This window comes from Enterobacter sp. TMH.L2 (genome assembly GCF_050847315.1).
Taxonomy (GTDB): Bacteria; Pseudomonadota; Gammaproteobacteria; order Enterobacterales; family Enterobacteriaceae; genus Cedecea.
Genome location: NZ_CP193791.1, coordinates 4,515,902 through 4,631,244 on the forward strand (window position 1 = coordinate 4,515,902; position 115,343 = coordinate 4,631,244).

Below are 115,343 nucleotides of genomic sequence, written 5' to 3' on the forward strand. Positions count from 1 at the left end.
GTCGTGGGCGGCGGGGCTATCCCGCAGCCAGGAGAAATTTCGTTAGCGCACAACGGCGTGTTATTTCTGGATGAATTACCTGAGTTTGAGCGCCGCGTACTGGACTCGCTTAGGGAACCTATTGAATCAGGTGAGATTCATATCTCTCGCACCCGGGCAAAAATCACCTACCCCGCGGATTTTCAGCTTATCGCGGCGATGAATCCCAGTCCTACAGGGCATTATGAAGGCAAACATAACCGTGCCACGCCCCAGCAGACTTTACGCTATATGAATCGACTCTCGGGCCCTTTTCTCGACCGCTTCGACCTCTCAGTGGATATCCCGCTTCTCCCGGCAGGAATGCTGAGTAAAACGAACCATCAGGAAGAAAAAAGCGAGAGAATAAGGGAAAGGGTAATAGAGACACGCGACAGGCAACTCTCCCGGCAGAACAAGCTGAATGCCCGACTCAGCAATCATGAGATCCGCGAACACTGTGAACTTGTGCCGAATGATGCAGTTTGGCTGGAGGAAACATTACTCAAACTGGGCCTGTCGGTCAGGGCATGGCAACGTCTTCTGAAAGTCTCTCGTACCATCGCGGATATCGAGCATTGCGAGAGTATTACTCGGGCACATCTCCAGGAAGCACTGAGCTATCGAACTATTGATCGGTTGCTCCTGCATTTGCACAGACTGGCAGAATAAAAAACGGGGCTTTCGCCCCATTTTTTAATCATCACTATCGCTGTAGTCTTCAACCGTATCCATCTGCGGTTTACCGCCAGACAGGGTATGAAAACGTTTTGGACGCTTAATACGCGACATGTACTTGCTCCAGACACGTTCCGCTTCAGTAGCAGGCTCGCGCACACCACGGCATACGGCAACAAACTGCACTTCTTCTTCAGTGCCTGGTTCGCGCTTACCGAGATCCAGCTCATTGAACGCAAAACCATGACGTTCTAACAGCTGTGCCTCTTTGATGGTGAAATCACCATGACGAGCAAACCCACGTGGATAATGTTTATTGTCGAAAAACCGATTAGTCGTCGTAAAGCTTTCCGCCATCCTACACGCTCCTGATTTTCTTGGTCGAGCTATTTATGGCGCGGAGTATTAGTTACGCTTGACAGAGTGTAAAACAAAACATTTAAATCATAACGACAAATTATTTTTTGGAGTAAGCCGTGGACACCGAATTACTTAAAACCTTCCTGGAAGTTAGCAGAACACGGCACTTTGGTCGCGCTGCAGAAGCACTTTATTTGACGCAGTCTGCGGTAAGCTTTCGCATCCGACAGCTCGAAAATCAGCTTGGTGTAAACCTTTTTACCCGCCACCGCAATAACATACGGCTGACAACTGCCGGGGAGCGCCTGTTGCCCTACGCAGAAAACCTGATGAATACGTGGTTAGCAGCGAAAAAAGAGGTATCACATACTTCTCAGCATAATCAGCTCACGCTTGGTGCCAGCGCATCGCTTTGGGAATGTATGCTTTCTGAATGGCTCATTGCGCTTTATCAACAGCATAATGGCCTGCAGTTCGAAGCACGAATTGCACAACGTCAGTCACTCGTTAAACAGCTTCATGAGCGCCAGCTGGATTTATTGCTCACAACTGAAGCGCCAAAAATGGACGAATTTGCCAGCCAGTTGCTAGGTTACTTCAGCATGGGGCTTTATGGTCCTGCCGCGGAAAGCCGTAAAGCTTCACTCAACTATTTACGCATCGAGTGGGGTGCGGATTTTCACCAGCATGAGGCCGAGCTCATTGGAAGTGATGATATTCCGGTATTAACTACCAGTTCAGCAAAAATAGCCTGCAAGCTGATCTCTGAACTTAACGGTTGCACCTTCCTGCCGATTGAGTGGGCAAAAGAACAGCCCGGGATCTGGCCTGTCCCCGAAAGCACAACGCTTTCCAGACCATTGTATGCTGTCTGGTTACAAAACACGGACAAACAGAGTGTTATCAAAGAATTATTGAAGACACCATTAAAGGCGCAGTAATGCGCTTTTAATAGCTAAGAATATAAAGGAGAGGAATTTTGGACAAAAAAAATCCTTTGCCTAAGCAAAGGATTATATATGGCAGGGGCGGAGAGACTCGAACTCGCGACACCCGGTTTTGGAGACCGGTGCTCTACCAACTGAGCTACGCCCCTAAATTTTCCTACTATTAAGCCTGCTTAAAGAGCAGGCTTAATTTTAATAAGTGGCGGAACGGACGGGACTCGAACCCGCGACCCCCTGCGTGACAGGCAGGTATTCTAACCGACTGAACTACCGCTCCACCGAATTTTTCTACAACCACCGGTTTATTGCCCCGGTTTACTGCTTAATTTGATGCCTGGCAGTTCCCTACTCTCGCATGGGGAGACCCCACACTACCATCGGCGCTACGGCGTTTCACTTCTGAGTTCGGCATGGGGTCAGGTGGGACCACCGCGCTACGGCCGCCAGGCAAATTCTGTTACTCACCGTCATTCTTATGACCATGAGCTTTAATCCTGAACTAAGCTGAAAATCTTTCGTCTCTAAAACACCTTCGGTGTTGTAAGGTTAAGCCTCACGGATCATTAGTACTGGTTAGCTCAACGTATCGCTACGCTTACACACCCAGCCTATCAACGTCGTAGTCTTCAACGTTCCTTCAGGACCCTTAAAGGGTCAGGGAGAACTCATCTCGGGGCAAGTTTCGCGCTTAGATGCTTTCAGCGCTTATCTTTTCCGCATTTAGCTACCGGGCAATGCCATTGGCATGACAACCCGAACACCAGTGATGCGTCCACTCCGGTCCTCTCGTACTAGGAGCAGCCCCCCTCAATTCTCCAGCGCCCACGGCAGATAGGGACCGAACTGTCTCACGACGTTCTAAACCCAGCTCGCGTACCACTTTAAATGGCGAACAGCCATACCCTTGGGACCTACTTCAGCCCCAGGATGTGATGAGCCGACATCGAGGTGCCAAACACCGCCGTCGATATGAACTCTTGGGCGGTATCAGCCTGTTATCCCCGGAGTACCTTTTATCCGTTGAGCGATGGCCCTTCCATTCAGAACCACCGGATCACTAAGACCTGCTTTCGCACCTGCTCGAGCCGTCACTCTCGCAGTCAAGCTAGCTTATGCCTTTGCACTAACCTCACGATGTCCGACCGTGATTAGCTAACCTTCGTGCTCCTCCGTTACGCTTTAGGAGGAGACCGCCCCAGTCAAACTACCCACCAGACACTGTCCGCAACCCGGATCACGGGTCTACGTTAGAACATCAAACATTAAAGGGTGGTATTTCAAGGTTGGCTCCACGCAGACTGGCGTCCACGCTTCAAAGCCTCCCACCTATCCTACACATCAAGGCTCAATGTTCAGTGTCAAGCTATAGTAAAGGTTCACGGGGTCTTTCCGTCTTGCCGCGGGTACACTGCATCTTCACAGCGATTTCAATTTCACTGAGTCTCGGGTGGAGACAGCCTGGCCATCATTACGCCATTCGTGCAGGTCGGAACTTACCCGACAAGGAATTTCGCTACCTTAGGACCGTTATAGTTACGGCCGCCGTTTACCGGGGCTTCGATCAAGAGCTTCTCCTTGCGGATAACCCCATCAATTAACCTTCCGGCACCGGGCAGGCGTCACACCGTATACGTCCACTTTCGTGTTTGCACAGTGCTGTGTTTTTAATAAACAGTTGCAGCCAGCTGGTATCTTCGACTGCCTTCAGCTCCACCCGCGAGGGGCTTCACCTGATGACAGCGTGCCTTCTCCCGAAGTTACGGCACCATTTTGCCTAGTTCCTTCACCCGAGTTCTCTCAAGCGCCTTGGTATTCTCTACCTGACCACCTGTGTCGGTTTGGGGTACGATTCAATGTTACCTGATGCTTAGAGGCTTTTCCTGGAAGCAGGGCATTTGTTACTTCAGCACCGTAGTGCCTCGTCATCACACCTCAGCGTTTGATAAGCGTCCGGATTTACCTAAACGCTCCGCCTACATGCTTAAACCGGGACAACCGTCGCCCGGCTAACATAGCCTTCTCCGTCCCCCCTTCGCAGTAACACCGAGTACAGGAATATTAACCTGTTTCCCATCGACTACGCCTTTCGGCCTCGCCTTAGGGGTCGACTCACCCTGCCCCGATTAACGTTGGACAGGAACCCTTGGTCTTCCGGCGAGCGGGCTTTTCACCCGCTTTATCGTTACTTATGTCAGCATTCGCACTTCTGATACCTCCAGCAAACCTCACAGTTCACCTTCGACGGCTTACAGAACGCTCCCCTACCCAACAACACATAGTGTCGCTGCCGCAGCTTCGGTGCATGGTTTAGCCCCGTTACATCTTCCGCGCAGGCCGACTCGACCAGTGAGCTATTACGCTTTCTTTAAATGATGGCTGCTTCTAAGCCAACATCCTGGCTGTCTGTGCCTTCCCACATCGTTTCCCACTTAACCATGACTTTGGGACCTTAGCTGGCGGTCTGGGTTGTTTCCCTCTTCACGACGGACGTTAGCACCCGCCGTGTGTCTCCCGTGATAACATTCTTCGGTATTCGTAGTTTGCATCGGGTTGGTAAGCCGGGATGGCCCCCTAGCCGAAACAGTGCTCTACCCCCGAAGATGAGTTCACGAGGCGCTACCTAAATAGCTTTCGGGGAGAACCAGCTATCTCCCGGTTTGATTGGCCTTTCACCCCCAGCCACAAGTCATCCGCTAATTTTTCAACATTAGTCGGTTCGGTCCTCCAGTTAGTGTTACCCAACCTTCAACCTGCCCATGGCTAGATCACCGGGTTTCGGGTCTATACCCTGCAACTTAACGCCCAGTTAAGACTCGGTTTCCCTGCGGCTCCCCTATACGGTTAACCTTGCTACAGAATATAAGTCGCTGACCCATTATACAAAAGGTACGCAGTCACCCCATAAAGAGGCTCCCACTGCTTGTACGTACACGGTTTCAGGTTCTTTTTCACTCCCCTCGCCGGGGTTCTTTTCGCCTTTCCCTCACGGTACTGGTTCACTATCGGTCAGTCAGGAGTATTTAGCCTTGGAGGATGGTCCCCCCATATTCAGACAGGATACCACGTGTCCCGCCCTACTCTTCGAACTCACAGTATGTGCATTTTAGTGTACGGGAGTATCACCCTGTACCCTGCGACTTTCCAGACGCTTCCACTAACACACAAACTGATTCAGGTTCTGGGCTGCTCCCCGTTCGCTCGCCGCTACTGGGGGAATCTCGGTTGATTTCTTTTCCTCGGGGTACTTAGATGTTTCAGTTCCCCCGGTTCGCTTCATTACGCTATGTATTCACGTAATGATAGTGTGACGGATCACACTGGGTTTCCCCATTCGGAAATCGCCGGCTATAACGGTTCATATCACCTTACCGACGCTTATCGCAGATTAGCACGTCCTTCATCGCCTCTGACTGCCAGGGCATCCACCGTGTACGCTTAGTCGCTTAACCTCACAACCCGAAGGTGTCTCGTAAGACACAATCGCTGTTGTGAAAATTTGAGAGACTCGAACATGTCTTAACCTCATTCTTTATTACGGAAGAATAAGACGACATGTCGTTTCAATTTTCAGCTTGTTCCGGATTGTTAAAGAGCAAATATCTCAAACATGACTCTTTCAAGTCAGCTTTGAGATAGTTCGGCACGCAACTTTCACTTACATACCAGCAAGTGGCGTCCCCTAGGGGATTCGAACCCCTGTTACCGCCGTGAAAGGGCGGTGTCCTGGGCCTCTAGACGAAGGGGACACTGAAGTCTCAATCGCAAGACGCCTTGCTTCTCTACATCTATCAGACAATCTGTGTGAGCACTACGCGGGTTGTATCTATTAGGTAAGGAGGTGATCCAACCGCAGGTTCCCCTACGGTTACCTTGTTACGACTTCACCCCAGTCATGAATCACAAAGTGGTAAGCGCCCTCCCGAAGGTTAAGCTACCTACTTCTTTTGCAACCCACTCCCATGGTGTGACGGGCGGTGTGTACAAGGCCCGGGAACGTATTCACCGTAGCATTCTGATCTACGATTACTAGCGATTCCGACTTCATGGAGTCGAGTTGCAGACTCCAATCCGGACTACGACGCACTTTATGAGGTCCGCTTGCTCTCGCGAGGTCGCTTCTCTTTGTATGCGCCATTGTAGCACGTGTGTAGCCCTACTCGTAAGGGCCATGATGACTTGACGTCATCCCCACCTTCCTCCAGTTTATCACTGGCAGTCTCCTTTGAGTTCCCGGCCGAACCGCTGGCAACAAAGGATAAGGGTTGCGCTCGTTGCGGGACTTAACCCAACATTTCACAACACGAGCTGACGACAGCCATGCAGCACCTGTCTCAGAGTTCCCGAAGGCACCAATCCATCTCTGGAAAGTTCTCTGGATGTCAAGAGTAGGTAAGGTTCTTCGCGTTGCATCGAATTAAACCACATGCTCCACCGCTTGTGCGGGCCCCCGTCAATTCATTTGAGTTTTAACCTTGCGGCCGTACTCCCCAGGCGGTCGACTTAACGCGTTAGCTCCGGAAGCCACGCCTCAAGGGCACAACCTCCAAGTCGACATCGTTTACGGCGTGGACTACCAGGGTATCTAATCCTGTTTGCTCCCCACGCTTTCGCACCTGAGCGTCAGTCTTTGTCCAGGGGGCCGCCTTCGCCACCGGTATTCCTCCAGATCTCTACGCATTTCACCGCTACACCTGGAATTCTACCCCCCTCTACAAGACTCAAGCTTGCCAGTTTCGAATGCAGTTCCCAGGTTGAGCCCGGGGATTTCACATCCGACTTAACAAACCGCCTGCGTGCGCTTTACGCCCAGTAATTCCGATTAACGCTTGCACCCTCCGTATTACCGCGGCTGCTGGCACGGAGTTAGCCGGTGCTTCTTCTGCGAGTAACGTCAATCACTAAGGTTATTAACCTTAATGCCTTCCTCCTCGCTGAAAGTACTTTACAACCCGAAGGCCTTCTTCATACACGCGGCATGGCTGCATCAGGCTTGCGCCCATTGTGCAATATTCCCCACTGCTGCCTCCCGTAGGAGTCTGGACCGTGTCTCAGTTCCAGTGTGGCTGGTCATCCTCTCAGACCAGCTAGGGATCGTCGCCTAGGTGAGCCATTACCCCACCTACTAGCTAATCCCATCTGGGTTCATCTGATGGCAAGAGGCCCGAAGGTCCCCCTCTTTGGTCTTGCGACGTTATGCGGTATTAGCTACCGTTTCCAGTAGTTATCCCCCTCCATCAGGCAGATCCCCAGACATTACTCACCCGTCCGCCGCTCGTCACCCAGGAGCAAGCTCCCCGTGTTACCGCTCGACTTGCATGTGTTAGGCCTGCCGCCAGCGTTCAATCTGAGCCATGATCAAACTCTTCAATTTAAAAGTGTTTGATGCTCAAAGAATTAAAACTGTTTATAAAATCAGTAGTCACTCTTCAAGACTTGATATTTGTTTGCATCCGAAGATGCTGAGATATCAATCCTGCGAGTGCCCACACAGATTGTCTGATAAATTGTTAAAGAGCAGTGAGTCAGTCGCTTTCGCTTGCTAACTCGAGGTGGCGTATAATACGCTTTCCTCTTTCAGAGTCAAGCGTTTATTTTCGCTTTCGTCTGACTGACTACCGGGTTGTGAAGCCGCTTTCGAAGCCGCTTCGCCGTGTCAGTGGAGGCGCATTATAGGGAGTTCTCAGAGCCTGACAACCCCTAATTTGAAAAAAACTTTCAAGCGTCGTTTTTTTACTCAAAATGGCACTAAAGTGCCAGTTTTTCGAGCCTTTCAAAGCCGTAACGTTGTAAAACGGGCATTAATTGCGCAGTTTCAGGCGTGAATGCCATACAATAGGCAATATTCGGATCTGCAGACGCCGCTTCAGGCGCTTCATGTTCCAGTAACCAAACGGTACGCCTTGCAATCGCGGCACCGGAATCGATCAGCCTCGTCCCCTCAGGTAACACTTCCAACAGTTCTTCCTGTAATAAAGGGAAATGCGTGCAGCCTAATACAACGGTATCCGGCGGCTCCGACATCCGTAACCACGGCCGCAGGATTTTACGCAGCTCGTCCAGCGGTACAGGCTCACCATGAAGCTTCGCCTCCGCCAGCTCCACCAGTTCGGCAGACCCCAGCATCTCAATTTTGCATTCGGTAGCAAATCGGGAGATAAGCTCGTGGGTATAAGGACGCTTGACCGTGCCGCGTGTTGCCAACAGACCCACAACCCCATTTGTCGTCAAACGCGCAGCCGGTTTAATCGCAGGCACAACGCCAACAACAGGGAAGTCGAACTTTTCGCGTAAAGCAGGGAGGGAAACAGTGCTTGCGGTATTACAGGCAATAACAGCGAGGGCTAAAGGATAATGCTGCTGGACAGCAGTCACTATTGAGACCACCCGGTCGACGATAAACTCTTCGCTCTTTTCGCCGTATGGAAACGCCATGTTATCGAAGGCGTAGATGTAATGAAGATCCGGCAGAAGCTGCCGAATCTCATTGTAGACGGACAGCCCACCAACGCCGGAGTCAAAAACCAGCACGGTGGGATGTGCATCAGAAGGTGTAGCTGCCAGACAAGGTGTATTCCCGTCCTGCAGTATGGTAGCCATAAACCGTCTCGTAATCTTTATCGAACAGGTTAGCTATTTTACCACGAACTGTAAGATGTGAGGTGACCGGATAAGACAAACCAACATCCCACAGGCTAACCCCACCCATTTTTACATCACGTCCATTATCAAAGTCGTTATCGTAGCGCTGCCCAATGTACTGGTAAGCGACATTCCATCCTAAATCGTAGACTTGTCCAGTGACTTCATATTTCACCTGCTGCTTCGCCCGGCGGTAGAGGACTTTATTCGTTTCATCATCTCGTGGATCTACATATTGCAATGTAAGGTGGTGATCGATCGGACCTGTCGTCACATTACCCGTCCACTCCACTCCTTTAATCGTCGCCGCCTTAACATTGTAATAAGCATTATTGTTGAAGCTGATGAGGTTTTGAATCTCATAGCGATACGCAGAAAGACGCCAGTCAACTGGGCCGCTCAGTCCTTCTAGTCCTGCTTCCCACTGCTTTGACTCTTCCGGCTTCAGGTTAGGGTTAGAGGCAATACCAAAACGTTCAGCGCCAAATTGCTCTCCAAGCGACGGAGCCAGGAAACCCGTGCCGTAGGACAACGTCGCGCGGTAGCCATCAACAAATTCCCATCCAGCGGCCGTTTGCCAGGTACCGTGCCAACCAAACTGCTGGTCATGGTCTTCACGCCCGGAAGCTTCCAGCGTCACACTGTCTATTTGCTGCTGCCCGGTGAGATACAGCCCAGTGGTATCACGCTTGTAGACATCGGTGCTGGTTGTACCGCTTGATTGAAGCTTCTCTTGCTTCCAGTCAACACCGCCGCTAACGGCCCCGTGGCCAACGGCAATATTGTTGCCCCACTGAATATAGCGCTGTTCCGTATTATCCAGCGTTGAGCCTGGCGCATAGCGTCCATTCAGACTGCTGTAGTTGTAATCTTTGATGCGCTGATAGTTAGCCACCAGTTGAGAAGAATAGTCGCCAGAGTTGAAATGCAGACCGGTATCCCATGATTGGGTATCATTCTGGTGTTCATCATTACCACCAGCATAGCCCCAGGATCCTTGATCGTAATCGGCATTCGCCGAGTAACCATAGCTGCGGAAAAAACCGGAGAAATTATCGTTAAACTTGTGCTGAATACCGCCCCAGAACAATGAATTTCTATATCCATCGCGATCTCTGTCACCGCTATATGGAGAGTTAGGCTGAATATTAAAGCCCTTTGTTGTTTGGTATGCCCCCGCGGCAGTCACCACCGTATCACCGAAGCGATGATTAAAGGTGCCATCGTACTGTTGATAACCATGCGTTCCCACGTCCGCATTGACCTGAGAACGTTCGTTATCCGTCATCGTAATAATGTTAACTACGCCGCCAATTGCACCGGAACCATACACTGCAGAGCGTGGCCCGCGAATATATTCGATGCGCTGCACCAATGAGACGGGGATCTGACCGATATCTATTGTATTGACGATACCAGAGCGTGGCACCGGGATACCATCAATCAGAACCATCACATGACGAGCCTCTGTACCACGGATAAACAACGAGGAACTTTGACCAAGGCCGCCGTTCTGAGCAATATCCACGCCCGGCAATCTTCGCATCACGTCGTTTAAATCTTTTGACTGCCAGCGATCGATATCTTCACGCGTAACCACCGACGTCGGCGCCAGAACGCTATTCACCGGCTGCTGAAAACGATTCGCAGTCACTACCAGGGTATTGCCAGTGTTGCTGTCCTGCGCCCAAACTGAAAAAGCCGTTGCGGACAGAGCCGTCAACAGCGAAACCTTCTTTATCATCATTTATATAAGCACCCGCTTTCGACCAGGATGCCGCAGATATGGCAAATAGCACGCGATAGCCATATCACTTGCGACGTCGTTCCGGCAGGTCTTCGGGCTTGGGGGCTTAATTAAGATGAGGACTTCCCGCTTATATAAGAAAGCAGTGTCTGCATAATGCGTTCATCTTGCCGTTCCTTACCGCTGCGCGTCAGCCCCAGAATCACACTGGGTTCCCTTTTAACTCTCAGGAGGCCGGAAAAGCCATGCTACCGTTAGGCTTATACGGATGTCCAGACTTCCGGCTGAACTTCTTAACGCGATCGGGCTGGACATCCCGGGTCGAATCCCTACAATCGCCGCGTAGTTTGTATTCATTGACCGACTGGATGGCTAGCCATGACCCCTGAACACCTCCCGACAGATCAGTACGACGCGCAACTGGCGGAAAAAGTCACTCGCCTCGAAGGCATGATGGCGCCTTTTGCCGCACCGGCCCCGGAGGTATTCCGCTCACCGGTAAGTCACTACCGCATGCGAGCTGAGTTCCGCATCTGGCATGAAGGTGATGACCTGTATCACATCATGTTCGATCAGCAGACTAAAAGCCGTATCCGGGTCAACAGCTTCCCGGCGGCCAGCGAGCTGATTAACGCCCTGATGCCAGCTATGCTGGATGGCGTCCGCGATATTCCAGCCCTGCGCCACAAGCTGTTCCAGATTGACTACCTGACTACCCTGAGCAATCAGGCCGTGGTGTCTTTGCTCTACCACCGCAAGCTGGATGATGAATGGCAGCAGCATGCCGAGGCGCTGCGCGACAGCCTGCGCGCCCGCGGCTTTAACGTGCATTTGATTGGCCGTGCAACAAAAACCAAGATTGAGCTGGACCAGGATTTTATCGACGAACGCCTGCCGGTTGCCGGTAAAGAGATGATTTACCGCCAGGTTGAGAACAGCTTCACTCAGCCAAACGCGGCCATGAATATTCAGATGCTAGAATGGGCGCTGAGCGCGACAGAAAATTCAAGCGGCGACCTGCTGGAACTCTACTGCGGGAACGGCAACTTCTCGCTGGCTCTGGCCCGCAACTTCGACCGTGTGCTGGCGACCGAAATCGCTAAACCGTCCGTGGCTGCGGCGCAGTACAACATCGCAGCCAACAATATTGATAACGTGCAGATTATCCGCATGGCGGCGGAAGAGTTTACCCAGGCGATGAACGGCGTAAGGGAGTTTAACCGCCTGCAGGGAATCGATCTCAAAAGCTATCAGTGCGAAACCATTTTTGTCGATCCGCCGCGCAGCGGCCTGGATGCTGACACGGTAAAAATGGTGCAGGCCTACCCGCACATCCTTTATATCTCCTGCAATCCACAGACGCTGTGCGAGAACCTGGAAACATTATCCCAGACTCACAGCATCACCCGTCTGGCGCTGTTTGATCAGTTCCCGTACACGCATCACATGGAATGCGGCGTACTGCTCACGCGCAAATAGAAAAAGGACGCCTCGGCGTCCTTTTTGCTATTTATCGGGCTTACTCAGCCGCTTCTGATTTGCGGGAGCGAACTTTAAACAAAATCCAGAACAGCACAACCACCGACAGAATCGAAGGGATAAAGTTAGAGCCAATCGCCGGGTATTCAACGCGAACCACTGAACTATAAAGCAACACACCTAACACAAAACAGGCTGCAGCAAGGCTCGGTAACCCAACCGGCATCGTACGGTTCTGATAGCGCTGATGCAGGCAACAAACCGCCAGCACCAGAGCAATAATAGGAAATATCGAGAACGGAACAACCGAGCTGAACAGCGCGGCAAAAGATCCGTTAATCGACAGACCAGCGATTAACGCCAGCGCCAGCGTACCTCTATCTTGTAACTGTTTCATTGCTCGTTCCTTCACTCTTCGGATAAATGAGCCAGTGCCATTTTTTCTTGTTCCCGGCGATACCAGTAGTAAGCCCCTTTCGAGATCATACGTAGCTGCAACACCAGTCGCTCTTCGAGCTGGCGACGCTGTTCAATATCAACGTCCAGCGCTTCGGCACCTGCACTAAAAACAATCGTGACCATCGCTTCCGCCTGCGCTTCAGTGAAGCTGCGAGGCATGCGATTTTCGAGTTCTAAATAGTCGGCAAGTTCCGCAATAAAGTGCTGAATTTCACGGGCAACCGCGGCACGAAACGCCGCAGACGTGCCTGAACGTTCACGTAACAACAGGCGGAAAGCGTTAGGGTTATTGCCGATAAACTCCATGAACGTTGACACTGAGGTACGGATCACGCTGCCGCCTTTGGCGATGCGCTGCCGCGCCTGCCGCATTAACTGCCGCAGCATCAGGCCACTTTCGTCTACCATTGTAAGACCGAGTTCATCAACATCGCGGAAATGGCGATAAAATGACGTTGGCGCAATACCGGCTTCGCGGGCAACTTCACGCAGGCTCAGGCTGGCAAAGCTTCTTTCGGCGCTTAGCTGGCTAAATGCCGCCTCGACTAAAGAACGCCTGGTTCTCTCTTTTTGTTGCGCTCTTACACCCATCATATTGCCTGAATCCTTCAAACAGAGCTGGAACTATATCAGAGAATCAAGCTACCGCTTTTATAGTGTATTGTGAATGATTGTTTACGGAACATTGACCTGCCCAGGCGGGAAAAAGCACAACGAGAATTGGGGAAATTCCTGGTTGATGTTACCATCGTGTTGCCTTTATGTATAAAAACAGGTAAGCCTTACCATGCCACAAACCTACGATTATGACGCAATAGTGATTGGTTCCGGTCCCGGAGGCGAAGGTGCCGCCATGGGGCTGGTGAAACAAGGAGCCAGGGTAGCGGTGATTGAGCGCTACCACAATGTCGGCGGCGGTTGCACCCATTGGGGCACCATCCCTTCGAAAGCCCTCCGCCACGCCGTCAGCCGCATTATTGAATTCAATCAAAACCCGCTCTACAGCGACCACACTCACCTTCTCCGCTCCTCTTTTGCCGACATCCTGAACCACGCCGACAGCGTGATTAACCAGCAAACCCGCATGCGCCAGGGCTTTTACGAGCGTAACCGCTGCGAGATGCTGCAGGGCGATGCGCACTTTGTGGATGAGCACACTGTCGAGCTTCTGTGCCACGATGGGTCGGTCGAAACCTACACCGCCGAGAAGTTTGTCATTGCCTGCGGTTCTCGCCCTTACCGCCCGCCAGAAGTTGATTTTACCCACCCACGTATCTACGACAGCGACTCAATTCTCAGCCTGCATCACGAACCGCGCCATGTGATCATCTATGGTGCCGGGGTGATCGGCTGTGAGTACGCATCGATCTTCCGCGGGATGAACGTCAAAGTTGATCTGATCAACACTCGCGATCGCCTGCTGGCTTTCCTCGATCAGGAAATGTCGGATTCACTTTCCTATCACTTCTGGAACAGCGGCGTGGTTATTCGCCACAACGAAGAGTTTGAGAAGATTGAAGGCGTGGACGACGGCGTGATTGTTTCTCTGAAGTCCGGCAAAAAAGTGAAGGCGGATTGCCTGCTTTACGCCAACGGACGTACCGGGAATACAGATTCACTGGCGCTGGAAAATATCGGGCTCGAAGCCGACAGCCGTGGACTCATCAAGGTCAACAGCATGTACCAGACCGCGCTGCCGCATATTTACGCGGTGGGCGACGTGATCGGTTATCCAAGCCTGGCTTCAGCAGCCTACGATCAAGGCCGTATCGCCGCTCAGGCGCTGGTGAAAGGGGAAGCCACGGGGCATCTGATCGAAGACATTCCGACCGGCATCTACACCATTCCAGAAATCAGCTCCGTGGGCAAAACGGAACAACAGCTAACCTCGATGAAAGTACCTTACGAAGTGGGCCGGGCGCAGTTTAAACATCTCGCGCGGGCGCAAATCGTGGGTATGAACGTTGGGACGCTGAAAATTCTGTTCCACCGTGAGACGAAAGAAATTCTGGGGATCCACTGCTTTGGCGAGCGCGCGGCCGAAATCATTCACATCGGCCAGGCGATTATGGAGCAGAAAGGTGGCGGTAACACCATTGAGTACTTCGTTAACACCACCTTTAACTACCCAACAATGGCGGAAGCCTATCGGGTAGCGGCGCTTAACGGCTTAAATCGCCTGTTTTAGCGCTGAGTCGAAATGGCCATCCATCTGCGTACGGATGGCCTCTGCCAGCTGCTCATAGCGGCTGCGCAGCGGTGATCCCGGACGATAAACCAGGCCGACGGTACGACGCGGTTCTGGTTTATAACACGGCAGATAAACTACGCCGTCTCGCTGGCGTTCATGCGGCACAGCCAGGGCTGGCAAAAGCGTGATGCCACTTCCTGCAGCCACCATGTTACGCAGCGTCTCTAAGCTTGTTGCCCGGAAATGGGTATCTTCATCCGCACCCGCTTCAAAGCAAAAGCCCATAGCCTGATCGCGCAGGCAGTGCCCGTCTTCCAGCATCAGCAGCTTTTCACCGGCCAGATCGGACATCGGCACGCGGTCACGGTTCGCCCACGGGTGATCCTGATAAACCGCCAGCACCATCGGCTCATCAAACAGCGGCACCTCGATAAACGCTTCGCTCTCTTTTACCAGCGCCAGAATGGCACAGTCCAGCTTGCCGCTGTCGAGCTGCGCCAGCAGTTGATGGGTCTGGGCTTCATGCAGATACATTTCCAGCTTAGGGAAAGTCTGATGCAGCATAGGAATAATTTGCGGCAGCAGGTAAGGCCCCACGGTTGGGATCAGGCCAATATGCAGCGGGCCGGACATGGCTTCGCCCTGCTGGCTTGCCATCTCTTTCAGTACTTTGACTTCACGCAGCACCGTCCGCGCCTGATCCACCAGCAGCAACCCCGCCTGGGTGAACAGCACTTTACGGCTGGTACGCTCCAGCAGCATAACGCCCAGTTCATCTTCCAGCTTGCGAATCTGGCCGCTCAGGGTCGGCTGGCTAACGTGACAGGCATCCGCTGCCCGACGAAAATGGCGGTGCTCGGCCAGCGCCACCAGGTATTCAAGATCTCGAATATTCATTCTCTATCCTCCTGCGCCACGATAGTTCATGGCGATAGATAGCATAGCAACGAACGATTATCCCTATCAAGCAATGTTGGTGAATAATAGCCAGCAACAGCAAGGCGCATCGCTCTGACTTACCCCAGAACGACGCGCGGCTGCAGAGACTCTCTGTTCTCTGAACCTGACGAATTATTAAAGCCAACGTGAACTTTTAGCGGACAGTATGTCCGCTTTTTTTTGTTCAAATTTCGAGGGGATTAGACCAGGCGCTGTTTCGCGTCGGCGATAGCCTGAGCAACCTGCTTAGGTGAAACACCGCCTTTCGCGGCGCGCTTGTCGAGGCAGGATTGCAACGACAGAATCGGATAAACATCGTCGCCAATAACCGCGCTGAATTTCTGCAGGTCGGCCAGGGTTAAGGCTTCCAGCGCTTTACCTTGTTTAATTGCTTCCACGACAGCCTCGCCGACAATGTGGTGAGCTTCACGGAACGGCACGCCTTTAGCAACAAGGTAATCCGCCAGCTCGGTGGCGTTGGCATAGCCTTGCTCAGCGGCTTCCTGGCAGCGAGGACGTTTAACCTGAATGCCGTCCAGCACCAGCACGGACATATGCAGACAATCAAGCCAGGTATCGAGGGCGTCGAACAGGCCTTCTTTGTCTTCCTGCATATCTTTGTTATACGCCAGCGGCAGGCCTTTGAGGGTCATCATCATGCCGGTCAGGGCGCCCTGCACGCGGCCGCACTTGCCGCGGATCAGCTCCAGCGCATCCGGGTTTTTCTTCTGCGGCATCAGGGAGGAACCAGAAGTCACGCGATCGGACAGCTCAACAAAACCGGCCTCCCCGGTGTTGAAGAAGATCAGATCTTCTGCAAAACGGGACAGGTGAACCATGCCGATAGAAGCGTTGGACAGCAGTTCCAGCACATGATCGCGGTCAGAAACGCTGTCGAGGCTATTGCGGGTCGCGGAAGCAAAACCTAACCAGCCGGCAAGCTGTTCGCGGTCAATTTCATAGGCGGTGCCTGCCAGCGCGCCGCTGCCCAGCGGGCTGACGTCCAGGCGCTGCAGAGTGCTTTGTAAACGGCTTTCATCGCGCGCCAGCATCTCGAAGTACGCCAGGCACCAGTGAGCAAAAGTGACCGGCTGCGCGCGCTGCAGGTGTGTATAACCCGGCATCACCGCATCCTGATTGGCTTCGGCTGTTTCAATTAATGCTTGCTGTACCTGGCGGGTGGCAGCCAGCAGCTCGCTGATTTGCATTTTGCACCACAGCTTCAGGTCGGTGGCGACCTGATCGTTGCGGCTACGGCCAGTGTGGAGTTTTTTACCCAGCGCACCGACTTTATCGATCAGCTTGCCTTCCACCCAGCTGTGAATATCTTCCGCGTCGCTTTCCAGAATAGCCTGCGGGTTAACCTGCACTTCTTCCAGCAAGACTTTCAGGGCCTGCTCAAGCTGCTGTTGCTCAGCTTCAGTCAGCACGCCCACGGTGACCAACGCTTTGGACCAGGCGACAGAACCTACGATGTCTTGCTCAGCCAGGCGATAGTCAAAGCGTAAAGAGTCATTGAATTGCTTAAACCGTTGATCGGCTGCCTGAGTAAAACGCCCACCCCAAAGTGCCATAGTCATGCTCCATTCATCATATTGATATTCGTTTGCCCCTCACGCATTCCCGGCCTGGGAACACGTGAGGGTAAAAAATTACTTCTTAAGTTCGTTCAGCGCACGGATACGGGAAGAGAGCGAGAACAGACGGATAAAGCCGCCCGCGTGGCTGTGATCGTAAACTTCATCTTCGCCAAAGGTCGCAAACTCTTCGCTGTAGAGGCTGTTCGGGGATTTTTTCTGAATCGCCGTCACCTGGCCTTTATACAGCTGCAGCACAACTTCGCCGTTCACTTCTTCCGCCAGCGACTCGGCAGATGCCTGCAGAGATTTACGCAGAGGTGCAAACCAGCGGCCATCGTACACAACGTAGGACATTTCGAGACCCAACTGCTCACGCCATTTGAAAGAGTCACGATCCAGCACCAGCTGCTCAACGCCACGCAGAGCAGCCATCATAATGGTGCCCCCTGGGGTTTCATAGCAACCACGAGACTTAATACCCACCAGACGGTTTTCAACGATATCGATACGGCCAATACCGTGCCTGGCCCCGATAGCGTTCAGGGTTTCCAGACACTTGAATGGGCTCATCGCTTCGCCGTTCACGGCCACAACCTTGCCCTGCTTAACGGTCACAGTGACCTGTTCAGCCTGATCCGGCGCTTCCTGCGGGTCAACGGTCCACACCCAACAGTCTTTGTTCGGGGCATTCCACGGGCTTTCCAGCACGCCGCCTTCGGTAGAAATGTGCCAGGCGTTTTCGTCACGGCTGTAGATTTTTTCCAGTGAGGCAGTCGTCGGGATATCACGCTCTTTCAGGTAATCGAGCAGCGCTTCACGGGAACGCAGGTTCCACTCACGCCACGGGGCAACAACCTTCAGATGCGGAGCCAGCGCGGCCCAGGTAGATTCAAAACGCACCTGGTCGTTACCTTTACCGGTCGCACCGTGGCACAGCGCATCTGCGCCCACTTTATTCGCCACATCCACCAGCGCTTTAGCGATCAGCGGACGCGCCATAGAAGTGCCGAGCAGATAGCTTCCTTCGTACAGCGCCCCGGTCTGCAGCACAGGGTAAACATAGTCGCTGATAAACTCTTCACGCGCATCGACCACGTAGCACTCAGAAGCCCCGGAGCGCAGCGCTTTCTGCTCAACGCCTTTCAGATCTTCACGATCCTGACCGATATCCACCACGCAGGCGACCACTTCGCAGCCGCCGTAGTTCTCTTTCAGCCATGGAATGATGGCTGAAGTGTCGAGGCCGCCAGAGTATGCGAGAACGATTTTTTTGATGCCGTGATTTTGCATTGTCTTGTCCTTGTTAAAACTATTCTTTGTCTATGCCAGAATCCGGGTGCCGATAGCCACACCGTTGAATAAAGAGGGTAGCTGATCCGCGTGGCGCCATGAGGCAATATCCACCGGGCGTCCCAGGGTACGGGCCGCATCCAGCGCCGCGTTCACTTTCACAATCATGCCGTCGGTGATAATGCCTTGCTCAATCAGCTGTTCGGCTTTGGCCGCCGTCATCTCAGCGATGCGCTGACCTTTACCGTCCAGGATACCGCTCACGTCGGACAACAGAATCAAATCCGCGCCGAGCGTTGCGGCCAGCGCCGTTGCCGCCTGATCCGCATTGACGTTCATCAGCTCGCCTTCAGCGGTCACACCGATGGAGCTAACAATCGGCAGGAAGCCGTTTTCCAGCAGCGTATTAATCAGTTTTGGCGAACCCGGTTTAGCCAGGCCGACGTGACCAAGCGCTTCGTCAAGCTGAGTCACCGTAACGCTATCCCCGTCACCGAGGCTCAAGCCAACGCCGTTAATGCCATGCTTCTTCGCCCAGGCCAGCAGCGTCTTGTTGGCCGTGCCCGCCAGCGCACCGGTAATAATGTCAATCTGGTCGGCAGGCGTCACACGCAGGCCGTTTTTCTTTTGTACCGGCAGCGCCAGCTTCTTCATCAGCTCATCCACCAGGCAACCGCCGCCGTGAACAATCACCAGAGGACGCTGATGGGACTGGCGATAGTTCACCAGCGCGGTAAACAGGCGCTCCAACGCCTCTTCGCTATCCAGCAGCACGCCGCCCAATTTGATAATTAAAGGATTCATCATTTCACCCGACCGACGGTTAAATAAGGGACTGCGTTTCGGCGAAGCCGAAACGAATATTAAGACACTGTACTGCCTGCGCCGCGGCACCTTTCAGCAGGTTATCCTCGGTGGCAACAACAATCAGGTGCTCATCCTGCACGGCAAAGCCGATGTCGCAGAACGGCAGGCCAACCACATTTTTCAGCGCCGGAACGCCTTTTTCGTACAGGCGAACCAGCGGCTTGTCGCCGTAGGCCTGGGTAAACGTCTCCGCGATCTGCTGCTGCGTAACGCCAGCTTTCAGGCGACAGGTAATCGTCGCCAAAATGCCACGCGGGAAATTGCCGAGGTGCGGGGTGAAAATCACCGACGCGCCAAGATGGGTAGCGATTTCTGGTTGATGGCGATGATTAAACACGCCGTAAGGCTGCAGGCTAACTTCGCAGAAGCTGTTGGAAATCGCGGCCTTGCGCCCGGCACCGCTGACGCCGCTGGTAGCGTTGATCACCGGCCACTGGTTCAAATCCAGCAGATCGGCATCAATCAGCGGCTTCAGCGCCAGCTGAGACGCCGTCGGATAGCAGCCCGGCACGGCAATTAAATTGCTCTCTTTGAGCGCAGCACCCTGCCATTCGGCCAGGCCATAAACCGCTTTTTCCAGCAGCTCAGGATGCTGATGGGTAAAACCGTAATAACGTTCATAGAACGCCGGGTCGTTAACGCGGAACGCGCCTGAGAGATCGATCACCACGCAGCCTGCCGCCAGGAACTGCGGAGCCAGATCGTGGCTGACTTCGTGGGCGGTGGCGAGGAACACCACATCCACACCCTCGCTGAACTCGCTGATGTCGGACATCGCCTGCAGCGGCAGATCAACAATGCCCTTTAACTGCGGATGCAAATCAGATATCAATTTTCCTGCATCTGAACTTTGCGCTGAAACCGTCAAAGCGGTTATGTTCATATCAGGATGGCGATTCAAATAGCTTACAAGCTCTGCGCCTGCATAACCGCTTGCACCCACAATCAGCGTATTCAACATCTGGGTCGTTCACCTTGTCTTTTCGGTCTGCTCAGAGTGCCAGCCTGACGCTTTCACCCACGTCCGTTAGCGTGGTTTTTTATTCACCGGAACGCTTAACTGTTCCTTTACGCTCAACGTTATTGTATTTTTATTCACAATTAATGCATGAATATTGATACTATCCTAACCTAAGGCCTGTCAACAGTGAAGATGAAATTACCGCCTTTTATCGAGATCTACCGCGCTCTGATCGCGACACCTTCCATCAGCGCCACCGACAGCGCGCTGGATCAAAGCAATGAGTCTTTAATCAATTTACTGGCGGGCTGGTTCCGCGACCTCGGTTTTAACGTCGAAATTCAGCCTGTGCCAGGCACTCGCAATAAATTCAATATGCTGGCGAGCAGCGGCCAGGGCGCTGGCGGCCTGTTACTGGCAGGGCACACCGATACTGTGCCGTTCGACGATGGCCGCTGGACGCGGGACCCGTTTACCCTGACCGAGCACGACAACAAGCTTTACGGCCTGGGTACCGCCGACATGAAAGGGTTCTTCGCGTTCATTCTGGATGCCCTGCGCGACGTGGATGTGACAACCCTGAAAAAGCCGCTCTACATATTGGCCACCGCCGATGAAGAGACCACCATGGCAGGTGCACGCTATTTCGCTGAAACAACCTCGCTTCGCCCGGACTGTGCGATCATCGGTGAACCGACATCGCTACAGCCGGTACGTGCGCACAAAGGACACTTGTCTAACGCCATTCGTATTCTGGGGCAGTCCGGCCACTCGAGCGATCCGGCGCGCGGCGTTAACGCCATTGAACTGATGCATGATGCCATCGGCCACATTCTCACGCTGCGCAATACGCTGAAAGATCGCTATCACCATGACGCCTTCACCGTGCCGTATCCAACCCTCAACTTAGGGCACATTAACGGCGGCGACGCGGCAAACCGCATTTGTGCATGTTGCGAACTTCACATGGATATTCGCCCGCTGCCGGGTATGACATTAAACGATCTGAACGGTTTACTGACCGAAGCATTAGAACCGGTAAGCCAGCGCTGGCCTGGTCGCCTGACGGTCTCTGAACTTCATCCGCCGATCCCAGGCTACGAATGCCCGCCGGACCACCAGCTCGTGCAGGTCGTTGAGAAACTGCTCGGCGCGCAAACGGAAGTGGTGAACTACTGCACCGAAGCACCGTTTATCCAGACCGTATGCCCAACGCTGGTGCTTGGTCCTGGCTCCATCAACCAGGCTCACCAGCCGGATGAATACATCGATACCCGCTTCATCAAGCCAACCCGGGAGTTAATTACTCAGGTAGTGCATCATTTTTGTTGGCATTAATTAATCGCGGTAAAAGGGGGTTTTCCCCCCTTTTTAATCTGGAATAATCAGTATTCCTATAAGAAATGCTTATATGCGAAGTTGGTAATTAAATTTCATAAATTCGCGTCATTTCCTCGTTTGCTGAAACGATTTCGTAGCAATTGACGAATGGTTTATGACGTGGCTTTATAAAAGGCGGTGTTGAACCTTCACGGGTGAAATTAAGTTACATAATAGATTGGGCTGGAGTCATATGAACGAACGCTATTCTGCTTTGCGAAGTAATGTCAGCATGCTCGGAAAACTGCTCGGAGATACCATCAAAGATGCGCTGGGAGAAAATATCCTCGACCGCGTAGAAACGATCCGTAAGTTATCCAAGTCCTCCCGCGCCGGTAATGAAGCCAATCGTCAGGAGCTGCTGAGCACGCTGCAGAACCTCTCAAATGATGAACTGCTCCCCGTCGCCCGCGCCTTTAGCCAGTTTCTTAATCTTGCCAACACCGCAGAGCAGTACCACAGCATCTCCGCGACGGGCGAAGCGGCCAGCAACCCAGAAGTCATCGCTAAAACGCTGCAAAAACTGAAAAGTCAGCCGGGCATCAGCGAAGCAGACATTCGGGCAGCCGTTGAGTCTCTCTCTCTGGAGCTGGTGCTCACCGCTCACCCTACCGAGATCACTCGCCGTACCCTGATTCATAAACTGGTCGAAGTGAACAGCTGTCTGAAGCAGCTCGACCACAGCGATCTCGCCGACTACGAGCGCAACCAAATCATGCGCCGCCTGCGTCAGCTGGTTGCTCAGGCATGGCATACCGACGAAATTCGTAAGCATCGCCCTTCCCCGGTCGACGAAGCCAAATGGGGCTTCGCGGTGGTAGAAAACAGTCTGTGGGAAGGGGTGCCAAACTACCTGCGTGAGCTTAACGAACAGCTCGAAGAGAATCTGAATTACAAACTGCCGGTGGACTTCGTCCCGGTACGCTTTACCTCCTGGATGGGCGGCGACCGCGACGGCAACCCGAACGTAACGTCCGAAATCACCCGTCACGTCCTGCTTCTCAGCCGCTGGAAAGCCACCGACCTGTTCCTGCGCGATATCGCGGTCCTGGTTTCCGAGCTGTCGATGGTGGAGTGCACGGCGGAGCTTAGCGAACTGGCAGGGCCGGATGCGGGCCAGGAACCTTACCGCCACATCATGAAAGGCCTGCGCCAGCAGTTGCTCTCCACCCAGGCCTGGCTTGAAGCCCGCCTGAAAGGCCAGCGTCTGCCGAAGCCGGAAGGTCTGCTCATTCAAAACGAGCAGCTTTGGGATCCGCTCTACGCCTGTTATCAATCCCTGCAGGCCTGCGGCATGGGCATCATCGCTAACGGGCAGTTGCTGGACACCCTGCGCCGCGTGAAATGCTTCGGCGTGCCGCTGGTACGCATTGATATTCGCCAGGAAAGCACGCGCCACAGCGAAGCGCTGGGCGAAATGACCCGCTATCTTGGCATCGGCGACTACGAAAGCTGGTCAGAGGCTGATAAACAAGCCTTCCTGATCCGCGAACTGAACTCCAAGCGCCCTCTGCTGCCTCGCCAGTGGGAGCCAAGCGCTGACACTCAGGAAGTGCTGGAAACCTGCAAAGTGGTAGCCGAAGCGCCACGCGGTTCCATTGCTGCCTACGTTATTTCGATGGCCAAGACGCCGTCAGACGTGCTGGCCGTTCACCTGCTGCTGAAAGAAGCGGGCTGTACCTTCGCCCTGCCGGTTGCGCCACTGTTTGAAACCCTCGACGACCTGAATAACGCCGACGACGTCATGACCCAGTTGCTGAATATCGACTGGTACCGTGGCTTTATCCAGGGCAAACAGATGGTGATGATTGGCTATTCCGACTCGGCGAAAGATGCTGGCGTGATGGCCGCATCCTGGGCGCAATATGAAGCGCAAGATGCGCTGATCAAAACCTGTGAGAAAGCCGGTATCGCCCTGACGTTATTCCACGGGCGCGGCGGCTCCATTGGCCGTGGCGGTGCGCCAGCGCACGCAGCTCTGCTTTCTCAGCCACCAGGCAGCCTGAAAGGTGGCCTGCGCGTCACCGAGCAAGGTGAGATGATTCGCTTTAAATACGGCCTGCCAGAAATCACCATCAGCAGCCTGTCGCTCTACACCAGCGCGATCCTTGAAGCTAACCTGCTGCCGCCGCCAGAGCCGAAGAAAGAGTGGATTCAGATCATGAACTCACTTTCTGCGACGTCCTGCGAGATGTATCGCGGCTATATTCGCGAGAACACAGACTTCGTGCCGTATTTCCGTTCCGCCACGCCGGAGCTGGAATTGGGCAAACTGCCGTTGGGCTCTCGCCCAGCTAAACGTCGTCCAAACGGCGGGGTAGAATCTTTACGTGCGATCCCGTGGATCTTCGCCTGGACCCAAAACCGCCTGATGCTGCCGGCCTGGCTGGGCGCAGGCGCGGCGCTGCAAAAGGTCGTGGAAGAAGGCAAGCAAAGCGAGCTGGAAACAATGTGCCGCGACTGGCCGTTCTTCTCCACTCGCCTTGGCATGCTGGAGATGGTGTTTGCCAAAGCCGACCTTTGGCTGGCGGAATACTACGATCAGCGCCTGGTGAAGCCAGAGCTGTGGAAACTGGGCAAACAACTACGTGACCAGCTGGAAGCCGACATCAAAGTCGTGCTGGATATCGCCAACGACTCACACCTGATGGAAGATTTACCGTGGATTGCCGAGTCGATTACCCTGCGTAATATCTATACCGATCCGCTGAACGTCCTGCAGGCCGAACTGCTGCACCGCTCGCGCCAATCGGAAGAGAAAGGCGAAGCGCCTGATGCCCGCGTAGAGCAAGCCCTGATGGTCACCATCGCCGGGGTTGCCGCCGGGATGCGTAATACCGGCTAAGATTTTTTAGCTTTGTCATTTCCCCCGCAAACGCGGGGGTTTTTATTTCTAACTAGTGAAAACGCTCATCGCCACTCAACGTACTTAACACGTTTATTGCCCCCGCCATCTTCAACAAATAAACAACAAAAAACCAAAAGCATTGGCCGTATAAATATCCCCGGAACAAGCCTGAAATTACGCTGTCATTATTCCGACACATTTTCTATATTGTGCGCAAAAGTCATCCAGCAATGGGTGACTTTTTTCGTGAGTACAAGCCACCGTAGCGTTCATAACTAAGGCTTACTTAAGGTTTTCTCATTACGGTTAATGATAATTTAATAGCACAGGCAAGAGTATGCACTTCACATTGAAACAGTCTGAACGTAAGTTCAGCATTAAAGCCCTTGGATGGGTTTTACTCTACTTTTGGTATTTTTCCTCGGTTTTGCAGATTGCCATCTTAACAACAGGCTACAGCGGTACAACAGGGCTGCGTGACTCCTTACTGTTTAGCTCTCTGTGGTTTATTCCTGTATTTCTGTTTCCACAGCGTACGCGCATTATTGCCGCCTTTATTGGCGTTATCCTTTGGGCAGCCTCAATCGCCGCCCTGGGTTACTACGTTGTCTACGGGCAGGAGTTCTCGCAAAGCGTTCTGTTTGTGATGTTCGAAACAAACGCCAGCGAGGCCAGCGAATACCTGAGTCAGTATTTCAGCCTGAAGCTGCTGCTCATTGCGGTTGCCTATACGCTGGGTGCCATCTTTCTTTGGACCCGTCTGCGCCCGGTTTATATTCCAAACCCGTGGCGCTGGTTGGTTTCCTTCGCCATCCTGTTCGGCCTGGTGCTCAATCCGGTGGGTAAAGAGTGGCTTATCAACAAACGCAGCCTTGGCGAATCCTTCTCCAGTATTTCTTATCGCCTTGAGCCTGCGGCCCCCTGGCAGTTTATCGTCGCCTATACCGAATATCGCCAGCAGTTGGACAGCCTGAATAACCTGCTAACGTCCAACAATGCGCTGCCGCCGTTGGCTAACCTGAAAGACGCCTCCGGTAATGCGCCGCGCACTTTGGTACTGGTTATTGGTGAGTCAACGCAGCGTGGCCGCATGAGCCTGTACGGCTACCACCGCCAGACAACGCCAGAGCTGGATGAGTTGCATAAAACTGACCCGCAAATGACGGTGTTTAACGACGTCGTCACTTCACGTCCTTACACCATTGAAATTCTGCAGCAGGCGCTGACGTTTGCAGACGAGAAAGATCCGGATCTCTACCTGACTAAGCCTTCGCTGATGAACCTGATGAAGCAGGCCGGGTACAAAACCTTCTGGATCACTAACCAGCAGACCATGACCGAACGCAACACCATGCTGGCCGTATTCTCAAAGCAGACTGACAAACAATATTATATGAACCAGCAGCGTACCCAGAGCGCGCGCGAATACGACACGAACGTCCTCGCGCCGTTTAAAGAGGTTCTGGCCGACCCTGCACCGAAAAAATTCATTATTGTGCACCTGCTCGGCACGCATATTCGGTATGACTTCCGCTACCCGGAAAACTGGAACAAGTTTGATGGTAAAACGGACGATTTACCGGCTGGATTAACCAAAGATCAGCAAGAATCCTACAACAGTTACGATAACGCCAACCTGTTTAACGACCACGTGGTTTCCACGCTGATCAAAGACTACAAGGCCAGCGATCCTAACGGCTTCCTGCTCTATTTCTCTGACCACGGGGAAGAGGTTTACGACACACCGCCGCATCAGACCCAGGGGCGTAACGAAAACAAACCTACGCGTCATATGTACACCATCCCGTTCATCGTCTGGACGTCACCGACCTGGCAGCAGGCCCACCCGCGTGACTTCTCGGGAGATATAAACCGCAAATACAGCAGCTCAGAACTGATTCATACCTGGTCTGATTTAGCCGGTTTAAGCTATGACGGCTACGACGCAACACGGGCCATCACCAGCCCGCAGTTTGTCGAAGCGACCCGCTGGATTGGTAACCCGTATGATAAAAATGCGCTGCGGGATTACGATGCGCTGCCTTACGGCGATAGCGGCAGTAATCAGTAACGCTTTTAGCCCGTAAAGTAAAAAGCCCCGCTCACAGTTGAACGGGGCTTTTTTAATGTGAAATCAATGTCTACAGCTTGGGTCGAACGCCTAAAGTGTGGCAGATCGCATAGCTCATTTCCGCCCGGTTAAGCGTGTAGAAGTGGAAATCCTTCACGCCTTCCCGGCTCAGGATTTTCACCATATCCATGGCAATGTTCGCGCCCACCAACTGGCGGGTTTCGGCATCGTTATCCAGGCCTTCAAACATTTGTGCCATCCACGACGGAATACGCACGTTAGTCATATCGGCAAATTTCTTCGCCTGCCGGAAGTTTGAGACAGGCAGAATACCCGGGATTATCTCGACATCAATGCCTGTGGCCGCGCAGCGATCGCGGAAGCGAAGATAGCTTTCAACATCAAAGAAGAATTGAGTAATCGCGCGGTTAGCACCGGCTTCAATTTTACGGCGCAGGCTGAGTAAATCCGCCTGGGCGCTTTTGGCTTCGGGATGGACTTCCGGATAGGCCGCAACGGAAATATCAAAGTCGCCGACTTCCTTGAGCAGCCTCACCAGGTCAGAAGCATACATATCCGGCTTACCGCTGCCAGGCGGTAGATCACCACGCAATGCAACGATATGGCGGATGCCGTTGTTCCAGTAGTCCTGCGCAATCGCCTGCAGTTCATCTCGCGTTGCATCGACACAGGTCAGATGCGGGGCTGCTTCAAGGCCGGTACGCTCTTTGATGCCTTTGATGATGCTGTGGGTACGGTCACGCTCGCCGGAGTTCGCCCCGTAGGTCACGGAAACAAACGTTGGCTTCAGGATGCTTAGCCTGTCGATAGACTTCCACAGGGTTTGTTCCATTTCACTGCTGCGCGGCGGGAAAAACTCAAAGGAAACATGAATATGCCCGGCCACTTCGGCCAGACTCTGGTTCAGCGCTTCCCGCTGATTCGCGTGAAAAAAGCTCATACCCTTACCTCGTCAATCGCATCGTTATCGTGTGGTGGCGTTTTATTGCTATCCAGACGTTTAGACGTCCAGATAGAAAGATGACCGAAAAGGCGAAAGTCGTCAATGAAAATGTCACCACAAAATGTGGAGGAATTCTCACATAAGATGAATTTTTTTCAGGAGAAACGGAGAAAGGGACATGCAGGAAAACGCACTCTCTTCCAAAGAAAGAGAGTGCGGGAAAGAAACTACAGCAGTTGTGCCAGGCGGTTCAGATCGGACTGAATGGCCCCGGCGGTAACATCGCGCCCGGCGCCAGGCCCGCGGATCACCAGCGGGTTGTCACGGTACCAGCGGCTTTCAATCGCGAAGACGTTGTCACACGGCAGCAGAGCGGCAAGCGGATGCTCTGCCCGCACGGCTTCAACCCCCACGCGAGCCTTGCCGTTCGCATCAAACCGGGCCACATAACGCAGCACCAGCCCCATCTCCTGGGCCGCCTCGAGCCGCTGCAGCATTTGCTCGTTCAGCTCATCACCGTTTTCAAAGAAATGGTCAATGGAGCCGCCTTCACAACCTGCGGGCACCAGAGATTCCACACGGACCTGATCCGGCTCGATGTCATAACCCGCCTCACGGGCCAGGATCACCAGCTTACGCATGACGTCTTTACCGGACAGGTCCACGCGCGGATCTGGCTCGGTTAGCCCCTGCTGCCAGGCCTGATCAACCAGTTCAGTAAACGGCACTGTGCCGTCAAACTGCAGGAACAGCCATGAAAGCGTCCCCGAGAAAATACCGCTGATAGCCAGAATAGCATCGCCGCTGTCACGCAGGTCGCGAACCGTATGGTTAACCGGCAGCCCTGCGCCCACCGTGGCGTTATACAGCCAGTGCCTGCCCGTTTTCTCAAACGCATCACGAATCTGGCGATACTTCTGGCCGTTCCCTGCGCCGGCAAGCTTATTGGCGCTGATCACATGGAAGCCATGGCTGGCGAAGTCCAGGTATTGATCGGCGAGCTGCTCGCTGGCGGTCACGTCCAGTACCACTAAATCATCATACGGATGAGCCCGCATCCACAGGAACAGCGACTCTTCGTCCTGCTGAACAGCCTCATCATTGAAGAAGGCCAACGCGCGACTGGCATCCAGACCGTCGTAATTCAGCAAGCTACGGCTGCTGTCCACCACGCCAGCCAGCACAAATTCAAACCCGGTACGGGCAGAGAGAATTTCCTGTTCGCGGGCAAACAGCTCAAGCCAGCGGGAACCGATGTTGCCTTTGCCGAACAGCATCAGACCAATACGCTTCTCAGCACGAAACAGCGACTTGTGTAGCCCCTGAATCAGGCTTTCCGTTGGGCCTACGCGCAGCACGGCCACCAGGCTAATGCCGTCTTCCGACTGCCAGATAAACTCCACGGGATGATCTTTCAACTGCTGCCAGAAACGGTGGCTATGCAGCGGGTTACGGCAAACGCCGGCCCCGACCATTGCCACCAGCGCCAGGCCTTCACGCAGACGAAGCTCGCCCTGCAGGCTGGCATTCTGGAGAAGTTGCAGCACGCTGTTGGCGACTTCCGAGGTGTAGCAGAGCTGCAGTAAATTACGATCGGGATGCACGCCAATCGACAGTGGACGCACCTGACCGCGCTTGAGGATCATATCCAGCTCTTTTTGCGCCAGCTTGAAATCCTGATGCGACGGCACCTGATATTCGATCAGGCAAACATCGTCGTGACTGGTGACAATCCGGGCACCCGTGCCGGACGCCAGAACGCGCTCAATACGGGTCGAACCTTGCTCTGGCGAATAGCTGCAGCGCAGTTGCAGGTCGATATCGCTGCCGGATACGGGCTGTAATGTACGAGCGTGTAGCACCGGCGCGGCAAGACGAGCCAGCTCGCTGGCTTCATCCAGACGTAGCAGAGGCAACAGGCAGGCATCTTTAACTTTACGCGGATCCGCGCTGTAAACCCCGGCCACGTCGCTCCAGATAGTTACGCGTGAAACGCCAGCCAGCGCGCCAATCTGCGTCGCTGAATAGTCAGAACCGTTACGCCCCAGCAGCACAGTTTCACCCGCTTCATTGCTGCAGATAAAACCGGTCACAACCAGGCGTTTATTCGGGTGCTGGGCAAGCAAGTTTTGCAGCAGCGGCCAGGAACGGCCTTCGTCAACCTGTGGCTGGGCCGCGCGTTCAGCACGCATAAAATCGCGGGCGTCCAGCCAGGCGGCTTCAACGCCCTGCTGATTCAGCACCGCAGCCATCAAACGCGCCGACCAGACTTCCCCGTGACCAACAACCTCTGCATAAACGGCATCGGTCATTTTACCGTCCAGCAGAACAGCAAGGCGCTCAAGGTCGTGGATAAACCCGGCAATCAGGCCATCCGCCACTTCCGGCGGCAATAAACCGCTAATAAGGTCGCTCTGATAGCGGCGCAGCGTTTGCTGAACCTGATGCGCGGAAAGCCTGTCGCTCTGGCTCAGCTTAAGCCAGTTAATCAACTGGTTAGTGGTACTGCCGGCGGCCGAAACCACCATCATGTCACCCGGTCTGGAATATTCGGTCATGATACCCGCCACGCGCAGGTAACATTTCACATCGGCAAGACTGCTGCCCCCAAACTTGTGCAGTTGACGAACCGGCGTCCCTGCTGGTGCTGAAACACTCATGCTTACCCCTCGGCAGCGACCCGGAAGGCATTTTCCAGATCGGCAATTAAATCTTCACTATCTTCTATACCTGTTGAAACGCGCAGCAGCGTTTCAGAAATGCCGGCGGCAGCTCGTGCCTCCGGCGCCATGCCCGCATGTGTCATGGTTGCGGCGTGAGAAATCAAGCTTTCCACGCCCCCCAGCGATTCCGCCAGGGTAAACAGCGACAGCGCCCCCAGGAAACGACGCAGCGTTTGCTCGTCACCGTCGAGCTCAAAGCTCAGCATCGCGCCAAACCCTTTTTGCTGACGGGCCGCGATCTCGTGGCCCTGGTTTTCCGGCAGTGAAGGATGATACAGCTTTTTCACCAACGGTTGCTGCTTGAGAAACTCAACAATGGCCTGAGCATTACGTTGAGCCACTTCCATACGTGGCGACAGAGTGCGCAGGCCACGCAACAGCAGGTAGCTGTCAAATGCGCTGCCGGTGACGCCAATGTTATTCGCCCACCATGCCAGTTCGGTGACCGTGGCAGGATCTTTTGCAATAACAACGCCTGCAACCACATCCGAATGGCCGTTGAGGTACTTGGTGCAAGAGTGCAGAACCAGATCGGCCCCCAGCGCCAGCGGGTTTTGCAGTGCCGGGCTCAGGAAGGTGTTATCCACCACGCTAATCGCACCCGCTTCACGCGCTGCGGCACAGATTTTCGCAATATCCACGACGCGCAACAATGGATTACTTGGACTTTCTACCAGTACCAGCTTTGGTTTTTCCGCCAGCGCAGAGTTTAAAGCCTCTTCATCATTCTGATCGACGAATAAAACGCGGTAAGCCCCACGTTTTGCCAGACTATCGAACAGGCGGTAGCTGCCACCATAGCAGTCGTGAGGCGCCACCAGCAGGTCGCCAGGTTTCAGGAATACGGTGGTGACCAGATGAATGGCCGACATGCCGGTATTGGTCATTACTGCCCCAGCCCCGCCTTCCAGCTCCGCTAACGCCCGCTGTACTACGTCGCGCGTTGGGTTACCCCGGCGTGAATAATCATGGGCACGCGGTTCATTAAAGCCGGTAAAGTTATAGGTGCTGGACAGGTGAATAGGTGGAACGACGCAGCCGTATTGCTCGTCATCATTCAAACCGCTACGAACTGCGATGGTTGCCTGTTTACGCGTCATGGTGTGCCCGATCCTTGCTGGTCGAATAAAAGTCAGGCCTCAGAGTAAACAACCGCAGTATAGACGTCAATACATCTGGACATCTAAACCTCTTTGCGTATAGATTGAGCAAAAGGCAAATAGCCGTTAAAATTATGCGTTTTAGAGTGTATATGTCTGAGTTTCACGCTCAGGAAAGGGTTATCCTGTGCTGTACACTAAAAGAGATAATCGTCAACGCCGCGGATTTACCCGGCTTTGGCACGTTTTCATAGATTAAGAGGATTAAGGTATCTCATGGCTGAATGGAGCGGCGAATATATCAGCCCCTACGCTGAGCACGGTAAGAAGAGTGAACAAGTAAAGAAAATTACGGTTTCCATTCCTCTGAAAGTGTTGAAGATCCTCACCGACGAGCGCACGCGTCGCCAGGTGAATAACCTGCGTCATGCGACCAACAGTGAATTGCTGTGTGAAGCTTTTTTGCACGCCTTCACCGGCCAGCCGCTGCCGAACGATGCTGACCTGCGTAAAGAGCGCAGCGATGAAATCCCGGAAGATGCGAAGGTCATTATGCGTGAACTGGGGATCGATCCGGATACGTGGGAATATTAAGATCTGATGTTAAGGCGTCTGCGGGCGCCTTTTCTTATTGCGTTACCGGATAACAGACACAAAAAAGGCGCCTTCAGGCGCCTTTCTCTTTCCAGAGTGCGAAACTTATTTCTTCGCGCCTGGTACGCTGAAGCGCTTGTTGAAGCGATCAACACGGCCGCCGGTAGCAACATCACGCTGTTTACCAGTGTAGAACGGGTGGCACTGACCACATACGTCCAGGTTCAGATCGTGACCTACGGTGGAGCGGATCTTGATAACATTACCGCAAGAGCAGTTTGCAGTAATTTCTTCGTATTTAGGATGGATATCTTTTTTCATGGTAAACCTCGGTAAAGGCCGCGTCGCTCTTCCAGCCCTAACGCCAGACACCACGCGATGTTAATAAATTAGGTTTTTTGATACCAAAACTGCGCATCAAAGGCGGCGAATCATACAGAAATTGCTCACCCGGTGCAAACTGATCCGCAATTTTGCAAGCGCACAGTGTACACTAATACGTCATTTTTTTCAGCCTGGATGCTTTCATGCCCGTAGCCCACGTTGCACTGCCGGTTCCGCTGGCCCGTACCTTCGACTATCTGCTGCCAGAAGGCGTGCAGGTTAGCGCAGGCTGCCGCGTACAGGTGCCGTTTGGCAAGCAACGCGAAGCTGTCGGTATCGTCATGTCGGTCAGCCAGTCGAGCGATCTGCCGCTGGAAAAACTCAAGCCCGTTGGTGAAATTCTCGATGGGCGCTCGCTGTTCACGCCGTCACTCTGGCGCGTGCTGCTGTGGGCTGCGGAGTATTATCATCACCCGATTGGCGAAGTGCTCTTTCACGCTCTGCCAATTCTTCTTCGCCAGGGGAAACCTGCGCACCATGCTCCGCTCTGGTACTGGTTTGCTACGGAAGAAGGAAAAGCCGTTGATCTGAACAGTCTCAAACGTGCGCCTAAACAGCAGCAGGCACTGGCGGCGCTGCGGCACAATATCGTCTGGCGGCATCAAATCGGCGAGCTGGAAATCAGTGAGCCGGGGTTACAGGCGCTGAGAACAAAAGGCCTGTGTGATTTAAAAAGCGCGGCGCCTGCGGAAGAAGACTGGCGGGCAAGCTATGCCGTTGCCGGTGAGCGGCTGAGACTGAATACGGAACAGGCCACCGCCGTGGGGGCTATCCACAGCGAATCTGACCATTTCTCCGCCTGGCTGCTCGCCGGCATCACCGGCTCCGGCAAAACTGAGGTTTACCTCAGTGTGCTTGAAAATGTGCTGGCGCAGGGCAAGCAGGCTTTAGTGCTGGTGCCCGAAATTGGCCTGACTCCGCAAACTATCGCCCGCTTCCGGGAGCGTTTTAACGCGCCGGTTGAAGTCCTGCACTCCGGGCTGAATGACAGTGAAAGGCTCAGCGTGTGGCTAAAAGCACGCAGCGGTGAGGCGGCCATCGTCATTGGTACCCGTTCTTCTCTGTTCACGCCGTTCTGCCGTCTCGGCGTCATCGTCATCGATGAGGAACATGACAGCTCCTATAAACAGCAAGAAGGCTGGCGCTATCACGCTCGCGATTTAGCCGTTTACCGGGCGCATGCCGAAAACATTCCGATCATTCTCGGCTCGGCAACGCCAGCATTAGAAACCCTGCACAATGTTCAGGTGGGAAAATATCGCCAGCTACGCCTGACTAAACGTGCCGGAAACGCTCGCCCGGCTCACCAGCAGGTTGTCGACCTGAAAGGGCAGCAGCTCAAAGCCGGCTTAGCCCCTGCACTGCTCAAAAAGATAGGCGAGCATCTTGCCGCAGATAACCAGGTGATCCTTTTCCTTAACCGCCGCGGCTTCGCTCCTGCCCTGCTCTGCCACGAATGCGGCTGGATTGCGGAATGCGCACGGTGCGATCATTACTACACGCTGCACCAGGGCCAGCGCCATCTGCGTTGCCACCATTGCGACAGCCAGCGCGCGATCCCGCAGCAGTGCCCGCAGTGCGGCTCCACGCATCTGGTTCCGGTGGGAATGGGGACCGAACAGCTTGAACACAGCCTTGAGCCGCTGTTCCCGAACGTACCGATTTCCCGCATCGACCGCGATACCACCAGCCGCAAAGGCGCACTGGAACAGCAACTGGCCGAAGTGCACCGGGGCGGCGCGAGAATTCTTATCGGCACACAAATGCTGGCTAAAGGGCACCACTTCCCTGATGTCACGCTGGTCGCCTTACTCGACGTAGACGGCGCGCTTTTCTCCGCAGATTTCCGTGCCGCCGAACGCTTTGCCCAGCTCTACGTCCAGGTTTCTGGTCGAGCGGGGCGAGCCGGTAAGCAAGGTGAAGTCCTGCTGCAAACGCACCATCCTGAACACCCTTTGCTGCAAACCCTGCTGACCAAAGGCTACGATGCGTTTTCCAGCCAGGCATTGAGCGAGCGCCAAACGGTATTTTTGCCGCCGTACACCAGCCATGTATTGATTCGGGCCGAAGATCAGAACAACCACCAGGCCCCGCTATTTTTGCAGCAATTGCGTAATCTGCTGGAGGCCAGCCCGCTGCGCGATGAGCAGCTCTGGATCATGGGGCCAGTTCCCTCGCTGCAGCCCAAACGCGGCGGGCGTTTTCGCTGGCAAATCTTGTTGCAGCATCCATCGCGCGGGCGCCTGCAAAAACTGGTCAGCCATTCACTCACGCTGATCAACACGCTCCCCGAAGCCCGGAAAGTGAAATGGATGCTGGATGTTGACCCTATCGACGGGTAGCACAATCGGGCTGGTTATGCGAAGCCGATCGAAAAATCTAATACTCATCACATTTCTTGTGAAAAATTTGTAACCGCTTACAGCCAACTTCTGCTAAGAATGTGATGACTGTCAGACACACAGGAGTGTTGACGATAGCGGCGTGCATGTGAGGAGAAGAAGTGAAGCCGAAGAAACCGGTGGTGAATGCCACCATGAAAGATGTCGCCGTGCAGGCAAAAGTGTCTACTGCAACGGTATCCCGCGCCTTAATGAACCCGGACAAAGTTTCACAAAGTACCCGTAATCGCGTGGAACAGGCGGCGATTGAAGTGGGGTATTTGCCTCATTCTCTGGGGCGTAACATCAAACGCAGCGAATCACGCACTATTCTGGTCATCGTGCCGGATATCTGCGATCCGTTTTTCAGCGAAATCATTCGCGGTATTGAAGTTACCGCAGCTTCACACGGCTATCTCGTGCTGATTGGCGATTGCGCCCACCAAAATCAGCAGGAAAAAACTTTCATCGACCTGATCATCACCAAACAAATTGATGGCATGCTGCTGCTGGGCTCACGCCTGCCGTTTGACGCCAGCAAAGAAGAGCAACGCAATCTGCCGCCGATGGTCATGGCCAATGAGTTTGCCCCTGAGCTGGAACTGCCCACGGTGCATATCGACAATCTGACCGCCGCCTTTAACGCCGTTTACTATCTGCAAGAGCTCGGGCATCAGCGCATTGCCTGTATTGCCGGGCCTGAAGAAATGCCGCTTTGCCATTATCGCTTACAGGGATACGTTCAGGCGCTTCGCCGCAACGGCATCGTCGTCGATCCTCACTATATTGCGCGCGGTGATTTTACCTATGAAGCAGGCGCCGCAGCGCTGGCACAGCTTATTGCCCTGCCCGAACCCCCAACCGCCATTTTCTGCCATAGCGACGTGATGGCGCTAGGGGCGCTTTCTCAGGCAAAGCGCAGCGGGCTTAACGTCCCGGAAGATCTATCGATTATGGGCTTCGACGATATTGCCCTGTCGCAGTTCTGTGACCCGCCCCTCACCACCGTCGCACAACCCCGTTTCGATATTGGTAAGGAAGCTATGCTGCTATTGCTGGACAACATGAACGGCCAAAACGTTAACAGCGGCTCACGCCTGCTGGACTGCGATCTTATTGAGCGAGGCAGCACTGCCGCGCCCGGCAGCAGAAATTGAGCCGTTTTTAAGACTGCATAAACTGGTCAAAGCCCCGCCCCTTAAGTAACATGGCGGACTGATAAACGAATAAAGACAGCGAAACGATAGTGGCACAACGAGATTATGTAAGCCGCGGGCAATCGGCAGGGACGCGGCGCAAAAAAAGTACACCCCGCAAAAAGCAACGTAGTCTGCCCTCCGTCTCTCCAACGATGGTTGCCATTGCGGCCGCAGTCGTGGTGGCCTTTGTCGGCGCTCTTTACTTTATTACTCACCATAAGAAAGAAGAGATTGACACGCTCCCTGGCCACAAAGTGACCGGCAATGGCTTGCCGCCAAAACCGGAAGAGCGCTGGCGTTACATTAAAGAGCTGGAAAACCGCCAGCCGGGCGTACGTGCGCCTACCGAACCGACAGCCGGCGGCGAAGTCATGAACCAAAGCCAGCTAACCAACGAACAGCGCCAGTTGCTGGAGCAAATGCAGGCGGATATGCGCCAGCAGCCTACGCAGCTGAATGAAGTGCCCTGGAATGAGCAAACCCCTGCCCAGCGCCAGCAAACGCTGCAGCGCCAGAAACAGATTGTGCAGCAAACTCAGCCTGTGCAACAGCAGCAGTGGAACACGCAGACGCTGCAACCTCGCGTTCAGCAGCGTGTAGCGGAACAGCCATACCAGCAGCCGCGTAACACGCAACAAACCGCGCAGCCTTATCAGCAGCCAAAAACTGTGCCGCAGCAACAGCCGAAAACCTCTACGGCAAATAATCAGCAGCCGTATCAGGATCTGCTGCAAACGCCACCGCACAGCCAGCAAAAAGCGCCACAGCAAACCAAACCGGTTCAGCGTGAAGCTCAGCCTGCACCAATTACGCGTGAGCCAGAAGTGGCTAAGCAGGCTCCTGCTGCTCAGGAGAAAAAAGATGAAAAACGCTGGATGGTGCAGTGTGGTTCATTTAAAGGCAGCGAGCAGGCGGAAACCGTTCGTGCTCAGCTGGCGTTTGAAGGCTTTGACTCCCGCATTACCACCAATAACGGCTGGAACCGCGTCGTTATTGGGCCAATCAAAGGTAAAGACAATGCCGATGGCACCATCAATCGGCTGAAGATGGCTGGACATACCAGCTGTATTCGTCTTGCCGCCGGGGGTTGAAACCCCAAAATTGCCCCCCATTTATAATGGCATTAGGCCCTGCGCACCGCGCAGGGCTCCTGTTTAGCTGATGCAAAAGGGGTCCGATCGTGACAACAATAGTAAGTGTACGTCGTAACGGCCATGTGGTTATTGCCGGCGATGGCCAGGCCACGCTGGGTAATACCGTCATGAAAGGTAACGTCAAAAAAGTACGTCGCCTGTACAACGATAAAGTGATCGCGGGTTTTGCCGGCGGTACTGCGGATGCCTTCACGCTGTTCGAACTGTTTGAGCGCAAGCTGGAAATGCATCAGGGTCACCTGGTGAAAGCCGCCGTTGAGCTGGCGAAAGACTGGCGTACCGACCGCATGCTGCGCAAGCTTGAAGCGCTGCTGGCCGTGGCCGACGAAAGCGCGTCGCTGATCATCACCGGTAACGGGGACGTCATCCAGCCTGAAAACGATCTGATTGCCATTGGCTCCGGCGGCCCGTACGCCCAGGCCGCAGCCCGCGCCCTTCTGGAAAATACCGAAATGGGCGCGCGCGATATCGCTGTGAAAGCGTTGGATATTGCAGGTGATATCTGCGTTTATACCAACCACTTCCATACCATCGAAGAATTACCGTCTAAAGCGTAAGGATCTCCCATGTCTGAAATGACCCCACGCGAAATTGTTAGCGAGCTGAATAAACACATTATCGGCCAGGACAACGCTAAGCGCTCCGTCGCTATCGCCTTACGTAACCGCTGGCGCCGTATGCAGCTTGATGAAGAGCTGCGCCATGAAGTTACCCCTAAAAACATTCTGATGATCGGCCCAACCGGCGTGGGTAAAACCGAAATTGCCCGCCGCCTGGCAAAACTGGCCAACGCGCCGTTCATCAAAGTTGAAGCGACCAAATTCACCGAAGTCGGCTATGTGGGCAAAGAAGTGGACTCCATTATCCGCGATCTGACCGATGCCGCAGTCAAAATGGTGCGCATGCAGTCTATCGAGAAGAACCGCTACCGCGCTGAAGAAATGGCCGAAGAGCGTATTCTCGACGTGCTGATCCCACCGGCGAAGAACAACTGGGGTCAGGCGGAAGCCCAGCAGGAGCCATCGGCTGCTCGCCAGTCGTTCCGCAAGAAACTGCGCGAAGGCCAACTGGATGATAAAGAGATCGAAATCGATCTCGCCGCTGCACCGATGGGCGTAGAAATCATGGCACCTCCTGGCATGGAAGAGATGACCAGCCAGCTGCAGTCCATGTTCCAGAACCTGGGCGGCCAGAAGCAAAAGCCACGCAAGCTGAAAATCAAAGATGCGATGAAGCTGCTGGTGGAAGAAGAAGCGGCGAAGCTGGTGAACCCGGAAGAGCTGAAGCAGGACGCCATCGACGCAGTTGAGCAGCACGGGATCGTGTTTATCGACGAAATCGACAAAATTTGTAAGCGTGGCGGCAACAGCTCCGGCCCGGATGTGTCCCGCGAAGGCGTACAGCGTGACCTGCTGCCGCTGGTAGAAGGCTGCACCGTATCCACCAAGCACGGCATGGTAAAAACTGACCACATCCTGTTTATCGCTTCCGGCGCGTTCCAGGTTGCGAGCCCGTCAGACCTGATTCCTGAGCTGCAGGGGCGTTTGCCTATCCGCGTTGAGCTGCAGGCGCTGACCGTAGACGATTTCGAGCGCATCCTGACCGAACCTAACGCCTCCGTGACCGTACAGTACAAAGCGCTGATGGCAACCGAAGGCGTGAACATCGACTTTACCGAGGACGGTATTCGTCGTATTGCTCAGGCTGCCTGGCAGGTAAACGAATCTACCGAAAACATCGGGGCGCGTCGCCTTCACACCGTGCTTGAACGTCTGATGGAAGATATCTCCTATGACGCCAGCGAGTTAGATGGTCAGTCCATCCTGATCGATGCCGAATACGTCGGTAAACATCTGGATGAGCTGGTTGCAGATGAAGACCTGAGCCGTTTTATCCTATAATCCGGCTAACGCATTTTCTTCATTTGAAATGGAGGGCTTATGCCCTCCATTTTTTTATCTAAACTGGCAACCAAATAATGAGCGATTCGCAACCTACAAGTGTCACCCAGGCCTGGCTGGAAAGCCTTCGCCCACGCACGCTACCTCTGGCGTTTGCTTCAATCGTCTGCGGTTCGGCCCTGACTTACTGGCAAGGTGTCTTTGACCCGGCTGTGGCGCTGCTGGCGCTGCTGACCGCCGGACTTTTGCAGATCCTGTCTAACCTCGCCAATGACTATGGCGACGCGGTCAAAGGCAGCGACAAAGAAGACCGTCTCGGGCCACTACGCGGGATGCAAAAAGGAATGATTACTCAGGCGCAGATGAAACGTGCGCTAGTCATCACCGTCATCCTCATTTGTTTGTCGGGTCTGTCGCTGGTCGCTCTTGCCTGCCATACCTTCTCCGATTTCATGGGCTTCTTGCTACTTGGGCTGCTGTCTATCGTCGCCGCCATTACCTACACCGTCGGCACCCGTCCTTATGGCTACATGGGGCTGGGAGATATCTCAGTGCTGGTGTTCTTCGGCTGGATTAGCGTGGCGGGTACCTGGTATCTGCAGGCTAATTCGCTGGCGGCGCTGGTGATTCTGCCGGCCACGGCCTGTGGGTTACTCGCCACCGCAGTGCTGAATATCAATAACCTGCGTGATATCGATAGCGATCGTGAGAACGGTAAAAATACCCTTGCTGTACGTCTTGGGCCCATTGTTGCACGCCGCTATCATGCCGCTCTGCTCATCGGGGCTTTGGCCTGTCTCGCCCTGTTTAACCTTATCTGGCTCAAGAGCCTGTGGGGATGGTTATTTGTTCTGGCCGCGCCGCTGCTGCTCAAGCAGGTTACCTACGTCATGCGGGAGCAAGATCCCGTGGCGATGCGTCCGATGCTGGAACGCACCGTCAAAGCCGCGTTGCTGACGAATCTGCTGTTTGCTCTGGGCGTCGTCCTCAGTACCGTGGCGTGATGACTGACAAATATCAATTAACAATTGATGATTTTGCCAACAGTTAACAGAACGCGATATACTGACAACTCCTGCAGCAAATGAACCTTAATCCTATGAAATACGATACTTCTGAGCTTTGTGACATCTACCAGGAAGAGGTCAACGTCGTTGAGCCGTTGTTCTCCAACTTTGGTGGCCGCTCGTCATTTGGTGGGCAAATCATCACGGTGAAATGTTTCGAGGACAACGGGTTGCTGTACGATCTGCTCGAAGAGAATGGCCGTGGGCGAGTCCTGCTGGTAGACGGCGGTGGTTCAGTACGCCGCGCGCTGATTGATGCGGAACTGGCTCGTCTTGCGCTGCAAAACGAGTGGGAAGGCATTGTGGTTTACGGCGCGGTGCGCCAGGTGGATGACCTGGAAGAGCTGGACATTGGCATCCAGGCGATTGCCGCCATCCCGGCTGGCTCCGCGGGAGAAGGCATCGGCGAAAGCGATGTGCGCGTCAATTTTGGTGGCGTGACCTTCTTCTCAGGCGACCATCTGTATGCCGATAACACCGGCATCATTCTCTCCGAAGATCCGCTGGATATTGAGTAATCCGGTCGATGAATTGCAAAACGGGCGCCTCAGGCGCCCGTTTTTTTTGTCGGAAGCAGGAATTACACTTCTTCCATTTTGCCCAGCAGCGCGTGTAAACGCTCCTGCCAGACATGCTGTTGTTCTTTCAGGCTGCTGTTTTCACGCACCAGCTCTTCATGGTTGCTTTGCGCCTGCTGAACTTCCTGAGCCAGACCGTTATTTTTCTCTTTCAGCTCTTCGATTTCCATCTGTAACAACGTAATCGTGTCAACCGCCTGCTGAACTTTTGCTTCCAGTTTCTCAAACACTTCAAATGACATTTCGAACTCTCCTGAATGGCAAGGCGTTGATGGATGGCTATCCTCGTCCCGATTCTACGGCGACGCCTTTATGAACGTATGCACAACACGTAGCGTAACTCGATTGTAAGTAGCCCGGATGCCCGTGTCCAGCGGCTTACCGCGCTCTTTGCGTAACATGACGTTTTTCAGCCTATGCTGAAAGCCAGGGTTCACGGTCGATTCGAATTGTTAAAAAACACGTTAACAAAACGCGTAATTCCCCCTTCTTTCCCATGAGGCACCGCTCATTTTTTAGCGCGAAAACGCTCATTTTCTTGACGCACCACGCACATTTTAAGTTCGATATTTCTCGTTTGTGCTCGTTAACGATAAATTAACACCATGCCTACATGGCATAAAGGTGACAAGGATGCTCGACAACAATAATCATCAATTTGCCTTCAGGACCCCACTATGAGTCAGACCGCTACAACAACCTTAAAAGGCCAGTGCATCGCCGAATTCATGGGTACCGCGTTGTTGATCTTCTTCGGTGTGGGATGTGTTGCTGCATTGAAAGTGGCCGGTGCCACGTTCGGGCAGTGGGAAATCAGCATCATCTGGGGCTTAGGGGTGGCAATGGCCATCTATATGACCGCAGGTGTTTCCGGCGCACATCTTAACCCGGCAGTAACGATCGCACTCTGGCTGTTCGCTTGTTTTGACGGACGCAAAGTCGTGCCGTTTATTATTTCACAGTTCCTTGGCGCATTCTGCGCCGCCGCGTTGGTTTATGGCTTATATTACAATCTGTTCCTCGACTACGAACAAACGCACCATATGGTGCGCGGCAGCGTAGAAAGCCTGGATTTGGCGGGCATCTTCTCCACCTATCCGAACCCACACATTAACTTCGTCCAGGCATTCGCCGTAGAAATGGTGATCACTGCCATTCTGATGGGCGTCATTCTGGCGCTGACCGATGATGGCAACGGCGTGCCGCGTGGCCCACTGGCTCCGCTGCTGATTGGCCTGCTGATTGCGGTGATCGGCGCGTCCATGGGACCACTGACCGGGTTTGCGATGAACCCAGCGCGTGACCTTGGGCCGAAGACCTTTGCGTGGCTGGCTGGCTGGGGCGACGTCGCCTTCACCGGTGGGAAAGATATTCCTTACTTCCTGGTGCCGCTGTTTGCGCCTATTCTCGGCGCTTCCCTCGGCGCATTCGGCTACCGTAAATTGATTGGTCGCCACCTGCCATGCGACGTCTGCGTTGTCGAAGAAGACAAGCCGGACAGCAAGGTGACCTCTCAGCAAAAAGCACTGTAATACTGACTTCAGGACTTGATTATGACTACAGAAAAAAAGTACATCGTCGCTCTCGACCAGGGAACAACCAGCTCGCGTGCCGTCGTCCTGGATCATGACGCCAACATCATTAGCGTTGCACAGCGTGAATTTGAGCAAATCTATCCTAAGCCAGGCTGGGTAGAGCATGACCCGATGGAAATCTGGGCCACCCAAAGCTCCACGCTGGTAGAAGTGCTGGCGAAAGCCGACATCAACTCCGACGAAATCGCGGCCATCGGCATCACCAACCAGCGTGAAACCACAGTAGTTTGGGAGCGCGAAACCGGTAAGCCAATTTACAACGCTATCGTCTGGCAGTGCCGCCGTACCGCTGATATCTGTGAAGAGTTGAAGCGCAACGGCATGGAAGAATACGTGCGTCACAACACCGGCCTCGTGGTGGACCCGTACTTCTCCGGCACTAAAGTTAAATGGATCCTCGACCACGTCGAAGGCTCCCGCGAGCGTGCTCGCCGTGGTGAACTGCTGTTCGGTACCGTGGATACCTGGCTCATCTGGAAGATGACTCAGGGGCGTGTACACGTCACCGACTACACCAACGCTTCTCGTACCATGCTGTTTAACATCCACGAACTTGACTGGGATGACCGCATGCTGGAAGCGCTGGATATTCCTCGCGCTATGCTGCCGGAAGTGCGCAAGTCTTCCGAAGTCTATGGCCAGACCAACATCGGCGGTAAGGGCGGCACGCGTATTCCTATTGCCGGGATCGCAGGTGACCAACAGGCCGCGCTGTTTGGCCAGCTGTGCGTGAAAGAAGGGATGGCGAAGAACACCTACGGAACCGGCTGCTTTATGCTGATGAACACCGGTGAGAAAGCCGTGGCCTCCACCAATGGCCTGCTGACGACTATCGCCTGCGGCCCGAAAGGTGAAGTGAACTACGCGCTGGAAGGCGCCGTATTCATGGCGGGGGCATCCATTCAGTGGCTGCGTGACGAAATGAAGCTGATTGGCGATGCGTTCGACTCCGAGTACTTCGCCAACAAGGTGAAGGATACCAACGGCGTCTACGTTGTGCCTGCGTTCACTGGCCTCGGCGCACCTTACTGGGACCCGTATGCACGTGGGGCTATTTTCGGCCTGACCCGCGGCGTGAACTCTAACCACATCATTCGCGCCACTCTGGAATCAATCGCCTACCAGACCCGTGACGTGCTGGAAGCAATGCAGGCAGACTCAGGTATTCGTCTGCACGCGCTGCGCGTGGACGGCGGTGCGGTAGCCAACAACTTCCTGATGCAGTTCCAGTCCGACATTCTGGGTACCCGTGTTGAGCGTCCTGAAGTTCGCGAAGTCACTGCGTTGGGTGCGGCTTACCTGGCCGGTCTGGCCGTGGGCTTCTGGCAGAACCTCGATGAGCTGCAGGAGAAATCCGTCATCGAGAAAGAGTTCCGCCCTGGTATCGAAACCACCGAGCGTAATTACCGCTACGCCGGCTGGCAGAAGGCGGTTAAACGCGCCCTTGCCTGGGAAGATCACGAAGAGAAATAATCCCTACAAGGCCCCTGAAAAGGGGCCTTTCAGTCTCTGTCTTTCCCGCCCCTTTTCTCGCCTGTGCTAAACTCCCCGGCAATTCTGTTTGCTAAATGAGTCTGCTATGAAACGAGAACTTGCCATCGAATTTTCCCGCGTGACCGAAGCCGCCGCCCTTGCTGGCTACAAATGGCTTGGCCGCGGCGATAAAAATGTCGCCGACGGCGCAGCGGTAAACGCCATGCGTATCGTCCTTAACCAGATCAATATCGACGGTGAGATCGTCATTGGCGAAGGCGAAATTGACGAAGCGCCGATGCTCTACATTGGTGAAAAAGTCGGGACAGGGAAAGGCGACGCGGTAGATATTGCCGTTGACCCCATCGAAGGTACGCGCATGACGGCGATGGGCCAGGCCAACGCTCTGGCTGTGCTCGCGGTGGGAGATAAAGGCACGTTCCTCAATGCGCCCGATATGTATATGGAAAAACTGATTGTTGGGCCTGGAGCCAAAGGCGTCATCGACCTTAATCTCAGCCTCGAGGATAATCTTCGCCGCATCGCCGCTGCGCTGGAAAAACCGCTTAGCGAATTGACCGTAACCATTCTGGCCAAGCCACGTCACGACGAAACGATCAAAGAGATGCAAAAGCTTGGCGTGCGCGTGTTCGCTATTCCCGATGGCGACGTAGCGGCTTCTATTTTGACCTGCATGCCGGACAGCGAAGTGGATGTCCTCTACGGCATCGGCGGTGCGCCGGAAGGTGTCGTTTCAGCGGCAGTGATCCGTGCGCTGGACGGCGACATGCAGGGCCGCCTGCTGGCTCGCCACCACGTAAAAGGCGACAGTGAAGAAAACCGCCGCATCGGCGAACAGGAACTGGCGCGCTGCAAAGCAATGGGCATTGAGGCTGAACGCGTGCTGAAGCTCGATGAAATGGCGCGTAACGACAACGTTATTTTCTCCGCAACAGGCATCACCAAAGGTGATCTGCTGGAAGGGATCACCCGTAAAGGCAATATGGCCACCACGGAGACGCTGCTGATTCGCGGTAAATCCCGCACGATCCGCCGCATTCAGTCTATTCATTATCTCGATCGTAAAGATACCGAGGTACAGAAGCATATTCTGTAACGTTTCTCGTTTGTTGGTTCGAGCTTTCCGGCTCGTTTGGGCTGGAAATGCTGCCACATTCTGGTGAAGATAGGTAAAAAGCAACGACGGGAGTACAACATGGCGGAGTGGGTTACAGGTAAAGTTACCAGAGTTCAAAACTGGACGGATTCTCTCTTCAGCCTGACGGTTCATGCGCCGGTGCATGCGTTTACCGCCGGGCAATTTACCAAGCTTGGGCTGGAAATTGACGGCGAACGCGTACAGCGCGCCTACTCCTACGTGAATGCCCCCAGTAATCCCGATCTCGAGTTCTATCTGGTCACCGTTCCCGAAGGGAAACTCAGCCCACGTCTGCATGCGCTCAAGCCTGGCGATGAAGTGCAGCTGGTAAGCGAAGCCGCCGGGTTCTTTGTGCTGGAAGAAATTCCTGAGTGCAAAACACTCTGGATGCTGGCGACCGGCACCGCGCTGGGGCCTTATCTTTCAATCCTGCAGGAAGGCAAAGACCTTGAACGTTTTGAGAATATCGTGCTGCTCCATGCGGTCCGCTATGCCAATGATTTAAGCTATCTGCCGCTGATGCTTGAACTACAAGAACGCTACCAGGGCAAACTGCGTATTCAAACCGTTGTCAGCCGCGAAACGGTCGCCGGTTCGCTCACCGGGCGTGTTCCGGCGCTGATAGAAAGCGGTGAGCTGGAGGCCGCCGTTGGTTTACCGATGGATATTGAAACCAGCCATGTGATGCTATGCGGTAACCCGCAAATGGTGCGTGACACGCAACAGCTATTGAAAGATACCCGGCAGATGGCCAAACATCTGCGCCGCAGGCCTGGCCACATGACCGCCGAGCATTACTGGTAAATCAGCGGAATTTAACTTCGCTGGTCTCTTTCCCGAAACGGTTTTCACCCTGGGTGCCAACAAAAGCGCCCAGGTCCATCAGCACCATGACGAAAATCAGCGTGGGGATAAAACGCCCCAATCCCCACTGCCACAGGGTGCCAAAGGTTTCCCAGTTTCCCGCCACCAGCAGCCAGGCAGGAATAAAGAGCAACGCCCACCAGCCTTTTTTATCTCTGTCATGCAGGCGCTTCACAATCACCGCCGCCGTCGGAATCAACGAGCCGGTGAGGAAGAAACCCGCCGTGGAATACGGCATGATTTCGGCCCCGGCCAGGGTAAACAGAATAATCAGCCCGACTATCCACGCGCCGATCCAAATCCAAAAATCGCGGCGTCCAATACGCCCTTTAAAAGAGAACAACCATTGCTGTATGGTCATGGGTAAGGTCCTTATTATTTTATCGCGGCGTAGTGTACCCTGGTCACCGCCCGTTTTGACAAGCCAACGGATTGCCGATTTAATCGGGATGATGAACCCATCAGGAGAAGTGTGTCGATGAAATACCTGCTGCCTGCCCTCGTGCTGCTGGTGCTGCCTTTGGCGGTGAGCCGGGCAGATCCTGCGTCAGACGCAGTTTCTCAGCTTCCGGCGGCGCCTTATCTGCTGCCCGGCGCACCCACTTTCGATCTGACCATTACCCAGTTTCGTGGCAAATTTGATATTGATAATCCGTCGCTGCCGCTGAACGAATTTCGCGCCGTGGAGAAGAGCCGCGACAAAGCCAATCTGACCCGCGCCGCTACCAAGATCAACGAAAACCTTTATGCTTCTGTGGCACTGGAACTCGGCACCCTAAAAATTAAGTCGATGCAGATAACCTGGCTCCCCATTCAGGGGCCGGAGCAAAAAGCCGCCCGTGGCAAAGCGCTGGAATACATGGCTGCGATCATCCGCAGCTTCACGCCAACGCTTTCCAAAGCGCAAAGCCAGCAGAAGCTGACCAAACTACTCAGCGACGGCAAAAATAAACGCTATTTCGCGCAGAACGACGGTGCTATTCGCTATGTCGTGGCAGATAGCGGCGAAAAGGGGCTAACTTTCGCCGTTGAACCGATTAAGCTAACGCTATCTGAGACGCTAAACAGCGGCGAATAAATGACAAAAAGCAAAGCCTTTCGCCCGCCGACTCTCTATACTGTTTCACAGACCAAGCTGCCCGACGGGCAGTGATTCTTTTTATTGCTTACCGCGTGGAGAATTAAAATGCGACATCCTTTAGTGATGGGTAACTGGAAACTGAACGGCAGCAAACACATGGTTAACGAGCTTGTTGCTAACCTGCGTAAAGAGCTGTCTGGCGTGGAAGGCTGCGGCGTGGCTATCGCCCCACCAACCATGTACCTGGACCTGGCGAAACACGCTGCTTCCGGTAGCCACATCATTCTTGGCGCGCAGAACGTAGACGTTAACCTGTCCGGCGCGTTTACCGGTGAAGTTTCTGCAGAGATGCTGAAAGATATCGGTGCTAAATACATCATCATCGGTCACTCTGAGCGTCGTACCTATCACGCTGAGTCTGATGAGTTCATCGCTAAGAAATTCGCCGTGCTGAAAGCAGCAGGCCTGGTGCCAGTTCTGTGCATCGGTGAAAGCGAAGCTGAAAACGAAGCGGGCAAAACCGAAGAAGTTTGTGCACGCCAGATCGACGCCGTGCTGAAAACTCAGGGCGCAGCAGCATTCGAAGGTGCGGTAATCGCTTACGAACCAATCTGGGCTATCGGTACCGGTAAATCTGCAACCCCAGCTCAGGCTCAGGCGGTACACAAATTTATCCGTGACCACATTGCTAAAGCTGACGCGAAAGTGGCTGAGCAAGTGATCATCCAGTACGGCGGCTCCGTTAATGATAAAAACGCAGCAGAGCTGTTTGCTCAGCCAGACATTGACGGCGCGCTTGTTGGCGGTGCATCCCTGAAAGCTGACGCTTTCGCGGTTATCGTTAAAGCAGCAGCTGAAGCGAAAAAAGCGTAATCACGCCAATAATATTGATGAACGGCTCCGCTTGCGGAGCCGTTTTTTTAGAGTTTGTGCAGCAGTTGGAACCAGCCATAGTCCAGCGGCAGCAAAATCGAAAACGTCACCACGGCCAGCGCCAGGCAAAGCTTCATCCCTTCCCTTGCCGGGACTTTTCCCAACCCCATCGCCACCACAATCGGCGACGCCATATACGGCAGAAGCGGCGTTGAGTAACCCAGCACCTGAATCATAATCACCGACAAAAGTGGAAAATCGGTCGCCTGTGAGAAGCTTTCGGCAAAAGTGGTATAGAGCGCGGGAACGCCGTTCGCAGTGACGATGAAGTTGAGCAGGCTGGTGATACCGGTTAGCGCGGCAAAGCTGGTGAACGGCCTGCTGGCATCCAGGGGCATAATCGCCATTAGCTTCTCACCCACAAGTGCCCCAAGACCGATATGCGTCACAGTCGTGGCCAGCGCCAAAATGCCCGCCACATAGAAGCAGGTACGCACATTCACACCGCTGGCAAACTCCTCGCCGGAGATAAACCCCACTCGCGGTAACAGCGTCATACAGGCGGCAATCAGCCCTATCCATGCAGGACCAATGCCGTGCCAGCTTTCCGTCACCCACAACCCGAGCACAACGACCAGCAGCCACGCTAGCCGTTTTTCTTCAGGGCTCATCGGCCCTGGACTCTCAATTTGCTTTGGCGGCTGCGGTTTGCCAGGAAATAGCCAGGCAATCAGGCCTATCAGCACTAATCCTTTCAGAATGCCAAGCACCGGCGTGTGCAGCAGCAAATAAGGCAGATAGTTAAGATGCAGGCCATAAGACCCTTCCGCCGCTCCGCTCATCACCAGATTCGGCACATTCGCCGGTAAAATCGTCGCCGAGAGCTGGAAAGTGCCAAACCCCACGGCCAGCGCCAGACCGTACCAGGCGCGGGTGCCGTCGCCGATGGACGCTCTTTTCGCCATCGCCGCAACAATCGGCATCAACAGGGCAATGCGCCCCATATTTGAAGGCATAACAAATGCCAGCGCATAGCTTAGAAGCACGACGCTGCCGACCATATGTAGCCAGGAGTCGGTCAACCGGGCGGACAGCGCCCGCGCAACTCGATCGGCCAAACCCGTTTTGCGAATCGCAATCCCCAGCACAAAACCGCTGAACACCAGCCAGAAGGCCGACGAGGCAAAACCACTAAAAATCACCTCGGCCGGGGCTATCTTTGCCACCATCGCCGCGGCAAAAAATAACAGTGCAGTCAGGTATTCCGGGAGGGCAGAAGTGGCCCAAAGGACGATGGTGATAAGGATAATAATGCCGGGCAGGATCAGAGGGTCCGATAACCAGAGCGACATACCTGTCTCCTGTAGAGTTTTTCAGCACTCTACGGGAAGATATTCTGCGAGTAAATGTCAGACCGTGGAAACAAAAATGGCCCCGCAGGGCCATTTAACGTTAACGCTTGCTGATTTGGTCGAAACTGCCGCCGTTGGAGAAGTGATCCTGCTGTGCTTTTGCCCAGCCGCCAAACTCTTCATCTATCGTGTAGAGCTTCAGTTTCGGGAATTCTTTTTCGTATTTCTTCGCGACTTCAGGATCGCGCGGACGATAGTAATTCTTCGCCGCAATCTCCTGACCTTCAGGTGAGTAGAGATACTTCAGGTATGCTTCTGCCACGGCCTGAGTCCCTTTCTTCTCAACAACCTTGTCCACAACGGACACTGTCGGTTCCGCAAGAATAGATTCGCTCGGGGTCACAATCTCAAATTTGTCTTTGCCCAATTCATTGGTAGCCAGTAACGCCTCGTTTTCCCACGCAATCAGCACATCACCAATGCCGCGCTCAACAAAGGTGTTGGTCGAACCACGGGCACCGGAGTCCAACACCTCTACGTTTTTGAATAAGGCTTTAACGAAGTCCTGTGCTTTCGCCTGATCGTTATTGTTATGGTGCAGCGCATAACCCCACGCCGCTAAATAGTTCCAACGCGCGCCGCCGGAGCTTTTCGGGTTTGGCGTGATGACAGACACACCCGGTTTGATCAGGTCGTTCCAGTCATGAATTTGTTTAGGGTTGCCTTTGCGCACCAGGAATACGATGGTGGATGTATATGGCGCAGAGTTGTCTGGCAGGCGCTTGATCCAGTTTTTATCAATGCGCCCGCGCTCGGCGATGGCATCAACGTCATAGGCCAGCGCCAGGGTTACGACGTCGGCTTCAATGCCATTAATGACCGACGTTGCCTGCTTCCCGGATCCGCCGTGTGACTGGCGCACGGTGACCGTATCACCGGTTTGCTGCTTCCAGTGAGCACTGAACGCTTTGTTGTATTCTTCATACAGTTCACGAGTCGGATCGTAAGACACGTTGAGTAACTGAATATCCTTCGCCAGTACGCCACCAGAAGCCAAAAGTAATGTTAAACCCACGCCCCACTTGTTCATCGCACGCTCTCTTTATGAAGTTTGATGCGACCAGCCTGCCAGAAACTATTTCAAGGATTAAAGAATAAAAAAAGATTGGCTATAACTTTTGGCGATATAACAGGCAATAAAAAACCGGGACATGCCCGGTTTTTACTGACAGCAATCTGGATTAATACAGCTTTTTAGCGCAATCCAGCCAGTCACCTTTGAACGGACGCTTCATGTTTTCAATCGCGTCGATGATGTCATGGTGAACCAGTTTTTCGTTCTGAATACCGACGCAGCGGCCGCCAAAGCCCTGTAGCAGCAGCTCGATGGAGTAAGCCCCCATACGGGATGCCAGAATACGGTCATACGCTACCGGGGAACCACCGCGCTGGATGTGGCCCAGAACGGTAGCACGGGTTTCGCGTTTGGTTTCGGTTTCGATGTATTTAGCCAGTTCATCAACATCGCAAATGTGCTCGGTAATAGCCACAATGGCGTGTTTCTTACCTTTCGCAATCCCGGCTTTGATTTCTGCCACCAGATCTTCACGGCTGAATTCAACTTCCGGCAGCACCACAAACTCACAGCCGCCGGCGATAGCCGCAGCCAGGGTCAGGTCGCCGCAGTAACGCCCCATCACTTCAACGATGGAGATACGCTGGTGTGAAGAGGAGGTATCGCGCAGGCGGTCAATCGCTTCAACCACGGTTTCCAGCGCAGTGAAGTAACCGATGGTGTAATCGGTACCTTTAATATCGTTATCGATGGTGCCCGGCAGGCCGATGCAAGGGAAGCCCATTTCGGTCAGGCGCATCGCCCCCATGTAAGAACCGTCGCCGCCAATAACCACCAGCGCATCAATGCCGCGTTTTTTCAGGTTTTCGATAGCCACGGCGCGAATGTTTTCATCGCGGAACTCAGGGAAGCGAGCGGAGCCGAGGAATGTACCGCCACGGTTGATCATGTCGGACACGCTGTAGCGGTCCAGCTGCACCATGCGATCTTCGTACAGACCCAGGTAGCCATCATAGACACCCATGACTTCCAAACCTTCTGACAGCGCTGCACGCACCACACCGCGGATAGCCGCGTTCATGCCCGGCGCATCACCGCCACTCGTCAACACACCAATTTTTTTGATCATGACTACCTCTGAACTTTGAAAGCAAAATTAATCCTGTTGCCGGAAAACGCTGCGGGCAATCCGAAGCTTCGACGCTGCCCAAATAGTATAACAACGGCTTCCAGCTGAATTGATTCAGGTCAGGCCAAATGGCGGTACATTATGCAAAAACTGCCAGTCAGCGCCAACTTTCCAACGTAAAACTAAAGCTCGAAATGCCCCTGCCGTCCCGTCGGAACAACAGAGCAAGGATCCTGGTGGATAATCACATCCGATCCTGGGAAACGCTGCAGAATCGCCTGCTCCACCTGTTCAGCCACAACATGCGCCTGAACCAGCGGTAAATTATCTTCCATCTCAATATGAAGCTGTATAAAGCGGGTCGGCCCTGACTGCCGCGTTCGGAGATCGTGAGCCCCTCTGACACCGGGCCACGCGTTCACGATATCAATAATAGCCTGACGTTCCTCGTCTGGTAACGCCCGATCAAGCAGCGATTGCACGGCTTCATAACCCATTCGCAGCGCGCTATACAAAATGTACACGCCAATACCCAAAGCAAACAGCGAATCAGCACGATGCCAACCGTACCAGGAAAGGGCCAGCGCAATAAGAATTGCGCCATTCATCATAACATCAGACTGATAATGAAGCATATCGGCCCGGACGGCCTGGCTTTGTGTTTTTCGTACCACCCAGCGCTGGAAGGTCACCAAAACTAAGGTGCTTATCAGTGCCACAATCGTCACCGCCACGCCAATACCAGGATCTTTCATCGGTGAAGGGTCAGCCAGATGCTGAATACCGGTTAAAAACAGGAACAGGGCCGAGCCTGAGATGAACATGCTTTGTGCGAGAGCGGCCAGCGATTCCGCTTTACCGTGACCGAATGTATGTTCTTCGTCTGCAGGCTGGAGTGAATAACGCACCACAAGCAAGTTCGTCAATGAAGCTGCGATATCGACCAGTGAGTCCACCAGCGCCGCCAGAATACTGACCGAGCCGGTATACCACCAGGCGAAAATTTTTATTAACAGTAGCAACGACGCCATGACGGTCGCCGCGATTGCAGCCCGGCTAACCAGCTGCCCATATTGTTGATTCATGGGGGCTCCCGCAGGTGAATGCCGGTAGTATAGCGGATCAGGCCTGAGCGTCAGGCAAAAAAAACCCGCCTGGTGAGGCGGGGAAGACAGGGATGGTGTCTATGGCAAGGAAAACAGGGTTTGTTACTGGTTACTACGGGTACTGCTGCTACTCATTGCCTGCAGCGAAACACCCTGCTGCAGTTCCGACAGTTCACGGAGATGGTCCATGCGCTGCTGGTGTTTCTCATTTAAAGCGGCTTGCTGTTCCGGACTGAGTAAGTGGTACATTTGGTTGCGTACTTTTGCCATCTCGACCTGGCGGGCAACCTGTTCTTGTGCCATTTTTTCAGCCTGAGCTTTCACTGCCACTTCATCAAATTTATCGGCGGTGATCAGACGATGCATGATCTCCATTTCGCTAACATTAACGGGTGGGCTATCATGCCTTGCCCGGTGCATAAGATCTCGCATCTGTTGGCGCTGTTGCTCAGTCAAACTTATGCCGTCAAACATGTGGTTCTGAGCGTTGTTTCGTTTTGCCAGATTATCGCTTTGTGGCCAGTTAACGCCGGTCGGCAAATCATCGGCCGAGCTGGCTAAAGAGATAAATGCCAGTGTTGAGGCCATGACGACAGCGGTAACATTGCGCATCACTTGCTCCCGAAATCTGTGTGTGCTGCGATTCAACGAGAGCCAGTCTACGATTCCCGCTGCAAACTAGCGTCAGGGGGTGTAAAACAACGTAAAGTCATGGATTAGCGCGCCTTGATGACGTAATTTCTGCCTCGGAGGTAATTTCACAATGAATAAAATCCTGTTAGTTGATGATGACCGAGAGCTGACTTCCCTGCTAAAGGAATTGCTCGACATGGAAGGTTTTGACGTGATTGTTGCTCACGATGGTGAGCAAGCGTTGACGCTTCTGGACGACAGCATCGACCTGTTATTGCTTGACGTAATGATGCCCAAGAAAAACGGTATTGATACGTTGAAAGAACTTCGCCAGACACACCAGACACCCGTCATTATGCTTACCGCTCGCGGTAGCGAACTTGACCGTGTACTCGGCCTTGAGCTGGGTGCCGATGACTACTTACCAAAACCCTTTAACGATCGTGAGCTGGTCGCCCGTATTCGCGCCATCCTGCGTCGTTCACACTGGAGCGAGCAGCAACAAAACAGCGACAGCAGTTCACCGACGGTAGAAGTCGATGGGCTGAGCCTCAATCCAGGCCGCCAGGAAGCGAGTTTCGACGGACAAGCGCTGGACTTAACCGGCACAGAGTTTACGCTGCTGTATCTCCTCGCTCAGCATCTGGGCCAGGTGGTTTCTCGTGAACATCTGAGCCAGGAAGTATTGGGTAAACGCTTAACACCGTTCGACCGCGCCATAGACATGCATATTTCCAACTTGCGTCGTAAATTGCCGGATCGCAAAGACGGTCATCCGTGGTTTAAAACCTTACGTGGTCGCGGCTATCTGATGGTTTCCGCTTCATGATAAGTAGCCTTACCGCGCGCATTTTTGCCATCTTCTGGCTGACATTGGCTCTGGTACTGATGTTAGTTTTGATGCTGCCGAAGCTGGATTCACGCCAGATGACCGAGCTGATGGAAAATGAGCAACGTCAGGGCTACATGATTGAGCAACACGTCGAAGCTGAACTGGCAACCGATCCACCGAATGATTTGATGTGGTGGCGGCGTCTGTTCCGTGCCATCGACAAATGGGCACCTCCAGGCCAGCGTTTGCTGCTGGTCACCAGCGAAGGGCGCGTTATTGGCGCCCAACGCAACGAAATGCAGATCATCCGTAACTTTATCGGCCAGTCCGATAACGCCGATCACCCCCAGAAAAAGAAATATGGTCGAGTTGAGCTAGTTGGCCCATTTTCGGTGCGAGATGGTGAAGATAACTACCAACTTTACCTGATTCGCCCGGCCAGCAGCTCTCAATCTGACTTTATCAACCTGCTGTTCGACCGGCCTTTACTACTGCTAATTGTCACCATGCTGGTAAGTTCTCCGCTGTTACTTTGGCTGGCCTGGAGCCTTGCGAAACCTGCCCGCAAGCTCAAGAATGCAGCAGATGAAGTCGCCCAGGGCAACCTACGCCAGCATCCAGAACTCGAGGCTGGGCCACAGGAATTCCAGGCCGCGGGCGCGAGCTTCAACCAAATGGTGACTGCGTTGGAGCGAATGATGACGGCGCAGCAGAGGTTGTTGTCGGATATCTCCCATGAACTCCGCACGCCGCTGACCCGCCTGCAGCTTGGAACCGCGCTACTGCGTCGCCGCAGCGGTGAGAGCAAAGAGTTGGGGCGCATAGAAACAGAAGCCCAGCGTCTGGACGGCATGATTAATGACCTGCTGGTGATGTCGCGCAATCAGCAAAAAAATGCGCTGGTCAGCGAAACAATGAAAGCGAACCAAATCTGGGCAGAAATGCTGGATAACGCTGCGTTTGAAGCAGAGCAAATGGGTAAGTCGTTGGAAGTCACCTACCCGCCGGGTCCGTGGCTGATGTACGGTAACCCAAATGCCCTGGAAAGTGCGCTGGAGAATATTGTTCGCAATGCTCTGCGTTACTCGCACACCAAGATAGCTGTGAATTTCTCCGTCGATAATCAGGGCATTACCGTCACCGTTGACGATGACGGCCCGGGCGTCAGTCCGGAAGACAGAGAGCAGATTTTCCGTCCGTTTTATCGTACGGATGAAGCGCGCGATCGCGAGTCGGGGGGGACAGGTCTCGGTCTGGCTATCGTGGAAACCGCCGTGCAGCAGCATCGTGGCTGGGTAAAAGCTGACGACAGCCCGCTGGGCGGCCTGCGCCTGACGCTCTGGCTGCCGCTTTATCACCGCTGACAAACAGGATAAACATTCGCAATACCAGGCTCTACGGAGCCTGTTTTCATTTCTGCTCAGGCGCTATTTTGCTATTCTGCGCCCCTAGTTGATGGGGGTTGTATGTTAAATATCGTTTTGTTTGAGCCAGAAATTCCGCCCAATACCGGGAACATTATCCGCCTGTGCGCCAACACTGGTTTCCGCCTGCACATCATCGAGCCAATGGGCTTTCCCTGGGATGATAAACGCCTGCGTCGCGCCGGGCTGGATTATCACGAATTTACGACAGTGCTGCGCCATCGCGACTATAACGCCTTTCTGGAAGCCGAAAACCCTCAGCGCCTGTTTGCATTAACAACCAAAGGAACACCCGCCCACAGTGCTGTGAGCTATCAGGCTGGGGATTATTTGATGTTTGGCCCGGAAACTCGCGGGCTACCCGCTGAGATACTGAACGCCATGCCGCCAGAACAAAAGATTCGCATTCCCATGATGCCGGACAGCCGCAGCATGAACCTCTCTAACTCGGTGTCCGTGGTGGTCTATGAGGCCTGGCGCCAGCTAGGGTATCAGGGCGCTGTTCTCAGAAGCTAAATGCCGTCGCCGTATTCAAAGCCTGCGCCGTTGAAGTGCTGATCCATATCTATCGCTGGCTTGTCACTTCCCGGCGTACCCACGATTCGCGCCGGCACGCCAGCTGCCGTTGTATGCGGCGGAACAGGCTGCAGCACGACGGAGCCTGCGCCAATTTTTGCGCCGGTTCCGACCTCAATATTGCCGAGGATCTTGGCACCCGCACCAATCATTACGCCTTCGCGGATTTTCGGATGGCGATCGCCACTGGTTTTACCGGTACCGCCCAGCGTGACTGATTGCAGAATAGACACATCGTTTTCGACGACCGCAGTCTCACCAATGACAATCCCGGTGGCATGGTCAAGCATAATCCCGCACCCAATTTTTGCCGCAGGGTGAATATCAACCTGGAAAGAGACGGAGACCTGGTTCTGCAAGAAGATAGCCAGCGCCTGTCGCCCCTGCAGCCAAAGCCAATGGCCAATGCGATACGCCTGCAGCGCATGGAAGCCTTTAAGATAAAGCAGCGGCGTTGAATACTTGTCTACCGCGGGGTCACGCGTACGCACCGCCTGGATGTCGCAAGCGGCAGAGGCAATCATCTGCGGATCGGCAGCGTAGGCCTCTTCAACCACTTCGCGAATGGCAATGGCCGGCATAATCGGCGAAGCCAGCTTATTGGCCAACATGTAGCTGAGCGCGTTTCCAAGATTATCGTGCTTGAGGAGCGTCGCATGATAAAAACTGGCCAACATGGGTTCACAATCCGCAAGCGCTCGCGCTTCGGCTTTAATATTGCTCCACACCAAATCCAGTTCTTCAGACGACATTGCTCTCTCCAGACAGAAAAACAACGCCCGACACCAGGGTCGGGACGTTTCAGTTATTGCGGTGTATTAGGCGATCCTTCATTTGCCGCTTCGTTCATCCTTACGAGTACGACCAAGCAACGTTAATGCTGCCTCGCGCGCATTTTTTCCGCAATACAATACCTGATAAATTTCCTCGGTTATTGGCATTTCGACGCCTACCCGAGCCGCCAGCTCGCGAACTTCTTTGGTATTGCGATAGCCTTCAACCACCTGGCCAATCTTTTGCTGTGCTCCATCTACATCCATTCCTTGACCGAGCATCATGCCAAAGCGACGGTTGCGAGACTGGTTGTCGGTACAGGTCAGTACCAGATCGCCCAAGCCGGCCATGCCCATAAAGGTTTCCGGCGAAGCACCGAGCGCGCTGCCAAGGCGAGTCATCTCCGCGAGACCACGAGTGATAAGCGCAGTACGCGCATTGGCGCCAAACCCGATGCCGTCCGACATCCCTGCGCCAATAGCGATAACGTTTTTAACCGCACCGCCAAGCTGAACGCCGATGAAATCAGGATTGCTGTAGACACGGAAGCTTTTACCGCAGTGCAGAAGATGTTGGAGGTCATCCGCAAACTGGTCATCGGTTGCCGCAAGCGCAATCGCCGTCGGTAAACCTGCTGCCAGCTCTTTCGCGAATGTTGGGCCAGAAATGACGGCCAGGGGAACATCATCCCCCAGCGCCTCTCGGGCAACATCCTGCAGTAGACGACCCGTTTCAGCTTCCAGCCCTTTTGTCGCCCACACAATACGTGCATCCGGGCGCATCAGCGGCTTGATTTGGCGCAACACTTGCCCAAACACATGGCTCGGTACAACCACCAGAATATTACGGCTGGCGGCCAACGCTACGGCTAAATCACTCTCAAGATGTAAAGTGTCGGGAAAAGGGACATCGGGCAGGAAAGCCGCATTGCAGCGATCGGCCTGCAGCGTGGCAATATGTTTGGCATCATGACCCCACAACACAACGTGGTGGCCATTTCTCGCAAGGGTGATTGCGAGAGCGGTGCCGTAAGAGCCGGCACCGATAACAGTCATTGAAGCATTAAGGCTGTTCATCAGGCATCCTGATGGTTTTCAGCACCTTCGCCAGCTTGCTGCTGCAGATAGTTCATGAACAACGCATCGAAGTTAACCGGTGCAAGGTTCAGCTGCGGGAAAGTGCCGCGAGAAACCAGGCTAGTGATACATTCACGCGCATATGGGAACAGAATGTTCGGGCAGTATGCGCCCAGGCAATGCGCCAGCTGCGTGCCTTCGATACCGTCAACGGAGAAGATACCCGCCTGCTGAACTTCACACAGGAAAGCGGTGTCTTCACCCAGCGTAGCGGTCACGGTTACGCGCAGCACAACTTCATAAACATTTTCAGCCAGTTGGCTGGATGCAGTATCCAGATCCAGTTTTACTTCCGGCTGCCAGTCTTTCTGGAAAACGTGCGGTGCGTTAGGTGCTTCGAAAGAGACATCCTTGGTGTAAACACGCTGAATCTGGAAACCCATTTCTGTATTGTTTTGTTCTGACATTGTTAACCCTTAAATTTAAACGTCCTTACTCTGCGATACACGGCAGACAAACCGCACTAGCTCAGCAGGGGATCGAGTCCACCACGCGCATCCAGTGCGTACAAGTCATCGCAACCGCCAATGTGCTGTGCGTCAATAAAAATCTGCGGTACCGTGGTGCGACCACTGCGTTTGATCATCTCTTCCCGCTTAGCGGCATCACCATCAATAGGTAATTCCTGAAACGCCACGCCTTTTTCGTTCAGCAGGGCTTTTGCACGGTGGCAAAAAGGACAAGTCGCTTTGGTATAGATCTCAATATTCGCCATGGTTTACCTCAGTTTTCCAGATTATTTACCGCGAACCAGCGGCAGGTTTTCCCCGCTCCAGCCGGCAATACCTTCTTTTAGCAGCGCAACATGCTCAAAACCAGCCTTGTGCAACAAAGCCGCTGATTCTTGTGAAGAAACACCGTTAGCGCATACCACAATAATGGGCTTCGCTTTATGTTTTTCAAGTTCACCCAAGTTGCCGTTTTTGATTTCAGTTGGCAGCACGTTCAGTGAATTTGCAATGTGGCCTTTACGGAAGTCGTCACGCTGGCGCACATCAACCACCACCGCATCTTCTTTGTTAATTAAGCGAGTGGCTTCACCACGAGTGATCACTTTAACTTTAGAGGCCAGGCCTTTAAAGGTCATGAAAAGTACCGCGGCCAGCAGGCCAACCCACGCCAGACTAAGTATGGGGTGGCGACCAACGAATTGCATAATTTCTTGCATGGGGGGTAATAACTCCCGACTAAGTAATGATGAGAAAACCAGGTGGGGAGTATACCTTCGCGTTGTGGCAATTACAGCCAGTCTGAATAATGTTATGTGGATTCTGCGGGCTGTTACGGAAAAAAAGAACCAGACTGATGAAATCCGATCGCCATCCAACCTCTTTCTTTGATCTTCCGCGGCTATTCGCCCGGATCGGCTGTAGTAAAATTACGCAAATTTTGTCTTAGACTCAGAGGTTGTTGCAATGTCGGTTACTAAAAAACCTATGGTCCTGGTCATTCTCGATGGCTATGGCCACCGCGAAGAGCAGCAGGATAACGCGATTCTTAATGCTAAAACGCCGGTGATGGATAGCCTGTGGGCCCAGCGCCTGCATACCCTGATCAACGCATCAGGCCTGGAAGTCGGCCTGCCAGACGGGCAAATGGGTAACTCCGAAGTGGGCCACGTCAACCTCGGTGCCGGCCGCATCGTCTACCAGGATCTGACTCGCCTGGACGTTGAAATTAAAGAACGTGCTTTCTTTGCTAATCCGGTCCTGACCGGTGCGGTAGACAAAGCCGTTGCCGCCGGTAAAGCGGTACATATCATGGGTCTGGTTTCTCCCGGTGGCGTTCACAGCCATGAAGACCATATTCTGGCGATGATCGAGCTGGCGGCCGAGCGAGGCGCTGAAGCTATTTATCTGCATGCTTTCCTTGATGGCCGTGACACGCCGCCACGCAGCGCAGAGTCTTCCCTGAAGAAATTTGCCGACAAGTTCGCTGAGCTGGGCAAAGGCCGCGTTGCCACCCTGATTGGCCGTTACTACGCTATGGACCGCGACAACCGCTGGGATCGCGTTGAGCTGGCTTACGACCTGATGACTCAGGCCAAAGGGGAATTCCAGGCAGACAATGCGGTTGCTGGTCTGGAAGCCGCTTACGCTCGTGACGAAAACGATGAATTCGTTAAGCCAACCGTGATTCGCGCCGCAGGTGAAGCCGAATCTGCTATGAACGACGGCGATGCATTAATCTTCATGAACTTCCGTGCTGACCGTGCCCGCCAGATCACTCGCGCCTTTGTTAACGGCGATTTCGACGGCTTCAGCCGCAAAAAAGTGGTGCAGTTTGGCGACTTCGTGATGCTGACTGAATATGCCGCAGACATTAAAACGGCCTGCGCTTACCCACCAGCGTCACTGACCAATACTTTCGGTGAGTGGATGGCGAAACACAATAAAACTCAGTTACGCATCTCCGAAACCGAGAAATACGCTCACGTGACCTTCTTCTACAACGGCGGCGTTGAAGAGCCGTTCGCGGGTGAAGATCGCGTCCTGGTGAATTCTCCGAAAGTGGCGACCTACGATTTGCAGCCTGAAATGAGCTCTGCTGAACTGACCGATAAGCTGCTGAGTGCCATCAACAGCGGCAAGTACGACACCATCATCTGCAACTACCCGAACGGTGACATGGTTGGCCACACCGGCGTCTATGATGCTGCGATTTCCGCCGTTGAAGCCCTCGACAACTGTGTCGCTCAGGTGGTTAAAGCCGTTGAGGCCGTTGGCGGTCAGCTGTTGATCACTGCAGATCACGGTAACGCTGAGCAAATGCGCGACCCGGCTACCGGCCAGGCCCATACCGCGCACACCAGCCTGCCGGTTCCGCTGATCTACGTGGGTGAAAAAAACCTGAAAGCTGTCGCTGGCGGCAAGCTTTCGGACATCGCGCCAACCATGTTGAGCCTGATGGGAATGGAAATCCCGCACGAGATGACTGGCAAGCCGCTGTTCATCGTGGAATAATCCCTCCCCATGAGGGGAAAGGCGATTTTTTCAAAGACATGGGCTGTGAAGCCCGTTATCTACGCCAGCGTGTTTAGCGCTGGCGTCTTGTTATGGCCTTTTTCCAGCCACGCTGACGACAAGCAGCAGCTGCAATCCATTCAACAGGATATCGCTGCCAAAGAGCGTGCGGTGCGTCAGCAGCAGCAGCAACGCTCCGTTTTACTCGCTCAGCTCAAAGCTCAGGAAGAAGCGATTTCCGCGGCCAGCCGTAAGCTGCGCGAAACCCAGAACACCCTCGCCGATTTAAACAATCAAATCGCGACGCTGAACAACTCCCTCGCCAAACTGCAAAAACAGCAGGCAACCCAGGAACGTAACCTGGCTGCTCAGCTAGATGCGGCGTTTCGTCAGGGTCAGCATACTGGTATTCAGTTGATTCTTAGCGGCGAAGAAAGCCAGCGTGGCCAGCGCCTGCAGGCTTATTTCGGTTACCTTAATGCTGCGCGTCAGCAGACTATCGAAGCGTTAAAACAGACCAAAGCAGAAGCCGCACAGCAGAAAACCGAGCTGGAAAGTAAGCAAAGCGAGCAGCAAACCTTGCTGTATGACCAGCAGGCGCAACAGGCCAAGCTGGAGAGCGCCCGCAACGAACGCAAAAAGACGCTGGCAGGCCTGGAATCCTCCATTCAGCAGGATCAGCAGAAGCTGAGTGAGATGCGCCAGAACCAGACGCGCTTACAAAATCAGATAGCCCGTGCAGAAGCAGCGGCAAAAGCTCGAGCCGAGCGTGAGGCACGCGAAGCAGAGCAGGTTCGTAATAAACAGCAGGAAGCCTCCAACAAAGGCACAACCTACAAGCCAACCGAAAGCGAACGTTCATTAATGTCGAGAACAGGTGGCCTGGGTGCGCCACGTGGGCAGGCATACTGGCCGGTTCGCGGTTCGTTACTGCATCGCTATGGCGAACAGCTGCAAGGTGAACTACGTTGGAAAGGTATCGTTATTGCTGCGTCAGAAGGCACAGAAGTTAAAGCCATTGCCGACGGACGCGTGATCCTTGCCGACTGGCTTCAGGGCTATGGTCTTGTTGTCGTCATTGAACACGGTAAAGGCGATATGAGTCTCTACGGCTACAACCAGAGCGCGTTGGTCAGCGTCGGCACCCAGGTACGTGCCGGACAACCTATTGCACTGGTCGGTAGCAGTGGCGGCCAGGGCCGTCCGTCACTCTATTTCGAAATTCGTCGCCAGGGCCAGGCAGTGAATCCACAACCGTGGTTGGGAAGATAAGTTTTGCCTCAGTTCCGCACCGTTTTTTTCGCCGCCGCCAGCGGGCTAATGCTGGCAACCTCCGCGTGGGCCGGCAAGCTCTCAATCGTCATCGACGACTTCGGCTATCGTCCTCAACAGGAAAACCAGGTGCTGGCCCTGCCGACTAACGTCTCTGTCGCCGTGCTACCCAACGCACCACACGCTCGCGAAATGGCCACTAAAGCCCATAATGCCGGGCACGAAGTTCTGATCCATCTGCCGATGGCGCCACTTAGCAAACAACCGCTAGAGAAAGATACGCTCCGCCCGGACATGAGCAGCAGCGAAATCGAGAGAATTATCCGCGACGCGGTGAACAAAGTCCCTTATGCAGTTGGGATGAATAACCATATGGGCAGCGCGATGACCTCCAGCCTGTTCGGTATGCAAAAAGTGATGCTGTCGCTGGAGCAGTACAATCTCTATTTCCTGGACAGCATGACCATCGGTAACAGCCAGGCCACGCGCGCCGCGGTCGGCACTCGTGTCAAAGTGATTAAGCGGAAAGTGTTCCTCGACGATACTCAGAACGAAGCGGATATCCGCTTTCAGTTCAATCGCGCTATCCAGCTTGCTCGCAAAACCGGGTCAGCAATCGCCATCGGTCACCCCCATCCTTCAACGGTTCGTGTCCTCCAGCAGATGGTGTACAACCTGCCGCCGGACATCACCCTGGTGCGGCCGAGCAGCCTGCTTAATGAGCCACAGGTAGATACCTCAACGCCGAATAATACTCAGCCGGGGAAACTGCCACCGCCGCGTAACCCGTTCCGTGGCGTGAAGGTGTGTAAACCGAAACAGCCTCTTGAGCCGGTGTACGCCATCACCTACTTTAAAGTCATCAGTGAAAGTATTGCCGAGAGCGCGCTGGTGAAATATCTCCAGCATCAGTGGCAGGGTTGGGCCAAACAGGCCTGATTGAAAAACCAGAGGGCGCGATGCCCTCTGGTTCAATGATTAATCCCAGCTCAGGATAACTTTGCCTGACTGCCCGGAGCGCATCGCGTCAAAGCCTTTCTGGAACTCATCAATAGAGAAGCGGTGGGTGATAATCGGGGACAGATCCAGGCCAGACTGAATCAGGGCGGCCATCTTGTACCAGGTTTCAAACATCTCGCGGCCATAGATACCTTTAATAAACAACCCCTTAAAGATAACTTTGGTCCAGTCGATAGACATATCTGGCGGCGGGATCCCCAGCATCGCAATACGGCCACCGTGATTCATGGTGTCAAGCATGGTGCGGAACGCCGGTGGTGCGCCGGACATCTCCAGACCCACGTCAAACCCTTCGGTCATTCCCAGCTCGCTCATCACGTCCTGCAGGCTTTCTTTGCTGACGTTGACCGCACGAGTGATTCCCATTTCACGCGCCAGCTCGAGGCGGTATTCGTTCACGTCGGTAATCACTACGTTACGCGCACCAACATGCTTTGCTACTGCCGCCGCCATGATCCCGATAGGGCCCGCGCCGGAGACCAGCACATCTTCGCCCACCAGGTCGAACGAAAGTGCCGTGTGCACTGCGTTGCCGAACGGGTCGAAGATGGAAGCCAGGTCGTCTGAGATATTGTCCGGGATCTTGAACGCATTAAACGCCGGGATAACCAAATACTCAGCAAAACAGCCAGGGCGGTTCACACCCACGCCGGTAGTGTTACGGCACAGGTGGGTACGCCCGCCGCGGCAGTTACGACAGTGTCCACAGGTGATGTGCCCTTCGCCGGAAACGCGATCGCCAATCTTGAAGCCTTTCACTTCCTGGCCTATGCCGACCACTTCACCCACGTATTCGTGGCCCACAACCATAGGAACAGGAATGGTTTTTTGCGACCATTCGTCCCAGTTGTAAATATGGACGTCGGTCCCGCAAATCGCCGTTTTACGAATTTTGATCAGCAGATCGTTATGACCCATTTCCGGCTTGGGAGCATCCGTCATCCAGATGCCTTCTTCCGCCTTCAGTTTTGCTAATGCTTTCATGACCGCTCCCTTAAGCGATAACGCCTAATTGCTTACCGATGCGCGTAAACGCATCTACCGCACGTTCAATTTGCTCAGGAGTATGCGCCGCCGACATTTGGGTGCGAATACGTGCCTGACCTTTTGGCACCACCGGGTAGAAGAAACCGGTGACATAAATACCTTCTTTCTGCAGCTCGCGCGCAAAGTTTTGCGCCACAACTGCTTCACCAAGCATCACTGGAATAATGGCGTGATCTGCACCTGCAAGCGTAAATCCGGCAGCGCTCATTTTTTCACGGAACAGACGAGCGTTTGACCACAGACGCTCACGCAGCTCTTCGCCTGACTCCAGCATTTCCAGTACCTTGATAGAGGCGGAAACAATGGCTGGCGCGAGTGAATTTGAGAAAAGGTAAGGACGGGAACGCTGGCGAAGCCATTCGATAACTTCTTTGCGACCTGCGGTATAGCCACCAGAAGCACCGCCCAGCGCTTTACCCAGCGTGCCGGTAATAATATCAACCCGGTCCATGACATCGCAGTATTCGTGCGTACCGCGCCCATTGGCACCAACAAAGCCCACGGCGTGGGAGTCATCGACCATAACCAGCGCATTGTACTTATCCGCCAGATCGCAAACGCCCTGCAGGTTGGCAATCACACCGTCCATTGAGAACACGCCATCGGTGGCAATCATCACATGGCGAGCACCGGCTGCACGAGCCTCTTTCAGGCGAGCTTCCAGTTCCTGCATATCGTTGTTGGCATAGCGATAACGCTGTGCTTTACACAGGCGCACACCGTCGATAATTGAGGCATGGTTCAGTGCGTCAGAAATGATGGCATCTTCCGGCCCGAGCAGCGTCTCAAACAGGCCACCATTGGCATCGAAGCAGGAGGAGTAAAGAATCGCATCGTCCGTTCCCAGGAAATCGGCCAGCTTGCTTTCCAACTGTTTATGGCTGTCCTGAGTACCGCAAATAAAGCGGACCGAAGCCATACCAAAACCGTGTTTATCCATCCCCTGTTTAGCCGCTTCAATCAGCTGCGGATGGTTAGCAAGACCCAGATAGTTGTTGGCGCAGAAGTTAATAACGTGGCTACCGTCCGCGACGGTGATGTCCGCCTGCTGGGCGGAGGTGATAATACGTTCTTCTTTAAAAAGCCCTTCTGCTCGAGCGGTTTCGAGTTGGGAAGTCAGCTGTTGGTAAAAATCTTCGCGCATCGCGATTCTCCAGGCATGGCAAGTTTTGGCACATCTTACCCAAACCTATATCACCAGGCGAGATGACGCTTCAGGGATTCTTAATTTTGCAGGATAAATCACGCTAGAATGCGAGGCCGACAGGGGCTTTAAGCGGTATGAAGGCCGTGCAGGAATCATCATTAACATATTGAATAATAATGTAAATATTGAAATCATTAAAATCCTGACAGGTCAGATAGATTCCCGTATATCTGACCTGTTGAAATCATCTTCAGATGATTTATTCCCTCAGCAGGGGCTACTTCCTCGAGAGAAAAATTCTAAGCGCCTGCAGTCTGGCGCCTAAAGCGGAGTGCCTGAAGCAACGGAACAGGTCGAACCATTTTCCTTTCCCAAGATAATTCAGGGTGAATAATTCAGGGCGTTTGTAATAACAGAGAACAAATATACCCTGATCATCATCCACGATATTATTTTTCAGCGTAATTTTCTGGCTTTCCGTTACCAGAAAATAAAACTCTTGCCATTTACTCTGAGAACCGACAATAGCACCGCCGATAATATAAACATGGTTACCAATCATAAAGTCAAATGCCTGTTTCAACGACGTAACATTTAGCCCTTTCTTGATGGTAAAAAGATGCATGGTATTTTTATTAAATGGAAAATCCCACATTTTTAAACCACGAATTACTTTAGATTCCCGGCAATAGCCAAAATCAACCCATGCAACCAGTGGTGTTTTTATTAATCCATCATTAATGGCTTTGTTAACAAAGTAGGATTTTAAATTACAGACTAGCACGTACTCTGGCGACCAATATTCAGGGTTTTTTAACTGATGGGTCTCTAATTGATTGGTAAAACTCTCGTCCTGCTGAATGCTCTCAATAAGACGCCGAATATGTTTAAATTTGTTTTTTATATCAATGGCAATAACCGTAGTAGGCTTTCCCTGTCGAATGGCTTCAACTCTTTCCTTGAGATCGGGTGAAGTGAATACCACCATATCATTTTCTAAAGCGGCCAATCGCTCGAAGTAATTAAAATAAACATCTACAGAGCGGGCAAGATTATCACGGAACCCTTTATTAGCAGTCCACTCCCCTCTACCGAGGTCAAAATAAGCCGTTACAATTGTGGTAGATGATTTCATCGCTAATAAAAACCATTAATATAAATAAATATTATATCACAATCATTTACCTTCTGTACACAGTACGCTTTGCGTTCAGTTCGGCCTTAACGAATACAATAATTCCCCGGCAAACATTAAAATAAAAATAATATGAAATTAAATAGCAGGTAAACCCAGGAAAAGTCAATCGGGCTTAAACCACCTGGATGACAAACCTGGCGCATTGTGTAAATGGCTGAAGCGATGCAAATGTAATGGTATGATTATGCACATTCATGTCTGAGATTGTCTCTGACTCCATAATTTTAAGGCTACAGTTATGATCATCGTTACTGGCGGCGCCGGCATGATCGGCAGCAACATTGTTAAGTCACTGAACGAACAAGGCTATCGCGATATCCTGGTGGTAGATAACCTGAAGGATGGGACTAAATTTGTTAACCTGGTTGATCTGGACATCACCGACTACATGGATAAGGAAGACTTCCTGATCCAAATTATGGCCGGGGAAGAATTCGGTGATATCGACGCCATCTTCCATGAAGGGGCCTGCTCGTCCACGACCGAGTGGGACGGCAAGTACATGATGGACAACAACTATCAGTACTCTAAAGAAATCCTGCACTACTGCCTGGAGCGCGAAATTCCGTTCCTGTATGCCTCTTCTGCCGCCACCTACGGCGGGCGCAATGCAGATTTCATCGAATCCCGCGAATATGAACAGCCGCTGAACGTGTACGGTTACTCAAAATTCCTGTTTGATGAATATGTTCGCCAGATCCTGCCAGAAGCAAACTCTCAGGTGACCGGCTTCCGCTACTTTAACGTCTACGGGCCGCGCGAAGGCCACAAAGGCAGCATGGCGAGCGTGGCATTCCATCTCAATACTCAGTTGAATAACGGTGAGAACCCAAAACTGTTTGAAGGCAGCGACGGCTTCAAGCGTGACTTCATCTATGTGGGTGATGTTGCCGCCGTTAACCTCTGGTTCTGGCAAAATGGCGTTTCCGGTATTTTCAACTGCGGTACCGGTCGTGCGGAATCCTTCCAGGCCGTGGCAGACGCAGCGCTGGCGTATCACAACAAAGGCAGCATCGAGTACATTCCTTTCCCGGAAAAGCTAAAAGGTCGCTATCAGGCTTATACTGAAGCTGACTTAACCAATCTGCGCGCTGCGGGTTACGACAAGCCGTTCAAAACCGTTGCCCAAGGGGTTGCGGAATACATGAAATGGTTAAATCGCGACGCATAAGCTGCACAGGAAAAGCATGAAAATTCTGGTGATTGGCCCGTCATGGGTGGGCGACATGATGATGTCGCAAAGTCTTTATCGCACGCTCAAGGCGCGTTATCCCCAGGCGATCATTGACGTGATGGCACCCGCGTGGTGCCGTCCGCTATTATCGCGTATGCAGGAAGTGAACGAAGCCATCGCCATGCCTTTGGGTCACGGTGCGTTGCAAATCGCAGAGCGTCGTCGCCTTGGACGCAGCCTGCGGGACAAACGCTATGACCATGCGTACGTTCTGCCAAACTCGTTTAAGTCCGCGCTGGTGCCTTTTTTTGCCAACATACCTCACCGTACGGGTTGGTTGGGCGAGATGCGTTACGGCCTGCTGAATGACAGCCGTAAGCTGGACAAACAAGCCTGGCCATTGATGGTAGAGCGCTACGTCGCCCTGGGTTATGAAAAAGGCATAATGCAGTCGGCTAAAGACCTCCCGCAGCCGCTCCTGTGGCCTCAACTACATGTTAGTGAAGGTGAAAAAACACTGACTTGCGCTGCTTTTAATCTTGATCCACAGCGTCCGATGATTGGTTTCTGCCCTGGAGCAGAGTTCGGCCCGGCAAAACGTTGGCCGCACTATCATTACGCCGCGCTCGCAGCAAAACTCATCGATGCGGGCTATCAGGTTGTCCTCTTCGGCTCAGCCAAGGATAAGGACGCAGGTAAAGAGATTCTTGCTGCTCTCACCACTGAACAGCAGGCATGGTGCCGTAACCTTGCCGGGGATACCCAGCTTGAACAGGCCGTGATATTGCTTGCCGCTTGCGAGGGTGTGGTCACCAATGATTCCGGCCTGATGCATGTCGCAGCTGCGCTCAACCGTCCTCTGGTCGCACTTTATGGCCCCAGCAGCCCGGATTTCACCCCACCACTTTCCCACAAAGCGAGAGTTATTCGCTTGATCAGCGGCTACCATAAAGTGCGTAAAGGCGATGCCGCTGAGGGCTATCATCAAAGCCTGATCGACATCACACCAGAAAGCGTGCTGGTTACATTGACTGAACTGCTAACCAGCAGCAAGGAAGACTAATGCGCGTCCTTCTTGTTAAAACGTCTTCGATGGGCGATGTTCTCCACTCTCTTCCTGCGCTTACAGACGCGATGCTGGCAATGCCGGGAATTTCGTTCGATTGGGTGGTAGAAGAAGGTTTCGCACAGATACCCGGCTGGCACCCCGCCGTGGATAAAGTGATTCCCGTCGCGATCCGTCGCTGGCGTAAAAGCTGGTTCTCCGCTGAAACCCGCGCGGAACGAAAAGCTTTTTATTATCAGCTTGAAGCAAGAAAGTACGACTGCGTCATTGATGCTCAGGGCCTGGTAAAAAGCGCAGCGTTGGTGACTCGAAAAGCACATGGCATCAAGCATGGCATGGACTGGCACAGTGCCCGTGAATCTCTGGCAAGCCTGTTTTATAACAAACGCCATAATGTGGCCAGGCAGCAGCACGCCGTGGAACGTACTCGTGAACTTTTTGCCAAAAGTTTGGGTTACGCAAAATCGCAATCTCAGGGTGATTATGCGATTTCAGGGCATTTTCTTACTAATCCGAAAGAAAGTGCGGAAAAGTATGCGGTATTTTTACACGCAACAACTCGAGATGATAAACACTGGCCAGAAGAAAATTGGCGGGAGCTGATTGAGCTTTTGAAGGCAACCGGACTGCGGATAAAACTCCCTTGGGGGGCACCGCACGAAGAAGAGAGAGCCAAACGGCTGGCGGCAGGATTTAGCTTTGTGGATGTTCTGCCAAAATTAACGCTTGAGGAGGTCGCCAAAGTTCTGGCGAATGCCAAATTTGTGGTTTCTGTTGATACAGGATTAAGCCATCTTACGGCAGCATTGGACCGACCGAATGTGACGCTTTACGGACCTACAGATCCGGGCCTCATTGGCGGGTATGGAAAAAATCAGGTCGTGTGCCGCGCACCGGGTAACAGACTTGAAAATTTGACTGCCTTTACAGTCTTGAATCAACTTACGACAAGCCTGTAAGTACGCGAATTTCGATATCGGAGAAGAGATGGCCCTCACATTATTTTTTTCTAATGAGAAAAAAAACTGGACCTTATACTGGAATAGAACGCTTGTATTCTTATTTATTGCCACTTATTTTTTAGGTGGCATAACGCGTTATAAACACCTCATTGTTATATTGATGACGCTCACAACTCTTGTATATCTGTGTAAGCAGCCTAGACAATTTCTGCCAGAATTCAAAAATTTTCTATTTTTTAGCATAGCTGTTTTGACTTTCGCCGTGTTTCTTTCGCTGTTTCAGACACCTGATTTCAAAGCAACCCTGAAGGAAATCAGCAAGTCTGTCCTGGAAAACACTCTTTTATGTACAATTTCCATTCCCGTACTGCTGAGAAATGAAAGCAAAGAGTTAATTTCAAAAATAATTTTCTTTTCATTTATTACAGCGCTGAGTCTACGTTGCATATCAGAGATCGTGCTTTACTATCAAGAGTACACACAGGGTGTCATGCCATTTATCGATTTCAGACATCGTGGTATATCCGACTCATTGGTATTCCTTTTCCCTGCCTTATTGAGCATGTGGTTAATAAAATCTGTTAAGTATAAGGTTGCCTTTGTTCTGCTAAGCGCGGTCTATCTGTTTCTTATTTTAGGCACACTTTCCCGTGGCGCTTGGCTTTCTGTATTAACTGTTGGCTTACTGTGGGTTGTGTTAAACCGGCAATGGAAATTATTGATTTCCGGGATTTTAATTTCTACCTTGACACTCGGCGCAATTTTGACGCAAGAAAAAATACCAACAACTTTAATGACTAAACTTCAGCAGACAGATAGCTCCAATCGTTATTCAAATGGTGTGCAAGGTAGCGCGATGAATCTTATTATGGAAAATCCTTTGCTGGGATATGGATTTGGAAATACAGCCTATAAAGATGTCTACAACAAACGTGTGGTTGATTATCCCAACTGGACCTTTAGAGAGTCTCCCGGGCCACACAACCTGGCATTGTTTGTCTGGTTTGGCGCCGGCTTACTCGGATTCGCAGGCCTGCTACTCACCTATGCAGCGATAATTAAAGAATGTACTTCCAACGCCTTCAAGAAAAGCTCGTCCTTCCCGGTAAATGCACACATGATAATCTTGTTATCATTTATCGGCTATTTCCTCATTCGAGGAAATGTTGAACAAATACAGCTAGACCTGCTTGGCGTATTGGTTGGGTTATTGATAGCACTGAATAAAAAATAAAAAAAAAGGCTACATCACGTAGCCTTTTTTATGCTTAAACTAAAGCAAGTATGTAAGAGAAATTTTAGTTAGTGAAACCAATTATTAATCACGTCTTCAAATCTCTGAGTGACTCCGGCCCAACTAAAATTATTATAAACAAAGTGTTGCCCACATTTTGCCATGTCATTTATATCCGGACTTTGCAGTGTGCTCATAATATCTTGAGCAATAGAGTCTGCAGTCATGGGCTCTCGAAGATGAAAACCTGTCTCTTTTTCCCTGACGAATTCAACCATGCCGCCACGGGTGCTGACCAATACCGGCTTGCCTGCCCCCATTGCCTCAATAGCCACCATGCAAAATGGTTCCTGAAACTGAGAAGGAATGACAACCAGGTCAGCCAGAGGATAGTAACAGTGCATGTTTTCCGGCGCTATGCTTCCTAACATAATACATCGCCCCTGCAAACGCTCGGCAATCTCTCTGACCTCACGCTGATAAGCGCCATTATCCGCTTTGTTCACCTCCAGGTGATCGCCAACCACTACGAGTTTCATATCGTCATGTTCTCTGGCCAACTTTTCAAACGCCTGCATGAGCAATAAAATCCCCTTATCCGGAACAATACGCCCCGCATAGAAGAGGACTTTATCATTCTCAGAAATGCCCAGATCTGCTTTAGAAACAGGTGTATAAGCAGATTGATAAACATCCAAATCAATGCCATTAGCAACCACTTTAATATCGGCTTTCGGCAAAAGATTCTGATAAAAATCTCTTAAGAAATTGCTCGGCACAATCATTTTTACATCCTGGTCCAACCCTTTGGGTTCGAACGCATTATGCATATGGATGACGATTTTCTGCTGAGGAGCACGTTGTCTGATTTGCCGATAAAGCTTCATGCTGTTATGCACAACGACAATGCTGTCATCCGTAATATGAAAATCTTTCGCAATATTCAGTATTCGCTGCGAATACGGCAGTGGATCAAGGCGAGTCCACTTCTGGAAGATGCGCTTATAAATGCGGCTGAATCCAATGCGATGGATACTACAGTTATCGTTTACAGGGGTAAAATCTGTATACCCTTCATTTTTAATGCATACCAAGCGATTGGGAATAGACGTTCTCTGTGCGACCTGGTACATCCACGTTTCAACTGCAGCGGCACCGCGCGGAGGAATAGAAAATATAGGTGTGACAGTAAATATAATTTTATCAGTCATATAATTTTCAACCCTGCATTAAATTATATTTAATCGCAGCGCAGAGGCCACCAAAAACTTTCCCTTGATAAAGCAAATGTTTATATTTCTCTCTATACTCATGCTTTTTCACTGCACTTTGATAAGGCATATTCCGCCACGGGGAAACATCATAAACGTTACGGAAAAACTGTGCTGACGGATAATTAGCCCAGTCATGCCAGGGTTTTGTCACGCCCGTATAATGTATAAACACCGTGCTTTCCTTAATGAACTCACTGTAATATTTACTGTTTTTATTCTCAAACTCAGATTTTAGAGAGTAGATGGTATTGTATTCCCGGGGCAATATTCTTGCGTGATGAAGGAATATAATATTAAGAATATCCTGGTCCGGATACTTTAATTTTCCAACCACACTCTCATCTGAAAGTAAGTTGAAAAACCTTTCCGTTAAGCTTGATTTTAGCCATTGATTTAAGTTTATGTACATTACCCCAGAATTGAAGTAATTCCCTTCAAATTCTGGATTTTGTAGACGCACAGCACTTTTCTTTTGCATGGTGTCAACATCAATAACCACCGCGCCGTACTCTTCATTAAATTCTAAAGAAGCTAAAGATTGCAATGAGCCTTTACATATAACATCGGCATCAAGATATAAAAGAGTATCAAGACGCTCGGAGAAATAATCAAAAGAAAGCAAGCGATAGTATATTGATACTGGCCAAATGTTTGTTTTCGGCAAAGACCTTAGCGGCGCAGAATCAATGTGATAGATTTTTATAACCGTCTTATATTGCTCGGCTAACTGTGTTAAAAGCTCAACATACTCATTATCTAAGTAATCAGCGATAATATGAAAGGTAAAATCAATATCACTCTTTTTATTATTCTCAAGAATGGAAGCAATCGATATCGCGGCACCTATCTGATAATTTTTATCGATACCCCATGAAATATTGAATGTTTCCCGATCATCACACTTTACAAGGCGCCGATCCAGAACAATGATTTCGTTAAATTGTGTGATTTGTTTAAAGTTCAATGTCAATTACCTTTCATCACCATTAGTCGTGTAGCATGGTTATTTTCATAACATTCCATGCCAGCAATACTGTCGCGAGCACAACTATTCTTTAAATTTAGCCACATAATAGTTAAAGTAGTTCGACAGCCCCTGCAGATAAAGCTTTTGATTGAACTTATGTTTTGCAGAGTATCGATATTGGTGACTATTAATTGGCTTTAGAAGTTCGACATTACGCCAGGGTGAAGCCTCTTTCGCCGTTAAGAAGCTCTGAGAGACGGGATAAGTGCCCCAGTCATGCCACGGTTTTGTCGGACCGACATAATGAATAAAAACAGTTTCATCATTGACAGGATTCACTACGTTGTCTTTAAGCTCATAATTAATACTGAAACGAGTGTTATATTTCCCTTCAATGAATTTAACTTTCCCTGCCAACAAGACATTCAGCACATCCTGGTCAAGGTGAGTGATTTTTTCTACCCACTGAGGATCCCGCAGCATCTCGATTGCTTTATAAGAAATATTGTTGATATTCCATTCATTGATATTTATAAGCAAAAAACCCGCATTGAAGTAACCAGACACTAACTCCGGTGTTGAAAGTGTTGCAGCCCGGTTCGACCACCACTCAATATCCCTTTCCACAACCACAGCGGCAATTTCGTTCTCTGCAAAAACATAATCAACTAACGGCTGAATGCTTCCTTTGCAGGCAATATCCGCATCCAGATAAAGAAGTTTATCAACTTTGTGATAGAGATAATCTGCAATAATAAAACGGAAGTATGTCGCGTAACTCCAGTTTTTTGTACTCGGTAATGATTTTAGCTTCTCACAGTTAATGACATAGATATTAATATGTGTTTTATATTGTTTAGCTAATGCTTCGAATCGAGCCTTATCGGCTTCACTGAATGAATCAGTGAACACATGAAACTCAAAAAATGCAGATGCATTACTCAACAAGACTGAGGAGATAGCAACACCACAGCCGAAAAGGAAATTCTTATCAATACCAAATGCTATATTGAGAACATTGGCAGCTTTCTTTTCCTGGTAGTTAAAATCGAAAACAGAGAGGATGATATCTTCATCACTGAATTGAGACATGTTGATTCTTATCCGACTAAGATGAATAGACGACTGTAACCGGCAATGACGCCCCTTACAGGCTACTACAACGATTTTCTAATCGTTCGTTCTTTGATTTTTTCCGCTTTATCTTCTGCTTTAGCCAGCAATGCATGTTCCGTTTCTAGCACATCTCTAAGTGGCTGATTAGAATACGTCATCATAAAGCGCCAAATATCACGCTGTGTCAGCCCAATGTTCATCGATGAAAAATAGAGTCCAATGAGATCTTTATCCCGCCAGCGTCGAGGAACTTTTGTTCGAATTTGCGCACGATGCAGGTCAATCACCGAAACCTTCAGTTCGCTTTCCCGACCAGAAAAGGGGAGATGCAATAAGAAATGGCAAATATAACAATCCCGATGATTTACGCCACCGCCGTGCATTTTACGCACCATTGTGGCTACACGCTCAATCAGCATCCGCTTGATTTTTACGTCAGGTGGATTCGTCGCCCAATCAGCACAGTAATCTTCGAGACTGATCGTAGGCGTTAAATCTTCAGTAATGATGAACGACGTTTTGTTGATTGGATTTAACCCTTTTTCACCAAAACCAACGCCCTGCATCGTGCCGACATCCAGAGTTTTCAGCCGGTGAATCGCCTTCCACTCGCGATCGGCCCCTAAAACCGGCATTCGCAGCGAAATAAGATTTTTTATCACTTCTTTGATAGACGTTCCCTGGTGCCATTTTAAGAAATAGCTTTTTCCTGCGGCCTCGAAACGTAGCGTGCGGCGTGTTTCCAGTTCGCGGAAAATTTCCCCCTGAAGTTTTCTGACTTCAGCAAAAACGTCCTTTCCTTTCCAAAGAGAGGTAAAAGGTTCTTTTAACTCAACCATGCGGCTCTCCCACAATGATATCTGCTGCCTTTTCAGCCAGGCTATAAATATCCTGGGTTGAGGCATAATGACGAGCGTGACTCGCCCAGCTCAGGCGCTGCTCTGCATTACCCAGAACGTCAGATAAAGCCGCATTAAGCGATGCCTGGCTAAACGGTTCTTTGATAACAACCCCACACTCAGCGTCTGCAATATAATGTGCATAGCCGCATACTTCCGTCACAAGGATTGGCAATCCGGCAGCTATCGCCTCAAGTAAGACAATACCGGCAGCTTCCTGATAGGCAGGATGAATCAAAACATCCGCAGCCATCATCAGTTCAGAGACGTCATCTCTTCCGGAGAAGAAACTAACCCGGCTCTCTACGCCACGTTTCTGCGCTAATGTCTTAAACCGCCCGGGTTTATCCTGCCCGACAACAAACAAAGTGGTTCGACTACGGATGGCCTCAGGCAAAGCAGCCAACGCTTCAATAGAGCGATCAACGCCTTTACGCGTGAAATCGGAGCCTACCTGCAAAACGAGGTAGTCATTCACACCAATGCCGTTTTTTTCTCTGTAACGCTCCCGGCTACCCTGCGGATGGTTGTCGAATCGACGATCGGGGTAAATACCTGGAGGCAGGATCAGAAAACGCGAAGATTCCGTACCATAGTGTTTTTCGAAATCAGCAATTTGCTTATCAGTCAGCATCAGCAACTTGGTTGATTTTCCTTGCTCGAGTGTGGCTTTTTCAAACTGTGAATAATGCCGATATCGGGCGGTCAGGCGATAAAAGAAACCTTTCTCTTGTGCTACTTTTTCGGCGTAACAAACGTCTGCTGCATAATAAACATCGAGACCCGGCATTTTATTAAAACCCACTACGCGGTCTACCGGATGCTGACTCAGATGAGCCTTCACCCATTGATAATATTCAGCATTACGACCGTGGTTCGTTTTTGACCGCACAGGAACGATGACGATATCAAAGGCATCAGGTTTCTCGCCCTGCCAGGACTGCACATAAACCCGGACGTTATGCCCACGCGATGCAACAGCTCCGGCAATACGCATAAAATCGCGCTGCAGGCCGCCAAAGGGAAAATATTTATACAGACAAAAAGCAACTGTCATCATGCTTCGTCTCTTGGTGATAGCGCCGCAGCGGCAGGAAGCATTTTAGAAATGGCGGCAATCACATCCTCAGCAGGGATCACCGACATATATTTTTTATTGCGGTCGAGTTGAGCACGGGACGGCATAGATTGATAGTTACCTGCCCAGAATTGCGTAATTTGCTCTGTCCATGGACGCCAGTAAACATGGTCCGTTGCACCAAACAGGCTAATGACAGGCGTTTTTACCGCCGCAGCAATATGCCCAGGCGCTGAGTCCACCCCAATAAACAATGCTGCATGATCGATTAAAGCGCCCAACTCCGGGAAGGTTGTTTTGCCGGCAAGCGCCACGACGGGCATTATTTTGCATCCTTGAGCTATCTCATTAACGCAGGTGAGATCGTCCCGACCCGGTCCAGAGGTCAATACAACCGGGAATCCTTCATCCTGCAAGTAATCAATGATCTGAGAAAACTTATCGTTGTCCCAACACTTAAAGAGCTGTCGGGCCGTGGGCTGAATGACAACATACTTGTCAGCAACGCTTTCAGCATCAAGCACTTCACGGATCTTTTGCCAATCGGCCTCAGTGTAGTACAGCGTTGTTTCTGTAAAAAAATCCGTAATTCCTAAAGGAGAGAGCACTGAGAGGCTAGCTTCAACGACATGCTTACCAACGACAGGGGCAAGGTGAGTGAAGCTTTTTTTCCAGAATGAAGACTGCCGGTGAGCGTAATCCTGGGAAATTTTTACTGCCGGCCCAAGGCAGCGAACCATCCATGCCACGCTCCGCTGATCGGTCAGATTAACAATCAGGTCATAATGATTGCTCCGCAAGCGGCGAATCAAGGAAAGAAAATTACTGATTTTCTTTCCTGTTTTAACGCCTTTGTTGCTTATACCGTAGCGCGCATTTATTTCTGGATTTCCAGAAAGAATGGGAAGGGTATCCTGATACTGCAGGACATCTATTTTTGCTTCAGGATAGTTGCGCTTAAGGGTACTGATCACAGGCGTTGTCAGCAACATGTCGCCGTGAAAGCGCATTTTAATCACTAAAATTCTTTTAAATGTCGTATTCACCGTCAGCTCTTAATATCAGCAATACTGAAAAATAAAAAACACGCTACCGCCCCAGGCTCCACAGCTACCTGTTCACTGACAACGTGTTCATTTTTACGTGTAGTGTACCACTTATCGCTCCCATTCCGAAGGATACGCAAGCCAAGACAATTCATTGGTAAACATATGAATTAAAATAATTTATTTTCCTTAAACTCAAAGACCATTCACTTTTGACTTTTGCACAACTGCTCAATCCAACCATTGCCTGGCAATACATACCTTTGATGCACGCCATCAACCTGGTTTTCGCCCAATTTCCGCAAAAGTAATGGCAAAGCTCAGGTTAAATACATAGAATCCCCAGCACATTCATAATGCCAGCCGTGTCCTATGCTCCAATTGCTTTACACCGTACTGCTTTACCTCATACAGCCACTCATCTGGCTGCGATTATGGGTGCGCGGTCGTAAAGCTCCTGCATACCGCAAACGCATTGGCGAGCGCTACGGCTTCTATAAAAAGCCGCTCAAGCCAGGTGGTATTATGTTGCATTCGGTTTCCGTTGGGGAAACGCTGGCCGCCATACCTCTGGTTCGCGCGCTTCGCCACCGCTATCCAGAATTGCCGATTACCGTCACGACAATGACACCAACCGGCTCAGAAAGGGTCATGTCCGCTTTCGGAGAAGACGTCCAGCACGTCTATCTGCCTTACGATATGCCGTGTGCGCTCAACCGCTTCCTGGATAAAGTCGATCCAAAGCTGGTGCTTATTATGGAAACCGAACTTTGGCCAAACCTGATAGCCGCGCTGCACAAACGCTATATCCCATTAGTGATTGCCAATGCCAGGCTTTCCGCACGCTCGGCAAAGGGCTACGCAAAACTTGGTGACTTTGTCAGAACGCTGCTGCAGCGCATTACGCTTATCGCCGCACAGAACGAAGAAGATGGTGAACGCTTCATCTCACTAGGTGCAAAACGGAGCCAATTGACGGTTACCGGTAGCCTTAAGTTTGATATTTCGGTGACACCACAGCTGGCCGCTCGAGCCGTGACGCTGCGCCGGCAGTGGGCACCGCACCGCCCGGTCTGGATAGCTACCAGCACGCACGAAGGCGAAGAAAGCATCGTCGTGCAAGCTCATCAGTCGCTTTTAAAGCAGTTTCCTAACTTACTGCTGATCCTTGTACCACGCCACCCGGAACGCTTCCCGGATGCCATCAATCTGGTCAGAAATGCTGGATTAAGCTACATAACTCGCTCTTCTGGAGAGGTACCGTCTTCCAGTACGCAGGTCGTCATTGGCGATACTATGGGTGAGTTAATGTTACTGTACGGGATTGCCGATCTGGCTTTTGTTGGCGGCTCGTTAGTTGAGCGTGGTGGCCATAATCCCCTCGAACCAGCCGCACACGCTATTCCAGTGTTAATGGGTCCACATACCTTTAACTTCAAAGATATCTGCGCGCGCCTGTCGCAGGCAGATGGCCTAATCACCGTGACGGACGAGCAGTCATTAGTAAAAGAGATTGCGTCTTTGCTCACAGATGAGGATTATCGTAACTTCTACGGGCGCCATGCTGTGGAAGTGCTTTACCAGAACCAGGGTGCATTGCAGCGCCTGTTACAGCTACTGGAACCTTATCTCCCCCCTAAAACACACTAAGGTCAGATATGCAAAAGCGGGCAATCTATCCGGGGACTTTCGATCCCATCACCAACGGCCATATTGATATCGTTACCCGTGCAGCCAGTATGTTTGACCAGGTGATCCTTGCGATTGCAGCAAGCCCCAGCAAGAATGCCTTGTTCACCCTGGATGAACGCGTTGCGCTGGCGCAGCAGGCACTTGCGCATTTACCCAACGTTCAGGTTCTCGGTTTCAGCGATTTAATGGCAAGCTTTGCACGTAACCAACAGGCGAACGTGCTGGTGCGTGGGTTGCGTACCGCGGCTGATTTTGAATATGAAATGCAGCTGGCCCACATGAACCGCCATCTCATGCCTGAACTGGAAAGCGTGTTCCTGATGCCATCTAAAGAGTGGTCGTTTGTCTCTTCTTCCCTTGTCAAAGAAGTGGCGCGCCATCACGGAGATGTCGCCCACTTCCTGCCAGAGCATGTCTGTAAAGCGCTTATCGAAAGGCTTAAATAGCTATCGCTGACAGCGGCGACAATAGTAAGTGCTACGCTGGGCGTGCTTAGCGGCGGAAATCGGCGTACCGCATACCCTGCAAGGCTCTCCTTCCCGGCCATATACCTGCAGCTCCTGAGCAAAATAGCCGGGTTTGCCATCGGACTGAAGGAAGTCTTTTAAAGTGGTTCCACCTTGTTCTATTGAGCGTTGCAATACAGCTTTGATAGCTGCGACCAAAGTTTCAGACTCTTTTTTTGATAGCGACTGTGCGCTACGGTCGGGATGGATCCCCGCTGCGAACAAGGATTCGCTGGCATAGATATTCCCCACCCCAACAACCAGTTTGTTATCCATTAGCCAGGGCTTGATAGCTGTTTTCTTTTTGGCCGATTTTTCGCGCAGGTATTCTGCACTGAATGTGTCGCTCAAAGGCTCCGGACCAAGGTGAGACAATACATTGCTCCCTTCCAGCTCTTTGACCCACAGCCAGGCGCCAAAGCGGCGGGGATCGGTATAGCGCAGAACTTTGCCGTTACTCATGATCAGATCGACATGATCGTGCTTTTCCGCAGGAAGTTCTTCCGCGAGGATCCTCAGGCTGCCGGACATTCCCAGATGAATGATGATCCAGCCATCCGGTAGCTCCAGCAGCAAATACTTCGCCCGCCGCTGTACGCTCAACACTGGCTTATCGCTCAGAGCATGTATTTCATCAGAAACCGGCCAGCGCAGTCGAGCATTGCGCACAACGGCATACAGGATGGTTTCACCCACCAGGTGCGGCTCAATACCGCGACGACTGGTTTCTACCTCTGGTAATTCAGGCATCTCTCCTCCGGGAAGCAGGCATAAAAAAACCCGGCCTGAGCCGGGTTTCTTCAACAAAGTTACCAGAATTATTTAATTTTGGCTTCTTTGTATACAACGTGCTGACGGACAACTGGATCGAACTTTTTCAGTTCCAGTTTTTCCGGCTTAGTACGTTTGTTCTTCGTGGTGGTATAGAAGTGACCAGTACCAGCAGAAGAAACCAGCTTGATTTTCTCACGAATACCTTTAGCCATGATTTATTTCCTCTAAGTACTTAGTACTTTTCGCCACGGGCACGCAGTTCGGACAGAACTGTATCGATGCCTTTCTTATCGATTACACGCATACCTTTAGCAGATACACGCAGGGTGACAAAACGCTTCTCGCTCTCAACCCAGAAACGGTGAGAGTGCAGGTTCGGCAGGAAACGGCGTTTAGTCGCGTTCAGTGCGTGGGAACGGTTATTACCGGTCGCCGGACGCTTGCCAGTAACTTGGCAGACTCGGGACATGTCTATTCTCCAAAAATCAAATTAGCTCGAGCTTCGTATAGGGTTAGGCGCCTCGTCAGGCTGCAAGCCTGGTCCCTGGCGGTTCAATGTGAACCACAGTGCCAGGCGCATAATGCCAAACCCGAGATTCTCAAAGGTGGCGTAGTATACGCTGTGTGAGGCATGTGCTCAAGTCCCGAACAGACAAAGATCCCAATGGATCGCGCCTGATGGCTTAAATCCACCCTCGTTCAGCGAAAGAAACGTATTCTCCGTGACCAATAACCAGATGATCAAGCACTCGAATTTCCATAAACAGGCAAACTTTCACGATGCGTTCCGTAATAGCCCGGTCTGCTTTACTGGGTTCGGCCTTACCTGACGGGTGGTTGTGCGCCAGTATAATGGCACCGGCGTTGCATTTCATCGCTTCACGGACAATTTCTCTCGGGTGAACTTCAACGTGACTTAGCGTTCCGGCAAACAACCGCTCACATTTAATAACCTGATGCTGATTATTCAAAAACAGCACCATAAAGATTTCACGCTGCTCGGTCGTCAACTGACTCTGCACATACTCCCGCACCTTTCCAGGCGTAAGCAATGAGAGTTCTTTGATACCCTGAGACGAGTAATAACGCCTCGCCAGCTCGGCAATCGCGTTTAGTTGAGTGTATTTCGCTTCACCAATCCCCTTCACGCCCTTGAAATGGGAATAATCTGCCGACAACAAGCGGTGCAGGGAACCAAACTCACGCAGCAGCATATTGGCAAAAACCAAAACGTGCATTCCCTGGTGGCCCGTACGTAAAAAGAGCGCAAGCAGCTCAGTATCGGTGAGAGCACCCACACCGAATTGCAGCAGCTTTTCCCTGGGTAAATACGCGTTTTCAATCTCATTATCCCTGTCCATCGCACCTCTCCCTCTCTTAACACTCTCATGATGCGGCCTTTTTTATTATCAGGCGATGAGCGGGTTTTGGTCTTGCGTAGTGCCTCGCAAACTGCAAAAAGTCGCCTGTCAGGGATTGTGATAAAATGGCCATTCGACTGTGACTTCCAACGGATAAAAATCATGATGGGACTTTCCGGCAAGAAAATTGTTCTTGGTGTGAGCGGCGGTATTGCGGCCTATAAAACACCTGAGCTGGTTCGTCGTCTGCGCGATCGCGGAGCGGATGTACGAGTGGTAATGACCGAGGCGGCGAAGGCCTTCATCACGCCACTAAGTTTGCAAGCAGTGTCCGGTTATCCTGTGTCCGACAGTTTGCTAGACCCCGCAGCAGAAGCCGCCATGGGCCACATCGAACTCGGCAAATGGGCAGATTTAGTGATACTCGCACCTGCGACAGCAGACCTGATTGCGCGCGTGACTGCAGGCATGGCAAACGACCTGGTCAGCACTATTTGCCTGGCAACCGCCGCACCGGTTGCCGTTGTTCCGGCAATGAACCAACAAATGTTCCGCGCGGCCGCCACTCAACATAATTTGGACGTGCTAAGCGCTCGTGGTCTCCTGATTTGGGGCCCGGATAGCGGAAGCCAGGCCTGCGGCGATATTGGACCAGGCCGAATGTTAGATCCGCTGACGCTGGTTGATATGGCCGTTGAACATTTCTCCGTAGTCAAAGATCTGCAACATCTGAACGTCATGATTACCGCCGGCCCAACGCGCGAACGCCTGGATCCCGTCAGATACATTACTAACGACAGCTCAGGAAAGATGGGGTTTTCTATAGCCGCCGCAGCGGCAGCGCGCGGGGCAAACGTAACCCTGATTTCAGGCCCGGTAAATCTGCCTACTCCGGCATGGGTCAACCGCATTGACGTCACTACGGCGCTGGAAATGAATGAAGTGGTCCAAAAACGCGTCACCGGGCAGCATATATTCATTGGCTGTGCCGCCGTTGCCGACTACCGAGCAGCCGTGGTTGCTGACGAGAAAATTAAAAAGCAAGGCGATGAAATTACGCTAAAAATGGTCAAAAACCCGGATGTTGTTGCGGGTGTTGCGGCGCTTTCTGAAGGACGTCCCTATGTAGTAGGGTTTGCCGCCGAAACAAATAATGTGGAAGAATACGCCCGGAAAAAGCGTGCCGCTAAAAACCTGGATCTGATCTGCGCTAATGACGTATCTCAGAATAATCAAGGGTTTAATAGCGATAATAACGCATTGCACCTTTTCTGGCAGGAGGGAGACAAAGTCTTACCGCTTGAGCGTAAAGCACTCCTTGGCCACCTTTTACTGGACGAGATCGTTACCCGCTATGATGAAAAAAATCGACGTTAAAATTCTGGACCCGCGAGTTGGTCAGCAATTCCCGTTACCAACTTACGCCACCTCCGGCTCTGCCGGTCTTGACCTGCGCGCTTGCCTGGATGACGCCGTAGAACTTGCACCTGGTGCAACAACGCTGCTGCCAACCGGCCTGGCTATTCACATTGCTGACGCCTCTCTGGCAGCGGTCATCCTGCCTCGTTCCGGCCTGGGCCACAAACACGGTGTTGTGCTGGGTAACCTGGTGGGTCTGATTGACTCCGATTATCAAGGCCAGCTGATGGTTTCTGTCTGGAACCGCGGCCAGGACAGCTTCACCATTCAGCCCGGCGAACGCATTGCGCAGATGGTCTTTGTACCTGTTGTGCAGGCCGAATTTAACCTGGTTGAAGATTTTGACGCCAGCGACCGTGGCGAAGGCGGATTTGGTCATTCAGGCCGCCAGTAATACCGTTTTATCAACGTAACCCTACCGCGTAGATAACGTTAAAACAGACCGCAAACCAAGCGTTTGTGGGCGCGGTTCGGTGCTTACCTGACAAGGTATTTTTCAGGGGTATTTTAGAACATGGCAGAAAAACAGACCGCGAAAAGGAATCGTCGCGAGGAAATACTTCAGTCTCTGGCCCAAATGCTCGAATCCAGCGACGGCAGCCAACGCATTACGACCGCTAAACTAGCGGCAACCGTTGGCGTGTCCGAAGCCGCACTTTATCGGCATTTTCCCAGCAAAATGAAAATGTTCGATAGCCTGATTGAGTTTATCGAAGATAGCCTGATTACCCGCATTAACCTGATTCTAAAAGATGAAAAAGACACGCTGGCCCGCCTGCGGTTGATCGTACTTTTGGTGTTGGGTTTTGGTGAACGGAACCCAGGTCTGACGCGTATCCTCACCGGGCACGCGCTGATGTTTGAGCAGGATCGCTTGCAGGATCGCATCAACCAGCTTTTTGAACGCATTGAGGTTCAGCTGCGCCAGGTTATGCGTGAAAAGAAAATGCGCGAAGGCGAAGGGTTTAGCACCGATGAATCCTTGCTGGCGAGCCAGCTACTGGCTTTCTGTGAAGGAATGCTGTCACGATTTGTGAGAAGTGATTTCCGCTATCTGCCTACGGATGATTTTGATACCCGCTGGCCGCTGATTGCTGCTCAGCTTTACTAGTCAATAAGGGCCGGAAGGCCCTTATTTATTTTCCGACTTAGACGCCGAACTCTTCGCGATATTTACGCACTGCAGCCAGCTTGTCCGCCATTTCTGGCTTCTCTTCCAGGTAAGAAATCAGGTCTTTGAGCGTGATGATCGAAATGACTTTGCACTGATAGTCGCGCTCAACTTCCTGAATGGCGGAGATATCTGCACGGCCACGCTCCTGTCGGTCGAGAGAAATAAGCACCCCGGCAAGGCTCGCACCGTTCGCGGCAATGATCTCCATTGACTCACGAATAGCGGTCCCAGCAGTTATCACGTCGTCCACCAGCATAACGCGGCCCTGAAGCGCACTGCCCACCAAATTACCGCCTTCGCCATGATCTTTCGCTTCTTTGCGATTAAAGCAGTAAGGCACATCGCGCTCGTGGTGCTCAGCCAGTGCCACCGCGGTCGTTGTCGCGATAGGAATGCCTTTATAAGCCGGGCCAAAGAGCAGATCAAAATCGATGCCGGAGTCCATCAGAGCGGCAGCATAGAAACGCCCTAATAACGCCAGATCGCGCCCGGTATTAAACAGCCCGGCGTTGAAGAAATAGGGGCTAGTGCGCCCGGATTTCAGCGTGAATTCGCCAAACTTGAGTACCTGTTTGTTAAGCGCAAACTCAATAAACTGGCGCTGATACGGTTTCATGGATTTGCTCCTTAGCATTGTGACACGGACATAAAAAAAGCGACTTCTCAGTCGCTTTTAAAAAATTAATTTTCTAACGCCGCCTTCTGCGACGCGATGATGGAATCAATGCCCCCTCGAGCCAACGCCAGTAGCGCCAGTAACTCTTCGTGGGAGAACGGCTCACCTTCCGCAGTACCCTGCACCTCAATCATGCGCCCGTCTTCCATCATGACAACATTCATGTCGGTTTCAGCTGCCGAGTCTTCGACATATTCCAGATCGCAGAGAGCTTCACCGTTGACGATACCAACGGAAACCGCCGCAACCATCCCTTTCATAGGATTAGTTTTCAGTTTGCCAGAAGCGACCAGACCGTTTAACGCATCGGCCAGCGCTACACAGGCACCGGTGATGGACGCGGTGCGAGTGCCGCCGTCGGCCTGCAGAACGTCGCAGTCGAGGGTGATAGTAAATTCACCTAATGCTTTTAGATCCACCGCTGCGCGTAATGAACGGGCGATGAGACGTTGAATCTCGAGAGTACGGCCACCTTGTTTGCCTTTTGCCGCTTCACGGGCATTACGGCTATGGGTTGCACGCGGCAGCATGCCGTATTCAGCGGTGATCCAGCCCTGACCCTGGCCTTTCAGAAAGCGAGGCACGCCTTCTTCAAGGGTCGCGGTGCACAACACTTTGGTATCACCGAACTCGACAAGCACGGAACCTTCAGCGTGTTTAGTGTAATGACGGGTCAGGGTAACTGGGCGCACTTGTTCGGCGCTACGACCTGATGGACGCATGGGCTTTTCTCCGGCTAAAACGAATGTGGCTGCGCATTATACGGACTTCAGGCGCTTATTCCTATCCTGCAAGACCCCTGATGGCTATAATCCCCCCATACATTAGCTGAAAACGGGTACGTACTATGATCCGCAGTATGACCGCCTACGCCCGGCGTGAAGTAAAAGGTGAATGGGGCTCCGCCTCCTGGGAATTACGCTCGGTAAACCAGCGCTATCTCGAAACGTATATCCGCATGCCGGAACAGTTCCGCAGTCTTGAGCCTGTTGCTCGTGAGCGCATTCGCAACCGCCTCACCCGCGGAAAAATTGAGTGCAACCTGCGCTTTGAGCCCGATGCCCGTTCACAAGGATCGCTGATTCTTAATGAAAAGCTGGCTAAGCAGCTGGTTGAGGCCGCTAACTGGGTCAAAATGCAAAGCGATGAAGGCGAAATCAACCCGGTTGATATTCTACGCTGGCCAGGCGTGATGGCCGCTCAGGAGCAGGATCTTGATGCGATTACCGCTGAAATCCTTTCCGCTCTTGATGGCGCCCTGGACGACTTTATTGTTGCCCGTGAAACCGAAGGTCAGGCCCTGAAAGGGCTGATTGAACAACGCCTGGAAGGCGTCAGCGCCGAAGTGGTTAAAGTCCGTGCTCAAATGCCAGAAGTAGTGAAATGGCAGCGCGAGCGCCTGGTTAACAAGCTGGAAGAGGCCGAAGTTCAGCTTGAGAACAACCGCCTTGAACAAGAACTGGTGCTGATGGCACAGCGCATTGACGTCGCGGAAGAGCTGGACCGTCTGGAAGCCCACGTCAAAGAGACCTACAACATCCTGAAAAAGAAAGAAGCCGTTGGTCGTCGCCTCGACTTTATGATGCAGGAGTTTAACCGCGAGTCGAATACTCTGGCCTCCAAGTCTATCAATGCCGACGTGACCAATTCAGCTATCGAGCTGAAAGTCCTGATCGAGCAGATGCGCGAACAGATTCAGAATATCGAATAGCGTGACATAAGCCTGCGTTCAGCAGGCTTTTTCTTTTGATGCGTACTAGGTATACGCCAATAGCTGCTCCGCAGTGATAAGCCTCATCTTTTCAAGCTGAATAGCTACCGCTCTCGGAGAACGTTCAAACTCATCCCCCAGGGTTTCGATAGCGCCAGTTTGCTCAAATCGCTCTGCAAGAATCAGTTTCTCTTCTTCGGCCCAGGGAAAGTGAGACTTAGCCGGACGTCCTTCGGCAAGGTTACGCTGCTGTCTCTCCTCAGGGGTTAGCCTGGGCTTTTTCTGTTTTTCCGGGCTCACCGACAGCTCCTTAGCCAAGGCAAACAGCGCTCTTATCGCTTCCGGCTTATTGGCTGTTGATTTAGCGCCAAGCACCTCTCCAGTTTCTGGATTGACGCCATTTGCTAGCGCTTTTAACATCGCCGATATTTTCATTGCGCCTCCTTAAATACTTCTACTAATCCATTTAATTTTAAAAGAACCTGACAACACCCAAATATAAAGGACAAATTTTATATTTTGGATAAATAAAACTAATCCATATTCATTCAGCTTAGAAAATCTCAATCGTGACATAGTGCACAAAACGTTACCCTCTGCCGGTATTCTGAGGGGACAAATATGCTGCTACACATTCTTTATTTGATTGGTATTACGGCGGAAGCCATGACCGGGGCCCTGGCCGCCGGGCGTCGTCGCATGGATACGTTTGGCGTCATTATTATCGCCACTGCCACGGCGCTGGGCGGCGGTTCTGTTCGCGATATTCTGCTGGGCCACTATCCCCTCGGCTGGGTGAAACACCCTGAGTACGTAGTGATTGTTGCCGTTGCGGCAGTACTCACAACCATCATGGCTCCCGTAATGCCGCACCTACGCAAACTCTTTTTGGTACTGGATGCGCTGGGTCTCGTTGTCTTTTCTATTATCGGTGCGCAGGTTGCTTTGGATATGGGCGAAGGCCCAATCATTGCGACCATTGCCGCCGTTGTCACCGGCGTCTTTGGCGGTGTTCTAAGAGATATGTTCTGCAAACGAATTCCCCTCGTGTTCCAGAAAGAACTGTACGCTGGTATCGCCTTTGCTTCAGCCGTGCTGTATATCGCGCTGCAGCACTACGTCAGCAGCCATGACGTCGTGGTTATAGCAACCTTATTGTTCGGCTTTAGCTCTCGGCTACTGGCACTGCGTCTGCGGCTTGGTCTACCTGTATTCCATTACAAACACGCCGATCACTGATGACCAAAACCCGGGATGTTATGCTGGCCAAGGAAGGCGGCCAGGGCAATCACCTGTGGATGCTTCATAAAATCGACTAACTGACTTGCCCGCTTAGCCCCCACTCCGGGTAAAGTTTGCCATCGGGATTGATCCCAGTCGCCAAGCTGCTGCCAGTGCTTGTCTTTAAGAACGGCATGCGAACTTCGCGGCAGCGGCATCCCTAAGGCCAATACCCAGCGGATAAACGGCTGTTTTCGGGACAGAGAAAACTGATGCCATAACAGCTCGGCTTTTTTCACTGAAATTCCCGGTAAACCAGACAGAATTGTCTTGTTCAAATCCAGCCATGAAAAAACGTGCTGAAAGCGTGACGTCATGTGTAAATGGCGCCAGGTGCTTTGACTAACGCCAGCCAAATCCAGAACTCGCTTTTGGCTCATCTCCGTCAGACGGGCAATGAATTGTTCTGCGCATTCAGATGAAGCATAAAGGCAAGTCACCGGTGTAAAAGCCACCATTTCCGGTATGGATGTGTCTCGCTGACTGACGCGCCAGACGACTTCGTCCATCCGAGGTATTCCCTGTCCCGCCAGACTTATTTTTACTTTATCACCGGCCACAACATCCCATTCCTGCCAGCGCTTTAGTGAACCGATATTCACTCGTCGAACACGTTTATCGTCGAGCTGAACCTCTTCCAATTCAAGCACGACGGACACCTTACCCGTTCGCCCTACGGCAAAATCAACGTTACGGACCACGGCGATTTGCTCAGCAGGAGGATATTTCCACGCGATGGCCCACTCCCCCTGCCCCGGCTGCCAGAATTTAGACTCGGGTTCACGTTCCTGACGAATCACAATGCCATCCGTGACAAAGGGAAGAGACTGGCGAAACCACCCCTCACGTAAGCGGGCAATTTCATCAATATTTGTTACAGGCCGGGACCATAGAGCAGTCAGAGAAAACCCGGCATCACGCAATATACTGCCTTTTTCAGCATGGCTTTTGGGGCCATCTGGCCATGCCCAGATAAAAATGCCCAGCGCGTCTGGATCGCTAACCGCCCCGGTACGAAGCATTTCCCCGGCAACTTTAGATCTCGCATTCACACCTCCAGCCAGGCTTTGAATATGGCCTTCCCGTTTCAGGAAAAGCTCGCCTTGCAGCACACTGTTCGCAAGAGATCCGGCAAGATGAAGGGGTATGGCATCAATACCGGCAGCTTTATGCGTCCAGTCCTCTCCTTTAATGCCATTGCCACGGCTTAGCATTTTCACCAGCCGCCCTTGTTGATAGACCAGTGTGATAGCCACCCCATCTACTTTGGGCTGTACCCATAAGTTCTGTCGGCCTACAGCCCATAGCTCGACTGCACGTTTATCCGGTAGCTTTTTCAGCCCTGTATGCGCAACAGGATGAGACGAGTTTCCTGCTGCTCCCATCCTTGCAGATTCTGCCTCTTGCCCCTGTTTAATGCAGCGCCTCCAGACAGACAATGTCTCCTTTAAGTCATCGTAAACGGCATCGCTCACCAAACTTTTTCCCTGCTGGTAATAGGCGTCATCCCAGAGGGATAGCTGGTGCGTAAGGCGTTCAATCTCCTTCTGTGTTCTGACATCAGACCATGCTGGACACGATGCCATTACCGTTGATGAAACCCCCAGTAAAATGACAAAAACTGCTAACGCGACCCCTTTCATACCACCCTCCATTTCCTTTCTCCGGGGAGGTATAACCGTGTCCAGCATCAATCGCGAGCATGAAAGATCCTGCGTACGAGATACGTCCCTAAAAACTAATCTCGTTGCATCGAGAATGACAAAAAGGTGGAAAACATCGCGTAAAACACGAGAAAAAACGCACCTGGCAATGACAAAACCTACGTACTGGGGCAGCGGTGTGTATAATATGCCGGTAGACGCTCTTCCCTTTATGCATACCGATTAAGTTAGAACTCATGGCTCAAGGCACGCTTTATATTGTTTCCGCTCCAAGTGGCGCGGGTAAATCCAGCCTCATCCAGGCTTTGTTAAAGACGCAACCGCTGTATGACACCCAGGTTTCCATCTCGCACACCACTCGCGGTGAACGCCCAGGTGAAAATCACGGGGAACATTACTTCTTTGTCAGCAAAGACGAATTCCAGCAGATGATCGCTGAAGACGCTTTTCTTGAGCACGCGGAAGTATTTGGTAACTACTACGGTACATCCCGCCAGGCGATCGAAAATGTGCTGGCGACCGGCGTAGATGTGTTTTTAGATATCGACTGGCAGGGTGCAGAGCAAATTCGTAAGAAAATGCCGCAATCCCGCAGTATCTTTATTCTGCCGCCGTCAAAAGACGAGCTGGACCGGCGCCTGCGTGGTCGCGGTCAGGATAGCGAAGAGGTGATTGCAAAACGCATGGCGCAAGCCGTTGCAGAAATGAGTCACTATGCGGAGTATGATTACCTTATCGTTAATGATGACTTCGACACTGCCCTGTCTGATTTAAAGATAATCATTCGTGCCGAGCGTCTACGAATGGGTCGCCAAAAGATGCGACATGACGCTTTAATCAGCAAACTATTGGCAGACTGACACCAGTTTCAGTATCATGCCCAGTCATTTCTTCACCTGTGGAGCATTTTAATTATGGCACGCGTAACCGTTCAGGACGCTGTAGAGAAAATTGGTAACCGTTTTGACCTGGTACTTGTGGCCGCGCGTCGCGCTCGTCAGATGCAGGTTGGCGGTAAAGATCCGCTGGTACCGGAAGAAAACGATAAAACGACCGTTATCGCACTGCGTGAAATCGAAGAAGGGTTGATCACCAACCAGATTCTCGATGTTCGTGAGCGCCAGGAACAGCAAGAGCAGGAAGCCGCAGAACTGCAGGCCGTGACTGCTATTGCTGAAGGTCGTCGTTAATTAGCCTGCGGGTAGCCCTTGTATCTGTTTGAAAGCCTGAATCAGCTGATTCAAAACTATCTGCCAGAGGAGCAAATTAAGCGCCTCCGGCAGGCATACCTTGTCGCACGTGATGCTCACGAGGGACAAACACGTTCAAGCGGTGAACCCTATATCACCCATCCCGTCGCCGTTGCCTGTATCCTGGCCGAGATGAAACTCGACCATGAAACGCTAATGGCAGCGCTTCTGCATGACGTGATTGAAGACACCCCGGCCACCTACCAGGATATGGAACAGCTGTTTGGCAAAAGCGTTGCCGAACTGGTGGAAGGGGTTTCTAAGCTAGATAAACTGAAGTTCCGCGATAAGAAAGAGGCTCAGGCCGAAAACTTCCGCAAAATGATCATGGCGATGGTGCAGGATATTCGCGTCATTTTGATCAAGCTTGCCGACCGCACGCACAATATGCGCACGCTTGGGTCATTGCGCCCAGATAAACGCCGCCGTATTGCCCGTGAAACCCTCGAAATTTATAGCCCACTCGCTCACCGCCTCGGTATTCATCACCTGAAAACCGAACTGGAAGAGCTTGGCTTTGAAGCGCTTTATCCGAACCGCTACCGCGTCATTAAAGAAGTGGTTAAAGCGGCGCGAGGTAACCGCAAAGAGATGATTCAAAAAATCCTCTCTGAAATCGACGGGCGTCTTCAGGAAGCAGGCATTGCCTGCCGCGTTAGCGGTCGCGAAAAGCACCTTTACTCCATTTACTGCAAGATGACGCTCAAAGAACAGCGTTTCCATTCGATCATGGATATCTACGCGTTTCGCGTCATTGTCCATGACATGGATACCTGCTATCGCGTCCTCGGGCAGATGCACAGCCTCTATAAACCTCGTCCAGGGCGGGTGAAAGACTATATCGCCATCCCGAAAGCGAACGGCTATCAGTCCCTGCACACCTCAATGATTGGGCCGCACGGCGTCCCGGTTGAAGTGCAAATCCGTACTGAAGACATGGATCAGATGGCGGAAATGGGGGTTGCTGCGCACTGGGCTTATAAAGAGCAAGGCGAAAGCAGCACGACGGCACAAATCCGCGCTCAGCGCTGGATGCAAAGCCTGCTGGAGCTGCAGCAAAGTGCCGGTAGTTCATTTGAATTCATCGAGAGCGTAAAATCCGATCTGTTCCCGGATGAGATTTACGTTTTCACCCCGGAAGGCCGCATTGTAGAGCTGCCCGCAGGCGCAACGCCGGTGGACTTCGCCTACGCGGTACATACCGATATCGGTCACGCCTGCGTAGGCGCTCGCGTCGATCGCCAGCCTTACCCGCTTTCACAGTCGTTGACCAGCGGGCAGACTATCGAAATCATCACCGCACCCGGGGCGCGTCCAAACGCCGCATGGCTTAATTTTGTTGTCAGTTCCAAAGCTCGCGCCAAAATTCGCCAAATGCTGAAAAATCTGAAGCGTGATGACTCCGTCAGTTTAGGGCGTCGCCTGCTCAACCATGCGCTCGGTGGCAGCCGTAAACTGGCTGAAATTCCTGCCGAAAATCTCCAGCGTGAACTGGACCGCATGAAGCTTGCGTCACTTGACGACCTGCTGGCCGAAATTGGCCTCGGGAACGCAATGAGCGTCGTCGTGGCGAAAAACCTGCAAGGGGAATCACCGGTTGCTGCTCAGTCAGGCACAGCGCCTTCAGCAAATCACAGCAACTTGCCAATCAAAGGTGCAGACGGCGTTCTGATTACCTTTGCCAAGTGCTGCCGCCCAATTCCGGGAGATCCTATCGTCGCTCACGTCAGCCCAGGTAAAGGGCTGGTTATCCACCATGAGTCTTGTCGAAACATTCGTGGCTACCAGAAAGAGCCCGAGAAGTTTATGGCCGTGGAATGGGATAAAGAGATCGAGCAAGAGTTTATCACCGAGATCAAGGTGGACATGTTTAACCACCAGGGTGCGCTGGCAAACCTGACCGCGGCAATAAACACTGCGGGCTCTAACATCCAGAGCCTGAACACCGAAGAGAAAGACGGCCGCGTATACAGCGCCTTCATTCGCCTGACAGCCCGGGATCGCGTCCATCTGGCGAACATCATGCGCAAGATTCGCGTGATGCCGGATGTGATTAAAGTGACCCGCAACAGAAACTAGAGTTATGAATCCTCAACGTTATGCGCGTATTTGCGAGATGCTCGCCAGACGCCAGCCGGACCTGACCGTTTGTATGGAGCAGGTGCACAAGCCCCATAACGTCTCCGCCATCATCCGTACCGCCGACGCAGTAGGCGTGCATGAAGTGCACGCCGTTTGGCCAGGAAGCCGTATGCGCACCATGGCGTCTTCCGCCGCAGGAAGTAATTCCTGGGTTCAAGTCAAAACACACAAAACTATCGGCGAAGCTGTCCGGCAGCTCAAAAGCGGCGGCATGCAAATTCTGGCGACTCATCTTTCCGATAAAGCCGTCGACTTCCGTGAGATAGATTACACTCGCCCCACCTGCATTCTGATGGGTCAGGAAAAAACCGGCATTACCGAAGAGGCGCTCGCGCTTGCCGATCAGGACATCATTATTCCTATGATCGGTATGGTGCAATCCCTGAACGTGTCCGTCGCCTCGGCGCTGATTTTGTACGAAGCCCAGCGCCAGCGCCAAAACGCAGGCATGTATCAGCGTGAAAACAGTACGTTACCGGAAGCAGAGCAGCAGAGACTGCTGTTTGAAGGTGGCTATCCTGTGCTGGCGAACGTTTCCCGCCGGAAAGGCTTACCGTACCCACATGTGAATCAGCAGGGTGAGATAGAAGCTGATGCCGCATGGTGGGCCACGATGCAGTCGGCGAAATAAGCCATGAAAGGCCGCCTGCTGGATGCCATACCGCTAAGCACGCTTGCCGGAGTAGGCGCCAGCCAGAGCGGAAAGCTGGCCAAAATAGGCCTGCATACCATCCAGGATCTGCTGCTGCACCTGCCGCTTCGCTACGAAGACCGTACCCATCTTTACCCCATTAACGACCTTCAGCCGGGCCTGTACGCCACGGTGGAAGGCGAAGTGCTGAACAGCAATATCACCTTCGGCGGACGCCGGATGATGACCTGCCAGATTAGCGACGGCACCGGCATTCTCACGATGCGTTTTTTCAATTTCAACGCCGCGATGAAAAACAGCCTTTCTGCCGGCAAGCGCGTGCTCGCCTACGGTGAAGCCAAACGCGGCAAATACGGTGCCGAGATGTTCCACCCTGAATACCGCATTCAGGGCGACCTCAGTACGCCGGATCTGCAGGAAACGCTCACGCCGGTTTACCCGACGACCGAGGGAATCCGCCAGGCTACGCTACGTAAGTTGACCGATCAGGCACTCGAGCTGCTGGATACCTGCGCAATTACCGAACTTCTGCCCGCCGAACTGAGTCAGGGCATGATGAGCCTGCCGGAGGCATTACGCACCTTGCACAGGCCGCCGCCGGACATGAAACTGGCCGATCTGGAAACCGGTAAACACCCGGCTCAGCAGAGATTAATCCTCGAAGAGCTACTTGCCCATAATCTGAGTATGCTGGCGCTACGAGCCGGGGCACAGCGCTACCATGCGCTACCGCTGGTTAATCACGACGCACTAAAAAACCAGTTACTTGCTGCCCTGCCCTTTAAGCCTACCGGGGCTCAGGAACGAGTCGTCGCAGAAATAGAACGAGATATGGCGCTGGACGTACCTATGATGCGTCTGGTGCAGGGCGACGTAGGTTCCGGTAAAACGCTGGTTGCCGCCCTGGCAGCCCTTCGTGCTATCGCACACGGTAAGCAGGTTGGCCTGATGGCCCCCACAGAATTGCTGGCTGAGCAACACGCCAATAACTTCCGTCAGTGGTTTGAACCATTAGGTATCGAGGTAGGCTGGCTGGCAGGGAAGCAAAAAGGCAAAGCCCGGATTGCGCAACAGGAAGCCATTGCCAGCGGCCAGGTTTCGATGGTGGTTGGCACTCACGCTATTTTCCAGGAGCAGGTTCAGTTTGCCGGGCTGGCGCTGGTTATCATTGATGAGCAGCACCGTTTTGGCGTGCATCAACGCCTGGCGCTGTGGGAAAAAGGTCAGATTCAGGGCTTCCATCCTCATCAGCTGATCATGACCGCAACGCCGATTCCACGCACGCTGGCGATGACTGCCTATGCTGACCTCGATACCTCAGTCATCGATGAATTGCCGCCGGGACGAACGCCAGTCACTACCGTGGCAATAGCGGACACCCGCCGCAGCGAGATAATTGAGCGAGTACGCAACGCCTGCCGCGACGAAAAACGTCAGGCATACTGGGTTTGTACCCTGATTGAAGAGTCTGAACTGCTGGAAGCCCAGGCTGCGGAAGTGACCTGGGAAGAGCTAAAAACCGCCCTCCCGGAGCTTAACGTTGGTCTGGTACACGGGCGCATGAAGCCACAGGAAAAACAGGCGGTAATGCAGGCATTCAAGCAGGGCGAACTGCATCTTCTGGTCGCCACCACGGTGATTGAAGTCGGCGTGGATGTGCCCAACGCCAGCCTGATGATCATCGAAAATCCTGAGCGTTTAGGGCTTGCGCAACTCCACCAGCTCCGCGGCCGTGTTGGCCGTGGCGCCGTGGCCTCTCACTGCGTGCTGCTGTATAAATCCCCGCTATCCAAAACGGCACAGCTTCGCCTGCAGGTGCTGAGAGACAGTAATGATGGTTTTGTGATCGCGCAAAAAGACCTGGAGATCCGCGGGCCTGGCGAGCTGCTAGGAACTCGCCAGACGGGTAACGCAGAATTCAAAGTGGCCGATCTGCTGCGGGACCAGGGAATGATCCCGCAGGTTCAGCGCCTGGCGCGCCACATCCACGAACGCTATCCTGAACAGGCTAAGGCGCTTATAGAACGCTGGATGCCGGAAACCGAGCGTTACTCCAACGCTTAAGCAAACAGCGGTAGCATCAGGAACAGCTTGATCACCACCGCATTCACGATGTCGATAAAGAACGCCCCCACCATCGGCACCACCAAAAATGCCATATGCGACGGACCAAATCGCTCGGTAATCGCCTGCATATTAGCAATCGCCGTCGGTGTGGCGCCCATGCCAAAACCACAGTGACCGGCGGCCAGCACCGCCGCATCGTAGTTTTTGCCCATCAAACGCCAGGTAACAAAAATAGCGTACAGCGCCATAAACAACGTTTGTACGGCCAGAATAGCCAGCATCGGTAACGCCAGAGAGGCCAGTTCCCAAAGTTTAAGGCTCATTAACGCCATCGCCAGGAACAGCGAAAGGCTGACGTTGCCCAGTACGGAAACCGCCCGTTCGAAGACACGATAGAAACCCACGGCCGCGAGCAAATTACTGAGAATCACGCCAATAAACAGCACGCAGACAAACGTCGGCAGCTCAAAAGGTGTGCCCTGCAATAACCCCGCAACGACACGCCCCACCGTCAGGCAGATAGCAATCAGGGCGATGGTTTCAATCATCACCAAAGAGGTAATGACCCGCCCGACATCTGGCTTTTCAAACGCGCCGGGGATCTCGTTATCTTCAGGCGCACCATTCGGCGTAGACGAATGTTTAACCAGGTAGCGGGCAACCGGGCCACCAATTAAACCGCCCAGCACCAGGCCAAAAGTCGCACAGGCCATAGCGACTTCCGTCGCATTCTGGAAACCATAGCGTTCGGTAAAGAGTTTGCCCCAGGCTGCACCGGTACCGTGCCCGCCGGACAACGTTATCGAACCGGCCAGCAGCCCCATCAGCGGATCGAGCCCCAACATGCTGGCCATACCGATGCCAATGGCGTTCTGCATGACCAGTAGCCCAACGACGATAAACAGGAAAATCCCCACCACCTTCCCGCCTTTGCGCAAACTGGCGATATTCGCATTCAGGCCGATTGTGGCAAAGAAAGCGAGCATCAAAGGATCTTTGAGGCTCATATCAAACTCAATTTCCCAGCCCATGCTCTTTTTCAGGACAAGCAGGGCTATCGCCACCAGCAGCCCACCGGCCACGGGTTCAGGAATAGTGTATTTTTTGAGGAAAGGGACCGAGTGGACCATTTTACGCCCCAGAAGCAGCACTAACGTGGCGGCCACCAGGGTAGAAAGGGTATCAAGATGAAACATTGCAGGACTCCTTTTATTGCGCATCCATCATTCGCGCTTAATTATCCTTCGCTGTTATTTCCTTCATGGATGAAATCAGCCGGCGCATTTTAACCAAAAAATGCGCCGCCGTTATAACTAATGCTCAATTTATGACATTTCGCTCTTATCCCATCAGGCTAGCAATCGTTTGCTTTTGCCGTTCAGTCCGTTAAAATCAGCGCTTTTCCAGCCATGAGATCGTCACTGATGTCCGTGAATGCCGTAGAGTCAGATAATGCGCAACCGGTTGCGCAGACTCGCCCGAGCGAACTAATTTATCGCCTTGAAGACCGCCCGCCGCTGCCACAAACCCTTTTTGCCGCCTGCCAACACCTGCTGGCGATGTTTGTGGCTGTGATTACACCGGCATTGTTAATTTGCCAGGCGTTGGGGTTACCGGCATCGGACACACAGCACATTATCAGCATGTCTTTGTTTGCCTCTGGCGTGGCTTCGATTATTCAGATCAAAGCCTGGGGGCCAGTAGGTTCAGGTTTGCTGTCGATTCAGGGCACCAGCTTTAACTTTGTCTCTCCGCTGATTATGGGCGGCATGGCGCTGAAAAATGGCGGTGCGGACGTGCCGACGATGATGGCGGCACTCTTTGGCACGCTGATGCTTGCCAGCTGCACGGAAATGCTGATTTCACGCGTGCTGCATCTTGCTCGTCGTATCATCACTCCTCTGGTTTCCGGCGTGGTGGTCATGATTATCGGTCTGTCCCTGATTCAGGTTGGGCTGACCTCTATCGGCGGTGGCTATGGCGCCATGGCCGATCACACTTTCGGCGCACCGAAAAATCTGCTGCTGGCAGGCGCAGTTCTGCTGGTTATTATCCTGCTGAACCGCCAGCGTAATCCGTACCTGCGCGTAGCGTCCCTGGTCATCGCGATGGCCGTGGGCTATCTGCTCGCCTGGGCTCTGGACATGCTGCCAGCCACGACTCAGGCCGCGAACACCGACCTCATCATGGTTCCTACGCCGCTGTATTACGGACTTGGCATCGACTGGAGCCTGCTGATCCCGCTGATGCTGGTGTTTATGGTGACCTCGCTGGAAACCATCGGCGACATCACCGCCACCTCCGACGTCTCCGAACAGCCCGTTTCCGGCCCGCTGTACATGAAACGCCTGAAGGGCGGCGTACTGGCTAATGGTCTGAATTCCTGCGTTTCTGCCGTGTTCAATACCTTTCCGAATTCCTGCTTTGGCCAGAACAACGGGGTTATTCAATTGACCGGCGTTGCCAGCCGCTATGTGGGCTTTGTTGTCGCCCTGATGCTGATCGTGCTGGGCCTGTTCCCGGCAGTAAGCGGCTTTGTACAGCATATTCCTGAACCTGTTCTCGGCGGCGCAACGATTGTGATGTTCGGCACCATTGCCGCTTCCGGGGTGCGTATCGTCTCCCGCGAGCCGCTGAACCGCCGCGCGATTATGATCATCGCCCTGTCGCTCGCCGTTGGCCTTGGCGTATCCCAGCAGCCATTGATCCTTCAGTTCGCGCCTGACTGGCTGAAAACCCTACTCTCTTCGGGCATTGCTGCCGGTGGGATCACGGCCATCGTGCTTAATCTGATTTTCCCGCCAGAAAAAGAGTAACGCCCTTACGCGCCGGCAATGATTTTTTGCCGGCGCGAAATCTCCTTTGACAATCCCCTCCTTGAGCTACAGCGGTAAATCGGGCATAACACCCTTAGCGAAACTGAAAGGGGTGGAAGGCAATGAAATTCCTCGGAAAGCTGGTTCTTATCCTGTTGGGCCTTGTGATACTGGCGCTGGTTGCCTTTTACATCCTGCTGCAAACCCGCTGGGGCGCGGGCCAAATTAGCAGTTGGGTGAATGAAAAAACGAGCTACCACCTCTCTTTCAATGAGATGGCGCATGACTGGTCTTCGCCCACCCATCTGGTGTTCCATAACGTTACTTTTGGCCGCACCGGCCAGCCCGCTACTCTGGTCGCGAAGAGCGTGGATATTGGCCTGAGTACGCGCCAGTTTTCTCAGCCTCTCTATGTCGACACTATTTTGCTCCAGCAAGGGACGTTAAATCTCAGCGCAAATGCGGTTCCACTCCCGCTTGAGGCAGATAAGCTGCAGTTGCATGATATGGCGATTAACAGCCCGGATAGCGAGTGGAATCTCAGCGCCCAGCGCGTTGAAGGCGGCGTGGCCCCCTGGCTGCCGCAGGCCGGAAAAGTGCTGGGTAACAAGGCCACTATCGCTTTCAGCGCAGGTTCTCTGACGCTCAACGGGATTAACGCCAGCAACGTCCTGCTGCAAGGGACGCTGGATAATGAACAGGTCACGCTGACCACTATCGGGGCGGACGTTGCTCGCGGCTCGCTGACGGGTAATGCCCACCGCAACGCCGACGGCTCATGGCAGGTGGGCAGCCTGCGCCTCAATGACATTCGCCTTCAAACGGCAAAATCACTCACCGATTTTCTTGCGCCAGTAACATCTGTTCCCTCGTTAACTATCGATCGCCTTGAAATAACCGATGCACGACTGGAAGGGAAAGAGTGGGCGGTAAGCGACCTTGCCCTTAGCCTGCGGAATCTGTCGCTGGCAAACGGGGGGTGGCAAAGCGATGACGGCCAGCTGTCGATGAACGCCAGCGAATTCATTAACGGTTCGCTGCATTTGCAGGATCCGATCGTGAACGTCGATTTTGCCCCGGCAGGTGCCACGCTCCGGCAATTTAGTTCGCGCTGGGAGGGCGGCCTGGTACGAGCTTCCGGGCAATGGTTGCGCGACGGTAATCAAGCGGTGATGGATGAAGTGGTCGTAGGCGGGCTGGAATACACGCTCCCGTCCAACTGGAAGGCCCTGTGGATGGAGAAACTGCCTGACTGGTTGAACAGCGTTACGGTGAAAAAGTTTTCGGCAAACCGTAATCTGGTTATCGATATCGACCCAGACTGGCCATTCCAGTTCACCGGGCTGGATGGCACCGCCACGAATATCCAGCTGGCACGAGATCATCAGTGGGGTATTTGGTCCGGCAATGCCTCGTTTAATGCCGCGGCGGCCACCTTTAACCGCGTTGACGTGCGGCGCCCGTCGCTGTCGCTGACGGCGAACCAGAGCCAGATCGCGATCACGGAGCTAAGTGCGTTCGCGGGTGAAGGCTTACTGGAAGCCAGGGCAAACGTAAGCCAGACGCCTCTGCGTGCGGTGAGCGTTAGCCTGAAGGGCCAGAGCGTGCCGGTGAATGTGTTGCACGCCTGGGGCTGGCCTGCTCTGCCGCTCGAGGGGAACGGAAATCTGCAGCTTTCGGCGACCGGGCAGGTGGCCGCAGGCACTGCGCTGAAGCCCACCGTAAATGGCACCTTGCAGGCCACCAGCGCCAGTGGGCAACAGATTCAGCAGACTATGCGTAACGGAGATGTGCCCGGCGCGTAGCCTGCATCCTGATCTATTCCTCTTCGTTTCCGCCCTCTTCCAGAGGGCCGAACGGCTTAGCTGGCAGCACCAGATAGACGCCTTCAAACACCGCGCCGGGCGTGTCATTGCCGTAAAGCTCGACTTCAAGCGCTACGCGAGCTTTGCGGCCCCGGGCCAGCCTGTCCAGATCGCCACTCAGCGACCCCAGGTCAGCCGTAGCCCCCGGTTTTCCGGTGATCGGTTTGCTATAACGGATATGAGCATCGGCCAGAATAATCGTCCCGCCGAGATGCCGCTCACGCAGCATCAGCCAGATAAGCCCCCAGCCGGTTAACGTGGCCAGCGAGAACAAACTCCCCGCGAAGAGCGTGTGGTGCGGGTTTTGGTTGCCCGTTTCCGGCATCGTGGTAATAAATTTTTGCCCAGTGTACTGCTGAATACGCACGCCCATTTTCTCGCTCAGCGGAATATGTTCGTACCAGGCCTGTTGAAGCTGCCCGCACCAGTCGCCCCGATGCAAGATGTCATCAAGCGTAGCGACCGGCTTAATCATCAGGAAGTGGCGTACCGGCGTGGTTTGCGGGGTGGTGATTTCCCCTTGATTCACAAAGCCAAGCTTGGCAAAAAATGGAACGGCATCTTCACGTGCGCTACAGGTCACGCGCTTAACGCCTTCCTGGCGCGCCACGGACTCCAGCGCCATCGCCACCAGCGTCCCTAAGCCTTTATCCTGAACCGACGGGTGCACCGCCATAAAGCGAATCGCGGCTTCGTTATCGGCATTGATATAGAGGCGGCCCACGGCAACGGTATTGCCCTCTTCATCGACCACCATCTGATGATGCGCCATTGCATCCCAGGCATCGCGCTCGGAACCTTTTGGCTGATGCAGCGGTTTGCGCAACATTTCCCAACGGAACTGGTAATAACGATCTAGTTCTTCTTCTGTTTGTGGCACACGAAGGTGATACATACATTGTTCTCTCGTTGCGCGAGCCGGATGGCGAGGGTTACACCTGCAGCCAGAACGTCACCGGCCCGTCATTAATTAGCGAAACCTGCATATCGGCGGCGAAACGCCCGGTTGGGGCGTCGATACCTTGTTGTTTGCAGCGCTCGACAAAATATTCATAAAGGGCTTCAGCCTGCTGTGGCGCTGCGCCACCGGAGAAGCTCGGACGCATCCCGCGTTCCGTGTCCGCCGCCAGCGTAAATTGAGACACCACCAGCAGGCTGCCGCCCGCCTGCTGGACGTTCAGGTTCATCTTGCCCTGCTCGTCGCTGAAAATTCGATACCCTAATACACGCTCGCACAGGCGATTGGCTTTCTGTTCGTTATCTTCTTTTTCGACACCCAGCAACACCAAAAGTCCGGGACCAATTTCACCCGTCACTTCACCCTCCACGGTGACGCTGGCACAGGTAACACGCTGAATTAATGCAATCATTGTTCTTCCAGTTCTTCCTGCTCTGCAGCCTGTTGCAATTTACGGTAGTCGCCCAACGAAGCGGTGATTTCCGCCCCCAGCAACACGATACACCAGGTCCAGTAGACCCAGACAAATAATATGGGGATTACCGCCAGCACGCCGTAAATCAGCTGGTAAGAGGGGAACATGGTGATATAGAGGGCAAATCCCTTCTTACCCAGTTCAAACAGCAGCGCGGCAACCAGCGAGCCTATCATGGCGTCCTTTGCCCGCACGCTGGTCGTCGGCACCAGGCTGTAGAGCAGCCAGAACGCAAGCCAGGAAAGCAGCAGAGGAAAAATACGCAGGACTTCATCAAGCATGCTGTTGAGTTCTGAGGCCCACCGTAGAGAAAGGAGGTAAGAGCTTATCGCCAGGCTGGCCCCGGCCAGCAGCGGCCCGAGCGTCAGGATCATCCAGTAAATGGCAAAGGAGTACACCTTTGGCCTCGCGCGCTTACTGCGCCAGATAGTGTTCAACGCGCTATCTACCGCATACATCAGCAGCAGCGAGGTGACGATCAGACCAATGGCCCCCACCGCCGTCATTCTGTTCGAGTTCGCGACAAACTGTTCGATGTAGCGCTGAATTACATCGCCAGTGGCGGGCATAAAATTGGCAAAAATGAAGTGGCGCAGCTGAACGCTGATATCGGCAAACATCGGGAAGGCGGCAAACAGCGCAAAGACAACCGCCACCAGCGGCACCAGAGACAGCAATGACACATAGGCAAGGTTACCCGCCAGGGTCGTCATGTTGTCCTGGTCGATACGCTGCCACAGCAGTTTGCCCCAGGCCCAGAGAGGCCTGAGGCGATGCACAGTTTTACGGGGCACGCTTTTAATCATCCCTGTTTAGCAAACCAGTCGGGGATAGTCTGCTTGTCGATCACCTGAATGCTGGTGATGCCCAACGCTCGTGCACCGTGAATATTGTCGGCATTATCATCGAAGAATACGGCCTGATCGGCAGAGAAGCCTTCTTCCTCTAGCACCTTAAGGTAGATTTCCGCGTCCGGCTTGCGCATCCCCATTTCCTGGGAGAGGTAGATTTTATCGGCCGACTGCGCCACTTCCGGGTATTCATCAGGCCAGAAACCCGTATGCAGGCGGTTGGTGTTGGAAAGCACCACCACGCGATGCCCCTGCTCGCGCAGCTTCTGCATGACGCCAATGGTGTCTTTGCGCAGGCCAATGAAAATCGCCTGCCAGCCCGCGGCAAACTGCTCGTAGCTGAGCGCTACGTCCATTTCGTGGCATAAACGTTCAGCAAAGACTTCGTCCGTTATCTGCCCACGTTCATGCTGATGGAAGGTTTCTCCCATCGCGAAACTTTTCTGCAGGTTGGCTAACGGCACCCGGCTGTAATCGCTCCAGACACCGAGCACGCGATTAAAGTCGATATCAACGATGACGTTACCTAAATCAAAGATATACAGCATGCGCACCTCCTTTCCGACATGGAGAAATAACTGTAGCGGGAAAGGCTGGCTTTGACTATCAGAGGAAGGCGAGGTTGCGCATTCTAAGGCAGAAATAAAAAAGCCCCGCCTTTACAGGCAGGGCTTCAGCAGACTGCAGAAAAGAAACTTAAGCTTCTTTGCTACCACGACCCGCACGTTTACGGTCGTTTTCAGTCAGGTGGCGCTTACGGATACGCACGGACAGCGGGGTCACTTCAACCAGTTCGTCGTCATCGATGAACTCCAGAGCTTGCTCCAGGGTCATTTTCTGCGCAGGAACCAGGGTGGTCGCTTCGTCAGTACCGGAAGCACGCATGTTGGTCAGCTTCTTACCGGTCAGGCAGTTTACGGTCAAGTCGTTGGAACGACTGTGGATGCCGATAATCTGGCCTTCGTAAACTTCAGCCCCGTGGCCCAGGAACAGCTTGCCGCGATCCTGCAGACCGAACAGCGCAAACGCAACCGCTTTACCCTGACCGTTAGAGATCAGTACGCCGTTCTGGCGCTGACCCACTTCGCCCTGACGAATGTCGTCATAGTGGCTGAAGGTGGAGTACAGCAGACCGGTACCGGAGGTCATGGTCATGAATTCGTTACGGAAGCCGATCAGACCACGGCTTGGGATAACGTAGTCAAGACGCACGCGGCCTTTGCCGTCTGGATTCATGTTTTTCAGGTCGCCTTTACGCTCACCGAGCGCCTGCATCACGGAGCCCTGATGCTGCTCTTCGATATCCAGCGTCACGTTTTCGAACGGCTCTTGTTTACGGCCGTCGATTTCGCGGAAGATAACTTTCGGACGGGATACCGCCAGCTCGAAACCTTCACGACGCATGTTTTCGATCAGAACGGAGAGGTGCAGTTCACCACGACCGGAAACGCGGAATGCGTCCGCATCTTCGGTTTCTTCAACACGCAGCGCAACGTTGTGAACCAGCTCTTTGTTCAGACGATCCAGAATCTGACGAGAGGTCACGAACTTACCTTCTTTACCGCAGAACGGAGAGGTGTTGACGTTGAAGAACATGGAAACGGTTGGTTCATCTACGGACAACGCCGGCAGCGCTTCAACATTTTGCGGGTCGCAAATGGTGTCGGAGATGTTCAGCTCGCCCAGGCCGGTGATAGCGATGATGTCGCCAGCTTCAGCTTCGGTAGACTCGATACGCTCCAGACCCAGGTGGGTCAGCACTTTACCGACTTTACCGTTACGGGTTTTCCCTTCGCTATCAATGATAGTGATCTGCTGGTTTGGCTTCACTTTACCGCGTTTGATACGGCCGATGCCGATAACACCAACGTAGTTGTTGTAGTCCAGCTGGGAAATTTGCATCTGCAGTGGACCGTCGAGGTCAACGTTCGGTGCCGGTACGCGATCGACAATGGCCTGGTACAGTGGAGTCATATCCGCCGCCATATCATTGTGATCCATACCCGCGATGCCGTTCAGTGCGGATGCATAGATGATTGGGAAGTCGAGCTGTTCGTCGGTCGCATCAAGGTTAACGAACAGGTCGAAGACCTGATCCACAACCCAGTCAGGACGCGCGCCAGGGCGGTCAACTTTGTTGATAACCACGATCGGCTTCAAACCATGGGCAAACGCCTTCTTGGTTACGAAGCGCGTCTGCGGCATTGGGCCATCCATTGCGTCAACCACCAGCAGAACGGAGTCAACCATTGACATTACGCGCTCAACTTCACCACCGAAGTCGGCGTGTCCTGGGGTATCAACGATGTTGATACGATAGTCATTCCATTTGATAGCGGTGTTTTTAGCGAGGATGGTAATCCCACGCTCTTTCTCCAGGTCATTGGAGTCCATCACGCGTTCAGTGGCTTCAGCACGTTCGTTACTGAAAGTACCAGATTGCTGCAGCAGCTTATCAACCAGGGTAGTTTTACCATGGTCAACGTGCGCGATGATGGCGATATTACGCAGATTTTCGATCACAACTTTGCCTCAGGCATTAGAAATAGCGCGTTATTGTACACGTATTAATCGAAGGACAGAACAGGATCACAAAGAACCTTTACAAACAATGCAGAAAGTAAGGGTTTGTGATCGCTTTCACGGAGCTAAAAAGGGAGCTATAACGTAAATTGCACCAATATGGTGCTCAGGTTTCATACTGAAGCACTATATTGGTGCAAATTATTCATCCTGGTGCAGCCCTTTTGCACTATGGTGCGCATGATAGCGCCTTTTTAGGGTGATTTAAAAGTTGGCACAGATTTCGCTTTAAACATTTTATGGCGAAAAGCCACATTAAGAAGTGTTTGATTACCTCGTTACCACGACGACTACACCAATCCGGGAGAGTTTAAGTATGTCCGCTGAACACGTTTTGACGATGCTGAATGAGCATGAAGTTAAGTTTGTTGATCTGCGCTTTACCGACACTAAAGGTAAAGAACAGCACGTCACTATTCCTGCTCATCAGGTAAATGCTGACTTCTTCGAAGAAGGCAAAATGTTTGACGGCTCCTCGATTGGTGGCTGGAAAGGTATCAACGAATCCGACATGGTGCTGATGCCAGACCCAACGACGGCGGTAATCGACCCGTTCTTCGCGGACTCTACCTTGATTATCCGCTGTGACATTCTCGAGCCAGGCACTATGCAGGGCTACGACCGTGACCCGCGTTCTATTGCAAAACGCGCTGAAGACTACCTGCGCTCTACCGGCATCGCAGACACCGTTCTGTTCGGGCCAGAGCCAGAATTCTTCCTGTTCGACGACATTCGCTTCGGCAGCTCTATCTCCGGCTCCCACGTAGCTATCGATGATATCGAAGGCGCATGGAACACCGGCACCAAATACGAAGGCGGTAACAAAGGCCACCGTCCAGCGGTGAAAGGCGGTTACTTCCCAGTGCCACCGGTCGACTCTTCTCAGGACCTGCGTTCTGCTATGTGTCTGACCATGGAGCAGATGGGCCTGGTTGTTGAAGCTCATCACCACGAAGTGGCGACCGCTGGTCAGAACGAAGTGGCAACCCGCTTCAACACCATGACCAAAAAAGCTGATGAAATTCAGATCTACAAATACGTTGTACACAACGTGGCTCACGCTTACGGCAAAACCGCGACCTTTATGCCAAAACCAATGTTTGGCGATAACGGTTCCGGCATGCACTGCCACATGTCCCTGTCCAAGAACGGCGTAAACCTGTTCTCCGGTGACAAATATGCTGGCCTGTCTGAGCAAGCACTGTACTACATCGGGGGTGTTATCAAACACGCTAAAGCGATCAACGCCCTGGCGAACCCAACCACCAACTCCTACAAGCGTCTGGTCCCAGGCTACGAAGCTCCAGTTATGCTGGCTTACTCTGCCCGTAACCGTTCTGCTTCTATCCGTATCCCGGTGGTTGCGTCTCCGAAAGCACGTCGTATCGAAGTGCGCTTCCCGGACCCAGCGGCTAACCCATACCTGTGCTTCGCAGCGCTGCTGATGGCCGGTCTGGACGGTATTAAGAACAAGATCCACCCAGGCGAAGCCATGGATAAAAACCTGTATGACCTGCCGCCAGAAGAAGCGAAAGAGATCCCACAGGTTGCGGGCTCTCTGGAAGAAGCACTGAATGCACTGAGCGAAGACCGTGAGTTCCTGACTGCGGGTGGCGTATTCACCGACGACGCTATCGATGCTTATATCGCGCTGCGCACTGAAGAAAACGACCGCGTGCGCATGACTCCGCATCCGGTAGAGTTCGAGCTGTACTACAGCGTCTAATTGAAGTTGTTTTTTGTTGCCGTGGAAACTTTGGCCCATCTTCGGATGGGCTTTTTTCTCCATCGGATCCTCCTGTGACGCTGTTTTTTGTCACTCAAAGACTATAATGCACTAAAACGGTGCACGGAGACTGCTGTATGGCAACTGGCGCGCTGCCCGATGCTGGGCAGATTCTGAATTCTCTCATCAACAGCATCCTGCTCGTGGATGACGAGCTGGCGGTTCACTACGCCAACCCTGCGGCTCAGCAGCTGCTGGCGCAGAGTTCACGCAAGCTGTACGGCACACCTTTGCCGGATCTATTGAGTTATTTCTCGTTGAATATTGGCGTCATGCAGGAAAGCCTGATGGCAGGCCAGGGGTTTACCGACAACGAAGTGACGCTGGTCATTGATGGCCGATCGCACATTCTTTCTCTGACGGCACAAAAGCTGCCGGAAGGGTACATCCTGATGGAAATGGCGCCGATGGATAATCAGCGTCGATTGAGTCAGGAACAGCTGCAACATGCGCAACAGATTGCTGCCCGAGATTTAGTTCGTGGCCTTGCGCATGAGATTAAAAACCCGTTAGGCGGCTTACGTGGCGCGGCGCAACTGCTGAGTAAAGCGCTCCCTGACCCATCGCTGACGGAGTACACCAAAGTCATTATTGAACAGGCGGACCGCCTACGTAATCTGGTGGATCGTCTGCTAGGGCCCCAGCAGCCGGGGATGCACGTCACCGAAAGCATTCATAAAGTTGCCGAACGCGTGGTGAAACTCGTGTCGATGGAGCTGCCGGATAACGTCACTCTTGTACGGGATTACGATCCGAGTTTGCCGGAGTTTGCGCACGACCCTGACCAAATTGAGCAAGTTTTGCTGAATATCGTACGCAATGCGCTGCAGGCGCTGGGTAGCGAAGGGGGCGAGATTATCTTGCGTACCCGTACCGCTTTCCAGCTGACGCTGCACGGTTCTCGCTACCGCCTCGCGGCACGCATAGATATTGAAGATAACGGCCCGGGTATCCCGGCACATTTGCAGGACACGTTGTTCTACCCGATGGTCAGTGGGCGAGAGGGCGGCACCGGGCTGGGTCTTTCCATCGCGCGTAGCCTGATCGACCAGCATTCGGGGAAAATCGAATTCAACAGTTGGCCTGGTCATACCGAATTTTCGGTTTACCTGCCTATTCGGAAGTAGAGGTCATTATGCAACGAGGGATAGTTTGGGTCGTTGACGACGATAGCTCCATCCGCTGGGTCCTTGAGCGCGCGTTAACCGGAGCCGGATTAAGCTGCACCACCTTTGAGAGTGGCAATGAGGTGCTGGACGCGCTGGCGACCAAAACCCCGGACGTGTTGCTGTCGGACATTCGTATGCCCGGCATGGACGGTCTTGCCCTGTTAAAGCAGATTAAGCAGCGCCACCCGATGCTGCCGGTCATCATCATGACCGCGCATTCTGATTTAGACGCAGCCGTTAGCGCCTATCAACAGGGGGCTTTCGATTATCTGCCAAAACCGTTTGATATCGACGAGGCGGTAGCGCTGGTTGAACGCGCGATCAGCCACTATCAGGAACAGCAGCAGCCGCGAAATGCGCCGGATAACGGGCCAACGACCGACATCATCGGCGAAGCCCCGGCGATGCAGGACGTGTTTCGTATTATTGGTCGTCTGTCGCGCTCCTCCATCAGCGTACTGATTAACGGCGAATCCGGGACCGGTAAAGAGCTTGTGGCGCACGCGCTGCACCGCCACAGCCCACGGGTTAAATCGCCGTTTATCGCGCTCAATATGGCGGCTATTCCCAAAGATTTAATCGAGTCAGAGCTGTTCGGGCATGAAAAAGGGGCTTTCACCGGCGCCAACCAGATTCGCCAGGGGCGCTTCGAACAGGCTGACGGCGGCACGCTGTTTCTCGACGAAATAGGTGATATGCCGCTGGACGTTCAAACTCGTTTGCTGCGCGTGCTGGCAGACGGACAGTTTTACCGCGTGGGCGGCTACGCGGCGGTAAAAGTGGATGTCCGCATCATTGCGGCAACCCACCAGAACCTTGAGCAGCGGGTACAGGAAGGCAAGTTTCGTGAGGACTTGTTCCACCGTCTGAACGTCATCCGCGTGCACCTGCCTCCGCTTCGCGAGCGTCGGGAAGATATTCCGCGTCTGGCACGCCATTTCCTGCAAGTGGCCGCGCGCGAACTGGGCGTGGAAGCAAAGCTGCTGCATCCCGAAACGGAAAACGCCTTAACGCGTCTCGCCTGGCCCGGCAACGTGCGCCAATTGGAAAATACCTGTCGCTGGTTGACGGTCATGGCAGCGGGTCAGGAAGTGCTTATTCAGGATCTCCCGAGCGAGCTGTTTGAAACGACAGTGACCGAAAGCGGCGGGGTCACGCAGACCAACCCGGACAGCTGGGCCATGCTGTTAGCACAGTGGGCGGAACGAGCGTTGCGCTCCGGCCATCAGGATCTGCTTTCTGAGGCGCAGCCGGAAATGGAACGCACGCTGCTAACCACTGCGCTGAGACATACTCAGGGGCATAAACAAGAAGCAGCTCGCCTGCTGGGATGGGGCCGAAACACGCTGACTCGTAAGCTAAAAGAGCTGGGTATGGAGTAACGTTCGGCCATTTTGTAAAGAAGCAAATCAGCCCGCAAATTGCTGCTATTTTGTACTTTACTGCCGCGCCGGGTTAAGTATGATCGGGCGCGTTCAGGCAGGAGAGTCAGTTATGTTGGAATCCGTAATTCATATGGTCACGCGCGGCGCCGAAGCTGGTGCAGCCGCTGGCCATTCGCCGCAGACGGCAGTAGCCGCGGTGATGTGCGCGTTACTGGTGAGCTTCTTTAGCTAAAAGAGAAGGCGGGGAAACCCCGCCTTTTTTATATCACTCTGGAAAACTGCTGCAGGCGCGCCTTTTGCCTCAGATAGGCATCAAAACACATGCAAATGTTGCGAATAAGCAGGCGTCCCTTGCCGGTCACCTGAATCCCCTGCTCACTGACCTCCACCAGCCCATCTTTCGCCAGCGGCGCCAGCAGGCCTAAGTCCTCGGCAAAGTAATCCGCAAACGTCAGCGACCATACCTGCTCAATGTCGGCGAAGTTAAGCTGGAAGTTGCAGATCAGCGCCTTGATAACATCGCGGCGAATGCAATCGTCCCGCGTGAGCGCCAGGCCACGCCACAGCGCATTGCCCTGCTCATCCACCTGCTGATAATAGCGCTTTAGCTCTTTCTCGTTCTGCGCGTAACAGTCGCCAATCATGCTAATTGCCGACACGCCAAGCCCCAGCAGGTCGGTATCCCCTTGAGTGGTATACCCCTGGAAATTACGGTGTAGTTTGCCTTCCCGCTGGGCAATCGCCAGTTCATCGTCCGGGCGGGCAAAGTGATCCATCCCGATAAACTGGTAACCAGACCCCGTCAGCGAGTCGATGGTTTCCTGCAGGATATCCAGCTTCTGCTGCGCGCTCGGTAAATCAGCGTCTTTAATCTTGCGCTGGGCGGCGAATAGCGTCGGCAGATGCGCATAGTTGAAAACGCTAAGGCGATGCGGGCTTAGCTCGGCTACGCGCTTGAGCGTGAAGGCAAAGCTTTCCGGCGTTTGCTTTGGCAGGCCGTAAATCAGGTCAATGTTGGTGGAAGTAAACCCCAGTGCCCGCGCACGCTCGATCAGCGCGAAGATAAACGCTTCGTCCTGCTCGCGGTTGACGAGGCGCTGCACTTCTTTATTGAAGTCCTGAACGCCCATACTAAGGCGGGTAAAGCCTTCCTGCCGAAGATGGTCGAGCACATCCAGTTCAATTTCACGCGGGTCAACTTCAATAGACAGTTCCGCGTCATCATTAAAATGGAAATTGCCACGCAACAGCGCCATCAGGCGGCTTATTTGCGCTTTGCTCAGATAAGTTGGCGTCCCGCCGCCCCAGTGCAGCTGGCTAACCTGCCGGCCCGCAAACAGCGGCGAACGGTGGATGACTTCCTGCTCCAGAGCATCGAGGTACCGGTCGGCCTTGTGCTGCTGGCGGGTCACAATTTTATTGCAGCCACAGAAATAGCAAAGCTTGTGGCAGAACGGGATATGCACATAAAGCGACAGCGGCCGCTCCGGGTAACGGGCAACCGCCTGCAAAAATGCCGGTTCGCCAAAGGCTTCAGAAAATTCCAGTGCGGTTGGATAAGAGGTGTAACGCGGCCCTGAATAATTATATTTCTGGATCAGAGCCAGATCCCAGTCGATTAACTGCTCAGACATACTCACTCCTTGCGGTGTTGTCGCCGGCGCCGACGAGGCGAAGCTGGCCCGTTCATTCCACGAGCCATAACCCTTCGCCGCAGCGAATTCTGCAGCCGCGACAGCCGCCGTAGTTTAACGAATAACCACAGCAGATAACACACCAGCGGAATAACCATAATAAGAACAGGTAATCCCATAGGAGTAAACGTCAGTTACCGCCCTTCAGCAGACGCATCAAATCATCCGCTTTTTCTTCTTCTTCCTCTTCATCGTCTTCCCAGGCGATGCCGAGCTGTTCCATTAGTGCATCGATGCGGTCGAGCTTCGCATCCACCCAGGACTGCTCTTCCTTGCTAAGGGTTTCGCCTGCTTCCAGACGCTCCAGCAGCCCATCCAGGCGCTCATCGTTTTCCAGCATATCCAGCTCAGCCTGTGGTGTTAGCATAGGTTTCTCGCTCTTCGGTTTGTGCTGTTTAGCGACCGGTGCTGCATCGGTTACGCCCAGTTGAATAGGTTTTTTACTGCCAATGCGAGGGTCTTTCGCCTGACCCGATGATTTGCCGCCTTTCGCCTGATTGCCACCATTCGCGCGGCTCCCCGCTGCGTGGCCGCTGTGTTTTTTCTGGCGCTTACGCTCACGCGCTTCCTGGTCAAGCTCTTCGCGTGATTTACGGCGTGCTTTTGCCGGTTTTTTACCTTGTGGTGCCGAGTTTGGTTGCTTCATGATAAGTCGTCTTAAGCCATTTTATTCAGTATAGAATTGCGGCGGAATCTAGCAGAAAGCAAGCAAAGAAAAAAGGCGACAGGTTAACCCGTCGCCTTTTTCTTATTCTGGCCCCCGTAAAGGAGCAAATATTCCATGTTAGCTTGAGACAACCCTGTCCTTCCTTCGCCGACACACTCACTTTACCGCTACGCTTGTTATTAACAAGGTGGCCGCCCACGCTCACGGCTTCCCCCACAATGAACTAATCAGTTAATTATTTGAAAATAAACCACTCTTGAATAAATCGTTGCCAATATTCACCGGGATATCTGCCATTTACCATAGCAAATGACTTACAAAATCAATCCACTTCGCTGTAAGCCTTCTGCTTCTGGCGAGAAACACGGCGTTTTCCGCTCGTTCAGGTATAATCCCCGGCAAATGCTTACCTGACGGAGACAACCGTTTTGAAAAACTGGAACTATCAACTGACTAAGTTCGTGCTCAGCGCACCGGACATTCGCCATCTGCCTTCTGATACCGGTATTGAGGTTGCTTTCGCAGGCCGCTCTAACGCGGGGAAATCCAGCTCGCTGAACACGCTGACCAATCAGAAAAGCCTGGCGCGTACCAGTAAAACCCCTGGCCGTACGCAGCTCATCAACCTGTTTGAAGTTGCCGAAGGCAAACGCCTGGTAGATTTACCTGGCTACGGCTATGCCGAAGTCCCGGAAGAGGTGAAACACAAATGGCAGCGTGCGCTGGGGGAATACCTGCAAAAGCGTAACAGTCTGAAAGGCCTGGTCGTGCTGATGGATATCCGTCATCCACTGAAAGATCTCGATCAGCAGATGATTGAGTGGGCAGTAGCCAGCAATATCGAAGTCATGCTGCTGCTGACCAAAGCCGATAAGCTCGCATCAGGCGCGCGTAAAGCACAGCTGAATATGGTGCGTGAAGCGATTCTGGCGTTTGGTGGAAATATCGAGGTCGAGGCGTTCTCTTCCCTGAAGAAAACCGGCGTTGATAAACTGCGCCTGAAGCTGGATAGCTGGTACAACGATCTTCCTCCGGCGGTGGAAGAGGAAGCGGCTGAAGAGTAATTCGTCCCTTCAAGGATCGTCTGCTCACTCTCAGTTCACAACGCGGCCCTGGCCGCGTTTTTCTTTTCTTTCGCGCAATAAAAAACGCCCCAGTCATTTCTGACTGGGGCGGCTAAATATTCAGCCAAATCCGATTACGTGAAGTAAAAGGTCTGAAAGATAGAACATCTTACCTCTGTACCCTACGCGAATAACTTTACTCCTTTTTAATCGCTCAAAAAAGCATTTTTTGTAGTTTTTTTTCACTTTTTGCATCACATTCTTGAATCATCATCACAAAAAGCTATGGCTTATGTTGCTTAGTTACAAAAACATGACCTGAGCAATTGTCGATTAATGCGCCTCATCCCAGTTTTTGCCACTGCCGACTTCCACCAGCAACGGCACGTCGAGCTTCATGCTGCTTTCCATCAACTCATGCACCTTTTTAGACACCGCTTCCACGTCGTCTTTGTGCACTTCGAACACCAGTTCATCGTGCACCTGCATGATCATTTTCACACGTGGCTTGTCTGTCTCCAGCCAGCCGTCGACTGCAATCATCGCGCGCTTGATAATATCGGCGGCAGTACCCTGCATAGGGGCGTTAATCGCAGCACGTTCCGCGCCGGCGCGGCGAGCACCGTTGCTGGAATTGATGTCCGGCAGGTAGAGACGACGGCCATCCAGCGTCTCAACATAACCCTGATCTTTCGCCTGAGCACGCGTACGCTCCATATACTCCAGCACACCCGGATAACGCTCGAAGTAGAGATCCATATACTTCTGCGACTCTTTCCGCGGAATATTGAGCTGGCGGGAAAGGCCAAAGGCGCTCATGCCGTAGATCAGACCAAAGTTAATTGCCTTCGCACTGCGACGCTGTTCGCCGGTGACGCTTTCTAGCGGCAGACCAAACACTTCCGCAGCGGTGGCGCGGTGGATATCTTTGCCTTCGGCAAAGGCGCTTAACAGGCCTTTATCGCGGGAGAGGTGGGCCATGATACGCAGTTCAATTTGCGAGTAGTCCGCAGAAAGAATCACGTAGTCCTTAGGCGCAATAAAGGCCTGACGAATACGGCGCCCTTCTTCGTTGCGAACAGGAATGTTCTGCAGGTTAGGATCGGTAGAAGATAAACGCCCGGTGGCCGTAACTGCCTGGTGATAAGACGTATGCACGCGCCCGGTTATCGGGCTAATCATCAGCGGTAGCTTGTCGGTATAGGTGGATTTCAGCTTCGCAAGGCCACGGTATTCCAGGATCACTTTCGGCAGAGGATAGTCCAGCGCCAGCTCTTCAAGCACCTCTTCGGACGTAGAAGGCGCTCCGCCCGGCGTTTTCTTCAGCGGCTTAATTCCCTGCTTTTCAAAGAGAATGGTTTGCAGCTGCTTTGTAGAAGAGAGATTAAATTCTTCTCCGGCGATTTCATGAGCCTTGCGTTCAAGCTCGGCCAGGCGCTTAGTCAGCTCACCAGAATGCGCGTGCAAAATAGCCGGATCGATTTTCACGCCGTTGCGTTCAATGCGCGAAATTACCGGCACCAGCGGCATTTCAACGTTTTTAAAGATGCTTAATGGGCCTGCAACCTTCTCGAGTTTCGGCCACATCTTCAGGTGCAGCTGCAGGGTGACATCCGCATCTTCTGCCGCATAGCGCCCGGCAGTTTCCAAATCGATCTGGTTAAAGGTCAGCTGTTTTTTGCCTTTGCCGGCAATCTCTTCAAACGAGATGGTTTGGTGCTTCAGCCAGCGATCGGCCAGGCTGTCCATATCATGGCGGCCTGCGACGCTGTCCAGCGTGTAGGATTCCAGCATGGTGTCAAAAGCGATACCCCGCAGTTCAATGCCATAGTTCTGCATGATGCCACGGTCGTATTTCAGGTTTTGCCCGACTTTCAGCGCCTTCTCATCTTCCAGCAGCGGCTTAAGTAGTTCCAGCGCACGTTCGCGAGAAATTTGCTCCGGCGCATCGAGATAGTCATGCGCAACGGGGATATAGCAGGCCACACCCGGTTCTGTCGCAAAGGAAAGTCCGACCAGATTGGCACTGACGTTGTCCAGGCTGTCGGTCTCGGTATCAAACGCAAACAGCGGTGCTTTTTTCAGCCGCTCAATCCATTCAAGCAGTACGCGCTCATCCAGGATAGTGACGTAGTTGTCATAAGAGAGCTGGCTGGCTGGCACTTCAGGTTCGGCTTCAACCTCACCGGCTTTCTGCGGTTGTGCGGCCGGCTTAGCCCCTTTGGCCTGCATCCATTTCCCGGCCTCTACGTCGGTTATCCAGCGTTTGAATTCATACTGCTTGAAGAGTGTCAGCAGTTCGTCTGCCGCCGGCTGCTGGACTTCAAGCTGCTCGCAGCCCAGTTCCAGCTCAACGTCGGTCTTAATGGTGGCGAGCTTATAGGAGAGGTAGGCCAGCTCTTTGCTTTGCTCCAGCTTAGCGGCCATCGTTTTCGCGCCACGGAAGGTGAGTTCGGCAATTTTTTCAGGGTTGGCGTAAAGCGTATCCAGCCCACCCAGCCCCTGAAGCAGCGCCTGAGCCGTTTTTTCACCCACGCCCGGTACGCCAGGGATGTTGTCCGAAGAGTCACCCATCAGCGCCAGGAAGTCGATAATCAGCTCCGGAGGTACGCCGTAT

The 115,343-nt window shown here is 52.8% G+C and carries 103 protein-coding genes, 3 tRNA genes, 3 rRNA genes and 1 riboswitch (2 of these 110 running past the window's edge); of the genes, 50 read left to right on the forward strand and 59 right to left on the reverse strand.

Annotated elements, in window-relative coordinates; genetic code table 11:
* Positions 1 to 690, forward strand: the final stretch of a protein-coding gene (locus ACREYP_RS21635) for a YifB family Mg chelatase-like AAA ATPase (RefSeq protein ID WP_008455589.1). Its footprint begins 831 nt before the window's first position; only the last 690 of its 1,521 coding nucleotides appear in the window; its start codon lies off the left edge, out of view; the stop codon is at positions 688 to 690.
* 24 nt (positions 691 to 714) lie between these two features.
* Here the strand turns inward: ACREYP_RS21635 and ACREYP_RS21640 are convergent, their stop codons facing one another.
* A complete protein-coding gene (locus ACREYP_RS21640) occupies positions 715 to 1,053 on the reverse strand; it encodes a MaoP family protein (protein ID WP_008455591.1) in 339 nt (112 codons plus the stop codon).
* Between the two features lie 119 nt (positions 1,054 to 1,172).
* Here ACREYP_RS21640 and hdfR point away from each other — a divergent pair, with 119 nt between their 5' ends.
* Entirely contained in the window at positions 1,173 to 1,997 is an 825-nt protein-coding gene (gene hdfR / locus ACREYP_RS21645) for an HTH-type transcriptional regulator HdfR (protein ID WP_008455597.1), read from the forward strand.
* A gap of 79 nt (positions 1,998 to 2,076) precedes the next feature.
* Here the strand turns inward: hdfR and ACREYP_RS21650 are convergent.
* From ACREYP_RS21650 to btuB, 8 genes are all read right to left on the reverse strand, one after another.
* A tRNA-Trp gene (locus tag ACREYP_RS21650) sits at positions 2,077 to 2,152 on the reverse strand.
* A 51-nt stretch (positions 2,153 to 2,203) separates the two neighbouring features.
* A tRNA-Asp gene (locus tag ACREYP_RS21655) sits at positions 2,204 to 2,280 on the reverse strand.
* 55 nt (positions 2,281 to 2,335) lie between these two features.
* Positions 2,336 to 2,451 (reverse strand): 5S ribosomal RNA (gene rrf / locus ACREYP_RS21660).
* Between the two features lie 94 nt (positions 2,452 to 2,545).
* Positions 2,546 to 5,452 (reverse strand): 23S ribosomal RNA (locus ACREYP_RS21665).
* A 221-nt stretch (positions 5,453 to 5,673) separates the two neighbouring features.
* Positions 5,674 to 5,749 (reverse strand) — tRNA-Glu (locus ACREYP_RS21670).
* Positions 5,750 to 5,834: 85 nt separating this feature from the next.
* A 16S ribosomal RNA gene (locus tag ACREYP_RS21675) occupies positions 5,835 to 7,374 on the reverse strand.
* The 16S, 23S and 5S rRNA genes sit together here with 3 tRNA genes alongside, the layout of an rRNA operon.
* A 374-nt stretch (positions 7,375 to 7,748) precedes the next feature.
* Entirely contained in the window at positions 7,749 to 8,600 is an 852-nt protein-coding gene (gene murI, locus ACREYP_RS21680) for a glutamate racemase (RefSeq protein ID WP_336819360.1), read from the reverse strand.
* Positions 8,545 to 10,386, reverse strand: coding sequence for a TonB-dependent vitamin B12 receptor BtuB (gene btuB, locus ACREYP_RS21685; protein ID WP_498881409.1), 1,842 nt, complete (start codon positions 10,384 to 10,386; stop codon positions 8,545 to 8,547). Before btuB ends, murI begins: the two co-directional genes overlap by 56 nt.
* 69 nt (positions 10,387 to 10,455) lie before the next feature.
* Positions 10,456 to 10,643, reverse strand: a riboswitch (cobalamin riboswitch).
* Positions 10,644 to 10,767: 124 nt separating this feature from the next.
* Between btuB and trmA the strand changes: the two genes are divergently transcribed.
* Entirely contained in the window at positions 10,768 to 11,868 is a 1,101-nt protein-coding gene (trmA, locus tag ACREYP_RS21690) for a tRNA (uridine(54)-C5)-methyltransferase TrmA (RefSeq protein ID WP_008457579.1), read from the forward strand.
* Between the two features lie 40 nt (positions 11,869 to 11,908).
* Here trmA and ACREYP_RS21695 read toward each other — a convergent pair whose 3' ends face one another.
* On the reverse strand, positions 11,909 to 12,265 hold the full coding sequence (locus ACREYP_RS21695) for a YijD family membrane protein (protein ID WP_008457577.1): 357 nt from the start codon (positions 12,263 to 12,265) through the stop codon (positions 11,909 to 11,911).
* An 11-nt stretch (positions 12,266 to 12,276) separates the two neighbouring features.
* The gene (fabR, locus tag ACREYP_RS21700) at positions 12,277 to 12,918 is read right to left on the reverse strand and encodes an HTH-type transcriptional repressor FabR (protein ID WP_039289193.1); all 642 of its coding nucleotides are present in this window, start codon (positions 12,916 to 12,918) and stop codon (positions 12,277 to 12,279) included.
* 196 nt (positions 12,919 to 13,114) lie between these two features.
* Between fabR and sthA the strand changes: the two genes are divergently transcribed.
* Positions 13,115 to 14,515 carry a Si-specific NAD(P)(+) transhydrogenase gene (sthA, locus tag ACREYP_RS21705; protein WP_008457573.1) on the forward strand — a complete coding sequence of 467 codons (1,401 nt, stop codon included), beginning with the start codon at positions 13,115 to 13,117 and terminating at the stop codon, positions 14,513 to 14,515.
* On the opposite strand, the gene oxyR is transcribed toward sthA, so the two are convergent.
* The 5 genes from oxyR to argC form a co-directional block, all read right to left on the reverse strand.
* A complete protein-coding gene (oxyR, locus tag ACREYP_RS21710) occupies positions 14,498 to 15,415 on the reverse strand; it encodes a DNA-binding transcriptional regulator OxyR (protein ID WP_008457571.1) in 918 nt (305 codons plus the stop codon). The genes sthA and oxyR overlap by 18 nt on opposite strands.
* A 242-nt stretch (positions 15,416 to 15,657) precedes the next feature.
* Positions 15,658 to 17,031, reverse strand: a complete 1,374-nt coding sequence (gene argH / locus ACREYP_RS21715) for an argininosuccinate lyase (protein WP_498881044.1) — start codon at positions 17,029 to 17,031, stop codon at positions 15,658 to 15,660.
* 78 nt (positions 17,032 to 17,109) lie between these two features.
* The gene (locus tag ACREYP_RS21720; protein WP_008457567.1) at positions 17,110 to 18,327 is read right to left on the reverse strand and encodes an argininosuccinate synthase; all 1,218 of its coding nucleotides are present in this window, start codon (positions 18,325 to 18,327) and stop codon (positions 17,110 to 17,112) included.
* Positions 18,328 to 18,357: 30 nt separating this feature from the next.
* Positions 18,358 to 19,134, reverse strand: coding sequence for an acetylglutamate kinase (gene argB / locus ACREYP_RS21725; protein WP_166868990.1), 777 nt, complete (start codon positions 19,132 to 19,134; stop codon positions 18,358 to 18,360).
* A 16-nt stretch (positions 19,135 to 19,150) separates the two neighbouring features.
* Positions 19,151 to 20,155 carry an N-acetyl-gamma-glutamyl-phosphate reductase gene (gene argC / locus ACREYP_RS21730; RefSeq protein ID WP_008457564.1) on the reverse strand — a complete coding sequence of 335 codons (1,005 nt, stop codon included), beginning with the start codon at positions 20,153 to 20,155 and terminating at the stop codon, positions 19,151 to 19,153.
* Between the two features lie 186 nt (positions 20,156 to 20,341).
* On the opposite strand from argC, the gene argE reads away from it, so the two are divergent.
* The 3 genes from argE (at position 20,342) to ACREYP_RS21745 (ending at position 26,454) form a co-directional block, all read left to right on the forward strand.
* The gene (gene argE, locus ACREYP_RS21735; RefSeq protein ID WP_034808745.1) at positions 20,342 to 21,493 is read left to right on the forward strand and encodes an acetylornithine deacetylase; all 1,152 of its coding nucleotides are present in this window, start codon (positions 20,342 to 20,344) and stop codon (positions 21,491 to 21,493) included.
* A 235-nt stretch (positions 21,494 to 21,728) separates the two neighbouring features.
* Positions 21,729 to 24,380 carry a phosphoenolpyruvate carboxylase gene (gene ppc, locus ACREYP_RS21740; protein ID WP_166879269.1) on the forward strand — a complete coding sequence of 884 codons (2,652 nt, stop codon included), beginning with the start codon at positions 21,729 to 21,731 and terminating at the stop codon, positions 24,378 to 24,380.
* Positions 24,381 to 24,720: 340 nt separating this feature from the next.
* Positions 24,721 to 26,454, forward strand: a complete 1,734-nt coding sequence (locus tag ACREYP_RS21745) for a phosphoethanolamine transferase CptA (protein WP_008457558.1) — start codon at positions 24,721 to 24,723, stop codon at positions 26,452 to 26,454.
* A gap of 70 nt (positions 26,455 to 26,524) precedes the next feature.
* Here ACREYP_RS21745 and metF read toward each other — a convergent pair whose 3' ends face one another.
* The 3 genes from metF to metB form a co-directional block, all read right to left on the reverse strand.
* Complete coding sequence (gene metF / locus ACREYP_RS21750; RefSeq protein WP_336819362.1) at positions 26,525 to 27,415, reverse strand: methylenetetrahydrofolate reductase; 891 nt, start codon at positions 27,413 to 27,415, stop codon at positions 26,525 to 26,527.
* Positions 27,416 to 27,645: 230 nt separating this feature from the next.
* Entirely contained in the window at positions 27,646 to 30,078 is a 2,433-nt protein-coding gene (locus tag ACREYP_RS21755) for a bifunctional aspartate kinase/homoserine dehydrogenase II (protein ID WP_008457555.1), read from the reverse strand.
* A gap of 2 nt (positions 30,079 to 30,080) precedes the next feature.
* Positions 30,081 to 31,241 carry a cystathionine gamma-synthase gene (gene metB, locus ACREYP_RS21760; protein ID WP_039289182.1) on the reverse strand — a complete coding sequence of 387 codons (1,161 nt, stop codon included), beginning with the start codon at positions 31,239 to 31,241 and terminating at the stop codon, positions 30,081 to 30,083.
* 276 nt (positions 31,242 to 31,517) lie between these two features.
* Between metB and metJ the strand changes: the two genes are divergently transcribed.
* On the forward strand, positions 31,518 to 31,835 hold the full coding sequence (gene metJ / locus ACREYP_RS21765; protein WP_008457553.1) for a met regulon transcriptional regulator MetJ: 318 nt from the start codon (positions 31,518 to 31,520) through the stop codon (positions 31,833 to 31,835).
* A gap of 105 nt (positions 31,836 to 31,940) precedes the next feature.
* On the opposite strand, the gene rpmE is transcribed toward metJ, so the two are convergent.
* On the reverse strand, positions 31,941 to 32,156 hold the full coding sequence (gene rpmE, locus ACREYP_RS21770) for a 50S ribosomal protein L31 (protein WP_008457552.1): 216 nt from the start codon (positions 32,154 to 32,156) through the stop codon (positions 31,941 to 31,943).
* Between the two features lie 206 nt (positions 32,157 to 32,362).
* On the opposite strand from rpmE, the gene priA reads away from it, so the two are divergent.
* The 7 genes from priA to rraA all read left to right on the forward strand — a co-directional run bounded on the left by priA (position 32,363) and on the right by rraA (position 40,439).
* Positions 32,363 to 34,561: a primosomal protein N' gene (gene priA / locus ACREYP_RS21775; protein WP_336819363.1), complete on the forward strand. Its 2,199-nt coding sequence runs from the start codon at positions 32,363 to 32,365 to the stop codon at positions 34,559 to 34,561.
* A 161-nt stretch (positions 34,562 to 34,722) separates the two neighbouring features.
* The gene (gene cytR / locus ACREYP_RS21780; RefSeq protein ID WP_336819364.1) at positions 34,723 to 35,757 is read left to right on the forward strand and encodes a DNA-binding transcriptional regulator CytR; all 1,035 of its coding nucleotides are present in this window, start codon (positions 34,723 to 34,725) and stop codon (positions 35,755 to 35,757) included.
* An 89-nt stretch (positions 35,758 to 35,846) separates the two neighbouring features.
* Positions 35,847 to 36,890, forward strand: a complete 1,044-nt coding sequence (gene ftsN, locus ACREYP_RS21785; protein WP_336819365.1) for a cell division protein FtsN — start codon at positions 35,847 to 35,849, stop codon at positions 36,888 to 36,890.
* Between the two features lie 89 nt (positions 36,891 to 36,979).
* Positions 36,980 to 37,510 (forward strand): ATP-dependent protease subunit HslV, encoded by a 531-nt coding sequence (gene hslV / locus ACREYP_RS21790; RefSeq protein ID WP_008457544.1) that lies wholly within the window; start codon positions 36,980 to 36,982, stop codon positions 37,508 to 37,510.
* Between the two features lie 9 nt (positions 37,511 to 37,519).
* On the forward strand, positions 37,520 to 38,854 hold the full coding sequence (gene hslU / locus ACREYP_RS21795; protein WP_008457542.1) for an ATP-dependent protease ATPase subunit HslU: 1,335 nt from the start codon (positions 37,520 to 37,522) through the stop codon (positions 38,852 to 38,854).
* A 77-nt stretch (positions 38,855 to 38,931) separates the two neighbouring features.
* Complete coding sequence (menA, locus tag ACREYP_RS21800; RefSeq protein ID WP_336819366.1) at positions 38,932 to 39,858, forward strand: 1,4-dihydroxy-2-naphthoate polyprenyltransferase; 927 nt, start codon at positions 38,932 to 38,934, stop codon at positions 39,856 to 39,858.
* A 95-nt stretch (positions 39,859 to 39,953) separates the two neighbouring features.
* The gene (gene rraA / locus ACREYP_RS21805) at positions 39,954 to 40,439 is read left to right on the forward strand and encodes a ribonuclease E activity regulator RraA (protein WP_008457535.1); all 486 of its coding nucleotides are present in this window, start codon (positions 39,954 to 39,956) and stop codon (positions 40,437 to 40,439) included.
* 62 nt (positions 40,440 to 40,501) lie between these two features.
* On the opposite strand, the gene zapB is transcribed toward rraA, so the two are convergent.
* The gene (gene zapB, locus ACREYP_RS21810; protein WP_008457532.1) at positions 40,502 to 40,741 is read right to left on the reverse strand and encodes a septal ring assembly protein ZapB; all 240 of its coding nucleotides are present in this window, start codon (positions 40,739 to 40,741) and stop codon (positions 40,502 to 40,504) included.
* A 435-nt stretch (positions 40,742 to 41,176) separates the two neighbouring features.
* Here zapB and ACREYP_RS21815 point away from each other — a divergent pair, with 435 nt between their 5' ends.
* The 4 genes from ACREYP_RS21815 to fpr all read left to right on the forward strand — a co-directional run bounded on the left by ACREYP_RS21815 (position 41,177) and on the right by fpr (position 45,530).
* Complete coding sequence (locus ACREYP_RS21815) at positions 41,177 to 42,031, forward strand: MIP/aquaporin family protein (protein WP_008457530.1); 855 nt, start codon at positions 41,177 to 41,179, stop codon at positions 42,029 to 42,031.
* Positions 42,032 to 42,052: 21 nt separating this feature from the next.
* On the forward strand, positions 42,053 to 43,567 hold the full coding sequence (gene glpK / locus ACREYP_RS21820) for a glycerol kinase GlpK (RefSeq protein WP_008457520.1): 1,515 nt from the start codon (positions 42,053 to 42,055) through the stop codon (positions 43,565 to 43,567).
* Between the two features lie 106 nt (positions 43,568 to 43,673).
* The gene (gene glpX / locus ACREYP_RS21825) at positions 43,674 to 44,684 is read left to right on the forward strand and encodes a class II fructose-bisphosphatase (RefSeq protein ID WP_008457517.1); all 1,011 of its coding nucleotides are present in this window, start codon (positions 43,674 to 43,676) and stop codon (positions 44,682 to 44,684) included.
* Positions 44,685 to 44,783: 99 nt separating this feature from the next.
* Complete coding sequence (gene fpr / locus ACREYP_RS21830) at positions 44,784 to 45,530, forward strand: ferredoxin--NADP(+) reductase (protein WP_008457514.1); 747 nt, start codon at positions 44,784 to 44,786, stop codon at positions 45,528 to 45,530.
* Position 45,531: 1 nt separating this feature from the next.
* Here the strand turns inward: fpr and ACREYP_RS21835 are convergent, their stop codons facing one another.
* The gene (locus ACREYP_RS21835) at positions 45,532 to 45,951 is read right to left on the reverse strand and encodes a DUF805 domain-containing protein (RefSeq protein ID WP_008457512.1); all 420 of its coding nucleotides are present in this window, start codon (positions 45,949 to 45,951) and stop codon (positions 45,532 to 45,534) included.
* Between the two features lie 117 nt (positions 45,952 to 46,068).
* Between ACREYP_RS21835 and ACREYP_RS21840 the strand changes: the two genes are divergently transcribed.
* The gene (locus ACREYP_RS21840) at positions 46,069 to 46,668 is read left to right on the forward strand and encodes a DUF1454 family protein (protein ID WP_336819425.1); all 600 of its coding nucleotides are present in this window, start codon (positions 46,069 to 46,071) and stop codon (positions 46,666 to 46,668) included.
* A gap of 108 nt (positions 46,669 to 46,776) precedes the next feature.
* Positions 46,777 to 47,544 (forward strand): triose-phosphate isomerase, encoded by a 768-nt coding sequence (gene tpiA / locus ACREYP_RS21845; RefSeq protein ID WP_008457509.1) that lies wholly within the window; start codon positions 46,777 to 46,779, stop codon positions 47,542 to 47,544.
* Between the two features lie 47 nt (positions 47,545 to 47,591).
* On the opposite strand, the gene ACREYP_RS21850 is transcribed toward tpiA, so the two are convergent.
* The 5 genes from ACREYP_RS21850 to cpxP all read right to left on the reverse strand — a co-directional run bounded on the left by ACREYP_RS21850 (position 47,592) and on the right by cpxP (position 52,818).
* Entirely contained in the window at positions 47,592 to 48,896 is a 1,305-nt protein-coding gene (locus ACREYP_RS21850; RefSeq protein WP_008457505.1) for an SLC13 family permease, read from the reverse strand.
* A 100-nt stretch (positions 48,897 to 48,996) separates the two neighbouring features.
* Positions 48,997 to 49,986 carry a sulfate ABC transporter substrate-binding protein gene (locus tag ACREYP_RS21855; protein WP_008457502.1) on the reverse strand — a complete coding sequence of 330 codons (990 nt, stop codon included), beginning with the start codon at positions 49,984 to 49,986 and terminating at the stop codon, positions 48,997 to 48,999.
* Between the two features lie 151 nt (positions 49,987 to 50,137).
* Positions 50,138 to 51,100 carry a 6-phosphofructokinase gene (pfkA, locus tag ACREYP_RS21860; protein ID WP_008457500.1) on the reverse strand — a complete coding sequence of 321 codons (963 nt, stop codon included), beginning with the start codon at positions 51,098 to 51,100 and terminating at the stop codon, positions 50,138 to 50,140.
* A gap of 182 nt (positions 51,101 to 51,282) precedes the next feature.
* The gene (gene fieF, locus ACREYP_RS21865; RefSeq protein ID WP_008457498.1) at positions 51,283 to 52,185 is read right to left on the reverse strand and encodes a CDF family cation-efflux transporter FieF; all 903 of its coding nucleotides are present in this window, start codon (positions 52,183 to 52,185) and stop codon (positions 51,283 to 51,285) included.
* 123 nt (positions 52,186 to 52,308) lie between these two features.
* Positions 52,309 to 52,818, reverse strand: a complete 510-nt coding sequence (gene cpxP, locus ACREYP_RS21870; protein WP_008457489.1) for a cell-envelope stress modulator CpxP — start codon at positions 52,816 to 52,818, stop codon at positions 52,309 to 52,311.
* Between the two features lie 151 nt (positions 52,819 to 52,969).
* On the opposite strand from cpxP, the gene cpxR reads away from it, so the two are divergent.
* The 3 genes from cpxR to trmL all read left to right on the forward strand — a co-directional run bounded on the left by cpxR (position 52,970) and on the right by trmL (position 55,611).
* A complete protein-coding gene (cpxR, locus tag ACREYP_RS21875; protein WP_008457487.1) occupies positions 52,970 to 53,668 on the forward strand; it encodes an envelope stress response regulator transcription factor CpxR in 699 nt (232 codons plus the stop codon).
* On the forward strand, positions 53,665 to 55,035 hold the full coding sequence (cpxA, locus tag ACREYP_RS21880) for an envelope stress sensor histidine kinase CpxA (RefSeq protein ID WP_008457485.1): 1,371 nt from the start codon (positions 53,665 to 53,667) through the stop codon (positions 55,033 to 55,035). The genes cpxR and cpxA overlap by 4 nt, the downstream gene beginning before the upstream one ends.
* 102 nt (positions 55,036 to 55,137) lie before the next feature.
* Complete coding sequence (gene trmL, locus ACREYP_RS21885; protein WP_008457484.1) at positions 55,138 to 55,611, forward strand: tRNA (uridine(34)/cytosine(34)/5-carboxymethylaminomethyluridine(34)-2'-O)-methyltransferase TrmL; 474 nt, start codon at positions 55,138 to 55,140, stop codon at positions 55,609 to 55,611.
* Here the strand turns inward: trmL and cysE are convergent.
* The 5 genes from cysE to ACREYP_RS21910 form a co-directional block, all read right to left on the reverse strand.
* Entirely contained in the window at positions 55,608 to 56,423 is an 816-nt protein-coding gene (gene cysE / locus ACREYP_RS21890) for a serine O-acetyltransferase (protein ID WP_008457483.1), read from the reverse strand. The two genes, trmL and cysE, sit on opposite strands and share 4 nt — an antisense overlap.
* Before the next feature lie 78 nt (positions 56,424 to 56,501).
* On the reverse strand, positions 56,502 to 57,521 hold the full coding sequence (gene gpsA, locus ACREYP_RS21895) for an NAD(P)H-dependent glycerol-3-phosphate dehydrogenase (RefSeq protein ID WP_312745750.1): 1,020 nt from the start codon (positions 57,519 to 57,521) through the stop codon (positions 56,502 to 56,504).
* Positions 57,521 to 57,988, reverse strand: coding sequence for a protein-export chaperone SecB (secB, locus tag ACREYP_RS21900; RefSeq protein ID WP_008457481.1), 468 nt, complete (start codon positions 57,986 to 57,988; stop codon positions 57,521 to 57,523). Before secB ends, gpsA begins: the two co-directional genes overlap by 1 nt.
* A gap of 56 nt (positions 57,989 to 58,044) precedes the next feature.
* Complete coding sequence (grxC, locus tag ACREYP_RS21905; protein ID WP_008457480.1) at positions 58,045 to 58,296, reverse strand: glutaredoxin 3; 252 nt, start codon at positions 58,294 to 58,296, stop codon at positions 58,045 to 58,047.
* Positions 58,297 to 58,317: 21 nt separating this feature from the next.
* Positions 58,318 to 58,749, reverse strand: coding sequence for a rhodanese-like domain-containing protein (locus ACREYP_RS21910; RefSeq protein ID WP_336819405.1), 432 nt, complete (start codon positions 58,747 to 58,749; stop codon positions 58,318 to 58,320).
* A gap of 247 nt (positions 58,750 to 58,996) precedes the next feature.
* Here ACREYP_RS21910 and gpmM point away from each other — a divergent pair, with 247 nt between their 5' ends.
* The 3 genes from gpmM to ACREYP_RS21925 are packed head-to-tail and all read left to right on the forward strand — an operon-like array spanning position 58,997 to position 62,755.
* Positions 58,997 to 60,544, forward strand: coding sequence for a 2,3-bisphosphoglycerate-independent phosphoglycerate mutase (gpmM, locus tag ACREYP_RS21915; RefSeq protein ID WP_336819406.1), 1,548 nt, complete (start codon positions 58,997 to 58,999; stop codon positions 60,542 to 60,544).
* A 9-nt stretch (positions 60,545 to 60,553) separates the two neighbouring features.
* Positions 60,554 to 61,816 (forward strand): murein hydrolase activator EnvC, encoded by a 1,263-nt coding sequence (gene envC, locus ACREYP_RS21920; protein ID WP_166995771.1) that lies wholly within the window; start codon positions 60,554 to 60,556, stop codon positions 61,814 to 61,816.
* Between the two features lie 48 nt (positions 61,817 to 61,864).
* Complete coding sequence (locus ACREYP_RS21925; protein WP_336819426.1) at positions 61,865 to 62,755, forward strand: divergent polysaccharide deacetylase family protein; 891 nt, start codon at positions 61,865 to 61,867, stop codon at positions 62,753 to 62,755.
* Between the two features lie 39 nt (positions 62,756 to 62,794).
* On the opposite strand, the gene tdh is transcribed toward ACREYP_RS21925, so the two are convergent.
* From tdh to yibB, 3 genes are all read right to left on the reverse strand, one after another.
* Positions 62,795 to 63,820 carry an L-threonine 3-dehydrogenase gene (gene tdh, locus ACREYP_RS21930; protein ID WP_336819407.1) on the reverse strand — a complete coding sequence of 342 codons (1,026 nt, stop codon included), beginning with the start codon at positions 63,818 to 63,820 and terminating at the stop codon, positions 62,795 to 62,797.
* Positions 63,821 to 63,830: 10 nt separating this feature from the next.
* Positions 63,831 to 65,027 carry a glycine C-acetyltransferase gene (kbl, locus tag ACREYP_RS21935; protein WP_166879329.1) on the reverse strand — a complete coding sequence of 399 codons (1,197 nt, stop codon included), beginning with the start codon at positions 65,025 to 65,027 and terminating at the stop codon, positions 63,831 to 63,833.
* 280 nt (positions 65,028 to 65,307) lie between these two features.
* On the reverse strand, positions 65,308 to 66,165 hold the full coding sequence (gene yibB, locus ACREYP_RS21940) for a protein YibB (RefSeq protein ID WP_336819408.1): 858 nt from the start codon (positions 66,163 to 66,165) through the stop codon (positions 65,308 to 65,310).
* 301 nt (positions 66,166 to 66,466) lie between these two features.
* On the opposite strand from yibB, the gene rfaD reads away from it, so the two are divergent.
* From rfaD to rfaL, 4 genes are read left to right on the forward strand one after another with little or no spacing between them, the layout of a single operon-like run.
* Positions 66,467 to 67,399 (forward strand): ADP-glyceromanno-heptose 6-epimerase, encoded by a 933-nt coding sequence (gene rfaD / locus ACREYP_RS21945; RefSeq protein WP_008457465.1) that lies wholly within the window; start codon positions 66,467 to 66,469, stop codon positions 67,397 to 67,399.
* A gap of 16 nt (positions 67,400 to 67,415) precedes the next feature.
* Positions 67,416 to 68,465, forward strand: a complete 1,050-nt coding sequence (gene rfaF, locus ACREYP_RS21950; RefSeq protein ID WP_336819409.1) for an ADP-heptose--LPS heptosyltransferase RfaF — start codon at positions 67,416 to 67,418, stop codon at positions 68,463 to 68,465.
* Entirely contained in the window at positions 68,465 to 69,427 is a 963-nt protein-coding gene (rfaC, locus tag ACREYP_RS21955; RefSeq protein WP_336819410.1) for a lipopolysaccharide heptosyltransferase RfaC, read from the forward strand. The genes rfaF and rfaC overlap by 1 nt, the downstream gene beginning before the upstream one ends.
* 28 nt (positions 69,428 to 69,455) lie before the next feature.
* On the forward strand, positions 69,456 to 70,664 hold the full coding sequence (gene rfaL / locus ACREYP_RS21960; protein ID WP_336819411.1) for an O-antigen ligase RfaL: 1,209 nt from the start codon (positions 69,456 to 69,458) through the stop codon (positions 70,662 to 70,664).
* Positions 70,665 to 70,732: 68 nt separating this feature from the next.
* Here rfaL and ACREYP_RS21965 read toward each other — a convergent pair whose 3' ends face one another.
* The 6 genes from ACREYP_RS21965 to rfaQ all read right to left on the reverse strand — a co-directional run bounded on the left by ACREYP_RS21965 (position 70,733) and on the right by rfaQ (position 77,044).
* On the reverse strand, positions 70,733 to 71,875 hold the full coding sequence (locus ACREYP_RS21965; RefSeq protein WP_336819412.1) for a lipopolysaccharide N-acetylglucosaminyltransferase: 1,143 nt from the start codon (positions 71,873 to 71,875) through the stop codon (positions 70,733 to 70,735).
* Positions 71,876 to 71,882: 7 nt separating this feature from the next.
* On the reverse strand, positions 71,883 to 72,902 hold the full coding sequence (locus ACREYP_RS21970) for a glycosyltransferase family 8 protein (protein ID WP_336819414.1): 1,020 nt from the start codon (positions 72,900 to 72,902) through the stop codon (positions 71,883 to 71,885).
* Positions 72,903 to 72,986: 84 nt separating this feature from the next.
* Positions 72,987 to 73,997: a lipopolysaccharide 3-alpha-galactosyltransferase gene (gene waaO, locus ACREYP_RS21975; RefSeq protein WP_336819415.1), complete on the reverse strand. Its 1,011-nt coding sequence runs from the start codon at positions 73,995 to 73,997 to the stop codon at positions 72,987 to 72,989.
* Positions 73,998 to 74,062: 65 nt separating this feature from the next.
* Positions 74,063 to 74,860: a lipopolysaccharide core heptose(I) kinase RfaP gene (gene rfaP, locus ACREYP_RS21980; RefSeq protein ID WP_336819416.1), complete on the reverse strand. Its 798-nt coding sequence runs from the start codon at positions 74,858 to 74,860 to the stop codon at positions 74,063 to 74,065.
* Complete coding sequence (locus ACREYP_RS21985; protein WP_336819427.1) at positions 74,853 to 75,977, reverse strand: glycosyltransferase family 4 protein; 1,125 nt, start codon at positions 75,975 to 75,977, stop codon at positions 74,853 to 74,855. The genes rfaP and ACREYP_RS21985 overlap by 8 nt, the downstream gene beginning before the upstream one ends.
* A complete protein-coding gene (gene rfaQ / locus ACREYP_RS21990) occupies positions 75,977 to 77,044 on the reverse strand; it encodes a lipopolysaccharide core heptosyltransferase RfaQ (protein WP_085938898.1) in 1,068 nt (355 codons plus the stop codon). The genes ACREYP_RS21985 and rfaQ overlap by 1 nt, the downstream gene beginning before the upstream one ends.
* A 372-nt stretch (positions 77,045 to 77,416) precedes the next feature.
* Between rfaQ and waaA the strand changes: the two genes are divergently transcribed.
* Together waaA and coaD are read left to right on the forward strand one after the other, a co-directional pair.
* Entirely contained in the window at positions 77,417 to 78,694 is a 1,278-nt protein-coding gene (gene waaA / locus ACREYP_RS21995) for a lipid IV(A) 3-deoxy-D-manno-octulosonic acid transferase (RefSeq protein WP_336819418.1), read from the forward strand.
* An 8-nt stretch (positions 78,695 to 78,702) separates the two neighbouring features.
* On the forward strand, positions 78,703 to 79,182 hold the full coding sequence (coaD, locus tag ACREYP_RS22000; RefSeq protein ID WP_008457448.1) for a pantetheine-phosphate adenylyltransferase: 480 nt from the start codon (positions 78,703 to 78,705) through the stop codon (positions 79,180 to 79,182).
* On the opposite strand, the gene mutM is transcribed toward coaD, so the two are convergent.
* The 4 genes from mutM to radC form a co-directional block, all read right to left on the reverse strand.
* Positions 79,183 to 79,992: a bifunctional DNA-formamidopyrimidine glycosylase/DNA-(apurinic or apyrimidinic site) lyase gene (gene mutM, locus ACREYP_RS22005; RefSeq protein ID WP_166995796.1), complete on the reverse strand. Its 810-nt coding sequence runs from the start codon at positions 79,990 to 79,992 to the stop codon at positions 79,183 to 79,185.
* Between the two features lie 68 nt (positions 79,993 to 80,060).
* Positions 80,061 to 80,228, reverse strand: a complete 168-nt coding sequence (rpmG, locus tag ACREYP_RS22010) for a 50S ribosomal protein L33 (RefSeq protein WP_002436700.1) — start codon at positions 80,226 to 80,228, stop codon at positions 80,061 to 80,063.
* A 20-nt stretch (positions 80,229 to 80,248) separates the two neighbouring features.
* Complete coding sequence (gene rpmB / locus ACREYP_RS22015; RefSeq protein ID WP_008457442.1) at positions 80,249 to 80,485, reverse strand: 50S ribosomal protein L28; 237 nt, start codon at positions 80,483 to 80,485, stop codon at positions 80,249 to 80,251.
* A gap of 214 nt (positions 80,486 to 80,699) precedes the next feature.
* Entirely contained in the window at positions 80,700 to 81,377 is a 678-nt protein-coding gene (gene radC, locus ACREYP_RS22020) for a RadC family protein (RefSeq protein WP_336709077.1), read from the reverse strand.
* Positions 81,378 to 81,542: 165 nt separating this feature from the next.
* Here radC and coaBC point away from each other — a divergent pair, with 165 nt between their 5' ends.
* The 3 genes from coaBC (at position 81,543) to slmA (ending at position 83,907) form a co-directional block, all read left to right on the forward strand.
* A complete protein-coding gene (gene coaBC / locus ACREYP_RS22025; RefSeq protein WP_008457434.1) occupies positions 81,543 to 82,754 on the forward strand; it encodes a bifunctional phosphopantothenoylcysteine decarboxylase/phosphopantothenate--cysteine ligase CoaBC in 1,212 nt (403 codons plus the stop codon).
* Positions 82,732 to 83,190, forward strand: a complete 459-nt coding sequence (gene dut, locus ACREYP_RS22030; protein WP_034808728.1) for a dUTP diphosphatase — start codon at positions 82,732 to 82,734, stop codon at positions 83,188 to 83,190. The genes coaBC and dut overlap by 23 nt, the downstream gene beginning before the upstream one ends.
* A gap of 120 nt (positions 83,191 to 83,310) precedes the next feature.
* Complete coding sequence (gene slmA / locus ACREYP_RS22035; RefSeq protein ID WP_008457430.1) at positions 83,311 to 83,907, forward strand: nucleoid occlusion factor SlmA; 597 nt, start codon at positions 83,311 to 83,313, stop codon at positions 83,905 to 83,907.
* Between the two features lie 37 nt (positions 83,908 to 83,944).
* Here the strand turns inward: slmA and pyrE are convergent, their stop codons facing one another.
* Both pyrE and rph read right to left on the reverse strand, forming a co-directional pair.
* Positions 83,945 to 84,586 (reverse strand): orotate phosphoribosyltransferase, encoded by a 642-nt coding sequence (gene pyrE, locus ACREYP_RS22040; RefSeq protein WP_008457428.1) that lies wholly within the window; start codon positions 84,584 to 84,586, stop codon positions 83,945 to 83,947.
* 65 nt (positions 84,587 to 84,651) lie between these two features.
* The gene (gene rph, locus ACREYP_RS22045) at positions 84,652 to 85,368 is read right to left on the reverse strand and encodes a ribonuclease PH (RefSeq protein ID WP_008457427.1); all 717 of its coding nucleotides are present in this window, start codon (positions 85,366 to 85,368) and stop codon (positions 84,652 to 84,654) included.
* A 125-nt stretch (positions 85,369 to 85,493) separates the two neighbouring features.
* On the opposite strand from rph, the gene ACREYP_RS22050 reads away from it, so the two are divergent.
* On the forward strand, positions 85,494 to 86,357 hold the full coding sequence (locus ACREYP_RS22050) for a YicC/YloC family endoribonuclease (RefSeq protein WP_008457425.1): 864 nt from the start codon (positions 85,494 to 85,496) through the stop codon (positions 86,355 to 86,357).
* 45 nt (positions 86,358 to 86,402) lie between these two features.
* Here ACREYP_RS22050 and ACREYP_RS22055 read toward each other — a convergent pair whose 3' ends face one another.
* Positions 86,403 to 86,792 carry a hypothetical protein gene (locus ACREYP_RS22055; protein WP_336819419.1) on the reverse strand — a complete coding sequence of 130 codons (390 nt, stop codon included), beginning with the start codon at positions 86,790 to 86,792 and terminating at the stop codon, positions 86,403 to 86,405.
* Positions 86,793 to 86,978: 186 nt separating this feature from the next.
* On the opposite strand from ACREYP_RS22055, the gene ACREYP_RS22060 reads away from it, so the two are divergent.
* A complete protein-coding gene (locus ACREYP_RS22060) occupies positions 86,979 to 87,596 on the forward strand; it encodes a trimeric intracellular cation channel family protein (RefSeq protein ID WP_008457422.1) in 618 nt (205 codons plus the stop codon).
* On the opposite strand, the gene ligB is transcribed toward ACREYP_RS22060, so the two are convergent.
* Positions 87,590 to 89,293, reverse strand: coding sequence for an NAD-dependent DNA ligase LigB (ligB, locus tag ACREYP_RS22065; protein ID WP_498881045.1), 1,704 nt, complete (start codon positions 89,291 to 89,293; stop codon positions 87,590 to 87,592). The genes ACREYP_RS22060 and ligB overlap by 7 nt on opposite strands.
* Positions 89,294 to 89,538: 245 nt before the next feature.
* On the opposite strand from ligB, the gene gmk reads away from it, so the two are divergent.
* The 5 genes from gmk to recG are packed head-to-tail and all read left to right on the forward strand — an operon-like array spanning position 89,539 to position 95,410.
* Positions 89,539 to 90,162 carry a guanylate kinase gene (gmk, locus tag ACREYP_RS22070; protein WP_008457418.1) on the forward strand — a complete coding sequence of 208 codons (624 nt, stop codon included), beginning with the start codon at positions 89,539 to 89,541 and terminating at the stop codon, positions 90,160 to 90,162.
* 54 nt (positions 90,163 to 90,216) lie between these two features.
* Positions 90,217 to 90,492 (forward strand): DNA-directed RNA polymerase subunit omega, encoded by a 276-nt coding sequence (gene rpoZ / locus ACREYP_RS22075; RefSeq protein ID WP_008457417.1) that lies wholly within the window; start codon positions 90,217 to 90,219, stop codon positions 90,490 to 90,492.
* An 18-nt stretch (positions 90,493 to 90,510) separates the two neighbouring features.
* Positions 90,511 to 92,631 carry a bifunctional GTP diphosphokinase/guanosine-3',5'-bis pyrophosphate 3'-pyrophosphohydrolase gene (gene spoT / locus ACREYP_RS22080; protein ID WP_166995804.1) on the forward strand — a complete coding sequence of 707 codons (2,121 nt, stop codon included), beginning with the start codon at positions 90,511 to 90,513 and terminating at the stop codon, positions 92,629 to 92,631.
* A gap of 4 nt (positions 92,632 to 92,635) precedes the next feature.
* Positions 92,636 to 93,325, forward strand: a complete 690-nt coding sequence (gene trmH / locus ACREYP_RS22085) for a tRNA (guanosine(18)-2'-O)-methyltransferase TrmH (protein WP_008457409.1) — start codon at positions 92,636 to 92,638, stop codon at positions 93,323 to 93,325.
* 3 nt (positions 93,326 to 93,328) lie between these two features.
* Entirely contained in the window at positions 93,329 to 95,410 is a 2,082-nt protein-coding gene (recG, locus tag ACREYP_RS22090) for an ATP-dependent DNA helicase RecG (protein WP_336819421.1), read from the forward strand.
* Here recG and gltS read toward each other — a convergent pair.
* Entirely contained in the window at positions 95,407 to 96,609 is a 1,203-nt protein-coding gene (gene gltS, locus ACREYP_RS22095; protein ID WP_213716157.1) for a sodium/glutamate symporter, read from the reverse strand. The genes recG and gltS overlap by 4 nt on opposite strands.
* Positions 96,610 to 96,837: 228 nt before the next feature.
* On the opposite strand from gltS, the gene ACREYP_RS22100 reads away from it, so the two are divergent.
* A complete protein-coding gene (locus tag ACREYP_RS22100; RefSeq protein ID WP_008457403.1) occupies positions 96,838 to 98,229 on the forward strand; it encodes a nucleobase:cation symporter-2 family protein in 1,392 nt (463 codons plus the stop codon).
* A gap of 122 nt (positions 98,230 to 98,351) precedes the next feature.
* Entirely contained in the window at positions 98,352 to 100,034 is a 1,683-nt protein-coding gene (locus ACREYP_RS22105) for an AsmA family protein (RefSeq protein ID WP_336819422.1), read from the forward strand.
* Between the two features lie 13 nt (positions 100,035 to 100,047).
* On the opposite strand, the gene fabY is transcribed toward ACREYP_RS22105, so the two are convergent.
* The 5 genes from fabY to typA form a co-directional block, all read right to left on the reverse strand.
* On the reverse strand, positions 100,048 to 100,989 hold the full coding sequence (fabY, locus tag ACREYP_RS22110) for a fatty acid biosynthesis protein FabY (protein WP_008457400.1): 942 nt from the start codon (positions 100,987 to 100,989) through the stop codon (positions 100,048 to 100,050).
* A gap of 37 nt (positions 100,990 to 101,026) precedes the next feature.
* Positions 101,027 to 101,464: a D-aminoacyl-tRNA deacylase gene (gene dtd, locus ACREYP_RS22115; protein WP_166995815.1), complete on the reverse strand. Its 438-nt coding sequence runs from the start codon at positions 101,462 to 101,464 to the stop codon at positions 101,027 to 101,029.
* Positions 101,461 to 102,333: a virulence factor BrkB family protein gene (locus ACREYP_RS22120; RefSeq protein ID WP_166995817.1), complete on the reverse strand. Its 873-nt coding sequence runs from the start codon at positions 102,331 to 102,333 to the stop codon at positions 101,461 to 101,463. The genes dtd and ACREYP_RS22120 overlap by 4 nt, the downstream gene beginning before the upstream one ends.
* Positions 102,330 to 102,926, reverse strand: a complete 597-nt coding sequence (yihX, locus tag ACREYP_RS22125) for a glucose-1-phosphatase (RefSeq protein ID WP_008457397.1) — start codon at positions 102,924 to 102,926, stop codon at positions 102,330 to 102,332. Before yihX ends, ACREYP_RS22120 begins: the two co-directional genes overlap by 4 nt.
* 148 nt (positions 102,927 to 103,074) lie before the next feature.
* A complete protein-coding gene (gene typA / locus ACREYP_RS22130) occupies positions 103,075 to 104,901 on the reverse strand; it encodes a ribosome-dependent GTPase TypA (protein WP_008457395.1) in 1,827 nt (608 codons plus the stop codon).
* Between the two features lie 376 nt (positions 104,902 to 105,277).
* On the opposite strand from typA, the gene glnA reads away from it, so the two are divergent.
* The 4 genes from glnA (at position 105,278) to ACREYP_RS22150 (ending at position 109,533) form a co-directional block, all read left to right on the forward strand.
* Positions 105,278 to 106,687 (forward strand): glutamate--ammonia ligase, encoded by a 1,410-nt coding sequence (gene glnA / locus ACREYP_RS22135; protein ID WP_008457394.1) that lies wholly within the window; start codon positions 105,278 to 105,280, stop codon positions 106,685 to 106,687.
* 137 nt (positions 106,688 to 106,824) lie between these two features.
* The gene (gene glnL, locus ACREYP_RS22140) at positions 106,825 to 107,874 is read left to right on the forward strand and encodes a nitrogen regulation protein NR(II) (protein ID WP_008457392.1); all 1,050 of its coding nucleotides are present in this window, start codon (positions 106,825 to 106,827) and stop codon (positions 107,872 to 107,874) included.
* 8 nt (positions 107,875 to 107,882) lie between these two features.
* Positions 107,883 to 109,298 carry a nitrogen regulation protein NR(I) gene (gene glnG / locus ACREYP_RS22145; RefSeq protein WP_008457391.1) on the forward strand — a complete coding sequence of 472 codons (1,416 nt, stop codon included), beginning with the start codon at positions 107,883 to 107,885 and terminating at the stop codon, positions 109,296 to 109,298.
* A gap of 112 nt (positions 109,299 to 109,410) precedes the next feature.
* Positions 109,411 to 109,533 (forward strand): YshB family small membrane protein, encoded by a 123-nt coding sequence (locus tag ACREYP_RS22150; RefSeq protein ID WP_008457389.1) that lies wholly within the window; start codon positions 109,411 to 109,413, stop codon positions 109,531 to 109,533.
* 28 nt (positions 109,534 to 109,561) lie between these two features.
* On the opposite strand, the gene hemN is transcribed toward ACREYP_RS22150, so the two are convergent.
* Together hemN and yihI are read right to left on the reverse strand one after the other, a co-directional pair.
* The gene (gene hemN / locus ACREYP_RS22155; RefSeq protein WP_498881046.1) at positions 109,562 to 110,935 is read right to left on the reverse strand and encodes an oxygen-independent coproporphyrinogen III oxidase; all 1,374 of its coding nucleotides are present in this window, start codon (positions 110,933 to 110,935) and stop codon (positions 109,562 to 109,564) included.
* A 190-nt stretch (positions 110,936 to 111,125) separates the two neighbouring features.
* A complete protein-coding gene (gene yihI / locus ACREYP_RS22160) occupies positions 111,126 to 111,641 on the reverse strand; it encodes a Der GTPase-activating protein YihI (RefSeq protein WP_008457385.1) in 516 nt (171 codons plus the stop codon).
* A gap of 449 nt (positions 111,642 to 112,090) precedes the next feature.
* Here yihI and yihA point away from each other — a divergent pair, with 449 nt between their 5' ends.
* Positions 112,091 to 112,726 (forward strand): ribosome biogenesis GTP-binding protein YihA/YsxC, encoded by a 636-nt coding sequence (yihA, locus tag ACREYP_RS22165; RefSeq protein WP_008457383.1) that lies wholly within the window; start codon positions 112,091 to 112,093, stop codon positions 112,724 to 112,726.
* Between the two features lie 120 nt (positions 112,727 to 112,846).
* Here yihA and spfP read toward each other — a convergent pair whose 3' ends face one another.
* Both spfP and polA read right to left on the reverse strand, forming a co-directional pair.
* Positions 112,847 to 112,894, reverse strand: a complete 48-nt coding sequence (spfP, locus tag ACREYP_RS22170) for a small protein SpfP (protein ID WP_071892919.1) — start codon at positions 112,892 to 112,894, stop codon at positions 112,847 to 112,849.
* A 165-nt stretch (positions 112,895 to 113,059) separates the two neighbouring features.
* A protein-coding gene (gene polA, locus ACREYP_RS22175) for a DNA polymerase I (RefSeq protein ID WP_008457382.1) crosses the window boundary here: on the reverse strand, positions 113,060 to 115,343 show its 3' portion. 503 nt of this gene lie beyond the right edge of the window; 2,284 of the gene's 2,787 nt are visible here — the last part of the coding sequence; its start codon lies off the right edge, out of view — the gene reads right to left on this strand; its stop codon occupies positions 113,060 to 113,062.

Bases quoted from the DNA above. Each gene is read 5' to 3' on its own strand.
- rfaP (WP_336819416.1), bottom strand. From the start codon at position 74,860: ATGGTTGAGTTAAAAGAACCTTTTACCTCTCTTTGGAAAGGAAAGGAC.
- ACREYP_RS21745 (WP_008457558.1), top strand. From the start codon at position 24,721: ATGCACTTCACATTGAAACAGTCTGAACGTAAGTTCAGCATTAAAGCC.
- ACREYP_RS21855 (WP_008457502.1), bottom strand. From the start codon at position 49,986: ATGAACAAGTGGGGCGTGGGTTTAACATTACTTTTGGCTTCTGGTGGC.
- ACREYP_RS21910 (WP_336819405.1), bottom strand. From the start codon at position 58,749: ATGCAAGAAATTATGCAATTCGTTGGTCGCCACCCCATACTTAGTCTG.
- ACREYP_RS21815 (WP_008457530.1), top strand. From the start codon at position 41,177: ATGAGTCAGACCGCTACAACAACCTTAAAAGGCCAGTGCATCGCCGAA.
- ACREYP_RS22050 (WP_008457425.1), top strand. From the start codon at position 85,494: ATGATCCGCAGTATGACCGCCTACGCCCGGCGTGAAGTAAAAGGTGAA.
- cpxA (WP_008457485.1), top strand. From the start codon at position 53,665: ATGATAAGTAGCCTTACCGCGCGCATTTTTGCCATCTTCTGGCTGACA.
- metF (WP_336819362.1), bottom strand. From the start codon at position 27,415: ATGAGCTTTTTTCACGCGAATCAGCGGGAAGCGCTGAACCAGAGTCTG.
- murI (WP_336819360.1), bottom strand. From the start codon at position 8,600: ATGGCTACCATACTGCAGGACGGGAATACACCTTGTCTGGCAGCTACA.
- dtd (WP_166995815.1), bottom strand. From the start codon at position 101,464: ATGATTGCATTAATTCAGCGTGTTACCTGTGCCAGCGTCACCGTGGAG.
- rfaL (WP_336819411.1), top strand. From the start codon at position 69,456: ATGGCCCTCACATTATTTTTTTCTAATGAGAAAAAAAACTGGACCTTA.
- rpmG (WP_002436700.1), bottom strand. From the start codon at position 80,228: ATGGCTAAAGGTATTCGTGAGAAAATCAAGCTGGTTTCTTCTGCTGGT.
- ligB (WP_498881045.1), bottom strand. From the start codon at position 89,293: ATGGAGGGTGGTATGAAAGGGGTCGCGTTAGCAGTTTTTGTCATTTTA.
- glnL (WP_008457392.1), top strand. From the start codon at position 106,825: ATGGCAACTGGCGCGCTGCCCGATGCTGGGCAGATTCTGAATTCTCTC.
- fabR (WP_039289193.1), bottom strand. From the start codon at position 12,918: ATGGGTGTAAGAGCGCAACAAAAAGAGAGAACCAGGCGTTCTTTAGTC.
- ACREYP_RS21755 (WP_008457555.1), bottom strand. From the start codon at position 30,078: ATGAGTGTTTCAGCACCAGCAGGGACGCCGGTTCGTCAACTGCACAAG.
- cysE (WP_008457483.1), bottom strand. From the start codon at position 56,423: ATGTCGTCTGAAGAACTGGATTTGGTGTGGAGCAATATTAAAGCCGAA.
- oxyR (WP_008457571.1), bottom strand. From the start codon at position 15,415: ATGAATATTCGAGATCTTGAATACCTGGTGGCGCTGGCCGAGCACCGC.
- ACREYP_RS21850 (WP_008457505.1), bottom strand. From the start codon at position 48,896: ATGTCGCTCTGGTTATCGGACCCTCTGATCCTGCCCGGCATTATTATC.
- envC (WP_166995771.1), top strand. From the start codon at position 60,554: ATGAGGGGAAAGGCGATTTTTTCAAAGACATGGGCTGTGAAGCCCGTT.
- glpX (WP_008457517.1), top strand. From the start codon at position 43,674: ATGAAACGAGAACTTGCCATCGAATTTTCCCGCGTGACCGAAGCCGCC.
- radC (WP_336709077.1), bottom strand. From the start codon at position 81,377: ATGGACAGGGATAATGAGATTGAAAACGCGTATTTACCCAGGGAAAAG.
- recG (WP_336819421.1), top strand. From the start codon at position 93,329: ATGAAAGGCCGCCTGCTGGATGCCATACCGCTAAGCACGCTTGCCGGA.
- ppc (WP_166879269.1), top strand. From the start codon at position 21,729: ATGAACGAACGCTATTCTGCTTTGCGAAGTAATGTCAGCATGCTCGGA.
- rpmB (WP_008457442.1), bottom strand. From the start codon at position 80,485: ATGTCCCGAGTCTGCCAAGTTACTGGCAAGCGTCCGGCGACCGGTAAT.
- pyrE (WP_008457428.1), bottom strand. From the start codon at position 84,586: ATGAAACCGTATCAGCGCCAGTTTATTGAGTTTGCGCTTAACAAACAG.
- ACREYP_RS22120 (WP_166995817.1), bottom strand. From the start codon at position 102,333: ATGATTAAAAGCGTGCCCCGTAAAACTGTGCATCGCCTCAGGCCTCTC.
- ACREYP_RS22055 (WP_336819419.1), bottom strand. From the start codon at position 86,792: ATGAAAATATCGGCGATGTTAAAAGCGCTAGCAAATGGCGTCAATCCA.
- cpxR (WP_008457487.1), top strand. From the start codon at position 52,970: ATGAATAAAATCCTGTTAGTTGATGATGACCGAGAGCTGACTTCCCTG.
- coaD (WP_008457448.1), top strand. From the start codon at position 78,703: ATGCAAAAGCGGGCAATCTATCCGGGGACTTTCGATCCCATCACCAAC.
- ACREYP_RS22100 (WP_008457403.1), top strand. From the start codon at position 96,838: ATGTCCGTGAATGCCGTAGAGTCAGATAATGCGCAACCGGTTGCGCAG.
- rph (WP_008457427.1), bottom strand. From the start codon at position 85,368: ATGCGTCCATCAGGTCGTAGCGCCGAACAAGTGCGCCCAGTTACCCTG.
- yihI (WP_008457385.1), bottom strand. From the start codon at position 111,641: ATGAAGCAACCAAACTCGGCACCACAAGGTAAAAAACCGGCAAAAGCA.
- secB (WP_008457481.1), bottom strand. From the start codon at position 57,988: ATGTCAGAACAAAACAATACAGAAATGGGTTTCCAGATTCAGCGTGTT.
- cpxP (WP_008457489.1), bottom strand. From the start codon at position 52,818: ATGCGCAATGTTACCGCTGTCGTCATGGCCTCAACACTGGCATTTATC.
- dut (WP_034808728.1), top strand. From the start codon at position 82,732: ATGATGAAAAAAATCGACGTTAAAATTCTGGACCCGCGAGTTGGTCAG.
- rraA (WP_008457535.1), top strand. From the start codon at position 39,954: ATGAAATACGATACTTCTGAGCTTTGTGACATCTACCAGGAAGAGGTC.
- coaBC (WP_008457434.1), top strand. From the start codon at position 81,543: ATGGGACTTTCCGGCAAGAAAATTGTTCTTGGTGTGAGCGGCGGTATT.
- kbl (WP_166879329.1), bottom strand. From the start codon at position 65,027: ATGCGCGAAGATTTTTACCAACAGCTGACTTCCCAACTCGAAACCGCT.
- rfaC (WP_336819410.1), top strand. From the start codon at position 68,465: ATGCGCGTCCTTCTTGTTAAAACGTCTTCGATGGGCGATGTTCTCCAC.
- ACREYP_RS21640 (WP_008455591.1), bottom strand. From the start codon at position 1,053: ATGGCGGAAAGCTTTACGACGACTAATCGGTTTTTCGACAATAAACAT.
- hemN (WP_498881046.1), bottom strand. From the start codon at position 110,935: ATGTCTGAGCAGTTAATCGACTGGGATCTGGCTCTGATCCAGAAATAT.
- glpK (WP_008457520.1), top strand. From the start codon at position 42,053: ATGACTACAGAAAAAAAGTACATCGTCGCTCTCGACCAGGGAACAACC.
- ACREYP_RS21840 (WP_336819425.1), top strand. From the start codon at position 46,069: ATGAAATACCTGCTGCCTGCCCTCGTGCTGCTGGTGCTGCCTTTGGCG.
- rfaF (WP_336819409.1), top strand. From the start codon at position 67,416: ATGAAAATTCTGGTGATTGGCCCGTCATGGGTGGGCGACATGATGATG.
- rpmE (WP_008457552.1), bottom strand. From the start codon at position 32,156: ATGAAAAAAGATATCCATCCTAAATACGAAGAAATTACTGCAAACTGC.
- ACREYP_RS21835 (WP_008457512.1), bottom strand. From the start codon at position 45,951: ATGACCATACAGCAATGGTTGTTCTCTTTTAAAGGGCGTATTGGACGC.
- trmL (WP_008457484.1), top strand. From the start codon at position 55,138: ATGTTAAATATCGTTTTGTTTGAGCCAGAAATTCCGCCCAATACCGGG.
- yibB (WP_336819408.1), bottom strand. From the start codon at position 66,165: ATGAAATCATCTACCACAATTGTAACGGCTTATTTTGACCTCGGTAGA.
- ACREYP_RS21925 (WP_336819426.1), top strand. From the start codon at position 61,865: ATGCTGGCAACCTCCGCGTGGGCCGGCAAGCTCTCAATCGTCATCGAC.
- gpsA (WP_312745750.1), bottom strand. From the start codon at position 57,521: ATGAACAGCCTTAATGCTTCAATGACTGTTATCGGTGCCGGCTCTTAC.
- argC (WP_008457564.1), bottom strand. From the start codon at position 20,155: ATGTTGAATACGCTGATTGTGGGTGCAAGCGGTTATGCAGGCGCAGAG.
- waaA (WP_336819418.1), top strand. From the start codon at position 77,417: ATGCTCCAATTGCTTTACACCGTACTGCTTTACCTCATACAGCCACTC.
- gltS (WP_213716157.1), bottom strand. From the start codon at position 96,609: ATGTTTCATCTTGATACCCTTTCTACCCTGGTGGCCGCCACGTTAGTG.
- gpmM (WP_336819406.1), top strand. From the start codon at position 58,997: ATGTCGGTTACTAAAAAACCTATGGTCCTGGTCATTCTCGATGGCTAT.
- metB (WP_039289182.1), bottom strand. From the start codon at position 31,241: ATGACGCGTAAACAGGCAACCATCGCAGTTCGTAGCGGTTTGAATGAT.
- slmA (WP_008457430.1), top strand. From the start codon at position 83,311: ATGGCAGAAAAACAGACCGCGAAAAGGAATCGTCGCGAGGAAATACTT.
- mutM (WP_166995796.1), bottom strand. From the start codon at position 79,992: ATGCCTGAATTACCAGAGGTAGAAACCAGTCGTCGCGGTATTGAGCCG.
- waaO (WP_336819415.1), bottom strand. From the start codon at position 73,997: ATGTCTCAATTCAGTGATGAAGATATCATCCTCTCTGTTTTCGATTTT.
- glnG (WP_008457391.1), top strand. From the start codon at position 107,883: ATGCAACGAGGGATAGTTTGGGTCGTTGACGACGATAGCTCCATCCGC.
- btuB (WP_498881409.1), bottom strand. From the start codon at position 10,386: ATGATAAAGAAGGTTTCGCTGTTGACGGCTCTGTCCGCAACGGCTTTT.
- grxC (WP_008457480.1), bottom strand. From the start codon at position 58,296: ATGGCGAATATTGAGATCTATACCAAAGCGACTTGTCCTTTTTGCCAC.
- trmA (WP_008457579.1), top strand. From the start codon at position 10,768: ATGACCCCTGAACACCTCCCGACAGATCAGTACGACGCGCAACTGGCG.
- gmk (WP_008457418.1), top strand. From the start codon at position 89,539: ATGGCTCAAGGCACGCTTTATATTGTTTCCGCTCCAAGTGGCGCGGGT.
- priA (WP_336819363.1), top strand. From the start codon at position 32,363: ATGCCCGTAGCCCACGTTGCACTGCCGGTTCCGCTGGCCCGTACCTTC.
- fpr (WP_008457514.1), top strand. From the start codon at position 44,784: ATGGCGGAGTGGGTTACAGGTAAAGTTACCAGAGTTCAAAACTGGACG.
- ACREYP_RS22105 (WP_336819422.1), top strand. From the start codon at position 98,352: ATGAAATTCCTCGGAAAGCTGGTTCTTATCCTGTTGGGCCTTGTGATA.
- ACREYP_RS22060 (WP_008457422.1), top strand. From the start codon at position 86,979: ATGCTGCTACACATTCTTTATTTGATTGGTATTACGGCGGAAGCCATG.
- ACREYP_RS21695 (WP_008457577.1), bottom strand. From the start codon at position 12,265: ATGAAACAGTTACAAGATAGAGGTACGCTGGCGCTGGCGTTAATCGCT.
- glnA (WP_008457394.1), top strand. From the start codon at position 105,278: ATGTCCGCTGAACACGTTTTGACGATGCTGAATGAGCATGAAGTTAAG.
- fabY (WP_008457400.1), bottom strand. From the start codon at position 100,989: ATGTATCACCTTCGTGTGCCACAAACAGAAGAAGAACTAGATCGTTAT.
- ACREYP_RS21985 (WP_336819427.1), bottom strand. From the start codon at position 75,977: ATGACAGTTGCTTTTTGTCTGTATAAATATTTTCCCTTTGGCGGCCTG.
- metJ (WP_008457553.1), top strand. From the start codon at position 31,518: ATGGCTGAATGGAGCGGCGAATATATCAGCCCCTACGCTGAGCACGGT.
- hslU (WP_008457542.1), top strand. From the start codon at position 37,520: ATGTCTGAAATGACCCCACGCGAAATTGTTAGCGAGCTGAATAAACAC.
- zapB (WP_008457532.1), bottom strand. From the start codon at position 40,741: ATGTCATTTGAAGTGTTTGAGAAACTGGAAGCAAAAGTTCAGCAGGCG.
- rpoZ (WP_008457417.1), top strand. From the start codon at position 90,217: ATGGCACGCGTAACCGTTCAGGACGCTGTAGAGAAAATTGGTAACCGT.
- tdh (WP_336819407.1), bottom strand. From the start codon at position 63,820: ATGAAAGCATTAGCAAAACTGAAGGCGGAAGAAGGCATCTGGATGACG.
- yihX (WP_008457397.1), bottom strand. From the start codon at position 102,926: ATGCTGTATATCTTTGATTTAGGTAACGTCATCGTTGATATCGACTTT.
- ACREYP_RS22150 (WP_008457389.1), top strand. From the start codon at position 109,411: ATGTTGGAATCCGTAATTCATATGGTCACGCGCGGCGCCGAAGCTGGT.
- ACREYP_RS21965 (WP_336819412.1), bottom strand. From the start codon at position 71,875: ATGACTGATAAAATTATATTTACTGTCACACCTATATTTTCTATTCCT.
- tpiA (WP_008457509.1), top strand. From the start codon at position 46,777: ATGCGACATCCTTTAGTGATGGGTAACTGGAAACTGAACGGCAGCAAA.
- argH (WP_498881044.1), bottom strand. From the start codon at position 17,031: ATGGCACTTTGGGGTGGGCGTTTTACTCAGGCAGCCGATCAACGGTTT.
- sthA (WP_008457573.1), top strand. From the start codon at position 13,115: ATGCCACAAACCTACGATTATGACGCAATAGTGATTGGTTCCGGTCCC.
- trmH (WP_008457409.1), top strand. From the start codon at position 92,636: ATGAATCCTCAACGTTATGCGCGTATTTGCGAGATGCTCGCCAGACGC.
- ACREYP_RS21720 (WP_008457567.1), bottom strand. From the start codon at position 18,327: ATGCAAAATCACGGCATCAAAAAAATCGTTCTCGCATACTCTGGCGGC.
- argB (WP_166868990.1), bottom strand. From the start codon at position 19,134: ATGATGAATCCTTTAATTATCAAATTGGGCGGCGTGCTGCTGGATAGC.
- pfkA (WP_008457500.1), bottom strand. From the start codon at position 51,100: ATGATCAAAAAAATTGGTGTGTTGACGAGTGGCGGTGATGCGCCGGGC.
- menA (WP_336819366.1), top strand. From the start codon at position 38,932: ATGAGCGATTCGCAACCTACAAGTGTCACCCAGGCCTGGCTGGAAAGC.
- fieF (WP_008457498.1), bottom strand. From the start codon at position 52,185: ATGAATCAACAATATGGGCAGCTGGTTAGCCGGGCTGCAATCGCGGCG.
- rfaD (WP_008457465.1), top strand. From the start codon at position 66,467: ATGATCATCGTTACTGGCGGCGCCGGCATGATCGGCAGCAACATTGTT.